104 protein-coding genes and 1 pseudogene (2 of these 105 running past the window's edge) are annotated in these 115,343 nt (G+C 48.2%); 56 read left to right on the top strand and 49 right to left on the bottom strand.

Annotation, left to right across the window (positions count from 1 at the left end; genetic code table 11):
* On the top strand, positions 1 to 725 hold the 3' portion of the coding sequence (ptsP, locus tag EL268_RS31640; protein ID WP_106657320.1) for a phosphoenolpyruvate--protein phosphotransferase. 1,003 nt of this gene lie to the left of the window's left edge; 725 of the gene's 1,728 nt are visible here — the last part of the coding sequence; its start codon lies off the left edge, out of view; it ends in the stop codon at positions 723 to 725.
* 82 nt (positions 726 to 807) lie between these two features.
* Here the strand turns inward: ptsP and EL268_RS31635 are convergent, their stop codons facing one another.
* A complete protein-coding gene (locus tag EL268_RS31635; RefSeq protein ID WP_106657319.1) occupies positions 808 to 3,921 on the bottom strand; it encodes a S8 family serine peptidase in 3,114 nt (1,037 codons plus the stop codon).
* Positions 3,922 to 4,153: 232 nt separating this feature from the next.
* Between EL268_RS31635 and EL268_RS31630 the strand changes: the two genes are divergently transcribed.
* Together EL268_RS31630 and EL268_RS31625 are read left to right on the top strand one after the other, a co-directional pair.
* Complete coding sequence (locus EL268_RS31630) at positions 4,154 to 5,242, top strand: ankyrin repeat domain-containing protein (protein WP_106657318.1); 1,089 nt, start codon at positions 4,154 to 4,156, stop codon at positions 5,240 to 5,242.
* 387 nt (positions 5,243 to 5,629) lie between these two features.
* Positions 5,630 to 7,105 (top strand): RtcB family protein, encoded by a 1,476-nt coding sequence (locus EL268_RS31625; RefSeq protein WP_106657335.1) that lies wholly within the window; start codon positions 5,630 to 5,632, stop codon positions 7,103 to 7,105.
* 78 nt (positions 7,106 to 7,183) lie between these two features.
* On the opposite strand, the gene EL268_RS31620 is transcribed toward EL268_RS31625, so the two are convergent.
* From EL268_RS31620 to EL268_RS31580, 9 genes are all read right to left on the bottom strand, one after another.
* Positions 7,184 to 8,359, bottom strand: coding sequence for an esterase-like activity of phytase family protein (locus EL268_RS31620; RefSeq protein ID WP_106657317.1), 1,176 nt, complete (start codon positions 8,357 to 8,359; stop codon positions 7,184 to 7,186).
* 207 nt (positions 8,360 to 8,566) lie between these two features.
* Entirely contained in the window at positions 8,567 to 8,959 is a 393-nt protein-coding gene (locus EL268_RS31615; RefSeq protein WP_106657316.1) for a VOC family protein, read from the bottom strand.
* A 54-nt stretch (positions 8,960 to 9,013) separates the two neighbouring features.
* Complete coding sequence (locus EL268_RS31610) at positions 9,014 to 9,874, bottom strand: helix-turn-helix domain-containing protein (protein ID WP_106657315.1); 861 nt, start codon at positions 9,872 to 9,874, stop codon at positions 9,014 to 9,016.
* Entirely contained in the window at positions 9,871 to 10,758 is an 888-nt protein-coding gene (locus tag EL268_RS31605; RefSeq protein WP_106657314.1) for a TIGR01777 family oxidoreductase, read from the bottom strand. Before EL268_RS31605 ends, EL268_RS31610 begins: the two co-directional genes overlap by 4 nt.
* A gap of 110 nt (positions 10,759 to 10,868) precedes the next feature.
* Positions 10,869 to 11,501, bottom strand: a complete 633-nt coding sequence (locus EL268_RS31600; protein WP_106657313.1) for a DUF1266 domain-containing protein — start codon at positions 11,499 to 11,501, stop codon at positions 10,869 to 10,871.
* Positions 11,502 to 11,523: 22 nt separating this feature from the next.
* Positions 11,524 to 13,428: a tetratricopeptide repeat protein gene (locus EL268_RS31595; protein WP_106657312.1), complete on the bottom strand. Its 1,905-nt coding sequence runs from the start codon at positions 13,426 to 13,428 to the stop codon at positions 11,524 to 11,526.
* A gap of 250 nt (positions 13,429 to 13,678) precedes the next feature.
* Positions 13,679 to 14,737, bottom strand: coding sequence for an LLM class flavin-dependent oxidoreductase (locus tag EL268_RS31590; protein ID WP_106657311.1), 1,059 nt, complete (start codon positions 14,735 to 14,737; stop codon positions 13,679 to 13,681).
* 15 nt (positions 14,738 to 14,752) lie between these two features.
* Complete coding sequence (locus tag EL268_RS31585) at positions 14,753 to 15,694, bottom strand: ring-cleaving dioxygenase (RefSeq protein WP_106657310.1); 942 nt, start codon at positions 15,692 to 15,694, stop codon at positions 14,753 to 14,755.
* Positions 15,695 to 15,744: 50 nt separating this feature from the next.
* Positions 15,745 to 16,188 (bottom strand): MarR family winged helix-turn-helix transcriptional regulator, encoded by a 444-nt coding sequence (locus EL268_RS31580; RefSeq protein WP_106657309.1) that lies wholly within the window; start codon positions 16,186 to 16,188, stop codon positions 15,745 to 15,747.
* 147 nt (positions 16,189 to 16,335) lie between these two features.
* On the opposite strand from EL268_RS31580, the gene EL268_RS31575 reads away from it, so the two are divergent.
* Entirely contained in the window at positions 16,336 to 16,824 is a 489-nt protein-coding gene (locus EL268_RS31575) for a hypothetical protein (RefSeq protein WP_106657308.1), read from the top strand.
* A 60-nt stretch (positions 16,825 to 16,884) separates the two neighbouring features.
* On the opposite strand, the gene EL268_RS31570 is transcribed toward EL268_RS31575, so the two are convergent.
* The 4 genes from EL268_RS31570 to EL268_RS31555 all read right to left on the bottom strand — a co-directional run bounded on the left by EL268_RS31570 (position 16,885) and on the right by EL268_RS31555 (position 22,074).
* Positions 16,885 to 17,757 (bottom strand): LysR family transcriptional regulator, encoded by an 873-nt coding sequence (locus EL268_RS31570; RefSeq protein WP_106657307.1) that lies wholly within the window; start codon positions 17,755 to 17,757, stop codon positions 16,885 to 16,887.
* A gap of 15 nt (positions 17,758 to 17,772) precedes the next feature.
* Positions 17,773 to 18,981 carry an MFS transporter gene (locus EL268_RS31565; RefSeq protein ID WP_106657306.1) on the bottom strand — a complete coding sequence of 403 codons (1,209 nt, stop codon included), beginning with the start codon at positions 18,979 to 18,981 and terminating at the stop codon, positions 17,773 to 17,775.
* A gap of 67 nt (positions 18,982 to 19,048) precedes the next feature.
* The gene (locus EL268_RS31560) at positions 19,049 to 19,711 is read right to left on the bottom strand and encodes a type 1 glutamine amidotransferase domain-containing protein (RefSeq protein WP_106657305.1); all 663 of its coding nucleotides are present in this window, start codon (positions 19,709 to 19,711) and stop codon (positions 19,049 to 19,051) included.
* Positions 19,712 to 19,899: 188 nt separating this feature from the next.
* The gene (locus EL268_RS31555; RefSeq protein ID WP_106657304.1) at positions 19,900 to 22,074 is read right to left on the bottom strand and encodes a serine hydrolase domain-containing protein; all 2,175 of its coding nucleotides are present in this window, start codon (positions 22,072 to 22,074) and stop codon (positions 19,900 to 19,902) included.
* A 261-nt stretch (positions 22,075 to 22,335) separates the two neighbouring features.
* On the opposite strand from EL268_RS31555, the gene EL268_RS31550 reads away from it, so the two are divergent.
* The gene (locus tag EL268_RS31550) at positions 22,336 to 24,120 is read left to right on the top strand and encodes a helix-turn-helix transcriptional regulator (protein ID WP_106657303.1); all 1,785 of its coding nucleotides are present in this window, start codon (positions 22,336 to 22,338) and stop codon (positions 24,118 to 24,120) included.
* A gap of 29 nt (positions 24,121 to 24,149) precedes the next feature.
* Here the strand turns inward: EL268_RS31550 and EL268_RS33050 are convergent, their stop codons facing one another.
* Positions 24,150 to 24,308: a hypothetical protein gene (locus EL268_RS33050; RefSeq protein WP_164724550.1), complete on the bottom strand. Its 159-nt coding sequence runs from the start codon at positions 24,306 to 24,308 to the stop codon at positions 24,150 to 24,152.
* A 258-nt stretch (positions 24,309 to 24,566) separates the two neighbouring features.
* Between EL268_RS33050 and EL268_RS31545 the strand changes: the two genes are divergently transcribed.
* Positions 24,567 to 25,901: an erythromycin esterase family protein gene (locus EL268_RS31545; protein WP_106657301.1), complete on the top strand. Its 1,335-nt coding sequence runs from the start codon at positions 24,567 to 24,569 to the stop codon at positions 25,899 to 25,901.
* Positions 25,902 to 25,956: 55 nt separating this feature from the next.
* On the opposite strand, the gene EL268_RS31540 is transcribed toward EL268_RS31545, so the two are convergent.
* The gene (locus EL268_RS31540; protein WP_106657300.1) at positions 25,957 to 26,547 is read right to left on the bottom strand and encodes a DJ-1/PfpI family protein; all 591 of its coding nucleotides are present in this window, start codon (positions 26,545 to 26,547) and stop codon (positions 25,957 to 25,959) included.
* Between the two features lie 149 nt (positions 26,548 to 26,696).
* Between EL268_RS31540 and EL268_RS31535 the strand changes: the two genes are divergently transcribed.
* The 16 genes from EL268_RS31535 (at position 26,697) to EL268_RS31460 (ending at position 46,037) form a co-directional block, all read left to right on the top strand.
* Positions 26,697 to 27,569 carry a LysR family transcriptional regulator gene (locus EL268_RS31535; protein WP_106657299.1) on the top strand — a complete coding sequence of 291 codons (873 nt, stop codon included), beginning with the start codon at positions 26,697 to 26,699 and terminating at the stop codon, positions 27,567 to 27,569.
* A 123-nt stretch (positions 27,570 to 27,692) separates the two neighbouring features.
* A complete protein-coding gene (locus EL268_RS31530) occupies positions 27,693 to 28,598 on the top strand; it encodes a CPBP family intramembrane glutamic endopeptidase (RefSeq protein ID WP_174769422.1) in 906 nt (301 codons plus the stop codon).
* A complete protein-coding gene (locus EL268_RS31525; RefSeq protein ID WP_106657298.1) occupies positions 28,591 to 29,361 on the top strand; it encodes a MerR family transcriptional regulator in 771 nt (256 codons plus the stop codon). Before EL268_RS31530 ends, EL268_RS31525 begins: the two co-directional genes overlap by 8 nt.
* Positions 29,362 to 29,577: 216 nt before the next feature.
* Entirely contained in the window at positions 29,578 to 30,357 is a 780-nt protein-coding gene (locus tag EL268_RS31520) for a DeoR/GlpR family DNA-binding transcription regulator (RefSeq protein WP_106657297.1), read from the top strand.
* Positions 30,358 to 30,390: 33 nt separating this feature from the next.
* Positions 30,391 to 31,254, top strand: a complete 864-nt coding sequence (locus EL268_RS31515) for a class II fructose-bisphosphate aldolase (RefSeq protein ID WP_106657296.1) — start codon at positions 30,391 to 30,393, stop codon at positions 31,252 to 31,254.
* A 30-nt stretch (positions 31,255 to 31,284) separates the two neighbouring features.
* Positions 31,285 to 32,376, top strand: coding sequence for a bifunctional phosphoglucose/phosphomannose isomerase (locus tag EL268_RS31510; RefSeq protein WP_106657295.1), 1,092 nt, complete (start codon positions 31,285 to 31,287; stop codon positions 32,374 to 32,376).
* Position 32,377: 1 nt separating this feature from the next.
* Positions 32,378 to 33,322 carry a 1-phosphofructokinase family hexose kinase gene (locus tag EL268_RS31505; RefSeq protein WP_106657294.1) on the top strand — a complete coding sequence of 315 codons (945 nt, stop codon included), beginning with the start codon at positions 32,378 to 32,380 and terminating at the stop codon, positions 33,320 to 33,322.
* Positions 33,323 to 33,350: 28 nt separating this feature from the next.
* Complete coding sequence (locus tag EL268_RS31500; protein WP_106657293.1) at positions 33,351 to 34,349, top strand: ROK family protein; 999 nt, start codon at positions 33,351 to 33,353, stop codon at positions 34,347 to 34,349.
* 26 nt (positions 34,350 to 34,375) lie between these two features.
* Entirely contained in the window at positions 34,376 to 37,480 is a 3,105-nt protein-coding gene (gene ebgA, locus EL268_RS31495) for a beta-galactosidase subunit alpha (RefSeq protein ID WP_106657292.1), read from the top strand.
* Positions 37,481 to 37,574: 94 nt separating this feature from the next.
* Positions 37,575 to 39,311 carry a cache domain-containing sensor histidine kinase gene (locus EL268_RS31490; RefSeq protein WP_106657291.1) on the top strand — a complete coding sequence of 579 codons (1,737 nt, stop codon included), beginning with the start codon at positions 37,575 to 37,577 and terminating at the stop codon, positions 39,309 to 39,311.
* Complete coding sequence (locus tag EL268_RS31485) at positions 39,283 to 40,479, top strand: response regulator transcription factor (protein ID WP_106657290.1); 1,197 nt, start codon at positions 39,283 to 39,285, stop codon at positions 40,477 to 40,479. Before EL268_RS31490 ends, EL268_RS31485 begins: the two co-directional genes overlap by 29 nt.
* A gap of 118 nt (positions 40,480 to 40,597) precedes the next feature.
* Entirely contained in the window at positions 40,598 to 41,899 is a 1,302-nt protein-coding gene (locus EL268_RS31480) for an ABC transporter substrate-binding protein (protein WP_106657289.1), read from the top strand.
* 57 nt (positions 41,900 to 41,956) lie between these two features.
* On the top strand, positions 41,957 to 42,877 hold the full coding sequence (locus tag EL268_RS31475) for a carbohydrate ABC transporter permease (protein ID WP_164724593.1): 921 nt from the start codon (positions 41,957 to 41,959) through the stop codon (positions 42,875 to 42,877).
* Entirely contained in the window at positions 42,874 to 43,686 is an 813-nt protein-coding gene (locus tag EL268_RS31470; RefSeq protein WP_106657287.1) for a carbohydrate ABC transporter permease, read from the top strand. Before EL268_RS31475 ends, EL268_RS31470 begins: the two co-directional genes overlap by 4 nt.
* A gap of 13 nt (positions 43,687 to 43,699) precedes the next feature.
* The gene (locus EL268_RS31465; RefSeq protein ID WP_106657286.1) at positions 43,700 to 44,356 is read left to right on the top strand and encodes a YesL family protein; all 657 of its coding nucleotides are present in this window, start codon (positions 43,700 to 43,702) and stop codon (positions 44,354 to 44,356) included.
* Positions 44,346 to 46,037: an amylo-alpha-1,6-glucosidase gene (locus EL268_RS31460; RefSeq protein ID WP_106657285.1), complete on the top strand. Its 1,692-nt coding sequence runs from the start codon at positions 44,346 to 44,348 to the stop codon at positions 46,035 to 46,037. Before EL268_RS31465 ends, EL268_RS31460 begins: the two co-directional genes overlap by 11 nt.
* Before the next feature lie 65 nt (positions 46,038 to 46,102).
* Here EL268_RS31460 and EL268_RS31455 read toward each other — a convergent pair whose 3' ends face one another.
* Genes EL268_RS31455 through EL268_RS31445 form a run of 3 tightly spaced genes read right to left on the bottom strand, consistent with a single transcriptional unit; the run spans position 46,103 to position 48,312 of the window.
* Positions 46,103 to 46,825 carry an amino acid ABC transporter ATP-binding protein gene (locus tag EL268_RS31455; RefSeq protein ID WP_106657284.1) on the bottom strand — a complete coding sequence of 241 codons (723 nt, stop codon included), beginning with the start codon at positions 46,823 to 46,825 and terminating at the stop codon, positions 46,103 to 46,105.
* Positions 46,822 to 47,475 carry an amino acid ABC transporter permease gene (locus tag EL268_RS31450; RefSeq protein ID WP_007720310.1) on the bottom strand — a complete coding sequence of 218 codons (654 nt, stop codon included), beginning with the start codon at positions 47,473 to 47,475 and terminating at the stop codon, positions 46,822 to 46,824. The genes EL268_RS31455 and EL268_RS31450 overlap by 4 nt, the downstream gene beginning before the upstream one ends.
* A gap of 51 nt (positions 47,476 to 47,526) precedes the next feature.
* Positions 47,527 to 48,312, bottom strand: a complete 786-nt coding sequence (locus tag EL268_RS31445; RefSeq protein ID WP_106657283.1) for a transporter substrate-binding domain-containing protein — start codon at positions 48,310 to 48,312, stop codon at positions 47,527 to 47,529.
* A gap of 196 nt (positions 48,313 to 48,508) precedes the next feature.
* On the opposite strand from EL268_RS31445, the gene EL268_RS31440 reads away from it, so the two are divergent.
* The 5 genes and pseudogenes from EL268_RS31440 to EL268_RS31420 all read left to right on the top strand — a co-directional run bounded on the left by EL268_RS31440 (position 48,509) and on the right by EL268_RS31420 (position 53,641).
* The gene (locus tag EL268_RS31440; protein ID WP_106657333.1) at positions 48,509 to 49,210 is read left to right on the top strand and encodes a response regulator transcription factor; all 702 of its coding nucleotides are present in this window, start codon (positions 48,509 to 48,511) and stop codon (positions 49,208 to 49,210) included.
* On the top strand, positions 49,203 to 50,294 hold the full coding sequence (locus tag EL268_RS31435) for a sensor histidine kinase (protein ID WP_106657282.1): 1,092 nt from the start codon (positions 49,203 to 49,205) through the stop codon (positions 50,292 to 50,294). Before EL268_RS31440 ends, EL268_RS31435 begins: the two co-directional genes overlap by 8 nt.
* A gap of 166 nt (positions 50,295 to 50,460) precedes the next feature.
* Entirely contained in the window at positions 50,461 to 51,723 is a 1,263-nt protein-coding gene (locus EL268_RS31430; protein WP_106657281.1) for an efflux RND transporter periplasmic adaptor subunit, read from the top strand.
* Positions 51,724 to 51,735: 12 nt separating this feature from the next.
* A pseudogene (locus tag EL268_RS31425) lies at positions 51,736 to 52,457 on the top strand (ABC transporter ATP-binding protein).
* On the top strand, positions 52,454 to 53,641 hold the full coding sequence (locus EL268_RS31420) for an ABC transporter permease (RefSeq protein ID WP_106657280.1): 1,188 nt from the start codon (positions 52,454 to 52,456) through the stop codon (positions 53,639 to 53,641). The pseudogene EL268_RS31425 and the gene EL268_RS31420 overlap by 4 nt, the downstream one beginning before the upstream one ends.
* A gap of 49 nt (positions 53,642 to 53,690) precedes the next feature.
* Here the strand turns inward: EL268_RS31420 and EL268_RS31415 are convergent, their stop codons facing one another.
* Complete coding sequence (locus tag EL268_RS31415; RefSeq protein WP_106657279.1) at positions 53,691 to 54,239, bottom strand: NADPH-dependent FMN reductase; 549 nt, start codon at positions 54,237 to 54,239, stop codon at positions 53,691 to 53,693.
* 266 nt (positions 54,240 to 54,505) lie between these two features.
* Here EL268_RS31415 and tnpA point away from each other — a divergent pair, with 266 nt between their 5' ends.
* The 3 genes from tnpA (at position 54,506) to EL268_RS31400 (ending at position 56,498) form a co-directional block, all read left to right on the top strand.
* A complete protein-coding gene (gene tnpA / locus EL268_RS31410; protein WP_106657332.1) occupies positions 54,506 to 54,910 on the top strand; it encodes an IS200/IS605 family transposase in 405 nt (134 codons plus the stop codon).
* A 2-nt stretch (positions 54,911 to 54,912) separates the two neighbouring features.
* On the top strand, positions 54,913 to 56,004 hold the full coding sequence (gene tnpB / locus EL268_RS31405) for an IS200/IS605 family element RNA-guided endonuclease TnpB (protein WP_106657278.1): 1,092 nt from the start codon (positions 54,913 to 54,915) through the stop codon (positions 56,002 to 56,004).
* Positions 56,005 to 56,156: 152 nt separating this feature from the next.
* Complete coding sequence (locus EL268_RS31400; protein ID WP_106657277.1) at positions 56,157 to 56,498, top strand: zinc ribbon domain-containing protein YjdM; 342 nt, start codon at positions 56,157 to 56,159, stop codon at positions 56,496 to 56,498.
* Between the two features lie 77 nt (positions 56,499 to 56,575).
* Here the strand turns inward: EL268_RS31400 and EL268_RS31395 are convergent, their stop codons facing one another.
* The 11 genes from EL268_RS31395 to EL268_RS31345 form a co-directional block, all read right to left on the bottom strand.
* Positions 56,576 to 57,460, bottom strand: coding sequence for an alpha-helical endospore appendage domain-containing protein (locus EL268_RS31395; protein ID WP_115984393.1), 885 nt, complete (start codon positions 57,458 to 57,460; stop codon positions 56,576 to 56,578).
* Positions 57,461 to 57,561: 101 nt separating this feature from the next.
* Entirely contained in the window at positions 57,562 to 59,433 is a 1,872-nt protein-coding gene (locus EL268_RS31390) for a glycosyltransferase (RefSeq protein WP_106657274.1), read from the bottom strand.
* A 25-nt stretch (positions 59,434 to 59,458) separates the two neighbouring features.
* Positions 59,459 to 60,382, bottom strand: coding sequence for an MBL fold metallo-hydrolase (locus EL268_RS31385; RefSeq protein ID WP_106657273.1), 924 nt, complete (start codon positions 60,380 to 60,382; stop codon positions 59,459 to 59,461).
* Between the two features lie 28 nt (positions 60,383 to 60,410).
* The gene (locus tag EL268_RS31380; RefSeq protein ID WP_106657272.1) at positions 60,411 to 61,226 is read right to left on the bottom strand and encodes a hypothetical protein; all 816 of its coding nucleotides are present in this window, start codon (positions 61,224 to 61,226) and stop codon (positions 60,411 to 60,413) included.
* Positions 61,227 to 61,261: 35 nt separating this feature from the next.
* Positions 61,262 to 61,627: an alpha-helical endospore appendage domain-containing protein gene (locus EL268_RS31375; RefSeq protein WP_106657271.1), complete on the bottom strand. Its 366-nt coding sequence runs from the start codon at positions 61,625 to 61,627 to the stop codon at positions 61,262 to 61,264.
* Between the two features lie 59 nt (positions 61,628 to 61,686).
* On the bottom strand, positions 61,687 to 62,028 hold the full coding sequence (locus EL268_RS31370) for an alpha-helical endospore appendage domain-containing protein (RefSeq protein ID WP_106657270.1): 342 nt from the start codon (positions 62,026 to 62,028) through the stop codon (positions 61,687 to 61,689).
* A gap of 233 nt (positions 62,029 to 62,261) precedes the next feature.
* Complete coding sequence (locus tag EL268_RS31365) at positions 62,262 to 62,567, bottom strand: alpha-helical endospore appendage domain-containing protein (RefSeq protein WP_106657269.1); 306 nt, start codon at positions 62,565 to 62,567, stop codon at positions 62,262 to 62,264.
* Between the two features lie 239 nt (positions 62,568 to 62,806).
* Positions 62,807 to 63,124, bottom strand: coding sequence for an alpha-helical endospore appendage domain-containing protein (locus EL268_RS31360; RefSeq protein WP_106657268.1), 318 nt, complete (start codon positions 63,122 to 63,124; stop codon positions 62,807 to 62,809).
* Between the two features lie 110 nt (positions 63,125 to 63,234).
* The gene (locus tag EL268_RS31355; protein ID WP_106657267.1) at positions 63,235 to 63,930 is read right to left on the bottom strand and encodes a class I SAM-dependent methyltransferase; all 696 of its coding nucleotides are present in this window, start codon (positions 63,928 to 63,930) and stop codon (positions 63,235 to 63,237) included.
* A gap of 2 nt (positions 63,931 to 63,932) precedes the next feature.
* The gene (locus EL268_RS31350; protein WP_106657266.1) at positions 63,933 to 64,634 is read right to left on the bottom strand and encodes a glycosyltransferase; all 702 of its coding nucleotides are present in this window, start codon (positions 64,632 to 64,634) and stop codon (positions 63,933 to 63,935) included.
* Entirely contained in the window at positions 64,591 to 65,493 is a 903-nt protein-coding gene (locus EL268_RS31345; protein ID WP_106657265.1) for a class I SAM-dependent methyltransferase, read from the bottom strand. Before EL268_RS31345 ends, EL268_RS31350 begins: the two co-directional genes overlap by 44 nt.
* A 173-nt stretch (positions 65,494 to 65,666) precedes the next feature.
* Between EL268_RS31345 and EL268_RS31340 the strand changes: the two genes are divergently transcribed.
* The 9 genes from EL268_RS31340 to EL268_RS31300 all read left to right on the top strand — a co-directional run bounded on the left by EL268_RS31340 (position 65,667) and on the right by EL268_RS31300 (position 76,116).
* Complete coding sequence (locus tag EL268_RS31340; RefSeq protein WP_106657264.1) at positions 65,667 to 66,815, top strand: glycosyltransferase; 1,149 nt, start codon at positions 65,667 to 65,669, stop codon at positions 66,813 to 66,815.
* A 213-nt stretch (positions 66,816 to 67,028) separates the two neighbouring features.
* Complete coding sequence (locus tag EL268_RS31335) at positions 67,029 to 67,997, top strand: ABC transporter substrate-binding protein (RefSeq protein ID WP_106657263.1); 969 nt, start codon at positions 67,029 to 67,031, stop codon at positions 67,995 to 67,997.
* 91 nt (positions 67,998 to 68,088) lie between these two features.
* Positions 68,089 to 69,099, top strand: coding sequence for a FecCD family ABC transporter permease (locus EL268_RS31330; RefSeq protein ID WP_106657262.1), 1,011 nt, complete (start codon positions 68,089 to 68,091; stop codon positions 69,097 to 69,099).
* On the top strand, positions 69,096 to 70,079 hold the full coding sequence (locus EL268_RS31325; RefSeq protein WP_106657261.1) for a FecCD family ABC transporter permease: 984 nt from the start codon (positions 69,096 to 69,098) through the stop codon (positions 70,077 to 70,079). Before EL268_RS31330 ends, EL268_RS31325 begins: the two co-directional genes overlap by 4 nt.
* A 179-nt stretch (positions 70,080 to 70,258) precedes the next feature.
* Positions 70,259 to 70,816, top strand: a complete 558-nt coding sequence (locus tag EL268_RS31320) for an RNA polymerase sigma factor (RefSeq protein ID WP_106657260.1) — start codon at positions 70,259 to 70,261, stop codon at positions 70,814 to 70,816.
* Positions 70,803 to 72,359: a DUF4179 domain-containing protein gene (locus EL268_RS31315; protein WP_106657259.1), complete on the top strand. Its 1,557-nt coding sequence runs from the start codon at positions 70,803 to 70,805 to the stop codon at positions 72,357 to 72,359. The genes EL268_RS31320 and EL268_RS31315 overlap by 14 nt, the downstream gene beginning before the upstream one ends.
* Before the next feature lie 133 nt (positions 72,360 to 72,492).
* The gene (locus tag EL268_RS31310; RefSeq protein WP_106657258.1) at positions 72,493 to 75,168 is read left to right on the top strand and encodes a YhgE/Pip domain-containing protein; all 2,676 of its coding nucleotides are present in this window, start codon (positions 72,493 to 72,495) and stop codon (positions 75,166 to 75,168) included.
* A 141-nt stretch (positions 75,169 to 75,309) separates the two neighbouring features.
* Positions 75,310 to 75,555, top strand: coding sequence for a hypothetical protein (locus EL268_RS31305; protein WP_106657257.1), 246 nt, complete (start codon positions 75,310 to 75,312; stop codon positions 75,553 to 75,555).
* 129 nt (positions 75,556 to 75,684) lie between these two features.
* Positions 75,685 to 76,116, top strand: coding sequence for a DUF2935 domain-containing protein (locus tag EL268_RS31300; protein WP_106657256.1), 432 nt, complete (start codon positions 75,685 to 75,687; stop codon positions 76,114 to 76,116).
* A gap of 205 nt (positions 76,117 to 76,321) precedes the next feature.
* On the opposite strand, the gene EL268_RS31295 is transcribed toward EL268_RS31300, so the two are convergent.
* Together EL268_RS31295 and EL268_RS31290 are read right to left on the bottom strand one after the other, a co-directional pair.
* Positions 76,322 to 77,719: an MFS transporter gene (locus tag EL268_RS31295; protein ID WP_106657255.1), complete on the bottom strand. Its 1,398-nt coding sequence runs from the start codon at positions 77,717 to 77,719 to the stop codon at positions 76,322 to 76,324.
* Between the two features lie 109 nt (positions 77,720 to 77,828).
* On the bottom strand, positions 77,829 to 78,254 hold the full coding sequence (locus EL268_RS31290) for a MarR family winged helix-turn-helix transcriptional regulator (protein WP_056489008.1): 426 nt from the start codon (positions 78,252 to 78,254) through the stop codon (positions 77,829 to 77,831).
* A gap of 169 nt (positions 78,255 to 78,423) precedes the next feature.
* On the opposite strand from EL268_RS31290, the gene EL268_RS31285 reads away from it, so the two are divergent.
* On the top strand, positions 78,424 to 79,077 hold the full coding sequence (locus EL268_RS31285) for a glycosyltransferase (protein WP_106657254.1): 654 nt from the start codon (positions 78,424 to 78,426) through the stop codon (positions 79,075 to 79,077).
* Between the two features lie 58 nt (positions 79,078 to 79,135).
* Here EL268_RS31285 and EL268_RS31280 read toward each other — a convergent pair whose 3' ends face one another.
* The 7 genes from EL268_RS31280 to EL268_RS31250 all read right to left on the bottom strand — a co-directional run bounded on the left by EL268_RS31280 (position 79,136) and on the right by EL268_RS31250 (position 87,086).
* Positions 79,136 to 80,785: a M20/M25/M40 family metallo-hydrolase gene (locus EL268_RS31280; RefSeq protein ID WP_106657253.1), complete on the bottom strand. Its 1,650-nt coding sequence runs from the start codon at positions 80,783 to 80,785 to the stop codon at positions 79,136 to 79,138.
* 21 nt (positions 80,786 to 80,806) lie between these two features.
* Complete coding sequence (locus EL268_RS31275; RefSeq protein WP_106657252.1) at positions 80,807 to 81,529, bottom strand: amino acid ABC transporter ATP-binding protein; 723 nt, start codon at positions 81,527 to 81,529, stop codon at positions 80,807 to 80,809.
* Positions 81,526 to 82,227, bottom strand: coding sequence for an amino acid ABC transporter permease (locus tag EL268_RS31270; protein ID WP_106657251.1), 702 nt, complete (start codon positions 82,225 to 82,227; stop codon positions 81,526 to 81,528). The genes EL268_RS31275 and EL268_RS31270 overlap by 4 nt, the downstream gene beginning before the upstream one ends.
* A 19-nt stretch (positions 82,228 to 82,246) precedes the next feature.
* Entirely contained in the window at positions 82,247 to 83,116 is an 870-nt protein-coding gene (locus tag EL268_RS31265; protein ID WP_106657250.1) for an ABC transporter substrate-binding protein, read from the bottom strand.
* 126 nt (positions 83,117 to 83,242) lie between these two features.
* Positions 83,243 to 84,832: an aminomethyl-transferring glycine dehydrogenase subunit GcvPB gene (gene gcvPB / locus EL268_RS31260; protein WP_106657249.1), complete on the bottom strand. Its 1,590-nt coding sequence runs from the start codon at positions 84,830 to 84,832 to the stop codon at positions 83,243 to 83,245.
* Positions 84,833 to 84,865: 33 nt separating this feature from the next.
* Positions 84,866 to 86,251: an aminomethyl-transferring glycine dehydrogenase subunit GcvPA gene (gene gcvPA, locus EL268_RS31255; protein WP_106657248.1), complete on the bottom strand. Its 1,386-nt coding sequence runs from the start codon at positions 86,249 to 86,251 to the stop codon at positions 84,866 to 84,868.
* A gap of 52 nt (positions 86,252 to 86,303) precedes the next feature.
* Positions 86,304 to 87,086, bottom strand: coding sequence for an SDR family NAD(P)-dependent oxidoreductase (locus EL268_RS31250; RefSeq protein WP_106657247.1), 783 nt, complete (start codon positions 87,084 to 87,086; stop codon positions 86,304 to 86,306).
* Positions 87,087 to 87,349: 263 nt separating this feature from the next.
* Between EL268_RS31250 and EL268_RS31245 the strand changes: the two genes are divergently transcribed.
* Complete coding sequence (locus EL268_RS31245) at positions 87,350 to 89,104, top strand: sigma-54 interaction domain-containing protein (protein ID WP_106657246.1); 1,755 nt, start codon at positions 87,350 to 87,352, stop codon at positions 89,102 to 89,104.
* Between the two features lie 59 nt (positions 89,105 to 89,163).
* Positions 89,164 to 89,940 (top strand): arylamine N-acetyltransferase family protein, encoded by a 777-nt coding sequence (locus EL268_RS31240; protein ID WP_106657245.1) that lies wholly within the window; start codon positions 89,164 to 89,166, stop codon positions 89,938 to 89,940.
* A 51-nt stretch (positions 89,941 to 89,991) separates the two neighbouring features.
* Here EL268_RS31240 and EL268_RS31235 read toward each other — a convergent pair whose 3' ends face one another.
* The gene (locus tag EL268_RS31235; RefSeq protein ID WP_106657244.1) at positions 89,992 to 91,425 is read right to left on the bottom strand and encodes a M23/M56 family metallopeptidase; all 1,434 of its coding nucleotides are present in this window, start codon (positions 91,423 to 91,425) and stop codon (positions 89,992 to 89,994) included.
* Positions 91,426 to 91,429: 4 nt separating this feature from the next.
* Positions 91,430 to 91,804 carry a BlaI/MecI/CopY family transcriptional regulator gene (locus EL268_RS31230; RefSeq protein WP_106657243.1) on the bottom strand — a complete coding sequence of 125 codons (375 nt, stop codon included), beginning with the start codon at positions 91,802 to 91,804 and terminating at the stop codon, positions 91,430 to 91,432.
* Between the two features lie 112 nt (positions 91,805 to 91,916).
* Between EL268_RS31230 and EL268_RS31225 the strand changes: the two genes are divergently transcribed.
* Positions 91,917 to 92,585, top strand: a complete 669-nt coding sequence (locus EL268_RS31225; protein WP_106657242.1) for a class I SAM-dependent methyltransferase — start codon at positions 91,917 to 91,919, stop codon at positions 92,583 to 92,585.
* 48 nt (positions 92,586 to 92,633) lie between these two features.
* Here EL268_RS31225 and EL268_RS31220 read toward each other — a convergent pair whose 3' ends face one another.
* On the bottom strand, positions 92,634 to 94,181 hold the full coding sequence (locus tag EL268_RS31220) for a hypothetical protein (RefSeq protein ID WP_232030615.1): 1,548 nt from the start codon (positions 94,179 to 94,181) through the stop codon (positions 92,634 to 92,636).
* Between the two features lie 456 nt (positions 94,182 to 94,637).
* Between EL268_RS31220 and EL268_RS31215 the strand changes: the two genes are divergently transcribed.
* From EL268_RS31215 to EL268_RS31175, 9 genes are all read left to right on the top strand, one after another.
* Positions 94,638 to 96,041, top strand: coding sequence for a sigma-54 interaction domain-containing protein (locus tag EL268_RS31215; protein ID WP_106657240.1), 1,404 nt, complete (start codon positions 94,638 to 94,640; stop codon positions 96,039 to 96,041).
* Positions 96,042 to 96,243: 202 nt separating this feature from the next.
* Positions 96,244 to 97,593 (top strand): 4-aminobutyrate--2-oxoglutarate transaminase, encoded by a 1,350-nt coding sequence (gene gabT, locus EL268_RS31210; RefSeq protein ID WP_015893916.1) that lies wholly within the window; start codon positions 96,244 to 96,246, stop codon positions 97,591 to 97,593.
* A 26-nt stretch (positions 97,594 to 97,619) separates the two neighbouring features.
* A complete protein-coding gene (locus EL268_RS31205) occupies positions 97,620 to 99,044 on the top strand; it encodes an aldehyde dehydrogenase family protein (RefSeq protein WP_106657239.1) in 1,425 nt (474 codons plus the stop codon).
* Positions 99,045 to 99,308: 264 nt separating this feature from the next.
* Entirely contained in the window at positions 99,309 to 100,763 is a 1,455-nt protein-coding gene (locus tag EL268_RS31200) for a polysaccharide deacetylase family protein (protein ID WP_106657238.1), read from the top strand.
* 33 nt (positions 100,764 to 100,796) lie between these two features.
* A complete protein-coding gene (locus tag EL268_RS31195; protein WP_106657237.1) occupies positions 100,797 to 102,110 on the top strand; it encodes a nucleotide sugar dehydrogenase in 1,314 nt (437 codons plus the stop codon).
* Positions 102,111 to 102,136: 26 nt separating this feature from the next.
* Positions 102,137 to 104,020: a glycosyltransferase gene (locus EL268_RS31190; RefSeq protein WP_106657236.1), complete on the top strand. Its 1,884-nt coding sequence runs from the start codon at positions 102,137 to 102,139 to the stop codon at positions 104,018 to 104,020.
* A 36-nt stretch (positions 104,021 to 104,056) separates the two neighbouring features.
* Positions 104,057 to 105,817 carry a polysaccharide deacetylase family protein gene (locus EL268_RS31185; RefSeq protein ID WP_106657235.1) on the top strand — a complete coding sequence of 587 codons (1,761 nt, stop codon included), beginning with the start codon at positions 104,057 to 104,059 and terminating at the stop codon, positions 105,815 to 105,817.
* Positions 105,818 to 105,845: 28 nt separating this feature from the next.
* Complete coding sequence (locus tag EL268_RS31180) at positions 105,846 to 106,910, top strand: glycosyl hydrolase family 18 protein (RefSeq protein WP_106657234.1); 1,065 nt, start codon at positions 105,846 to 105,848, stop codon at positions 106,908 to 106,910.
* 237 nt (positions 106,911 to 107,147) lie between these two features.
* The gene (locus tag EL268_RS31175; protein WP_164724549.1) at positions 107,148 to 107,981 is read left to right on the top strand and encodes an undecaprenyl-diphosphate phosphatase; all 834 of its coding nucleotides are present in this window, start codon (positions 107,148 to 107,150) and stop codon (positions 107,979 to 107,981) included.
* A 42-nt stretch (positions 107,982 to 108,023) separates the two neighbouring features.
* Here EL268_RS31175 and EL268_RS31170 read toward each other — a convergent pair whose 3' ends face one another.
* Positions 108,024 to 108,491 (bottom strand): OsmC family protein, encoded by a 468-nt coding sequence (locus EL268_RS31170; RefSeq protein WP_015893906.1) that lies wholly within the window; start codon positions 108,489 to 108,491, stop codon positions 108,024 to 108,026.
* Between the two features lie 397 nt (positions 108,492 to 108,888).
* Between EL268_RS31170 and EL268_RS31165 the strand changes: the two genes are divergently transcribed.
* Positions 108,889 to 109,848, top strand: a complete 960-nt coding sequence (locus EL268_RS31165; RefSeq protein WP_106657233.1) for a DUF4855 domain-containing protein — start codon at positions 108,889 to 108,891, stop codon at positions 109,846 to 109,848.
* Between the two features lie 35 nt (positions 109,849 to 109,883).
* On the opposite strand, the gene EL268_RS31160 is transcribed toward EL268_RS31165, so the two are convergent.
* Positions 109,884 to 110,483 carry a hypothetical protein gene (locus EL268_RS31160; RefSeq protein ID WP_106657232.1) on the bottom strand — a complete coding sequence of 200 codons (600 nt, stop codon included), beginning with the start codon at positions 110,481 to 110,483 and terminating at the stop codon, positions 109,884 to 109,886.
* A 278-nt stretch (positions 110,484 to 110,761) separates the two neighbouring features.
* Between EL268_RS31160 and EL268_RS31155 the strand changes: the two genes are divergently transcribed.
* The 3 genes from EL268_RS31155 to EL268_RS33045 are packed head-to-tail and all read left to right on the top strand — an operon-like array spanning position 110,762 to position 111,496.
* On the top strand, positions 110,762 to 111,097 hold the full coding sequence (locus EL268_RS31155) for a sigma factor-like helix-turn-helix DNA-binding protein (protein WP_106657231.1): 336 nt from the start codon (positions 110,762 to 110,764) through the stop codon (positions 111,095 to 111,097).
* Between the two features lie 13 nt (positions 111,098 to 111,110).
* Positions 111,111 to 111,326 (top strand): helix-turn-helix domain-containing protein, encoded by a 216-nt coding sequence (locus EL268_RS31150; RefSeq protein WP_106657230.1) that lies wholly within the window; start codon positions 111,111 to 111,113, stop codon positions 111,324 to 111,326.
* Between the two features lie 14 nt (positions 111,327 to 111,340).
* Entirely contained in the window at positions 111,341 to 111,496 is a 156-nt protein-coding gene (locus tag EL268_RS33045; RefSeq protein ID WP_164724548.1) for a hypothetical protein, read from the top strand.
* A 334-nt stretch (positions 111,497 to 111,830) separates the two neighbouring features.
* Here the strand turns inward: EL268_RS33045 and EL268_RS31145 are convergent, their stop codons facing one another.
* The 4 genes from EL268_RS31145 to EL268_RS31130 all read right to left on the bottom strand — a co-directional run.
* Positions 111,831 to 113,519: a hypothetical protein gene (locus tag EL268_RS31145; RefSeq protein WP_106657229.1), complete on the bottom strand. Its 1,689-nt coding sequence runs from the start codon at positions 113,517 to 113,519 to the stop codon at positions 111,831 to 111,833.
* 27 nt (positions 113,520 to 113,546) lie between these two features.
* Entirely contained in the window at positions 113,547 to 113,987 is a 441-nt protein-coding gene (locus EL268_RS31140) for a divergent PAP2 family protein (protein ID WP_106657228.1), read from the bottom strand.
* 23 nt (positions 113,988 to 114,010) lie between these two features.
* The gene (locus EL268_RS31135; protein ID WP_106657227.1) at positions 114,011 to 114,367 is read right to left on the bottom strand and encodes an SMR family transporter; all 357 of its coding nucleotides are present in this window, start codon (positions 114,365 to 114,367) and stop codon (positions 114,011 to 114,013) included.
* Between the two features lie 64 nt (positions 114,368 to 114,431).
* Positions 114,432 to 115,343, bottom strand: partial view of a decaprenyl-phosphate phosphoribosyltransferase gene (locus tag EL268_RS31130; protein WP_069849938.1) — the 3' portion only. It continues 18 nt past the right edge of the window; 912 of the gene's 930 nt are visible here — the last part of the coding sequence; its start codon lies off the right edge, out of view; the stop codon is at positions 114,432 to 114,434.

The raw sequence follows: 115,343 nt of genomic DNA, 5'->3' as shown, positions 1-115,343 counted from the left end.
CATTGGACATCGGCGGGGACAAGGAGCTTTCCTACCTCGATCTGCCGAAAGAATTAAATCCGTTTCTAGGCTATCGAGCCATCCGGCTGTGCCTGGACCGCGTGGAACTGTTTAAGACGCAGTTACGCGCTTTGCTCCGAGCAAGTATATACGGCAATATCAAGATCATGTATCCAATGATCGCCACTATAGCCGAGCTGCGTCGAGCGAACCAGATCCTGGAAGAAGTGAAGGCAGAGCTGCGCAACCAAAGCATTTTGTTTAACGATCATTTGGAAGTAGGAATCATGATCGAGGTGCCAGCTGCCGCGATGATCGCAGACCAGCTCGCCAAGGAAGCCGATTTCTTCAGCATCGGGACCAACGATTTGATTCAATATGTGATGGCAGCGGACAGAATGAACGAGCAGGTCGCCTACTTGTACGATCCGTACCATCCCGCCATTTTACGGCTGGTGAATCAGGTAATCAAAGCGGCCCATCAAGAAGGCAAATGGGTCGGCATGTGCGGAGAAATGGCCGGAGAGGAATTGGCGATCCCGATTCTGCTCGGGTTGGGACTGGATGAATTCAGCATGAGTGCCACTTCCGTTCTCCGTGCCCGCCATTTGCTGAGAAAGCTGGATTACAAGTCGCTACAGGAAACAGCACAACACGTCCTCACTCTGGAGAGCGGCGAAGAGGTCAGAGCCTTTATCAAAGAGGAAATTTTGAACAAGCTGTAATGGCCGGTATAATTGGCAAAAGATAAGGCTCCGCCATGATGAGTGGCGGAGCCTTCATTCATCTAAAAACGTCAAACCAACACTACTCTACTACCGCCTCCAACGTCACTTTCACCTTCACAGTCTGCGTAACCGACTCATCTTCCTTAGAAGTAATCGTCACATACAGCGTAACGGTCTCTTCCCCTTCGGCAGGCAGTTCCTTCAAAATTCCCTCGTCATCGATAAAGGTCTCATCAGAGCTCTTCGTCACCTGATAAGTCACATCATCGCTTTCTTCCGGCAGGACAAGCACTGGCTGATCCAGCTCTGTGGTGTTCGCAATCTCAATCTCAAATTGCTCTACGGCTTCTTCAACTACCTTGGACAAGACCGCGTTTTTATTCGATGCCTTAATCATGAAGGATTTCCAAGCCTCGTATTCTTTTACAATCTGCTCACCCTTCGGCTTGCTTTGGTCAACGCTTCGACCGACGAGCTTCAGCTTGTATTTGCCTGGATCGAGCTTCTTCGCTACTTGGCTACCATCGTAGTAGGTACCATCGAGATTAGAGAAGGTGATAGGGCCTGGTGCAATCAGCGCGTAATTGTTGAACACGGATGCGAGAGTTCCGACATATTTATCGTCCATGTCCCATGCCTCAACAGAGATCTGGTTCACGTCTTTGGCTTGCAGCTCTGCTTCGAGTGTGAACGAATCCTCATTGCCATCGCCATCAGGCGTGATTGTCGTATCGGACAGCTTCAGGTTGTCGAAACCGAAGTTGGTATCCTCGCGCTTGTCTCCCACGTGTACAGCAAACGGCAGGCGCAGGTCAGGGTTGCCTTTCGCTTTCAGCAGGACTTCCCCTTCATACACGCCGTCTTTTGCATCGGAGTCAACGGACAGGTTGAGCTCAAATGTGGTCGCATCGCCTTTTTTAGCGGAGATGGAATCTTCGGAGATTTCCACATCGATGTCATCGACATCTGGCGTTTTGGAGCCTGGCTTGTACGGATCTGTCGTAACGGACGGATGCATGATCACTTCTGCTTCGTAAGAAACTTCTTTCTTGGACAGGTTTTTCAGCTGGAGCGTTTTCGTGACGGTATTGCTGCCAGCCTTCAGCAAGCCAAAGGAAACGTTGTCCGCATAGTACGGAATGGTTTTCGGCTCGAAATCTTCGCCCAAAATGGTAAGCTGCTCTACCGTTGTCAGAACAGCAGGTGTTTTCGATGCGGCGTAGCCGTTTACGCGGCCTGCACCTTGGGAGTACACATCGTACAGTGTGCCGTCTGGGCTATACAGCGGTTTTGAGGTGTTCGCGAGCGCTGCCTTGATATCGGCAGGTGTCCAGTCCGGATGTGCCTGTTTCAACAGCAGGGCAAGACCGGAAACGTGCGGAGCCGCCATGCTTGTACCGTTTAGACGTGCGTATGCCTTGTCGTACTTGGCGTCGGGGATCAGCTTGCTCCAAGATGGATAGCTGGACAGAACGGCTACACCTGGCGCAGCCAGATTTGGCTTGATGCTGTAATCGTCGCCCATGATTGGACCGCGTGAGCTAAATCCGGCGATGCGGTCACCCGGATCATTTGTGCTTGGGTAGTTTCCTGAGAACGTAAACGTCAGTGTTTTCGCTTTTTCAGGGTCAGCCAGCAGCTCTTTTGCCAGTGTCCGGCCTTCCAGACCCTTCATGTCAAAGGTAGGGATCGCTTCGATCTGGTCGCCCAGGATCGTGTTGACATAGCCCTCGCGATCACGGATATCCAGATCGGCTTGGCCATCTCCGTCCGCGTCGTTACCGTTAAAGACCACGATCGCGACAGCACCAGCTTTTCGGGCGTTTTCGATTTTTTCCGTGAAGCCGAGAGTACCACGGGATACGAGAGCGACTTTGCCTTTTACATTTACCTTTTCAAAATCGCTGCGAGAGCCAAGGTTGGCATAGACGACTGGCAGCGGTTTGGTTCCGATGATGGAGGCGAAGTTATCCTTTCTGACCTGCCATGCCATCACAGGGAATTCGTAATTGGCTCCGAAGGACGAGGTTGCTGAGCCGTCATATTGCACGGTAGGGGAGTCTACCGCTGCAACTGTGATCGGCAGCCTCGCTCCAGAAGGTGATCCCGCGGTGTAATAATGTCTGCCGCGTTCATCGTCGGCGGAGTTCCCGCCCGATACAACCGTGATCACACCAGACAGTACCGCATTATTTACAGCGATGGCATCTGGAGAGTCAGAGTTCTTCTCCATAGCGGCGCCAAGCGACAGGTTAATAACGTCCATACCGTCTTTCACGGCTTTTTCGATACCGTCGATAACCTGAGCGGAGCTACCGCCTCCTCGGCCCAATACACGGTAGACGTAGAGGTCTGCACCATAGGCAACCCCTTTTACCTGCACGTCGGATGCCCTGTTTTTGGCTCGTCCTACGATGGTGCCGGAGACGTGCGTTCCATGGCTGGAGCCTTCATATCCTGTTCCTTCCCGGTCATCTTCTACAGGGATTGGCGCTTCTTCATAAGGGTCTTTGTCATTGTCGAAGGAGTCATATCCGCCTTTATAGGCATCCTTGAGATCAGGGTGCTTGTAATCAACACCGGTATCGATGACGCCGACCTTCAATCCTTTCCCTGTCAGACCATCCTTCCACATATCGAGAACACCGATTTGTTGGAGAGGGGCCTGATCCCATTTGGTGGACGATTGTTTCTCGCTGATGGCATCAATTTCGGGGAGCTCATAATACGTATTTTGATAAATGCGTTTCACTTGTGGCAGTTCAGCCAGTTCTTCCAACTCGTCGGCGGACACCGTTACTTCCATGCCGTTGAATACATGCTCAAACTTGCGCTTTACCTTCAGTTTGACCTTGTTGTCTTTTGCTTCATCGAGGAAAGATTCTTGCTCCTCCTCTACTTTTGCTCGCAACGATCTAACGGAAGATTCTGAACCTTCTTCATGTTTAGCTACAATCGAAGGCTCGCTGTTCAGCTCAATAATGACACTCACATTTTTGCTGGAACTGGTGTTCAACAGAGGAGAGATTTTTGAGATTTCGGAGCCAAGCTCTACTTCCGCATTGGTATATTCGTTTACTTTTTCCCAATCCTGTTCGCTAAACTCCGCCGCTGCCAGTGCATTGTAAGGAAGGCCACTCAGCATGAGTGATGCTGCAAGCGTAAGAGAAGCGAGAGTACGCATCTTCTTCATCAGTCCACTCTCCTTAAAAAAGTATGTATAAGACGATTTGCATAAGTATTTCTCTTCTCGTAAAACTACTCCTTTTACTGGGAAAATACTTTTTATCGAGCAGATTCGTCAAATATAGACAGAATTAACTGTAATTTCAATCGAATAAAAAAGAATAAGGTAATTATTTGTTGTTTTTTGCCAAATCATTTTCTATATTTTTCATAAGACATAAGTCAGGAGAGGGTAATCGATGATCAAGTTGAAAGATATCGGGAGTTTCGAAGAGCTGCCAGAAATCGCGATGCATATTTATCAAGGAAATATCCCGGCTTTACAAGATGCGATTGCGGCCGGATGGGATATAGAAAAGGGCATCGTGCTTAGCAAATATACGACGCTAAGCCCGTTGGATCTGGCGATTTTATCAGAGAAGCTAGAAGTTGTTAAGCTGCTGGTAGAGCATGGCGTTAATTTGAATGTCAAAAATAATCCAGCTTTTTTGATGGCCGTACGCTATTGCACGGAAGAGCTCGTTCGTTATGTTGTAGCGCAAGGCGCCAAGCTGGACATGGTCAATCAGGTGCGCTCAGGCGCTTATTCGGAGGCTTACTATGGCAACAAAAAGAACATCCCGCTCATTCAAGAGCTGGGACTGGATATAAGACTTCATGGCGGCGATGTATTGCGTAAAGCCGTGTCGGATCATGACCTTACGACCACGGCCTATTTGCTCGATCATGGGGTGGACATCAATTATAACAAACCGAATATGGTGTATCCGTATCAAGCGACCCCATTAACAGTTGCCACGCGCTTGGGGAATGCCGCCATGGTCAAGTATTTGGTTGAACGCGGTGCGGACGTTATGGTAGCGGAAAGGGGTGGCGAGCGGCCTTATACCATCGCGGTCAGCAACAAAGATACGGAGTTGGCTGCGTATTTGAAATCGCTGGAACCTGCCGAGCTGCATGATGTGGAGAACAGAAAGTACGAGCTGCAAAAATTTAAGCTGACCGAAGAACTGATTGGCTTCCTTACCAGAGAAGAGCTGCGTCTTGAGCTGGCGGAGAATGAGTATGACATTGGGTACATCGACTTTTTCACATTGACCGATACGATTGAAATGAAAATCGGTCGGCAAAAGCTGCTGCGTTTGTCTGCCGAAATCGACAACTACTCCCATCTGCACCTTGTGTGGAATCCGAAGAAAAAAGGTAGCATAGGCTGCTATGATGAGGAGCATAAGGAGTATGCGGACTTGTGCAGTTTTACAGAGTTCCTCGCGCAGCCGGAGGTGTACCTGATCAAGTTTATGGAAGGCGAACTAGATTCGATGTAAAAGGGAAAGATCACTCGGGCCCTCGATAATTCGGGGGCTTGACAGTAAAATTTATCCAATGGTAAGATCGTGAGCAAGAAACGAAAGGAGGAGGATTCCAACATGTTCGCATACGTAACTAAGCATGAAACAAAACCATGTAGCGATAAAATCCAACTCCATAGGTGTGCCTTTTACGCGATTGCGTTGTGTAAGAGTGAGCCAACTCCGTTTCCCATAGGCTGTTGATAACGCCCTTGTGATAACACAATAGCTCCCAAGCGTAAAGGCTGCGATTCCATGCTGCGTTTTTTCATCCAGGAAGGACGAAATCAGCATGATAGCGGCTTTTTCTATTGGCAAATAAAGAACGTATGTTCCTATAAAACGAATAAAGGTGGTCTTCTATTGAGCAACACACCCATTAAATATTTCATCAATCCGGAAGTAAAAGTAGAAAACAATGCGGTAGAGGAGCTGCATCGACTTTTAGAGGTGAATGAAACAATTGCAACGCTGCAAAAGCATTCACCCGATTATTTTGACGATCCCAATACCGGGGTTTTGGAAGTAGCCATTACGCCCGATTTTCACAAAGGAAGCGGCATTCCTGTAGGCACGACGCTGTTTACGCGTGGGTTTGTGCTGCCGCAAGCGATTGGCAACGATATTAATTGCGGGATGCGTCTGTATGTCACGGATTTGTCCGAGGAGCAGATTCACACAAATCTGGATGCCATTGAACGGAATGTGCGCCATGTTTTTTTCGAAGGGGGCCGCAATATTCCCATGACGCGGCAGATGCGGGAAAAAATGTTCAAGGAAGGCCTGATCGGCATACTGGACAGCCACAAGGAAGCGAATGGCGAGGGAATTTGGCGCTATTACAACGAGAAGCAGCAGGAGCTGGATTTGAACCATGTCAATAAAATGGGGTCTTTTATCGCGGAATCGACGATTGGACTCGATGACTTTCTCGGCCCTGCCGAGCTTTCCCGGGATGCACAAATCGGCTCGCTTGGTGGCGGGAATCATTTTTTTGAGATTCAGGTGGTCAAAAAAGTGCATCAGGGCTCTATCGCCAGTCAGTGGGGGCTAAAAGAAGGGCAAGTTGTCCTTATGATTCATACCGGCTCTGTTTCCATTGGTTATAACAGCGGTGCATGGATCAAAGAGATGCTGAAAAGGATGTACCCGACTTCCTTAAAGCACCCGGATAACGGCATGTATCCACTGCCTCTTTCGGAGCGTTTCGAACCGCAGTGGAAAATGTTTTGGAGTCTCCTGCACAATGCGGCGAACTTTGCGTTTGCCAATCGATTGATGCTGGGCCTAATGATGTACAAATCGATTTCCGATGTGTTGGGCGATTTTGAACATAAGCTGTTGTACGATGCGCCTCATAATTATTTGTGGGAGGAGCAGCTGGAGCAGATGGGCGGATTTTTGCATCGAAAAGGGTCTTGTACGGCAAAATCGGCCGAGCAAATGATGGGCACGCCGTTTCAGTATACGGGCGAACCTGTGTTTATCCCTGGTTCCATGGGATCGCACAGCTTTATTTTGGCGGGGTTAGGGAATCGGGAAAGTCTGTTTAGCGCAAGCCATGGTGCAGGTCGTGCACTTTCTCGCGGCGATGCTGTGAAAGTGGACGATGACAGATTTCGCGAGTTTCTTGCTAACTTCCGCGTGATCAATCCGATTGACCCGAAGCGGGCGGACTTGCGCGGACGGAGCGATATTTTGAAAAAATGGGAGGAAGAGCTGAAAAAAGAGGCGCCTTATGCCTATAAAGATATTACTCCGGTGATTCAGTCGCATGTGGATCATGGTATGGCTGAGATTGTGGCTGAGGTGGCGCCGATTGCTACGGTAAAAGGATAAAGGAAATAGAAGCAGGGGCGATCCCTTAGTCATTTTCATGACTTTTTAGGGAAAGCCCCTTTTCCTATACCCCATTGCTCACTTTTTAGGTAGCACTTCGAAAGCTAATAACTGAGTGGTTTGTGTACTTGCAAAGTTGTTATCTGAAACCAGAACCAAGCTGTCGTGCCCGTTCGGAAGCTTGGGTCCCCACGTTATTCCTTCGATGTTATCGATATGCCGTAGACCTGATTTGGATAAATCGAGGACCAGCCGTTTTTTAACGGGAGTGATATTCTTTCCAAGTAACAAATCGAGATTGGAAATGTCGGTGGCACCTGTTGTATCAATCTCATATACACGAACATGGAATTTGAAGGTTCCATCTGCTCCTTCAACTCCGGCACGTTCTGTAAGCAAGAGTTGATGATTATTGACAGCGAGAATGCTCGTTACGCCATTATCCGCATACTTTCCAGGACCCGGTTTTGCAGGGATGGCATCAACCGGATAGGCATATTGAGCTTTCATATTTCCATTGCGATCATATTGCGTTATACGCGAGAGCGACCCAGCGTTTACCGTTGGGAGTCCCCCATCCTGATAGACAGCGTTCTCCATGGAAACCCAAAGCGATGAACCGTCTGGCGAAAAGCTGAGACCTTCAAAGGTTTGGTTTTGGCGAGGTCCGATTTCGAGCTTTGGATTCATAGTGAATAGCTTTGACGCCGGGAACGAAGATAAATACTTCCCATCTCTGGACGCATGCTTAACAGATGGATTCATGCCATGTGATCGGCTGCCTTCCGTCGTATACCAGATGGTTCCATCCTTGGGGTCTACCGCGATGTCTTCCAAATCCGGGATTTCTCCACCTTGCGTTGCGAATTGCTTTTGATTGGGATAATAGCTTCCATTTGGCTGCTTTAAAAATGTTACACCTGATAGCTGAACCGGTTGAAACTGTTTATGATCGTAGGCTAATTTTGCTTGGTAGAATCGCGCAGGGTTGTTATCAGACCGATCATCACTGATGATGAGCCACTGTCCTTGTTTTGGATCATAATGAATACCTGAAAGTCCTCCAATAGTCGTTCCTTCAAATTGCTGGCCATATGGAATGGTTTGTTCTCCAATGAAGGAAAGGCTGCCTACAGAACGTGCTTTACCATTATGGACATTAGCTGAATTCGTACCGGAAGCATGGGTTTGACCGTAACCGAAAAGGATCGAGAGTACGAGTGACGCCGTTAGCGTATACATCCATTTTTTCATACGAAGTCTCCTTTTAAAGCTGCTGCTTGTTTCTTGTACGATCCTATCACGCTTATATTGAGAAATGACTTTTCCCATGTTAAGGAAGTGTAAGGGAATGAACAGTGGATATTGCAAAAAAATATGGGAGGGAACAACATGAATAAAAACTTCTTGAGTCAGGTCCTCGGCTTCGGTGGATTTGTGGGAAAATAAAAAAGAGACCGTTCAAAATGAAACGGTCTCCTCTTGTACTTCACTCACGAAGGCATGCGTATTCCCTTCTGTGTCTTTAAAGAAGGTCATCCACGTTTCCGTTTGCCCCATTTTGGCTACGAGATGTGGCTCGTCGATAAACGTTACGTCCCTACTTTTTAACTCTTCAAAAGCAGTTTGAATGTCATCTACTTGAAAGTAAATGACGGAGCTGGCGTGTGCAAATTGCTCTTTTTCCGGCAGGCTCAGCATGAGGCGAAGTCCGTTACATTCAAAGAACGCCATGTTGCCTGTCTGAAACAAAAGAGGGAGCCCAAGCTGCTCTTTGTAAAAATGGACGGCTTTTTCCAGGTTTTTGACAGGGATGCCGATTTGCCCTACTTTTTGAATCAGGTTCGTGTTCATGATTAAATCCCCCATTTGTTCACGTATCCACTTCAGGATAGACGAATCCAATGATTATTTCTTATCCAAAATCACTTTTTTTCTGAATTGCAGTGGAGAAACGCCGACATGCTGCTTAAACATTTTGCTAAAGGAAACGGGGTTACTGAATCCAAGTTCAAAGGCGATGTCTGTCATACTGAAGTCCAGCTTGGCTAACAGCTGCTTGGCTCGTTGTATCCGGTATTCCGAAATATGCTGGTGGGGCGTTTTGCCATACACTTGGGCGTACGCTCGCAGCAAATGGTTAGGAGACAGACAAGCAATCTGTGCGATCTCATCGAGCCTGATAGGTTGATCATAAAAAGCGCGTATATAATCATGGGCGGTACTGATTCTTCGATAGAGTTCTTCGCGAGTCGATTGTCGAAGCGCGTGCAAAGCGTCCATTTCTTTTCTTACATCGAACTGTCCGAGCAATAGGGTCCGCATAATCTGGTGAAATTGTTCTTCATAACCGATGGAGTCCCGTTCAAGGAAGGTGAGACTCTCTTTCAAAGTCGCTAACTGAAAAGCCAGTGTATGGCTCGTATGATAGGTTTTTTCAAAGAAACCGATCGAAGCCGTTTCCTTATAAGGATCACTGAGAAGTCGATCCGTTGAATCTACGAGCGTGCTTAACATCTCCTCGCCAAAACCATGCTTGAAGAAAATACAAAACGATTCTACATCCTCCGCTTCCTCGATGGAAATGGTATACTCCCCTTCGTTCAGCAAGAGATACCTGCCCTCTTCCACAGCAAAAAAGCCTTTACTTGTCTTGTAATGCGCTCTTCCATTACGAAATGTTTTAATGGAAAGCTGCCCATCCCCTTCCCAGTAAAATTGCTTGCTTTTTGCCTGGAGAACATAGTTCCTGGAAGGTTTGTCGGTCATTTTAAAATATCCTGCAGCGTCTTATCGATATGGGCAAAGCGAAACTGGTACCCTTCACGCTCAAGCCTTTCTGGAATAACCCAGCGGCTTTTTAACACCAGCTCTGTTTCCGTTCCGATTATCATGGCCCCCATTTCCAGCATCCATTTGGGAGAAGGCAGTCCGAAGCTCCGATTCATCACGTTGCGAAAATGCTGCATGAATTCACGGTTTGTGACGGGATGGGGAGAAGAACAATTGAATACGCCGCTTAAGTCAGTTCTCTCCTTCAAAAAGAGAATGATCTGGAAGATATCTTCGACATGAATCCAGCTAAAACGCTGATTGCCAGACCCTTGTACACCCCCGAGTCCAAAGCGAACGAGATTTTTGTATGGATCGATAACCCCGCCGTTTTCGCCCAGCACGATCGCCATACGTAAGGCTACTTGTCTCGTATGCGGCAAATCAAAGGAAAAGAAGGCAGCTTCCCATTGCTTGGCGACGTCGACGGAAAAGCCTGTTCCAATCTCCCCTGTTGCTTCTGTCATGGGGCGATCCTCTGCATGCCTGTAAATCGTGGCCGTACTGGAATTGATCCAGAGTAAAGGAGGGTTTTTGCAGGCAAGAACAGCATTGCCAAGTATGTGAGTGGTCTCTGTCCGAGAATTCAGGATTTCTTCCTTGTTCTTTTCATGGTAACGACAGTTGACGGATTTGCCCGCCAGATTGATGAGCAGCTCGGAATCTTCCAAAGCTTCCACGATTTTCGCGTGATTGTCCCACGTTATATGAGGGGAAGTTCTTGCGATGATCCTTACTTCGTAGCCAAGTTGATTGAATTTGTCTGCCAGATACTTGCCGATAAAGCCAGTGCCGCCAGCCAGGATGACTTTCTTTTTCATAAGATCAACTCGCTTCCATCGGTGTCGAATTTCTTACAATAATTGTAACATAATGCGAAGTGGCGGCAGTAAAAAAGCTCTTCACCCAAAATGGGGAGAGCTATTATTTATTAGCTAAAATTTGAAAAGTCGGTATGCCAGTTAGATTTCGATAGCATGCAGTGTTTGGAAACAAGGGAGCGTGAAAAATTCCAATCATTTTGGCGCAGGTGATCCAGCGATGTTTTCGCAGTCATAAATTGATAGCCGGCGATATATCCCGTGATAAACTCGCTCCAGCTGTTATAGGCTTGTTGCGCTTGTCTCACAGCCTGTAGCTTAAACTGCCGAGCTTCCTCTTTGCTGATATAGCCGCCTTCCCATCTCGTACCACTTAAGTAGGAGACCCAGGCATAATCATAGGCGGCAATCCCTTCATCTGGGAGTCTTCGCAGATAGTAATGAACGATCTTTGCCTTGCCGACGCGATCCTGATCTGGTTCCAGAGAGTTGATATATTCCACTCGTCCTGACTCTGATAACGCTGATAAAAAATGGTGAAGCCGGGCAAATTCTTTCCGCTCGCCTTCTTTTAGCATCCACGATAGTCTCTCTTTCTGACTCGCGGCGTCTCTTATTCCCCGTTTGCTATAGTTATCTTTTATTTCGATGTAGACCGTATCTGCCCCAATCCCAATAGCTGAATGCATACTGCAGGTAAAGAAGTGAAATTGTTTTTCCTTTTTACGCTTGAATGTGAACATGTATGAAAAAGTTCACTCCTTGTTAATAGACTCGAGTGATGATATACAGATTGTACAGTGACCCAAAGAAGTAACGACACAAGACCAAAAGAATCAGCCCATAGAAATAGATCTCCAACGGCGGGCTCGGACTTGGGATCGTCGGGATCGTCAAATACTTTACCTCAATTATTTGATTCTGATTGAGCTTGTTGAAATCGAACAAAGGAGTCAGTTCCAAATGCTGTAACATTTTCTTTGTGTCCATCAGTACCTTAGGCGGTATATCCATTACTTGGCCCATTTCAAAATCTAAGATTCCGGTTTTTTCAATCTCGATCGTACTATGCTTCGTAATGACGAGGATGGGGGTATCGCCCAAGTAGCCGATTTTTACGTAACCTGAAGGAGTAATTTTTCCTATGTCTCCGGTTTCATTAAGCGTCAAATAATTTTCGTATGTCGTGTAGCTATTTCCGTCTTTATCTGTTTTCGTATATTGATAGATGTCTAGACTACGGAGATTCGTTAGCTTGGCCTGAACGAATTGGTTGGGTCCAATCTGTTTCAAAGCCTCTGGCGATGATAATTTGACCAGTCCATTCTGATGAAGCTCTACATTGGAAATGGGAGCGGACTTCGTATGATCTACATATGCGTTGTATAGAAGAGATTGAAAAAGCATGATGAGAGCAAGGGTCACCGTAGCTACGGCTACTTGAAAATGAATGGCTGGCATTATTTGTTTATTCAAGCCTTTCCGTTCTCCCAGCTCCAAAGTCAATTGCTGCAAGGCATGCTCCCTTTCTTTGGCTGGCAGCTTCTTGACTTGTTTCAGCATGTTTCCACGAATCTGGGTGAGCAAAATGAGCGCCTCGTAATCGTGTGGACTGGCTGCGAGCAGCTGTTCAAATGTGACTTTTGCCTGAGCTTCATTACCCAGCTTCAGCTGACACTTTCCGAGCAGGCTTAGTGCTTCCTGATGGTTTGGAAGTTGAGACAGGATGTACTCGCATTCCTTCTGAGCCTCGGTGACATGTTGTTCGTGGTACCATATGTAGGCTCGAGCCAGATAGCTGTCGATATCGTCTGGCTGAATGCTGATGATTCGGGAATAAGCGTCGAGTGCACCATCCGTGTCACCGATTCGCTGGCAATACTCTCCCTGGAGGCGAAGCAATTCGGGGTCATCGGCAAATAAGGCAATAGCCGCATTAAGTGAGTTGCTTGCTTGCTCCAGTTGATTTTCTTTCAAGGCTTGATAAGCTGCATCGCGGTAAGACAAGAATATATCACGATCGAGATGGGGCGCCGCAAGCAAAGTGTCAAAACGCAATCCTGGATCGTCTAGCTGCTTCAAATAGTATTGGCAAAAATTTTTCGAGTGCTTGTCCATATAAAAAGGCTCTTGAATAAGCTCCCGCCATTGAAAGCCATCCTCTAGTATTAACCAGACGCTTTTGGGCAAATGATGGTGCTCGTGCAGAAAGTGAAACAGGCGATCACTGACGATTCTTCTCAGATGTATATTCCATACTAAGTCAGAACGGAGCAGCTTTGTCCAATTTTCAGGATTGATTCTGGAAGGGAAATCGTCGTACAAAGCTTTTACTTGCTCCATAAAAGTGTCTATCTGTACAACTGGATCATTGCGATCTGGTGCGGTGTCAATATGTTGAAAGGACAGCCGACGATGAACAGTGAGGATGGGAGTATCCTCTTCCAGTTGTATAGGGGTTTCTGCATCGGCTATGGATGTCACTTCTGCCTTTGGTTTTCTCTGGCCCTTCTTCGCCATTTTAATGGCCATATCGTATGCTTCTCGCAGTTGCTGGTAGCCCTCCGGATCATCTTCCGGGTGATGCAGCTTCAGCTTTTTCGCGTAGGCTTTTTTAATCGTCGAAATATCTTCGGTAGGATCAATGTCCAGTATCCTCCAAATATTCACAAGTCGTCACGCCACCTTTTACGTGTGATTCATCTGCTGTTTCATGATTATAATCTACTGAGGATAATTTTAACTATGATGGAAAAATAAAAAAGACGCAGACCTTCTTTTCTTGTGAGAAGAAGATCCGCGTCTTGGAAGCTTTCGGTCAGCAGGCCGCATTAACAACAGAACTGCATTGTATAGAGTATCTTTAATTTGAGATAACCGTCACTAATACGACGATTTTCATAGGTGCCATTCCTTTTTGTTACGATTTGGTTGTATGCTTTTTCACTTCTGGCAAGATTTTCGTTGCGATCAGTTCAATGTTTTTCGCAATTTTATCAAATGGCACCCCGCCAAAATCGATTTGCGCCATGAAGCGTTGTTGTCCGTACATTTCGTATTGGTAGAGCATTTTTTCGATGATGACGTCAGGGCTGCCAATCATTAACGCATCTCGATAATCGACCGCTTGCGCAAACTGTTGCTTCGGATAGCCACCGCCACGCAAGGCGATAAACCCACCATTTAGATGCGGATAGAACTCGCGAAGCGCATCTGAAGTTTTGTCGGCTGTATAAAACAAACTCGTTGTCGCTACTGGCAAGGTCGCTGGGTCAAAACCATTTTGCTTCGCAGCCTCCCGGTAAGCATCGACAGAGCCTTTGAAGTTGATGGCTGGACCTCCGAGTGTGGTTAGCATCATAGGCACGCCAGCTTGACCGGCTTTAATCGCGCTTGCAGGTGGTCCCCCTACGGCACGCCAGATGGGAAGACGTCCTTGTAATGGCTGCGGCAGGATTGTTGCATTTTGTAGTGGTGCACGGAACTGCCCTTCCCACGTAACACGATCCTCGTTGTTTAGCTTGAGAAGAAGGTCCATTTTCTCTTCAAACAATTCCTCATAGTCGCGCACATCGTAGCCGAGGAGGCTATACGCTCCTACTCGGGAACCGCGTCCGGCAACAATTTCTGCCCGACCATTGGAGATCAGATCCAAGGTAGCGAAATCCTCATACACGCGGACCGGATCAGATGTGCTCAATACAGTGGCGGAGCTAGCGATTTTAATGTTTTTCGTAGCTTGCGCGATTGCACCCAGAATGACGGTATGCGCCTGCGTCGTAAAATACGTCTGGTGGCTTTCGCCGACAGCGAATACATCAAGTCCTGCTTCATCTGCCAGCTTGCTTGCTTCGATTAATTCCTTAATGCGCTGTTCAGGAGAAATCTTGGAGCCGGTGTGTGGATTCGGGACATGGTCGCCAATCGAATATAAGCCGAATTCAAGTCCCTTTTTGGTGTCGATACGATATTGTTCCATGTTGATTCACTCCTTTTAGTCTATAGGTGTCAATTTCGCTTCAATTTCTGCGCGGCGTTCTTCGAGGAATGGAGGTAAGTCCAAAGCTTTTCCGAGCTCCTCGACGGATGAATCTGCTGTGAAGCCAGGACCGTCTGTTGCAATTTCGAACAAAATGCCGTTTGACTCACGGAAATACAAGCTTTTGAAGTAGAATCGATCCACAATCCCTGTTGAACGGAAACCGCGTTTTCGAACGGCGTCATCCCAGTATTGCAGTTCCTCATCGTTGCTCACACGAATCGCCAAGTGATGAACACTTCCACGACCCGGTTTTTCAGGGGTTCCCTCTTCCTGCTTAATGACAATTTCTCCGAAGGATTTTCCTGGGACGGATTGATAAATGGCTTCTTGTTCTGAGCGCGATACTTCGCTATAGCCGAACGTGTCTGTCAACAGGCTGGCTAATTTGTCCAAGGAGCGGACGGTAATCTCAACCGTACCGATTCCCAAAATGCGATGCTTTTCTTCGACCACGGATTCGTCCCACGGCGCCCATTTCGGCGGAACTCCTTCGCCGTTGTTATTGATTAGGATCATTCGCAGGCCTTCCGGGTCTTCGAAATGCAAGGCATCGCGGCCAGCGTACTGGGTAATGTCGCCATGGTGAACATTCAGTTGCTCAAAGCGCTTTTTCCAAAAGGTCAAGCTCTCCCGTGACGGAACGAGCAGTCCGATTCGAGTGATGGCGTTTGTGCCGCGTACGGTTTTTCCTACCATCGGCATTTCAAAAAATGACAACTCTGTTCCGGCACTGCCTGTCAAATCTCCGTAAAACAGGTGATACATCGACGGATCGTCCTGGTTGACGGTTTTCTTCACTCTGCGCAGTCCCAATACGTTTTGGTAAAAGTGATTATTTGATGGAGCATGTTTGGTTAACATAGATACATGGTGATGGCCTGGAATGGTGTACATGGTAGACCTCCTTGTTTAACTTGACTAATCAAGTGATGGTGTAAAAAAAATTACACAGGCGGTAATTCTTTTTTTTGGCTATTCTTATGAACGCGTGTCATTAGGATGTAAAGCGTTTTTTGTTCTTCTTCACTCAGTACCTCATCGAAGAATGACGACTGAAACGCTAGTTGTTCCGGAAAGGCTTGTTCCAGTACGGCTTCCCCTTTTTTGGTTAGGCTGATCGTTTTCGTTTTCCAATCTTGCTTGCGTACAATGTAGCCCTCTTTTTCAAGTCGTACGAGCATCCGAGAAATTCCACCTTGTGTAACGGTTACCTTCTCAGCTAACTCCGACTGGGTAAGAGGCTGGTAGACGCTAATTTGCATCAGGACATCGAATTGCGCTGTTGTTAAATCGAAGCGTTTGAGAAACTCATTTGACAGCTGGTTGCTTTGGGTGGTAAACCGCATCAAGCGTAACCAGATTAATGAGCCTATGGTGTTATTACGCATGTTAGTTTGCCTCCCTTCGCTGAGCTTATTATCACTTTACTACTCAATTGATAAAAAAGCAATACCATAAATGATAGTCTAAAGGACCAAGTATTACATCAGTCGTATTAAAATATGGGAAACTATTTATAAAATAGGGGATCATTTATGGAGAAAAAATCAGGAATTTACTTCGGGAAGGAAATTGCCTTAAACAACATAAGAGAAATCCTATTTCACTATCATAATGAAAAAAATGCAGATTATGAGATTATCATTGATTGTAAAGAGTTTGATCCGAGAATCGAATTAGATTCTGAAATAATCGGATCATATGTAAAAAGAGAAGATATGGAAGAATTGAATATGAAATTGCATGGACTACCAGGAAATTTCCGTTGGTGCACATACACGCACTGGCATACCACTACAAAAATCAATGAAGTAAAATATGAAGCGTTTGGAAAGGAAACAGTAGAGGGTGAACGGTTGCTACTATTAGAGGATCATACGGGAGAGTTGAATGAGCTCCGATTAAAAATATGCAATCTCCCTCATCATTTACAGTGGGTAACATTGAGGAAAAATAAAGATGGAACATACCCAGATATGCAAGAAAATCTTAGATCATGGTTAAACGAGATCGTACAGCATTAAACTGTTTAAAAATTGCGCCGCTCCATTTGCCAGGAGCGGCGTTATCTTTATCTACCATTGTCATACCGCCTTTTTCAGCGTTTCAATCAATGTCTTCAGATGAGGCAGATTCCGGTTTTTCACCTGGTAGGCCAGATACAAATCGTTATAAACAGTACAGGACGGGTACATGATCTTTACTTTGTTTCTGGACAAATGATCATCCAGCATGAACGTTGGCAACAGGCTGATGCCAGCGCCATGCTCAATAGCCTTCAGCACACTGTGCAAATCCGGTACGACGTGTGTCGGATGCGTTTGTGGACGCTTCTGGAAATGTTCGCGCCAAAAACGGCGGATGATCGGCAAATCCAAGTCATAGCTGATCCACGGCTGGGAGCATAGCCACGCTTCAAAAGACTCCTTGTCGTCAAACGTTGGTTCCCTGTAATCGGGAGGTGCCACCAAAGCAAATTCCTCTTGCATGTAGGGAATATATTCGACGCCTGGCGCGGAAAGCTTTTGCGACATGACGATGAGGTCTACTTTTTCCTCCAGCAGGAATTCGAGTATCTTGGAAGCGACACCGAGATAGGCGATGACGCGCATTTGATAGCTTCCGATATACGGAGCTAATTTCTCACGGAAAAACTCATGCGCTGACCCGATTCGAATCACGGGTAAAGATGTAGCCGCGTTCGTATTGAGGGTCTGCGTGGTTTCTTCCAAAGCTTCGATGAGCGGAACCACCTGTGTATAGAGCGCTTTGCCTCTCTCGGTAGGAATCATTTTTCGGGGAGCTCGTGTAAATAATGGCTCACCTACCTCTGCCTCTAAGGAGGCCAGATGCTGGCTCATGGCTGGTTGGGTCATCATTCTCGTTCTGGCAGCTTCCGATACGGAGCTATGCTTATAGATGCTGATAAAGCTTCGGTACCATTCAAAGTCCACCATATTGGCTATCCTTTCTTAACTGAGACGTTTCTGGTGCTGTGCTCCCCATATCGTAAACAAAATTCCGATGACCGTCACGAGCGAAGCGACCCAAGGAACGGCAGGGAGACCTCCTGCAAAGTTAAGATCGATAACAACGCCCCCAATATAGGCACCAAGCGCATTTCCCAGGTTGAAGGCCGCGATGTTCAGTGTCGAAGCGAGCGTAGGAGCTTCCTTGGCTGTGTTCAGCATGTGGAGCTGCAAGCCAGGAACCGTACCAAATGCGGCAATCCCTAAAATAAATACCGTTATCAAGGTGAGCAGCTTATTTTGATCGGTAAAGCTGAACACAGCGAGAACGAGCGCCAGTAAGACAAGTATTCCGAGCAGGGAAGGAAACAGCTTGCGGTCTGCCAGTTTTCCACCGTAAATATTCCCGATGGTAATTCCTACGCCGAATAAGACGAGGATGTACGAAACAGAGCTGGGTGAGAAGCCCGTGATATCCACCAGGATTGGCGAAATGTACGTAAACGCAGTAAATACGCCACCAAATCCGAATACGGTCATCATAAGCGCGATATGAACCGCTGGGCGTTTGAGCACGCCGAGCTCCTGACGCAGACTGGATGTTGCGTTGGCGACCTTCGGGACGAGCATGACAATTCCGATCAAGGCAATGATCCCAATCATCGTGATCGCCCAGAAGGTAGAGCGCCAGCCGTAGGCTTGCCCTAGAAACGTTCCAATCGGTACACCCAAAATATTGGCCAGTGTCAGTCCGGTAAACATGATCGCGATGGCACCCGCGCGTTTTTCCTTGGGAACCAGCTCAGCGGCAATGACCGAACCTACTCCGAAGAACGACCCGTGGGTAAGAGCAGCCAGGATGCGAGCCAGCATCAAAACCGTATAGTTCGGTGCGAGAGCGGCTAGCGCATTTCCCGCGATAAATAAAATCATAAGAAACAGCAAAAGTGCTTTTCGCGGCATTCTGTGGGTAGCCAGCGTGATGATGGGAGCGCCGATAGCGACACCCAATGCATAACCGGTAATCAGGAATCCAGCCATCGGGATGGAAACGTTCAGACTGGTGGCTACCTCAGAGAGTAGCCCCATAATGATGAACTCTGTCATCCCGATCGCAAATGCTCCGAGTGTCAGAGCGTACAAGGCGAGAGTCGATCCTTTGCGAGTGGCCTGTGCCTGTTCATAGTGACGGGTCATATTTTCTGTTGCCACGGTAAGTAGCCCTCCTTTCGTTTAAAGAAAAGGCTGATATGTGTTTCGTCTATCAGCCTCACGTGTATTATTCCCCTAACTTGCTTATTACTGCTTCTGTGACAGCGAGCGTAGATTGAGGATTTTGTCCGGTAATCAGGTTGCCGTCGACTTCTACATGTGTGCTCCAGTTTGGTGCCGCCACAAAAATGGCACCGAGATCACGGATTCTGCTCTCCAGAAGGAAAGGCAGGTAGGACCCCAAGCCTGTCGCTGCTTCTTCTCTGTCTGTGAAAGCATTCACGCGCTTGCCTGCGACTAGCGGCTGGCCATCGGACAAGGTCGCACCCACGAGCCCGGCAGGACCGTGGCAAACAGCCGCTACGATTTTTCCTGCTTCATAAAAATCTCGCAGTAATTGCTGGAGCTTTTGGTTATCTGGCAGGTCAAACATCGTGCCATGACCACCTGGGAGGAAAATGGTCTCGAAGCCGTCCGCTGTTACGTCATCCAGCTTTTTGGTGTTTTCCAGATGCTTGGCGGCGTCCAAGATTTCTTGCGGTGTTTGGTCGTCCACGCTGCCAGGGTCAATCGGACCAACTCCGCCCAATGGACTTGCTACGGTGATTTCATAGCCTTTGTTTTCGAAGGCCAGATAAGCTTCCGCAAATTCGGACAGCCAGATTCCTGTCTTTTTGCCTTCCTGCATATCTGTATGATTGGTGACTACCATCAAGATTTGTTTTGCCATCTATATTGCCTCCTGTATTTTTTGATGGGGGGTACAGATGCTATTCTAGGGTCGAGTTGCCAATAAAACAAATTATGTTTTATTGGCATATCCATAAATAAATTTATAGATAAAAGATGAAAAGGAAAAAGGCTTAATGCCCTTGGAGTTCCCAAAGCAAAAGCCTTCTATCATTTTTCCTTTTTAACTCAACGGCTAAATTCCTTTTCGAAAATGGCATTATTAGCGATGACAGGTTCTGGGCCGACCGCATTGATGTTCGTTACCAAAATATCCTTCCCGCCTAAGGTACCACCCGCTAACGTTTCAAACCCATGAATGCCGCCGCCATGTCCCCAATAGGTCTTTCCATTCGGCAGTGTCACCTCATAAAGTCCAAGTCCATATTTGCCAAAAGGTGAGTCCACACCTGTTGTCATTTGTTTCATCATCTCGTCATTTAATAGTTTTCCACCCAAAAGCGCACTGAAAAAGGTGGTCAAATCTTTGCCCGTCGAGATCATTTCCCCCGCAGCATTCGCCCATGAAGGATTATACTCTGTGAAATCATACAGCTTCCCTGCCTGATTCATGTTATAGCCTGTTGCATGCTGGCCCGGGATTTTTGGATTACTGCCACTAAAGGATGTATCTGTCATCTGAAGCGGGTCGAGGATGCGTTTCTTCATCTGCACATCGTACGTTTCTCCTGTCACCTTCTGAATAACAAGACCAGCTAGCACGGTATTTGTATTCGAATAATCCCAGCCTGCTCCCGGTTGAAATACTGGCGGCTTTGCCAGTCCCATACGTACAAGGTCATCAACGGTATATTGAGGGAATGAGGTAGCGTACCGCATGTCTGTACTCGTATAGCTTGCAATCCCGCTTGTTTGGTTCAATAACTGACGAATCGTGATTTTGTTGCCGTCATACCCATTGCCCTTTACCACACCTGGGAGCCATTTTTCTACCGAATCATCCAGATTCAGCTTTTTCTCCTGAGCCAACTGTAAGACAAGGGTAGCAACAAACGCCTTTGTGACACTGCCAATGCGGAAAGTAAAGTCTGGCTCCATCGGATTTTTATGATCGAGGTTGGCTACACCCGCTGCATAAGACCAGTATTCTCCGTCTCTTAACCCAGCAGCCACTATGCCAGGGATTTCCTCGCTTTTTGCTTTCTCATCAATGAAGTGTTTCACTTCTTCCCCATGTTTTTGAGCCGCTTGATCCGGGGTGGATGGTTGCTTGGCTTGTCCCGAGAATTCAGTCATCTGGATGTTCTCCATATGAGGAACAGCACCTTCTAATACGTTGATACTCATCGCGATCACATGCTCGCCGTCTTTTGTTCCACCTGCGAAGTTGGTGAATCCAGGAATGCCGCCTTGATGACCCCATATGGTAGTGCCATTCGGCAATGTTACTTCCTGAATACCGAGTCCGAACTTCCCGTGTGGAGTAGCAACAGTGGTCATCATTTCTTTCTGAATCTCAGGGGTTAACAATTTTCCGCCCAATAAAGCACTGAAGAACGTTGTTAAATCTTTCGCAGTCGAGATCATCCCCCCTGCTGCGTCTGCAAACGAAGGGTTAAGATCCGTCATATCCATTAATGTATCGGCATTGTTAAAGTATCCATTCGGACTGTTTTCCGGAATGGATTGTGAGTTTTCCGGTAAAAGCGTTTCTTTTAGTTGAAGCGGCTCCATGATTCGTTTCTTGATTTGCTCTGCGTACGTTTCTCCTGTGACCTTTTGGATAATGAGTTTCATCAGCACTGTATTGGTATTCGAATATCCACCCGTGGTCGGTTTTTGCTTTAATGCACGAGAAACGAGTTGTTCGGCTGTAAACGTTTGAGTGGAGTTCTGGAGTAAACTTTGCCTAAGTTCAGCATCTAAGTAGTCTGCAACTCCACTCGTATGATTTAATAACTGACGAATCGTAATTTTGTTACCGTCATATCCGTTTCCTTGCACGACACCTGGTAGCCATTTTTCCAACGAGTCATCGAGGCTTAGCTTCTTTTCCCCAGCTAGTTGCAGAGCAACTACACCGACGAATGTTTTCGTTATACTCCCGATTCGAAAGGAATAGTCAGCTTCCATCGGTTTCTTGCTTTCGATATTCGCTTCGCCGGAAGCATACGACCAGAAATCCGTTCCCTTCATTACTGCAAAGATGACGCCTGGAATGTTTTCGCTGGCAGCAGCTTTATCAATCGCTTCTTTCGTTTTGGCATGATCTGTTTTCTGTTGTTGCGTGATTGTCTGGTTCACACCCGCTTCCGCACAACCGTAGGTAGGAAGTATCAGCGTTCCTATCAATAAGGCAGATAAAGTCAGTGACGCTCCTTTTTGCATGTGGAATGGTTTCATTTCTTTTCGCTCCTCTTAAGTTGAAGTGTGTTGTCTCACGCATTTACCTTATTCTCTAGGCTGTAAAATCACATAGTGACAATACCGTTCTATCTATGTATGACATCGTGCCGACCCATCATATTTGCGGCATGATAGAATGTCATAGGAGCTATATGACACTGCTCATTCTGCTTGACGAATCGGGAAATAATGATGCATGATGAGTCAGAAACATTCGGGAAATTCCTTACCATTCAAACGAGCAGGAGTACATGACAAATGTTATCCATGATAAAAAAATGGTTCTGGTACAATTGGGTGATTTTTGCCTTGCGAACGATTTGGCTAGGTATCATCGTCATAGCAGATGTTATGTATCCGGCAATGGTAGCCGTTCCGTTCGGAGTCATCATCCTGATTGCCTTTTTGGTTTATGCCATTCCATTGATCATTCCATATAAAAAAGAAAATGGGTATCTGGCTGTTGAAGTCGTAATGACAGGCTTTTTTTATCTATTTGTGGCCTATGTAGCGCCTGGATTGATTTGGTCTTTCGTTTTACTGGTGATCATTATTGGTGTGGCCAGTAGTCGCAGAACGTATATGTGGACGGGAATCTCTAGTGGGATTATTTTTCCGGCTTTGAACGGGTTGATTACCAATCGTCTCCCGTACGAGTTCATGTTTAGTTGCAGCTTTGGTTTTGCGATTGGTATGGCGTTTAGCATATTAATTGAGTCTCATAAGCAAGCTCGAATCATTCAAGAACAGAAGCAATTACTGGAGCAGCATATTAAGCAAATCGAAGAGCTTACACTGATCGAGGAACGTAATCGGCTGTCACATGAGTTGCATGACACGATTGGGCATTCGTTAACCTCTTTGCTTGTGGGCGTTGAATCACTCCGATCCTCGGTTCCTGATTCACAGATCGAACGAGTCGATAAACTTGTCTCAATAGCACAAGGCAGCCTGGATGATATCAGAAAGCATTTGCATCAGCTCTCTCATGCTCGGTTCAACCAGTCGTTAAGTGAGGCCCTACTGGAACTGACGGAAGAATTTATGAAGGCAACAGGTGTAACGGTCAACTTCCGTGTGATCGGCAGTGAGACGCTTGTTATGCAAAAAATGAGCATTTGTTTATATCGTTGCCTGCAAGAATCGCTTACAAATGCGGTTCGTCACGGCCAAGCAAGTGTGATATCTGTTGATCTGTATTTCGAAAGTCAGCAACTCCGTTTACAAATCGAAGATAATGGCAACGGAATAGAATCCATCGAGTTCGGCTTAGGACTAAAGGGAATGAAGGAAAGGCTTGAGCAACAGCAAGGTACGCTGTCTGTTCATTCGCAATCAGGGCAAGGAACTGTTGTCATTTGTAATGTTCCTTTACAGGTAGAGGCTGGACAGGGAAGTATCCGCCTGCTTATTGTTGACGATCAGGTAATGATTGCCGACAGCTTGCAGCAAATCTTAAGCCAGCAGGACAACTTTATCGTTGTGGGAACAGCTAGTGACGGGCAAGAAGCTTTAGAACAGTGTGAGCGACACCAGCCGGATATCGTGTTAATGGACGTGCAGATGCAAGGGATGAACGGACTGGAGGCCTTCCTTCAAATGAAAAAACGTTGGCCGAACATGAAGGTTGTGATCATGACAACGTTTGGGGATTCCGTACAGGCAGCAACAGCATTGGAGCATGGGGCGGAAGGATATATGCTGAAGTCTACTCGTCCAAAAGAGATGATGGAAGCGATGAAGCTCATCTATAGCGGGGGAACGTGGCTTGATCAGTCGATCGCCACGCGCGTATTCGAAGAGATGAAGCGCCAACGTGAGCAGTTAGAGAAGTACAGCCCGAATGATCCGTATGGATTGACGAAACGGGAAAGGGAGATTTTACAGCTTTTAACGGATGGGCTTCGCTACAAATCGATTGCCACCAAACTCTATTTATCGGAGGGAACGATACGGAATTACTGTTCCACCCTTTATTCGAAGCTCGGTGTCAGCAACCGGGAAGAAGCAATTGAACTGGCGAGAATCGAGAGTATCCTATAGATGACAAAAAGACGGGAGAAATCCCGTCTTTACTCTTCCGGCGTTCGATCCAGGAACAGCCGCGTTACCTTTGTGTAATCCCCTTTTTCCACTTCTTCTTCCGTCGCTTTTTCTTCCAAAGGATCATGACCGTTCATGCTTGGTGCTACTGTGGGCTCGTGCTCGGCAGAACCTCGCTTTTTCTCCATGATTCACCACTCCTTTTGTCAGTAGGGTGTGATGGATGGCTTATTCTTATCCCCCGATTGCAGCATATGACATTGGATGCTATTTCAAAAGTACCGATCTTCAAGATCCGGTGCTTTTTTTGATGACAAATTGTCATATGGGGCAGGGAGAAACCGCTGGTAACAGGGCGTCTCAAACTTATGACAAAACGCTACTTGTTGTACAGGCAGTACCCATGCCATACTTTGCGCCAACGAAGTTTTTAGGAGGAAAGAGAAATGAACTTTTACAGAAGTAGCATCGTCGCGGTATCGATTTGTGGTCTACTCATAACAGGATGCACGAATACAGCTCCATTAACCGAGATGGACAGCGAACAACAAGGGAAGAAGGCAGAACATCTAAGTCCAAAAGAATGGTTAGAGCTGAACTCTTTTCAATTGAATAGCGCTGAGCCTGGGACTGATCTTAAAGATATTGAACCGCTGCGCCAAATGATCGGTTCTGCTTCAATCGTAGGTTTAGGTGAGGCAAATCATGGAAGTCGTGAAATTTATACGATGAAACACCGGTTTGTTGAATTTCTCGTCATGGAAATGGGCTTTACCACCCTTGTATTAGAAGAAAACTGGGGCAACGCATTGAAACTTGATCATTACGTTCTCACAGGAGAAGGGAATCCGAGTAAATTCCTAATGCCTATATTTCAAACAAAAGAAATCGTAGACATGCTGGAATGGATGCGTGAGTACAATGCCGATCCCGAGAACGAAAAGAAACTGCGGGTGGTCGGAATGGATGTACAAAATGTCAGCGAAAATGTATACGATGAGATCAGACAGTATATAAAAAAATATAAGCCTGACCTGCTGCCCCGTGTGAATAATAAAATGAAGGAACTTGCCGAAGTTACGAAGGACCTGGAAACCTATTCAGCTTTGCCACAGGCCATTCAGGAAAAACATCAGGAGCAAGCGAAAGAAATCACGGAAATATTGGAACAAAACAAAAGCAGTCTGAACGGCCAATCCAAGGAGTTTGCAAGGATTAAGCAACACGCCAAGGTCATTGAGCAATTTACTGGCATGTTTTTCAACTTCTCGGAGAATCCATCTGAATTCTTTTTGAAGCATGATATCGCGATGTTTGAGAATGCGAAGTGGGCTCATGAACAGCTGGGAAAAACAATCGTATGGGCTCACAATGGGCACATCGCAAAGAACAATATGTTGCAAGAGGTATACCCGAAGCTCGCCGGTCAGCATTTACTGGAGCATTATGGAAAGGAATATGTAACGATTGGAACTTCATTCGGGAAAGGCGATTATAACGCGTTTAACCTTGAAAATAAAATTGTTCCAGCTACCATTCAATTGAATGATCCAAAAACATTCAATCATACTCTGGATCAAGTCTCAAAGGATCAATACTTTGTTGATTTACGGAATGCTACAGGTCTCACCCAAAAATGGTTAGAGGAAGAACAGCCGTTTTTGATCGGATTCGGTTCTGCTGATCCAAGCAAACCAAACACTGTAACAACTTCGCTTGGGCAAGCATTTGATATTCTCATTCATTTAGACACAGTGAGCGCTGGCGAGCTTGTTCGTTAAATAGCAGAAAGAAACCGGCATTTACCCAAGAGCACTGGGCAAAATGCCGATTTTATTATACAAGAAACCCCATCAAGCGCTTCACATTGTCGGTGTTTTCGCGGGATGTCAGCGACTCCAGCAAGGTGAATGCCACATCAAAAGCGGTCGATGGATTGTAAGAGGTGATGACATTGTTGTCGACCACAATGGATTGATCCGGAATGACATCTGCGCCCATCGCTGCCAATTGTTTTTGCCGTAGCTGGTTGTTTAGGTTGTAAGTCGTTGCCTTCCGTCCTTGCAAAATCCCGCTTTTCCCGAGGGGCAGTGCGCCAACACAGATGGAGGCGATCACTTTGCCTTGCTTTTCAAATTCACGTATGAAAGCGAGAACGTCCTCGCGATAAGCATCTTCATAAAAGCCTGCATGCTCAAAACCGCCAGGCAGTGCCAGTGCATCGAAGTCATTTACATCCGCATCGTCGATCACCATCTCGGGGATCACGGTAAAATTCCACGTGCATTTCAACTCTTTGCGCGTTCCCACCGTCACCAGCTCCGTTGTTCCGTCGCCCTCTTCCTTGTTCCAGCCGATTACGTCTGTAAATACGCTAGCCTCTACTGCTTCAAAGCCATTCGGTAATAACAAGCACACTTTTTTCATCGAAAATCAGCTCCTCTATTCGAATCGTTCAAGCCGTACCGGTACTTACCAAGAATCATATGCTATCATTGGTTATTAGTAAAAATGAAAGTTCTGAAGATGATCTTCAGAATTTCTAATAATAAACATGCGGGCAAGGGGGAGCGAGGATGGAGATTCGCCAGTTTCAAACCTTTAAGGCAGTCGTCGATTTCAACAGCTTTACGAAGGCTGCGCAAGCCCTGCAATATTCGCAGGCGACCATTACCTCTCATATTCAGCAGCTGGAAGAAGGAATGGGTGTCCCCTTGTTTGATCGACTCGGAAAGAAAATTCAGTTGACCGCCTATGGCCGCGAGCTGTACACGTATGTCGAGGAGCTGCTGGTCTCCTATGCGAAGATCAAGGATATATCGGCAAATGAGCAATCACTGCAAGGAGAGCTGCGCATCGGAGCCTCGGAGACAATTACGATCTATCGGTTGGGCGACATTTTGTCCAAGTACAGAGCGAGCTACCCGGGCGTAAATATTTCATTTGTGATGGACGACTGCATTCGTTTGCGGGAAAAGCTGCATGAAGGTCTATTGGATATCGTGATCACGCTGGAGCCACAGCTCGATGATCCGAATCTGGTCGTGGAGCAGTTCTCTACGGAACGGCTGGTTTTTATCGGGGGACGCGACCATTCCTTTGAGAAAATAGAGGATGCTGGCGAGGAATGTATGGTTTTCAGCGGAGAGCATTGTGCTCTGCGGCGGTTTTTTCAACGATTCTTGGAAAAAAGGGAGATAAAGCCGAAGCACCACCTGGAATTCTCCAGTATGGAAGCGATCAAGCAGAGTGTGGCGAACGGGCTTGGCGTGAGCTTGATGCCCTATATTAGCGTCGAAGCGTTGTTGAATGAGCAAAAAGTGAAAATGATAGCGTGCGAGGAAGAGCTGTTGTTCTATGCGCAAATTGCCTACCATAAAAACAAGTGGCTCTCACGGGCGCATAAGAAGTTTATTGATTTCATGCTGGAAAGTCGGTACGAAAGCTGAGTATCCTCCAATAGCCATCCTGTTTGTCCAGCCCTTCAGAAAAATGAAGCCCCAAAAGTTTTGACTCTTACCTTAAGGGGAGGGATTATGCTGGATCTAACAAAAGGATGGGAGGAATACAGAATGCAACCAGAACAGGATAGAGGGTCTATCAGTAGTAAGAACAAGGGAATGAGGTGGTGGGCAGCTGTTTTGTCCAGTTGGGGAATTTTCGTAGTTGCTCTGTTTGCGGCTACCGCCGTTGGACAGACCGTATCGCGCATGGGAGGCTCCCAACTGATCGTACACGGCTTGCAAGCGGTCCTGCTCACATCCATTGTCGTGCCTTTGCTATATTGGCTGCTGAAGAAGTCAGGGCGCAAACCGTTTCGTGCGATCGGGTTGTCGTCGGTAAAGCAAGCTGTCCTCCCGTGTATGGCTGGAGCGGGGCTGGTTATTATCCTTTCCGGTTCGGGTTTCGCTATTGCCGAATGGTTAGGTTGGATACACATAACGGAATTTCATTTCTCGATACAGTTGTTGTCAACAGCGATGTTGAATGTAGTGATCGCCTTTTTCTATGAAGCGTTGCCGGAGGAGCTTTCCTTTCGCGGCGCCGTGTATAGTGCGCTGGGGGAGCGTTTTAGCAGAATCGCCGCTTTATTTCTTCAACCTGTCCTATTCACGCTCGCACCGGTAGCTGTAACCGGACTGCACCGTCTCACAGGATTTGAGCCCGCCTCCATATCAGTCGACTATATCATCTTATTGCTAACCTTTGGGTTCATTCTTCAACTGCTGCGCCTTGTGACGGACAGCTTGTGGACCTCTATTGGCTTTCATCTGGCTTATCTGTTCACCACCCGATTCATCGTCCTTCAGCGGGAGACGCGCTTCCTCACCTACGAAGAAATGGTGCCGGGTACGGGAGAACTATTTATCATCTTTGTGATGACGCTTCTTGTTGGGATTCTTATACTGCTCACGCTAGGTATCGTACGGAGAAGGACCATCGGTTGGCGGAAAACAGGAGGCTACAAGCATGTATAGCGTAGGGCAATTAGCCAAACGAACCGGAGTAACGATAAAAACTTTGCATTACTATGAACAGTTGGGATTGCTGTGCCCTTCGAGGGACCCCAAGTCCGGATATCGCATGTACTGCGAAGAAGACATCATGAAGCTGCAGGAAATTTCCGTATTGAAAGAGATGGGATTTCGACTGTCGGAGATCCAGGCTATCATGGAAAAATCGTCGCCGCCTCAACCAGTTGAAACGGCGACCACCGTCAAGGGACAAGCATGGAAAACGGTCATTGCCAGACAGCTTGAAGCTGTACATGCCAAACAAAAGCATCTCCAATATATTGAAACGCTGCTTACAACGGTTCAATACGCGTTAGAAGTAACTGACCATGTCGATATCGAAGAAATCATGCGTTTTATGAAAGAACTGAATGCGCCCGAAAAGATAAGCAAAGAGCAATATCGCAGCGGGTATTTTACGGAGGATGAATTACGTAAGCTTCCTGACTTGAAGAATGACGATCCGTTAGCGTTGGAATGGGCCAAGCTGCTGAATGACATTGGCTCTCATTTGAATGAGCCTGCCGATTCTCCGGATTCCCGTCGGCTTGCAGCCCAAGTGATGGACATTAGTGACAAGCTGTTTTCAGATGATGAAGAACTGTCTCTAAAATATTGGGAATTTATTCGTCCTCGTGATGGAGAGACTCCCTCCCTTTATGGGATGAGTCGTGAGGTGATGGATTATATCGAGCGTATTCTTGACCATTACATTGATTCCGAATGATAGAGAGGTCCGACTCTTTTCATGGATAAACATGAAGCAACCAGTGTGTTTCGGTATTCAACCGGGACAAGACTGGTTTTTTATTTTTTAGAAAATTCAACAAACACATTTGACATTCGTTTTTCTTCAATGCTAAGATCAAAGTGAAAGTAAACGAAAGGAAATAAGAAACAAAACGAAACAATATAATTTATGATCGTAAGGAAGTGAAGTCATATGCTGGCAGCCGAACGGCACAGCAAGATCCTCGAACAATTGAAAGCAGAACAGAGCGTAACCGTCAGCCAATTGAGTCTGGCGCTGGATGTGTCTGAAGTAACGATCCGAAAAGATTTGATCAAGCTCGAAAACGACGGATTGCTGACGCGTATTCACGGAGGCGCGACGATTACGAATTTCTTGCCATTGGAGCGCAGCTTCACGGAAAAGCTGGAAGAGAGAAGCGAAGAGAAGCAAGCGATTGCCCATCAAGCGCTGTCACACATACAGCCGGGGGACACAGTTATTCTCGGGGCAGGGACCACGATGATGGAGCTCGCCAAGCTGCTGCGCGGCTTAAATGATCTGACGGTCGTGACGAATGCGGTCAACATCGCCATGGAGCTGAACAGTCAAGGCAAGCATCACGTCATCTTGATCGGTGGAGAGATGCGTCACAAATCATTTGCGCTCGTTGGTTCTGTCGCAGCGGACAATTTGCGAGGACTTTCTGTTTTCAAATGCTTTATCGGGGCAGATGGGGTTCATCCGGAAAATGGGCTGACGACGCTCAATCTGGCAGAAGCGCAAATCAACCAAGTCATGATGGAACGCGCCAGAAAAGTCTACGTGCTGGCTGACCACAGCAAGTTCGGAGAAACGCATTTGGCGAAGTTCGCCGGGGTGTCCGATGTCGATCGGATTATTACGGATGCGGCAGCACAGCATCTTGTCAGCAAGTATGCGGAGCTGGGCATCAACCTGGAGCTGGCGAGCTTGCAGGGCGTGACCAGGTAAACTACCAGATCAGAAAGGAAACGGGGGATCGATATGGCGTTGGTATCATCGACACAAATGCTGCGCACAGCAAGGGAGCAAGGATATTGTGTGGGGGCATTCAACGTACACACGATGGAAATGCTCCAAGCAGTAGTGGAGGCGGCTTGCGAAGCAGACGCACCGCTCATTTTACAGACCACAGTCGGAACGGTCCGGCATCTCGGACCGGAGTATGTAGCAGCAATCGCCCGGGTAGCCTCAGAGGAGGCCCGGGTGCCGATTGCCCTGCATTTGGATCATTGTCATGAAGAGGAACTGATTGTGCGATGTATCGAAGCGGGTTATACATCGGTCATGATCGATGCGTCAATGCATCCCTTTGCGGAAAATGCGGAGATGACGCGGCGTGTAGTGGAGCTGGCTAGGGAGCGCGGTGTCAATGTGGAGGCAGAGCTCGGCAAGGTCGGGGGCGTGGAGGATGATCTCGTCGTCGACGATGCAGATGCTGCGCTAGCTGATCCGATTGAGTGCGAGAGGTTTATCGAGTTGACTGGCGTGGATACGCTGGCTCCAGCCATTGGTACGGCTCACGGGATTTACAAAGGGGAGCCGCGCATTGATTTTGCTCGCATCGAAGAGATTGCTCGTCGTGTTTCTGTACCGCTTGTGTTGCACGGCGGCTCGGGAATTCCCGAGGAGCAGGTGAAGCGGGCGGTTCAGCTCGGCATGGCAAAAATGAACGTAGCGACAGAGCTGCGTATCGCGTTTTCACAAGCGATCAAGGGCGTATTTGACAGCAACCCGCAGGAAAACGACCCGCGCACCTATATGAAGCAGGCCAAGCAGGCAGTCAAAGAAGTCGCGCTCGCCAAGATGGAGATGTGCGGTTGTGTTGGAAAAGCGAATGTACGTTAACGAAAAAAAGACAGGAAGGGACGATTTTACATGCGTATAAACCTCGATGATGCACAAGCGTTGCGCGAACTGGACACGATTTCTGCCCTGCAAGATACGGAAAGCTACGATGAACAGTTTAAAACAGGCCTGCAATTATCTGATAGTTTAGATGTATCTAATATTTCTGTTAAAATTGAAAGCACTGTCGTGCTTGGCACTGGTGGCGGTTCGGCTGCGAGCGTCAATTTAATCAAGTCGTATTTGTTTGACGAGCTGCAAGTGCCGCTTCAGTTAAATCAAGGCTACACCATTCCGGCTTTTGTGGATGCGAAAACGCTCGTCATCGTCGTTAGCCACTCCGGCAATACAGAAGAAGTCGTCAGCGGCTACGAAGCGGCCATCGCCAAAGGTGCCCAGATCGCTGTCATTACGGCGGGCGGAAAAGTATTGGAGATGGCTCGTGAACACAATCATGCGTGCTTGCTCGTGCCGGGCGGAATGATGCCGCGAATCGTACTCGGCTACATTTTCCTGCCGATTCTCGCCATCCTGACGAAGCTCGGGCTGATTTCCGACAAGCGTGCGGAGGTCGAAGAGACGATTGCCCTGTTCGAAAAGTGGAAGCACATTTACGGTACGGACTCTCCGATTGAGAAAAACGAAGCCAAACAAATCGCCATCGAGATGGATGGACTGATACCCGTTGTGTACGGAACGCTGCCGTTTTTCGATGCTCCTGCATGGCGTTGGAAAAACCAGCTCGGGGAAAACAGCAAGCTGATGGCATTTTGGAACGCCATTCCGAGTCTTCACCACGACGAGGCTGTGGGTTGGGATTCGCCGTCCGCGCTGCTGAAGGGCGTTCATTTTACGCTCATTCGCGATCAGGAGGACAGCGAGAAGACGACCCAACGTGTAGAAATCAGCGCTGACATTTTGCGTGAGCGGGCTGGTGGGGTAAGGGTGGTTCATTCCCACGGCGTGTCCCGAATGGCTCGCTTGTTTTCGATCGTGTACTTGGCTGACTTTGTGTCGTTGTACGCAGCTCTGATCCGCGGCGTTGATCCAACCCCTGTAGAAGTGATCAATTTGTTCAAACAAAAAATGGGGCAGCCGCTCGTTACTGTGCAGGTGAGATAGCATGCTCGTAACGGTCACACTGAACGCGGCCATCGATAAGACGTATCGCCTCTCGCATTTTTGTGCAGGAGAGCTGCATCGCGCGGGGGATGTACTGAGCTTGCCCGGCGGAAAAGGGCTAAATGTAGCGCGTGTAGCGAAAGCATTGGGGCAGGATGTAGTCGCAAGCGGTTTTGTCGCCGGTCACAACGGGAGGTTCATCGTGGAAGGCTGCGAACGTGAGGGGATTATGTCCTCCTTTATCGAAACGAGCGGAGAATCCCGATTGTGCCTCGCTTTTCTCGACGAACAGGAAAAAACGGTGACAGAAGTGCTAGAGCAAGGTCCTGCGCCCAGTGAAGAAGAGATCAGTCGCTTGCAAACGCGTTTGATCGAGCTGGCGGATCAGGCGCAGTACATGGTTTTTTCCGGAAGCTTGCCAGGCGGCGTTCCAGCCGAAACATACGCTGCACTCATCCGAGGTATCGCCGGGAAAGGAACCGCTTGCGTGCTCGATACAAGCGGCCAGGCACTGCTGGAAGGAATAAAAGCAACACCCTCGCTCATCAAGCCCAATCGACCGGAAGCAGAAGCGATTCTCGGATTTTCGCTGGATAGCGATAATGCACGTTGCAGAGCGATACGCGAGCTGCGTGAGCGCGGTGCCCAGCGAGTCCTACTCTCGTTAGGGGAGGAGGGCGCGTGGTTCGGCGATGGCAAGGAGACGTGGCGTATTTCCGCGATTCCCTTAGGGGATACCGAAGTGAAAAATACAGTGGGCTGCGGTGATTCCATGCTTGCGGGTGTCCTTGTCGGACGGCTGCGAGGCTTGGCTTGGCCAGATGCGATTTGGCTGGGGATGGCATGCGGCGCCGCGAATACACGGTCGTTTGGAGCGGGCATGATCGAACCGGACGATGTGCAGAGGTTGAGAAGTCAGCCGATGCATGTGGAGCGAGTTGAGTAGAAGAACGGGTTCAGAAGGGAGGAGCAGCATGCGCCATGTAATTGGCCTCGATGTCGGTGGTACGACAATGAAAGGGGCGGTCATGGACGAGAATGGGCGAATTCTCCTCCGGGCTGCCAAGGAAACAAAGGTTCATAACAACTTGCCTATCTTGATCGAGCGAATGGCTGCCTTGATTAAAGAACTGCGGGATCAATCACCCGTTCACATAGAGGCAGTAGGGATCGGATTTCCTGGTCCTTTTGATGTTAAAAATGGGATATCGGTTCACTCGCCCAACTTTCAATTGCACCACGCAGACTTGCGGACACCACTCGCGAAGCTGGTGGAGCTGCCGCTTTTTTTTGAAAACGATTTACGGACAGCTGCACTCGGGGAAGCCATTTTCGGTGCGGGCAGGAAAGTAAGTCACCTCGTTTTCGTGCCGCTTGGTACGGGGATAGGGGCAGGGATTGTTAACGAAGGCAAGCTCGTCCGCGGCAGTCACGGATTCGCGGGAGAGATTGGTCATGTGTGTTATCCAGGGCTTACGGCTCCATGCAATTGCGGCAAGCTCGGTTGTGTAGAGACGGTCGCATCTGCCACCGGTATTGCCAGACTGGCCCGTGAACGCTTGGACAAGGAACTCGATGCAAATCCACAGCAAGCAAAAGCTTCTCCTCTGTTTACTCTGTGCGATGGACAGATCGAGCGGATTACGGCTGAGCAGGTGGCTATGGCAGTGGAACAAGGTGATGCGGTGGCGGCCTGCGCATGGAACGAAGCGTGTGAAGTAACGGGCTGGGCTTTGTCTGTGCTGGTAAACGTGTGCAACCCGCAGCTCGTAGTGATCGGGGGTGGGGTTTGCCGGGCTGGGGAGCTGTTGCTGGCCCCCGTACAAGCGAGTGTACAACGGTACGCCATGGAAGTCGTTCATCAACAGACAAAGATCGTTTTGGCCGAGCTCGGCGCAGATGCAGGAATGCTCGGTGCTGGCGCCTTGGCCCTGCAAGCAACGAGTAAGGAACAAGGAACCGTGAAATCGTGAAATTGTAAAAAGAGGAGTGTACATCGATGCATCAACGGTATGACTGGGCAAATCATCAGCTGTTAGAGCGAAATCGCTTGGCGGCGCGGGCTTACTTTTTGTCCTACCCGGAAGAATCGGGAGCACTGACCTATGAAAGAGGCGCGACACCGTGGTTTCAATTGTTGAATGGGCATTGGCAGTTTGCATACGCAGAATCACCGCTGCATGTGCCGGAAAACTTTTTTGCCGCCGATTATGATGCGACGGAGTGGGCCCGAATTCAGGTGCCGGGGCATTGGCAGCTCCAAGGATACGGCAAACCGCATTATACGGACTTGTACTATCCGTTTCCCGTGGATCCGCCGCATGTCCCGTCAGAGAACCCGACAGGCTGCTATTTGCGAGAGTTTACGGTTGCGCCTGACTGGAAAAATCAGCAGGTAATCCTGCGGTTTGAAGGGGTCGACAGCGCTTTTCATGTGTGGCTGAACGGAAAGGAAGTCGGCTATAGCCAAGGAAGCCGCTTGCCATCTGAGTTTGATGTGACGGAGCTGTTGCAGGAAGGCAGGAATCGCTTGGCTGTGCAAGTGTACCAATGGTCGGACGGTACGTATGTGGAGGATCAGGATATGTGGTACTTGAGCGGGATATTCCGGGATGTTTCCCTGATTGCCAGACCGAGGCTGCATGTGAGAGATGTGGCAGTCGTGACTGATCTGGATGATGAATTCCGCCATGGTGTGCTGCGCGTACGTGTCCATGTAGAAAATAGTTCCGCTGCTGTCTATGACAGAGTGAGCGTGACCGCAAAGCTGCTGGATCAATCCTATACGCTAGTCGCTTCGCTGACCGACACCGAAGCAGGCGAGCTGGCAGCCGGGCAGGAAAAGGTCGTGATCTTGGAGCTTCCGGTGCAGGAGCCGAAAAAATGGTCGGCGGAGGAGCCGAACCTGTATCACCTGCTGCTTGCGATTGAGCAGGAGTCGGGCGAAAAGACAGAAGTCATCCCGATTCGCGTGGGCTTCCGACGGATCGAAGTAAAAGGAAACAACTTCTTCGTGAACGGTGTAGCGATTCGCCTAAACGGTGTGAACCGCCATGATCATCATCCCGATCTTGGGCGTGCAGTTCCGTATGAAACGATGCGCGAAGATGTGCTCATGATGAAGCGTCACAACATCAACGCCGTTCGTACCGCGCATTACCCGAACGATCCGCGCTTTTACGATTTGTGCGACCAGTACGGATTGTATGTCATGGACGAAACCGATTTGGAGACGCATGGCTTCCAGTTAACCGGGAACATTAGTCAGCTGAGCGATGATCCAGAGTGGGAGCAGACATACGTGGAGCGCATGGAGCGTATGGTGGAGCGGGACAAAAACCATCCGTCGATCATCATGTGGTCGCTCGGCAACGAATCCGGCTTCGGCTGCAATTTCCGGGCAATGGCCGCTTGGTGCCGACAAGCGGACCCGACCCGCCTCATCCACTACGAAGAGGATCGCGAAGCAGAAGTGTGCGACGTATTCTCCACCATGTACTCCTCGGTAGAAAAAATGATTCAGCACGGTGAAAATGAACATCTGCAAAAGCCACATATCATGTGCGAGTATGCTCATGCCATGGGGAATGGACCCGGCGGCTTGCGCGACTACGCCAATGTGTTTGACAAATATCAACGCCTGCAGGGCGGTTTTGTGTGGGAATGGATTGATCACGGCTTGCGTCAATTTACGCCGGATGGGCGAGAGTATTATGCCTACGGAGGAGACTTCGGGGACTACCCGACAAATGGCAACTTCGTCATCGACGGCCTGATTCGTCCAGATCGCACCCCATCCCCTGGATTACTTGAATACAAAAAAGTGATTGAGCCGATCGTCGTAGAAGCGACTGATTTGGAAAGCGGGCTCGTCACCATTACGAATCGCTATGATTTCCGCACGCTTGCGCACGTGAGAATGGTTTGGAGTGTGACAGCAGACGGACAAGTGGTGCAGAGCGGAACGCTGTCGCTGCCACATACAGAAGCAGGAAGCCGCACCATTGTAGCTGTTCCGTATACCTTGCCTGCACAGGTACAGGATCGAACCGACTACTGGCTGACGCTCTCCTTTGTGCTGGATCAAGATGAGAGCTGGGTACAGGCAGGACATGAGCTAGCTTGGGCACAATTTGCCTTGCCAGTGACCGCTGCCAAACAGGTTACGGTCGCTCCCCATCAGCCTGTGTTCGGCAGAGTAGATATGAAAGAAACGAAAACGGAGGTCACTCTTACTGGAGCAGATTTTCAGTTCGTTTTTGACAAAGGGAGCGGTGTGCCGACGAGCTGGGTGTTTGCTGGCAAGGAGCTGCTGGTGGCAGGACCTCGTCTCACGTTTTGGCGTGCTCCGATTGACAATGACATGTACGTAGTCGAAGAGTGGCGCAAGGTGTACCTGGATCGTTTGCAAAACCGCGTGGAGCATGTAAGCATCCTGCAGGAGCGAGAAGATCGGGTGGTCATTACCTGCGATGTACGGATTGCTCCGCCTGTATACGACTGGGGGTTTGCGTGCCGCTACACGTATACTGTGTTCGGAAATGGCGAGGTGCAGGTAGATGTTCAAGGCACACCCAAAGGCACCCCGCCAGCGATGCTGCCGCGAATCGGCTTGAAGCTATTGGTCGCCAAAGATATGGAGCGTGTCTCGTGGTATGGTCGTGGCCCGGGAGAGGCGTATATCGACAGCAAGGAAGCCAATCGCATGGGGGTGTATCACGCGAGCGTGGATGAGCTGTACACGCCGTATGTGTTTCCACAGGAAAATGGCAATCGCACGGACGTCAAATGGATGTCGATCACGGATCAGAGAGGCATTGGACTTTTCGCGATGGGTCAACCGACCTTGGAATTTAGCGCACTTCGCTATGATACGGACGATCTGGAGCAAGCGAAGCACACGACAGATCTCGCAAAACGAGAGTATGTGACACTGCATCTCGATTATCGGCACAACGGGTTGGGTAGCAATAGCTGCGGACCTAAGCAATCGGAGCAGCATGCCTTGCGTCCAGAGGAGTTCCAGTTCCAAATGAGATTAACGCCTTTTTCAAAGGATACGATTTCTCCGATTCAGCTGTATAAGCGGAACTTGTGTGACTAACGATGTTGTTCTCGAAGGCATCGCCGAAACGTTGTACAATTTAGTTGAAGAATGAATAGTGCAACTAATCAAAATTCGGTGGTGGTCCTGTCACATGAAGTCATGGTCGCTCTTTCCGCGCAGAAGCATTCATGTCAAGCTGCTCGCTTTTATGCTGATTGCAGCCATTATTCCGCTGATTACTCTAGGGAGTATGGCGTATTGGAAATCGTCGATGGTCGTTCGCGAGCAATTTAGCAAGTCAGGCGAGTATATCGCTACCCAGCTGCAAATCCAGATCGACAACTACCTGAGTCAAATGCGATACATGGCCTATGACATCAATACGTACGTGTCAGACCCGACGTTGGTCGTCATGCGGGAGGAACAGCCGAAGACGTACACAGGCTTCCTGGAACAAAAAAACTTCGAGCGATACCTGGGGGCGCACCGCAACCTTGATACAAAAGGCATTTTTATCGTGACGCCCTCCGGTTACTTTTTCGGAGAAAATGTGATCAATGGACAGGATCTGATGCGGGAATGGTGGTGGAAGGGACTGCCCGCCAAGCTGGATGAGGAGCAATGGATTGGGTTTTACACACCGCGGCATTACGTCGGTTTTCAGGATGAGGCGGAGCTGCGGAATCAGGAGAAGGTGCTTGGTCTGGTCGTTCCCGTTCTCAGCGGTTATGGTGTGTTGAAAGATAGTCGGATATTGATCGAAATGAAGGCAGGCAAGCTGTTTCAGTTGTTTGAACAGCTGGAAAAGGACATGAGTGCGTACGTGACGATTACAGCCAAAAATGGCGAGCTGATTTACCAGACGGCGGGTACATTTGTCCAGCAAGAGAGCGATGTCGTTTGGAACAAGCCGCTGGAGTCCAACAACTGGGTGATTCAAGTGCGTTTGCCGTACGAGCAAATGAACCGCTCTGCGGAAGTGATGCAATCCTTCTTTATCGCAGCGCTGATTCTTTCGGCAGTGCTGGCACTCCTTTTGGCGTATTTATTTTCCAGACGAATTACAGGCAAAATCAAACGACTTCAAGAAACGATGCGTTTGGTCGGAACAGGCGAGCTGCAGACGCGGGCAGAGGTAGACACAGAAGACGAGCTGGGGCGGTTAGGGGTGAGCTTCAACCAGATGGTGAGGCGGATTCAGACGCTAATCGCCGAGGTGAGTCGAACCGAGCAGTTAAAAAAGGAAGCAGAGCTGCGGGCCGTTCACTACCAGATCAACCCGCATCTATTATTCAATACACTCAATTCCATCCAATGGAAAGCAAGATTATCTGGTGCCAATGAAATCGGCAATATGCTCTATCATCTCATCAAAGTGCTGGAGGGCAACCTCGACATCACGCAGGAGCTCGTCCCGTTGGAAAAGGAACTACAAACCGTCGAGCATTTTCTGCAAATCCAAGAGCTGCGCTACGGTCCTGTTTTTCAATTCGAACAGACCGGAGTAGAGGCTTACCGTCGCTATTTGATCCCGCGAATGACACTTCAGCCGCTTTTGGAAAATATCTTCTTCCACGCATTCGAAGACGGGCACGGAACGATTCGGATCAGTGTCAGTGAAAAAGAAGGGCTTGTGACGCTGCTGTTGCAAGATGACGGCGCAGGAATTGTGCCGGAGCGATTGGCCAGACTTCTCGATCCTGATCTGGAGCGTTCCAGCAAACGAGGACTTGGCGTGTACAACGTCGATCAGAAGTTCAAGCTTCATTTCCGTATGGAGCACGGCATGAAGATTTCATCTGTCAGAGGAGAAGGAACCACAATTCAAATCACATGGCCGAAAAGGGAGGAAATTCCTGATGAGCATCAAGGTAATGATTGTGGATGACGAAGTGCTGGTGCGAAGAGGACTGAAGGCAATGGTGCCATGGAGTCGCTACGGGATGGAAGTGGTAGCGGATGCACCGAATGGTCGGAAAGGCTGGGAGGCTTTCCTGCAAGTACAGCCCGAGCTGGTGATTACGGACATCGTCATGCCGGAAATGGATGGACTGGAGCTGTGCAGGCGGGTGAAGGAGCAGGCTCCACAAACAAAGGTGCTCCTGCTCAGCTGTCACCGCGATTTTTCTTTTGCTCAGCAGGGAATCTCTCTCGGGGTATCCGGATATTTGTTGAAGACCGAGTTCCAGGATGAGGAATGGGGTACGTTGTTGGAAAAGCTGCGGACTGAGCTGGCAGGCGAGAGTGCGCGACCTGAAAAAATTCGTGAACGCCCTGATGAATGGAAGAGGGAATTCGGTTCGTGGTTGACTGGCTTGAGCCGGGATTTCGAGCAAAGCTTGTCCTCCCTCCTGCAATCACACTGGTCGTGGATGAACGATTCCATGCGTGTATGGCTCTTGGAAGGGATGGGCAGCAGTGTAAATGGCGAGGAGCAGGAGCGCGCATGGATTACACGGGAGCTGGACAGCCAATGGGAGTGGATCGCATGTGGCGATATCCGTTTTTTGCTGACGCCCGCAGGTACTGGCAGGCAGGTAGAATCCTTGCTCGTGGAATGGAAGCTGGCTGGAAAGGTGACGAGCTGGGAGACAGCAAGCCCGTTTGCTGGACTCGAAGCGTGGATTCAGACGGTACGGATGCTTTACCAGCGCACGGAGCGGGCGCGCAAGTACGGCGTCATTCAAGACCCGTGGCAGGAACCGATCAAGCAGGCCGTTCATTATGCGCTCGATCGTCTGGATACGCCATTGACAGTCAGTGAGGTAGCTTCACAGGTGGGACTAAGCCGCAGTCATTTTAGCGTGATGTTTAAAAAGGGAGTGGGCGAGAGCTTCGGAGAGTTTCTTGATAAACGCCGGGTAAAAATGGCCCGAGCGATGCTGGATGAAACAGCTCTGTCCATTCAGGAGGTAGCTGAGCGAGTCGGTCTTCCTGACGCGAAATACTTCAGCAAATGGTTTAAAAAATGTACAGGGATGACCCCGAGCCACTATCGTTTCAAACAAAAGGAGGAGTCCAGTCGAACAATCGTCCACTCCACCGCGCAAACCTAAACAAAGCGATAAAAAGGAAACAAATTCACACACTATTGCGAACAGTTGGCGGTTTCACCGTTTTTTTTCCTTCATTAAAATAAAGAAAAATGAGGGGTAAATCTAGGGGGGAGCACAGATGAAAAAGGTTGCGTCAAAATGGATGGCAGCTGGCATGGCACTTCTTTTGGCCGTCGGAGCCGGTTGTTCACAAGCCCAGCCAGCAGGAACAGACGGCACGTCTAGTAACACAGGTGCGACAACGCCAGCATCGTCTGATAAAAAGGAAACGGTTACATTGCGTTTCGCGACATGGGATACGGACCAAATGCTGAAGATCCAACAAGATATCGCGAAACAATTCGAACAGAAAAATCCGGGTGTGAAGGTACAAGTCGAGGCATATGCAGATGGTTTTGATCAGAAGCTGGTAGCGGCATTCGGAGCGAAAAACCCGCCGGATGTCATGTACATGTGGGATTTCCCAACGTACAACGCCTCGCTCGAGCCATTGGATGAGTACGTAAAGAAGGACCCATCCGTGGCAATCGACGACTTTTACCAGGGCCTCTTAAACTATAATCGATTCGATGGAAAATTGTTCGGTCTCCCAGCGGGCTTCTCGACGCGGGTCGTATTCTACAACAAAAAGCTGTTTAACGAAGCAAATGTACCACTTCCGACAGACGACTGGACGTGGGATGATTTCAAATCAGCAGCCAAACAGCTGACTGTTCGCGACAAGAAGCAGTACGGATTCGCTGTTCGTTCGGAGCCGGATACGTACGATTTGCAGCAGTTCGTGTGGAGCAACGGCAGCAGCTTCATCAGTCCAGACGGAAAAACCATCGAAGGCTACATGAATAGCAAGGAAACAGCAGAAGCCCTGCAAATTTTCAGTGATTTGACGAAAGACAAGAGCGCTTTGCTCGTCGGTGGCAAAAACCAGCAGAGCGGAAACGACTTGTTCAAAGCGGGCAAGCTCGCGATGTATGACAACGGCGTATGGTCGCTCGAGTCGTACAAGAAGGCGAATGTCGATTTTGGTACGGTCGTGATGCCGCAATTCCCTGGCAAGCCTGGTAAGGGTGTCATTGCAACCTCCTCTGTATCGATCGCCAAGGATTCCAAAAATAAAGAACTGGCTTGGGAGTTTTTGAAGTTCTTCGTTTCCAGTGATGCGATCAAGATGCGTACATCTGACTTGCCTGTACGTATTAGTGTCGTACAAGAGAAGAAGCTCGATCAGGACCCGCTCTACGCGCCGTTCTATAAGACATTGGAGCAATCTACTGACACGCCAGCATTCCTGTTGAATCCACACTGGAACGAAATCAACCGGAACCTTTCCGCAGCGGTCAATGCGATCATGATGGGACAAAATGCCGAGGAATTACTGAATAAGGCAGTCAAAGACTCCCAGAAGTTTCTACAAAAATAACGGGAAGGGGTCAGGGAATTGAATACAGAGAGTGTCGTGACACACAAACAGCCTGCCATGACCGTTCAACCGAAAAAACTCAGGGGAAGGGCGTTTCTTACGCCCTATCTTTTTATCTTGCCTTGGATTCTCGGCTTTCTCGCTTTTACGCTGGGACCGATGTTGTTTTCGCTCGTCATGAGCTTTTTTGATTGGCCTGTCGTTGGTGAGGTTACGTTTGTCGGCTTGGACAATTACGTCAATATGTTTACGGACGATCCATTGTTTTGGCAATCGCTCTGGGTCACGATTAAATTCGCGCTGTTGTTTGTCCCGTTGAATTTGTTTATCGCGTTGTTTTTGGCCATGATGCTGAATCAGAAGGTAAAAGGCAGCGGGTTTTTCCGCACAGTATTTTACTTGCCGAGCGTGATTTCCGGTGTGGCGCTGGCGATGATTTGGGCGTGGGTGTACGACGGGGAATACGGCATTTTCAACTATTTGCTCAGTCTGGTTGGGATTACAGGTCCAGATTGGCTAAACGATACGTCGTGGGCGCTCGTTGCCATGGTAATCGCCAGTCTGTGGGGGCAAGGCTCCATGGTATTGATTTTCCTGGCGGGGCTCAAAAGCATCCCGGAGAGCTTGTATGAGGCGGCTTCGATTGATGGGGCGGGGGCGGTGCAAAAGTTTTTCCGCATAACACTGCCAATGGTGAGCCCAACGATTTTGTTCAACCTGATTATGACGATCATTAGTGCGTTCCAGCAGCTGAGTCTAGCGCTCTTGCTCACAGGAGGCGGACCGTTGCAGTCTACGTATTTCTATGCCATGTACGCGTATGACAACGCCTTCAAATACTTCAAGATGGGTTATGCTTCGGCGAACTCCTGGTTTATGTTTGTGATCATTTTGGTATTGACCTTCCTCGTATTTAAAACATCCGGCAAATGGGTGTACTACGAGGGTGACAACCGCAGGGGAGGGGAAGAAGCTTGATACGCAAAACGATCGCTTATGCGAGCTTGATTTTTTTCTCTTTCCTGTTTCTCGCACCGTTTTACTGGATGATCTCTACTGCGCTCAAGTCGGACGATGAGATTTTGCAGTACCCACCCAAATGGATTCCGGATGTGCTGCATTGGGAGAACTTCGGGAATGCGTGGATGTCGCAGCCGTTTCATCTGTATTTGGAAAACTCGTTGACGGTGACGATCCTGACCACGGTTGGTCAGTTGATATCGTCTTCACTGGTTGCGTACGGCTTTGCCCGGTTCACGTTTAAAGGAAGAGACTTTCTGTTCATGGTCGTTCTGGCTACGATGATGATTCCGTGGGAAGTGACGATGATCCCGTTGTACATGGAGTTCAACTACCTGGGCTGGATCAACACGCTCAAGCCGTTGATTGTTCCTTCGTTCTTCGGGTCAGCGTTTTATATTTTCCTCATGCGACAGTTTATTTTGACCATTCCGCGTGAGCTGGATGAAGCGGCGCGTATTGATGGTGCGGGTTCGTTTCAGATTTACGCCCGGATTATTATGCCGTTGATGATGCCTGCTCTGATTTTGGTGAGTGTATTCAACATCTTAGGCACATGGAACGACTATTTGGGTCCACTCATTTTCTTGAATGACCAAAGTCAGTACACGCTGACGCTGGGACTGGCGCAATTTAAAGGGATGTATGAAGTAGAGGCTACCGGGCTGATGGCGGTAACGTTCCTGATCTCGCTTCCGCCGTTGCTCCTCTTTTTCCTCGCTCAACGATATATCGTAGACAATTCAGCTGGCGTTGCTATCAAGTAAGGAGGGAGCCGCAGTGGGGATTCGGGCGAAATGGGAAGACTGGGCATGGTCATTTCATCAATTTGGTGAGCGATTGCTGCGGATGGCGGCGGCGCATCTCATGTGGGTGGCGTGCACGCTCATGGGAGGCATCGTCTTTGGGATCTTCCCGGCGACAGCTGCTCTGCACGACGTACTTAGCGGCAAGTGGAATGACCGTGGGCTTCCGTCCGCCTTCTGGCATGCTTTTCGCCACTACTTCTGGAGGAGCCAATGGCTTGGGGCAGGGAAGGTGCTAACGGGGGCAATCCTGTGGGTCGATGTGGTGTTTTTCCTTCGCTTGGGCTCCCTGTGGGGGCTCTCGATTGCGGCCGTTTTTGCGGGGATCGGATTCTTGCATGCGGCTACCTCTTGCCACGCTTTTTCCCTGCTTGTTCGGGAGGATGCAGACGTAAAGAGGACGCTCAAGCAATCGTTTTGGCTGGTTGCGGCCTTTCCATTGCATTCGCTCGTCACGATGGGAGGCTTGCTCCTTCTCTTGATTCTCTTGCTGGCGATTCCTGTTTTGCCGATCTTGTTGGGAGCGAGTCTGCCTGTCTGGTGGATGAACGCCAGAATGAGTCGTCTGCTGGAAAAGCGCGATCGTAAACGATCGAACAAGCAACCACGAGGTGAGACATATGCAGTTTGATTTAGGAATCGTTCCTTTTAGCCGATACGGGTCGTATCTCGTACTCTCGCGATTGGGTAACACCAAGCGAGCAGAAGGGCTGTATTTGCGCAATATTCGTGGAGGAGACAACCACGATGGCGCGATTTTTCGAATAGAAATGGTAGCCGATGGTGTGGCGATTCCATTTGAGACGGAGGCTACGCCAACCTTGCTGCGTCTTTGCGGGGATAAGGGCGAAGTGAAGCTGTGCATGAGCGAGCCGCAGCTGGTGCAGATACGTGGTCAAGGCGTTGGATTGCGACTGGTGCTGGAATCGACGGCAGTAGACTACGCGATTCAAGTAGGAGCGGGATGCTGGGAAATCAATCACTTTTCCACGGAAATTCGCTTGCGAGTGACTCCACTTGCTGGAGCGCTGACGGTGAATCCCACGAAGGCAACTCGTGAAGAGAAAGTGAGCGTAACCATTCTTCCCGACGAGGAAACGGGTGTGCTGGAAGGCGTACTGGAGGAGTTCCACACGGTGTGGAAGGAGCGCAGCTATCCTGCTTTTGCCGATGGATGGGAGCAGGTAAAAAAAGAGTACGACGAGTGGCTGGAACGGACACTCTCTGTCTCTGAGGAGCATCGCGAAGGCTTGAGTGAAGCACGAGAGCTCGCGGCGTATATCACCTGGTCTTGTGTGGTGAGACCAGAAGGCTATCTGCCACGGTCCGCCATGTACATGTCCAAAAACTGGATGACGAATATCTGGAGCTGGGATCATTGCTTCAATGCGATGGCACTGACGCGAGCAAACTTGCCGCTGGCGTGGGATCAGCTCATGATTTTTATCGACAGGCAGGACGAGAGTGGTGTCTTCCCCGATTTTATCAATGATCGGTATGCGTTGTGGAATTGCTGCAAGCCTCCGATTCACGGCTGGACGCTGCGCTGGATGCTGGATCGGAACGACGCGATTACAAACGAGATGCTGGAAGCGGTGTACGAGCCGCTTTGTCGCTGGACCGATTGGTGGTTCCGCTACCGCGATGATGATCAGGACGGGATTCCACAGTACAATCACGGCTATGATTGCGGCTGGGACAACAGCACGATTTTTCTCGATGGGGCACCGATTGAAAGCCCGGATTTGCCTGCGTATTTGATTTTGCAAATGGATGTGCTGGCGGATTTGGCGAAGAGACTGGGACGTTACGAAGAGGCAGCGAAGTGGAAGGAAAAGGCCGAAATGACGCTGCAACGGCTCCTGGAGAAGCACTGGAATGGCGAAAACTTCTTCGCAACCCACTCTGGAAGTGATCAGCCTACCCGAGGGGACAGCTTGATTCGCTATATGCCTCTCGTGCTAGGCGAAAAGCTGCCGCAGGACATCCGGGCCAAGCTAATTGCTGACTTGCAGGAGCGGTTTTTGACAGAGAATGGATTGGCTACGGAGAGTCCAACCAGTTCCTTCTACCGCGCTGATGGCTACTGGTTAGGCCCGATCTGGGCGCCAGTGACGATGCTCTTGGTCGATGGATTGCGGCGAGCAGGCGAAATAGCGTTTTCTCAGGAGATTGCCGGACGTTTTTGCCGAATGGCAGCGCGCAGTGGCATGGCGGAAAACTTCGATGCGCTGACTGGTGATGGACTGAGGGACCGGGCCTTTACCTGGACGTCCAGCGTGTTTTTGATGCTGGCGAACGAGTATGTATAGGGGAGTTTCATAGAAAAAACAAGCGGGCATGATGGATGAAAAATCGCATCATGCCCGTTGCTTGTCTACAGCACTTTACTGAGAAATGCTTTGGTTCTCTCATGCTGGGGATTGTCAAAAATCTCGGCAGGCGTGCCTTCTTCTACGATGTATCCGCCATCCATGAAAATTACTCGATCGGCTACTTCACGGGCGAAGCCCATCTCATGCGTAACCACGACCATCGTCATTCCTTCTTTGGCCAAATCCTTCATCACCTGAAGAACCTCTCCGACCATTTCGGGGTCGAGTGCAGAGGTAGGTTCATCGAACAGCATGATGTGAGGGTCCATGGCGAGCGCACGGGTAATGGCTACGCGCTGCTGTTGACCGCCTGACAGCCGATCTGGATACACGTCTCGCTTGTCCGCCAAGTCTACTTTTTTGAGGAGTTGCAGCGCCTTTTGTTCATTTTGCTGGCGCTCCGAATTTTTGACGTGCTTGGGTGCGAGCATGATATTTTCCAAAACCGTGAGATGCGGGAAGAGATTGAACCGCTGAAACACCATGCCGACACGCTCTCTCAGCTTGTTAATGTCCACTTTGGGGGAGGTAACCTCCATGCCCTCGATGGTGATTTTGCCGGATGTCACCTCTTCCAACTGGTTCAGACAGCGCAGAAACGTACTTTTTCCCGAGCCGGAGGGACCAATGACACAGACAACTTCGCGCTCTTCAACGGTAGTCGAGATGTCTTTTAAGACTTCCAACGAGCCAAAGCTCTTTTTCAAATTCTCTACATGAATCATTTCGCGAACCTCCTCTCAAGGGAACGGGATAGCAGGCTGAGGATGTAAATCATCAGGAAATAGAAGACCGCTACTACAGCCCAAATTTCGAATGAGCGGAAGTTGCTAGAAATGATAATCTCACCGCTGTTCATCAGTTCACGGATACCAATAACGGTTAAGAGAGAGGTGTCTTTTAGCGTCACGATGAATTGGTTGACGAAAGCAGGGATCATGCGGCGAACAGCCTGGGGCAAGATAACCAGGCGCATGGCTTTTCCGTGCGTGAGTCCCAGGGAGCGAGCAGCTTCCATCTGCCCTTTATCGATGGAGAGAATCCCTCCGCGGAAAATTTCAGCCAGGTACGCTCCGGCATTGAGGCTGAGTGCAAGAATACCTGCGGTTGTCTCTGGAATTTTGATATCAAGGACAGGCGGCAATCCAAAATAAATAAAGAAGATTTGAACCAATAGCGGTGTGCCGCGGAGAAAGTCAACGTAAGCGGTTGCAATGCCGCGGAGTATTTTGGAGCGGCTCGTGCTCATTAAACCAAAAAGCAATCCGATTAAGAGGGCGAAAAACAGAGAAATGACCGTTATTTTTAACGTGACCACAGAGCCTTGGGCCAAGACAGGAAGTGCATCGACAATGACATCCCAACTACTGCTCATTTGGACAACTCCAATCTTTCTAAGGTGAAAAAAAGGCGCGTCTTGCGCCTTTTACTTTTTTGTGCTCAAGTATGTGTTGATGATTTCGTCGTATTTCCCGTTCTCTTTCAGCTTCTTCAGACCGGAGTTGAGTTTGTCCTGCAGTTCTTTATTGCCTTTTAAAACCGCGATGCCGTAGTGGTCACCATTGAGACGATCGCCTACAATTTTCAGCTTGGATGCAGGGTCTACCGCAATTTTATACGAGATAACCGGATAGTCCTCGATGGTCACATCAGCGTTGCCGTTTTGAACCTCTTGGAACATGGAAGGGCTATCGTCGAAGTATTTGACAGTGGCTCCGTACTTTTTCCCCAGCTCATCAGCAAAGGTAGCGCCAGTCGTGCCTTTTTTGATAGCAATCGTTTTGCCAGCCAAATCTGCCTCTCCATTGATCGTTGTGTTGTCCTCACGCACGACCAGGGAAAGACCTGCTTGATAGTAAGGTTCAGAGAAATCTAAAATTTCTTTGCGCTTATCAGTGATGCTGATCCCTGCAATGGCACCGTCCAATTGCTTCGCTTGAACAGCCGGAATGATTCCTTTGAAGTCCATCGGCTTAATTTCTACCTCAAAGCCTTCTTCTTTGGCGATCGCATTGATCAGGTCGATGTCAATTCCCACGTATTTTCCGTCTTTTTCAAACTCAAAGGGTGGGTATGTTGCATCTGTACCAAAAACGTACTTCTTTGCACCGGATTGCCCGGATGTTGTAGCAGCCTGATCTGTGCCACTTCCACATGCACTTACCGTGAGCGCCAACAAACTAGAAACAACAGCAAACATTAGTTTTTTCATAAATTACCCCCAAGTATATTTATGATAGATATGATATGGACATGAATATAGTAACATAGAAAAGTCCGTAAAGTCAAAACAAACTGAAAGTAATTATTATCCATAATTGTATGAATGATATCATGGTGAGATAACAGAAAAGTATTTTCATACCTGCTATAATGGTAGCAAATGGATACAAGGGATGGGAAAAACGATGAAGCACGTCACCATATTGATCGCCGACGATGAAGCGGAGATTGCTGAGCTCGTTGCCTTGCATGTAAAAAAAGAAGGTTACCATACAATTATCGCAGCGGATGGAAAGGCAGCACTCCAAGCTGTGCAGACGCATTCGATTGATTTGGCGATTCTCGATATTATGATGCCTGGGCTGGATGGCTATGAGGTCACCCGGCTCATTCGTGAACAGCACAATATGCCGATCATCTTTTTGAGTGCCAAGGCGTCCGATCTGGATAAAATCTCGGGATTGGTGATGGGCGCAGATGATTATATGACCAAGCCATTCAATCCAATGGAATTGGTCGCCCGTGTGAATGCCCAGCTCCGACGCTTTAAGCAGCTGAATCAGCCAGCAGTAGCAGTGGCGAGTAACAAGGTCTTAGAGGCAGGTGGACTCGTCATTTATCCAGAGCAGCGAACCGTGAGCCTGTACGGAGAAACGATTGAGTTAACGCCAAAAGAGTTTGATATTCTCTACCTGCTGGCCAGCTATCCAAAGAAGGTATTTAGTGCGGATAATATTTTCCAGCAGGTGTGGGGCGAAGCGTACTATGAAGGCTGCAATACAGTCATGGTACACATTCGCACCTTGCGAAAGAAGCTGGGAGAAGAAAAAACCAAGAACAAGTGGATCAAAACGGTCTGGGGCGTGGGGTATTCCTTTAATGGCTAAGATGATAGGAAGCTTTCGGTTCCAAATGGTCAAGCTTCTGGGCCTAAGTATGCTTCTATCCGGTGCGGTTACCTATGTGATCTTTAAAACGCTTCAGCTTTACTATCGAACACAGGTAAGGTTTGAAAGCTTTTTAACGCCGATTCGCTATTTTATGCGGGAAATAGGGGACATTTACTTCTTTTTGATTATTTTTGTTCCACTAGCCATACTGTTTTTCTTCTTGCTAACGAAACGGTATGCCATCTATTTTCAGGAGATTTCCAGAGGAATTCATCATCTGGCGAATGGGGACTTTACCCATCATGTTCAAATACCGTCAAACGATGAGTTCGCAGATATTGCCAAGGACATCAATCTGGCGGGTGAAAAATTGCAGGAAGCCGTACAAAGAGGAGATTTTGCCGAAAGCAGCAAGGATCAGCTGGTTTTGAATCTGGCGCATGACCTTCGGACGCCGCTGACTTCTGTTTTAGGGTATTTGGACATCATTTTGCGGGACGAGCAGTTAACAGTGGAACAAGCCAGGCATTACACAAATATTGCTTTTACCAAGTCGCAGCGTTTGGAAAAGCTGATCGATGAGCTCTTCGAAATTACGAGAATGAACTACGGCATGCTCACCATCCAACAAAACCTGATTGACCTGAGTGAACTGCTCATGCAGTTAAACGAGGAGCTATACCCTTCCTTGGAGAAAAATCAGTTGGAAACCAGAATGAATGTGGCACCTCGATTGACAGTTCGCGGAGATGGCGAACTCTTGGCGCGCGTTTTCGAGAACATCATGACAAATGCCATCCGTTACGGACACGATGGTCAGTTTGTTGATATCAATGGTTATCTTGCGGGCAACGAAGTCGTTGTGCAGATTATCAATTATGGCAACGAGATTCCCCCGGAAGATCTGCCGCATCTTTTCGAGATGTTTTACACGGGAGACAAGGCCCGAAGTCATCAAAACGGAAGCACAGGTCTTGGGCTATTTATCGCCAAAAATATCGTCGAGCGCCACGAAGGGACGATTTCTGCCGAGAGCAATTTGATCCGGACGATTTTTGAAGTACGCTTACCTTTCGAATAGAATCCCTCACTTTAAAAAAATTTAAGTTTTACCCCACTTTTTCTTTTAACAGTATTCCTTATCCTGATCGGGTGACGAGCCAGGGTGGAACCTGTAATAGAAAAAGTGGGGTTTTTTGATTGGCTAAGAATGATCGGGGTTTAAAGTTTTTGGGGAGGTAAGGAATATGAAAAAACGTTTGTGGATCTGGCTGGGGGTAGGCGTGCTTGTCGCTGGGCTTGGCGGCTATGCGGCTTCTTCGGGCGAAAAGAAGAGTGGTGTTCCTGTCACGTTATTAACGGTGGTAACGGCCGATTTGGAAAGCACCATTTTGACGTCAGGCATGGTCAAAGTGCGAAATGAACATACATTGTTCGCCAACTATGCAGGCGATCTGCGGAATTTCTCCATCAAGGAGGGAGACAAAGTGACGAAAGGGCAGGTAATTGGCAATATCGACATGTCCGATGTCAGCAATGAAATCATGGATATCGAGGCGCAAATCACCATTCAGGAAGCGAATATCGCAAGGCTCTCCAAAGGTGTGGAGCCTGAGGAAGTCACGAAACTGCAGGAGCAGCTTGCCCAGCATGAACGCGAGTACCAAACGGCATTAAAAGACTACCAACGAACACAATCGCTGTTCACTGCTGGCGTGTCTACTCAACAAGCTGTAGAGCAGGCGAAGCAAAAGCTGCAAACAGCGGAATCAAGCGTGAAGGTCGCAAAGCAAGATTTACTCTTGAAGCAAAAAGGGCCAGACAAGTCGGAGATTCGCTCCTATGAGGCGCAAATTCAAAAGCTGAATTTGGAAAAAGCGAAATATGAAAAGCAACGTGTGCAAAGCAGCATTGTTTCACCGATTGACGGGACGGTGCTCTCGACGAAGGTGAAAAAAGGGAAGTACTTGAGTAAAGGCGAGGAAATCCTCACGATTGGAGATACAAGTGACGTCATGGTCGAAGCAGAGGTAGGCGAATCTGATTTGCGCAAAATCAAAATCGGACAGGATGCAGTGGTTTCAGGCCTTTCCTTGGGTGGAGAACAGTTGCAGGGCAAGGTGTCGCGCATCTCTCCTATAGCCGTAACCAGTCAAGGACCGGAGGGAGAGAAGACGAGAGTGAAGGTCGCTGTCGATCTGAATGAGACGAGGGAGTATTTGAAGCCAGGCTTTCACGTGGATGTGGACATCGTCCTGCAAAAAGCAGCAAACGCCATGCAAGTGCCTATTGAGGCAGTAGTAACGGATCAAGATGGATCTTCCTTTGTCTGGGTAGCGGAAAATGGCAAGGCCAAGAAGAAAAAAGTGACGACTGGGATTGAAAGTGAGTTGTTTATTCAAATTGAAAGCGGATTGGATGGCAGTGAAGAATTGGTAGCGAATCCGCCGGAAACCTTGCAGGAAAATGAAGCGGTCTTCCAAGCATCTCCCGAAGAGTTTGCGGAGTAAAGGAGGATACATATGCTGCACATTGAGGGGTTAACCAAGCAGTACAAGACAGATGAGCTGGAGTTGTTCGCTTTGCAAAATATCAATATCCACATGTGGCTCAAGGTGAATTCGTAGCGATCGTGGGACCTTCTGGTTCCGGAAAATCGACGTTTATGAACATGCTGGGTTGTCTGGATCGGCCAACCTCCGGCTCGTATGTCTTGGATGGAATTGATGTTACGCAGTTGAAGGATAGTGGGCTGGCGCAGGTACGCAATCAAAAAATTGGCTTTGTCTTTCAATCATTTCATTTGTTGCCACGTGCCACTTCGCTGCGAAATGTAGAGCTGCCGATGATGTATGCGGGCGTCGGCATGACAGAACGCAAAAAAAGAGCGACAGCGGCGCTGCAGCGTGTCGGACTCGGACAGCGGATGGATCATAAACCGACGCAGTTGTCCGGCGGTCAAAGACAGCGGGTAGCCATTGCCAGAGCGCTGGTCAACCAGCCAGCCATTTTACTTGCAGACGAGCCGACGGGGAATCTGGACAGTCGTTCCAGCATCGAGATCATGGCGATTTTTCAGGAGCTGCATGCCCAAGGGGTAACGATTCTGCTCGTCACGCACGAGGCTGATATCGCCCAGCATGCCGAACGGGTCATTACGTTTCGAGATGGTCATATCATCCGGGATGAGCGAGTGGAGAAGCGATTGTTTGCTACTCCGTCCGAGGAGGTGATCCTCACGTGAATTTACTCGAAAGCTTTCGTACGGCTCTGGAAGGGATTGGGTCAAATAAGCTCCGAGCTACCTTGACGATGTCTGGGATCATCATCGGAATCATGTCTGTCATTGCCGTAATTACACTTGGAAACGGCAGTCAACAAGCCTATACCGATCAGTTGGAGAAGCTGGGAGCTACGAATTTCAGCGTTTATTTTGGCTGGGACCCGAGGCAAGGAAGCAAACTTACTGATTTGACAGTGGAGGATGCAGATGCACTTCCCAAACTATCGCCCTACATTGAAGAGGCCGTGCCGTTTCTCTCTCTTTCTGGAACGATTCGTGGCCCGAAAAAGGAGCAGGACGCAAGGATACATGGAACAAATGAGGACTTGTTGAAGGTTCAACCAAACTTGAAAATAGTTGGAGGCAGATATTTTACTGCGGAGGAAGTAAGAGAAGGGAAGCGCGTCATTGTTTTAAACGAAGAGTTAGCGGCAGGACTTTTCGGACGTGAAGACCCGATTGGGAAGCGTTTGACTTACGAAACAGCATCAGCCGTCGTCATTGGCGTGGTGAGGGAAGACAAGCTGATGTTTGACAATGGTCAATCCGAGACTGCCTATATACCGATTACCTACCTGCAAAATGTGGCCGGGTTGAAGATGGTTCATACGATAACTGTAAAAGCCAAGTCGAAGGAAACAATGGAAGCAGCCAAGAAGCAGACAGAGAAGTACTTAAACCGCAGGCACGATCGCGAAAACTACTACCAAATCGATAGTATCGAGAATGCACTGGGGGAGATGGATTCCTTTTCCGGCACGCTCACCACGATTTTTAGTGTCGCAGCCGGGATTGCGCTGTTTGTCGGTGGGATTGGCGTCATGAACATCATGCTCGTATCTGTCACGGAGCGGACACGGGAAATCGGCATTCGCAAAGCGTTAGGGGCACGATACGGAGATATTATGCTGCAGTTTTTGATCGAATCGATGATCGTCTGCCTGATTGGCGGAACACTTGGGGTACTGCTTGGTATCGGGACAGCCATGTTTGCCTCGCAATATGTCGATGTGCCGCCGCTATTATCGTGGGAAAGTATCGTAATCGCCTTCGGGTTCTCCAGTGCCATCGGTATTTTCTTCGGGCTCTACCCGGCTCATAAGGCAGCCAGGCTCAATCCGATTGATGCGTTGCGCTATGAGTGAGGAACGAAAAAGAAATGACTAGCAGATATCGCTGCTAGTCATTTTTCTATTAGTCTCGAACCGATTTCAATGCCGTTGACCAACTAATCACTTGATTTAACATGTCGTTTACATGTGGGATGTGCAATTCGGATGGTTTAAAGACCGTGTAATTTTCAAAATCAGTAAATAGATTGAAGGCAGGTTGTGTACGAACGTCGGCAACCTGCAATTCCCCCAGGATTCCACGTAAGTGCTCTGCTGCACGAGTTCCGCCTGATGAACCATAGCTGACGATACCAGCCGCTTTGTTGTACCATTCCTTGCGGGCGAGGTCGAGTGCGTTTTTTAAAACCCCTGTGATGCTGTGGTTGTATTCGGCGGTAACGAATACGAATCCATCCAGGCTGGATAGCTTTGCCGCCCATGCGGCTACTTGTTGCTCACCATTCGGATCGCCAAAGAACGGTAAGTGAAAGTCCGCAATATCAACGATTTCATACGCTGCGTCTCCTCGTTGATCGGCAACTCCTTTGAGCCACGCACCTACTTGGGGACTGACTCGGCCTGGGCGAGAGCTGCCCAGAATAATCCCGATTTTTAAGCTTGAAGTACTCATGGTTCGTTCCTCCTTATGCGGCTTAGTTTAATCGTAGTTCCTTGGATCAAACATTATGCTTAAAAAAACGGGGTAACTGTAAAGCCCCTCCAGCTGCGGGCTCGGAGTCTTATCACTCGTGCCGTAAAACCCCTTGCTTTAGCTATGGGGATATAAGGCACTTTGCTCTGCTAAGAGCAAACAAAAATAGTTCTTTTTTTGTCGATCTCTGTTAGATATGTCTTCTCGATCTAACGAAGTGGTATCATTAACCATGGGTGATGGTTCTGAGTAGATCAGTGGAAAGTAACCACAATGTCGTATTTGACTGTAAATATCACGTTGTTTTTTGTCCGAAGTATCGTAAAAAGGTTTTGAAAGAGCCAGTAGACATTCGATTAAAAGAGTTGTTTCTTGAAAAGGCAGTGGAACTACGTGCGGAAGTTGTTGAAATGGAAATCATGCCTGATCATGTTCATTTGCTGATCAAATGCGATCCGCAATTCGGAATCCACCGAGCCGTAAAACATTTGAAGGGTTATACATCCAGAGTGTTGCGGATGGAATTTAGACATCTCAAAAGCAGACTTCCCTCGCTATGGACAAACTCCTACTTTGTAGCAACGGTTGGCACGGTGCAACTCGATGTAATTAAGAAATACATCGAGTCTCAAAAAGAAAGGAATGATTGAACTTGCATAGAGCCTACAAATTCCGTTTGTATCCAAACAAAGAACAAGCAACACTCATCAACAAGACAATTGGATGTACTCGCTTTGTATTCAATCACTTTCTTGCGAAACGAAAAGATGCTTACGAACAAGAAAACAAAACGCTGAATTACAACGACTGTTCTGCTTTGCTCACGCAACTAAAAAAAGAAATCGAATGGTTGAAAGAAGTGGACTCCACTGCCCTACAATCAACCTTAAAAGATTTGGATTCCTCCTACAAAAAGTTTTTCAAAGAGAAAAAAGGCTATCCCAAATTCAAGAGCAAGAAGAACCCAAAGCAATCCTATACATGCAAGATGAACATCAAAATAGAAGGGAATCGCATCAAACTTCCTAAGCTGGGATGGGTATCGTTTGCGAAATCCAGAGAAGTTGGAGGGCGAATCCTATCGGCTACGATTAGATGTAATCCTTCAGGTAAATACTTTGTGTCCGTATTGTGTGAAACAGAGAGTCAATTACTCCCAAAAGTAGAACAAACCGTTGGGATTGACCTTGGGATTAAGGATTTCGCCATTCTTTCTACAGGTGAGAAGGTGGCAAATCCCAAATACTATCGCAAGTATGAAAAACAACTTGCGAAGTGGCAACGGATTCAATCTCGTAGACAAAAAGGCAGCAACAACCGGAACAAGGCGCGTACCAAAGTAGCTCGACTCCACGAAAAAATTGCAAATACCCGTAACGATTTCCTACATAAGCTGTCAACCAAGCTGATCAACGAAAGCCAAGTGATCTGTTTGGAGGACTTGCAAGTGGAAAATATGATCAAAAATCACAAGTTAGCCAAATCCATTGCAGATGCTTCGTGGGCTATGTTTCGTACGATGCTGGAGTATAAGGCAGAATGGTATGGAAGAAAGGTCTCCATTGTTGGAAAACAATTTCCTTCAAGCCAGCTCTGCTCAACTCCAAACTGTGGATACCGCAACAAAGAAGTCAAAAGTCTCAACTTGCGCAGTTGGATATGCCCGCACTGTGGCGTACAACATGATCGTGACCAAAACGCTGCGATCAATATTGAGCAAGAAGGACTTCGATTGTTGGCGTAGTCAACTAAACTGTGGGACACACAGGGATAGCTTGGTAAAATTCACTCCGTTAGGAGTGATTACCCAAGAATCCCCCGCCTTTAGGTATGGGGAGTGTCAAGATAGAATGGACAGTATCGAATGGACAGTATCGAATGGAGGTTATATCAAAGATGAGTCAATTGCCAAATTGCCCAAAATGTCATTCAGAATACACGTACGAAGATGGAAGCTCCTTGATTTGTCCGGAATGCAGTCATGAGTGGACGCTCCAAGCAGGTAACGATAATGATGAAGATAATAAAGTCATCAAAGATGCAAATGGAAATGTCCTTAACGATGGCGACACAGTAACGGTCATTAAAGACCTCAAGGTAAAAGGAACTTCATTAGTTGTAAAAATAGGAACAAAGGTAAAAAACATTCGCCTGATCGATGGGGACCATGATATTGATTGTAAGATCGATGGTTTTGGCGCAATGAAGCTAAAATCCGAATTTGTGAAAAAGGTGTAAGCTGGGGAATGCCTCGGACAAGAAAAAGCTGACTGCATGTTAGAGTGCAGTCAGCTTTTTTCGTAAGGAATGAGGTGTTAGCTGAGACGATGAATGGACCAGACGATGCCCTCGCCGCCGCCTCCTAAGTTGAGGTTAATAGTCAATCCATTGGCTACATAAAACAAACCGAGCGTATCCCCTTCATTGAGTTGAACGTCACCTGCGAGGGTGATTGTTCCAGCCCCCAAAATAGCTCTTAATGTGAGTACGAGCGCAATGTTTAGGTTGAGGATAGGGAAATCACCAATAATGAGACTTGTTTCAGCAGGGGTGAGTCTCCGTACTTCACATGCAGGGGTGATTCCCTCGTCTAAACTAGCGGTAATGGCTGTGCTCGTTTCATAGTTAATGGTTGCTTTTATGGCGTAAGTTCCAGTCGTTGGCACTGTGTAAGTGCCAGTTTCAGCATCGAAACTTGGACTGCTATAGTAGGGGCTGGCTGTTGACCAGTTCACTAATTGGGAAGATGCGCTGAGGGTCACAGTTGATAAGAAGGCAGAGAAGTTTTCAGCGGTGAAAGCAGGTCCAGTCGCGCCTGTCGTGCCAGTCACCCCAGTGGCTCCGGTAGCCCCGGTAGCTCCTGTAGCACCTGTAGCACCAGTGTCTCCAGTCGCCCCAACGGATATGGGGATGGACAAGATCGAATTCAGCTTGGAATCTAGCAGAAGTTCTTTTTGCGTAATGACTCTGATCGTGTCACGCACGCTCTGATTCATTGTAAGGAGGTCACTGATCGTTGCGGGTGGTGAAGATATTCCTGGTAGAGTACCGAGTACAAACTGTAGCTTTTCGCCCTCGGCGTTGAGGATATGACTGAGGCTCAATTCCTCTAACGCAATAGATGAGAGAAGCAAGTTAATGGCATCATCTCTGGTTAAGGTAATGGTAGGGGTAATGTTGGGGATATTTGCCTGAGACATCTTATCATTCCTTTCTGTAGAGATTCAAAACACTCGTAAAAAACACTCCTAATCGTGGCATTGGAGTCAGCTAGTGGGTGATCCAATGCCACGATTAGGAGTCAGGTCAGAGACTCAAAATACTTTTTGTTGTAGAGAATGCTAGGGTGGGTTGGGTTGTATGAGTAGGCAATATCATTGTGGTGACGTGATTTCTCGGTATCCCCCATTTGAGAATAGCATAAGCAGAGTTGCAGATGAGGTAGCCACGTCCAGGAAACGTGGTCGATGTGTGCGAGTTTTTCAGCAGGTCGCTCCACTTTTGTTGCGAGATCATACCAAAAAATGGCCAGCAGCCAATTTTTATCTTCGACATGAAAGGCTCCAATCTGGCAGCACGCTTCAGCCCGTGGGCGATCGTAGTTGAACGTACGATATAGCGAGGACAGAACATTTTGTCTCTCGTATAGATGAGAATAGCAATTCGCCAACTTCAAGCAAGCGTTAATGTTGTCTTCTACCCAGCCTTGTTGGGTATTCAGGAACTTGGTGTAAAAAGTAATGGCCTCTTCATGATACTGATTGTCGCGTAATTCATTCGCATAATAGTACAAGTCCCGTGGAGAGAATTCTTCCCCTTTGGCTTCCCTGCGCCGATAGATTTGCAGATTGCGGTCCGTGTATTCCTTCTGCTTGTTATGCGTGATGGATATATCACTGTTGATGACGTTTCCACTCACTTCCAAATACTCATGGACGGGCCCGATCCAGCGAAAACCACGGTCGCGTTTTACGAGGCGATTGCGGCGAATGCTGTATGCCACATTCCCATTGCTGTCCACAGAAAGATTGTAGTTCATCGTGACACTGTCGATGCTGTAATTCAACGTAAACTTCAACTCGCGGAAGAGCTGACGGTCTTTCTCCAGAAGAATATCGTCTGCATCCAGCCACAAAATATAGGGGCATGTTGCCTTGCTGAACGCATAGTTTCGTGCAGCTGAAAAATCATCAATCCACTCGAAATCATAAATGGTGCAGCCATAGTTGGACGCAATTTCTTTTGTGCGGTCTGTTGAACCCGTGTCGACGATAATGATTTCATCGACGAGATCCGCAACGGTGGAGAGGCAACGCTCCAGAGCGTCTTCTTCATTTTTGACGATCATGCATAAACTGATGGAAATCTGATTCGCTTTCCCCGCTGTCATGCCATTTTTTTTGCGATACTCACTCACTCCTGCCAGATCCGACTGACGGTAGATGTGGTATCCAGGAAGGTGTGTATCTACATGCAAAGAAAAGCCCATAGCAACAGCCCGAACGCAAAAATGCCGATCTTCTCCCCAGAACGACAAGTTAGCTATTCGCTTGAAGCTGACGCCTGCCTCCAAGACTTTTCGATGGATTAACGTGCATGCACCGAGGCCTCCTACCTCATACACACCCGGTTTACGCAGCATCTCTAAAAAGTTTTGGTTCTCCGCTGATTCGGACGTGCCTTCGCGTGTCAACGTGTATTGATCCATCAGCCAAACTTGAGGAAGCTCAATCGAATCAGGCTGCCAACGTGTCCAGTAAATGTTGGAGATAATATCTTTCTTGGCTTGAAGCAATTGTTGCAGGGTGTGAGGGTGTAAAACGAGATCGGAATCGATCAAAAACAAGTAATCGAAACCCTCTTTGAGCGCATAGGAGATAATCGTATCTTTCATTTGGGCTACTTTCCAAATATTTCGTTCCGTCCAATAATGGGTCATTTCATTCCGGACATACGTGTCATCGTCTGTGTTTTTGAGGATGACTGTTCGTTTGTTCTCCTTCTCGAAATCAGCCAAGAGTGTACTGGATAGTGGGTCTTTGTTATCGTCAATGAACATGTAATGAACCAGTTCGTTTTTGGTAGTCAGCTCCGTGAGCGATTGAAGGAATTCCTCCAAAATGATTGGGAATTGTTGAATGGGACTACCGATTAAAATACGTTTTTTACCCATGGTACACCCCCATCTATAGCCTTGTTCAAGTGGTTGCCGCAGGTTTGCTGAATAGCAGTAAACCATTGTCCACTTTTGCGACAATTCGGTTCTCTTGCTGCAGCTCTTTTAAATAAGAGCGGATAATCGAAGTAGTCAAACCGTAGCGGTGCAAGTCATCCTCAAATTCATACTTTTTCATGACTTTTTGGACGACTTGTTCGAGAGTGCTTGGCTGCTCATGAATCAATGCTTCAAGAAAAGCAGAAGTGTTTTTCATAAGGGTGAGATGCTTGTTAATTAAACCCGTTACTGTCTTAAAGGCTCCACCATGGTAAAGCACATAAGCGTTCAATTTCATCATCGAAAGCTTCTTGAAGCTTCTCCTTGCAGCCCTCAGATCGTTAAAAAAAAGGAGATTCTGCTTGTTCAATGTTTTGGGACCAAATAAGGCATCGCCGCAGTAAAGGACATGATCAGGGGTGACAATGCCGACCATTCCCGGTGAATGTCCAGGTAAGGAGACGATTTTGAATGGAATGGTATGGACGTGAAAGATACCATCGGTGGATGGAAGATAATCCGTTACGAGCGCACGCGCATTCTCTTTATTTTGATCAGGCTTCGCATCAGACTCTCCACCTGCGTCGAAAACCAAAGGCTCGAGATGCGGATTTTCAATGAGATAGGATGCCAGATGTGTCGCATAGATGCGAATGTTGGGGAACCTCTTTTTCAAATAGAGATTGCCACCGTGATTAACAGCGTGACCATGTGTATGAACAACGGCAAGGATTTGATACCCTCGATTACTGATTTTCGTGCATACTTCCTCGATGACCGTGGCATTCGGTCCGCTATCAATGAAAACAGCGATTTTGCTGGGCCTATCCAAATAGACACCGATCCCGTATTTTCCGGAGACCACGTAACTGTTGCCGGTCACTTCGATCAATTCCAAACGATCCATATCCCTTACTCCTTCATTAGATTCAGGTTTATATGTGGATGACCTTGGTGACATTCCCGATACGTACCTTTACGGAGTTCGATACAAAGGGAGGCTTTGCAGGTGCAGACACTCGCTTAGCCAGCATTTTTTTCTGTCCACGCACTTTCGCCACGGTGGTTACAGGCTTGGGACGCATAGATTTGTTTTTGTTTTTATCGGGAGTAGGGACGGATGCAGCCTGTGTTAATAATGGGGGTTTTGGACGTACTGGTTTCCGGTTGTTGGCTGTATCGATGCGTGCGTTGTTTGCGAGCAATGGAGGGGTTGGGGAAGGCATAGGTGGAGCGTCAGTAGTTTTCGTTTGCTCACCCAGATCCAGACGTATCGGTTCGTCATTTGGTAAATCTTCTTCTAGCTCCAATTGCATCGGCTTGATGTAGGGGGAATTCTCTTCCGGTTCCATATACTTTGTTTGATGATGAGAATGGTCTTCTATCAAGTAAAAAGCTTGTAATTGCTGCAGATGATTTTCTATCAATGTGGCGATTTGTTTATGTGGAAACCTCCATGTCTTTACCAATTCCGATAACCGGGCAATCGCAGCAAGGACATGTGTGGACATTTCACTAGTGGGATGAAGAGGGGGACGCGATTCAAAAAGAAAGCTGTGAGCAATCTGCTTATTATGTATGTGGGTATGCAGTCTGACGAGCAGATTGATCATCGTTGATAGTTGGTAGCTAAACAGCATAAGCTCATAATCTTTGGCATGATGAAAGCGGGATTCCAATCCTTTGACCAACTGGACGAGGGAATAGGTCAGCTTTAGAACGGTTTGGTCATCGATACCTCTGTTCTTCATGGCAATTGACCTCGAATTCCTGAAATGAACAATCGTTAATAGTCGATGGTGATGTCATCCAATTCATCCGCGAAATCAGATTGTTCCATCTCAAAATTTGATTTAAGCGCCACAGGGTACATGTGAATGGCCGCATCCAGCTTTTTTAACAAAAGCCATTCAGCCATCAGCACCGAATCCAGAATCGAAATGACTGTACGATTAAAGGTGATGATCTCATCATTGGAGGGGTTGTTAGGGAAGTCCAGATTTTTGCCAACGAAAGCAAGGGCTTTGTCAGCTTCGGCGTTTAGCAATCTGGACAAGGCTTCTTCCTCTAGGGCAATCGATTGCAGCAAATGACTCAAAGCTTCTTCGCGCGTAGGCACATCATATGATGGAACTTTATCCTGTAAGGTCATCATCATCCCTCTTCAATAAAATTATGAATCCCCATGAAAAGCAGTGTGAGCAAGGGGAGTTATTTTTCGAGGCAAGGAGGATCGGGCAAGTCAGGTAAGTCATCCTGATGATCATCATGCATCTGCTCCAGCTTAATAATGTCCTCCAGCTTGAATTGCAAAAGCATCTCTGTCTTGATAACATTGCGCAGCATTCGTTCTACGCTATTGTTTAGGGTAATTGCATCATTGAGCGAGAGGCCTTGCTCCTTCACGATCTTTTGGATCTTTTCCCCCTCTGCCCTAATAATGTGAGAAAGTCCGATTTCCTCCAGCGCAATAGAGGTGAGAAGCAGATTTAATACTTCGTTGCGTTTCAATATAATTTCCGGTGTTATATTGGGGACCGTGGGCATTGACATCGTTATCTACATCCTTTGATTGTCTGATTTTGTATACATAATAAGACTTGCCCGAAGAAGAAGGCGATCTGCTTCCCGTTATTTGCATAGAACGCCTTCGGGCAAGTTTCTTACAACGTGCTTAAAAACGATAGGGTCGTCATAGGATCGCGTATATTGATAGTGAATAAATGGAAACTTCCTCGCAGTACATGTTATGTAACCGCGATCTTAATATGACAACTTAATCGTATTCAGGTGCCCGGGATAATGTTAACCACACTTTCCAGCTTGAATTGCAAGAGCATATCTTTTTTGATGACATCTTGCAGCGTTCTGCGAACACTGTTGTCAACGGCAAGAATGTCAGAGATGGTGGGGACGACCCCAGGCGTAATCCCCAATGCACCTACCACAAACTGGATCTTTTCCGCCTCTGCATTCATAATTTGCGCCAAAGCCAATTCCTCCATAGCAATGGATGTCAGCAATAAAGATACGGATTGCTCAATCGTAACGGAGATGGTGGGGGTAATGTTAGGAATGGTAGGGTGAGACATGAGATCACCTCTTTGAAGGAATGGATAACTGTTTTACTCGTAAGCCTATCGCTTACTTCTAAACCGTGAGCGTTAGCTATTCCCCCCTTTGTCTTCATTACGGTAAGTGTATGCATAGGTGTGTGTCCCACTGAACTGTTTATTTGTACACATGCGTAAGGAAGCAGGGAATGCGAAAAGCCCGGATCGATTGACCCGGACCAGTGGTATTGGGATAGTTTCCATACGAATGAGGCCTATTAAATCGAAGGAATCTGTGGAATAAGATTATCCACGATATTTTCCAATTTGAATTGCAGGAGCATATCTTTTTTGATGACATCTTGTATCGTTTGACGAACGCTTGCATTGACGAGCAGGATGTCGGAGAGTGTTGGTGCTGGTTCGAGCCCTGGATCAAGGGTACCTAAAACAAATTGGAGTTTTTCAGCCTCTGCGTTCAGAATTTGAGCCAAAGCCAGCTCCTCTAAAGCAATGGAGGCAAGCAATAGCGAAGTGGTTTGGTCTAGAGTAATCGAGATAACAGGCGTAATATTAGGGATCGATGCTTGGGACATGATCATCACCTCATGGATTGATTAGTATGTAACCACCCTATCAAACTGTCTCGAGAGTAGGATATGCACAGGTGCCTATGGCGGTGTCTGTCTAAATGGGTAGCCGCCCATTAATTTTTGGTGCCTTGAAGCCTTACCAATACCCAGCGACGATTTCCGGCTATCTCTCGAAAAAGTTCTTCGTAGTGATAGATTTTTCCGAGATGAGTCAGAAAGGGATAGTGATCAAAATCATCTACGAGAATAAGCGCATCTGGTTTGAGCGTGTCAACAAATAGTGGATAGGCCAGAGAGCGGCCGTTGCCATGCGGACCGTCTACAACCATGACATCTACTGAATGAACGGAAAGCGATAGTTGGTCCAAATCCGCGTAAAATGCGTTTTGAATAGAAAAATGATCAAACTGATTCTCAGGAACATGCTGTCCGATGGCAGGCCACAAGCTCCTGCTCTCTGTTGGATTGTCGAAGATCTTGTTCCATTCCTCTTCGGATAGTTGCTTCAAAGAGCTGGTCACCAAGCTGACATGAGGTACATCACCTAGACTCTCCTTGATTTCCTTTGCACGAATCGGATGATGCTCCACAATGGTTGCTTGAACCGGGAGCAGCTCAAGCTCGCCAAGTGATTTCCAAAACAGAGCGGAGTCACCTCCACCCAACTGAAGTATCTGGCACTTCTCATTTTCTTTTTTGATATGACGGCATGTATGTACGAGGGCCTGTTTGCTCAACGTGAGTGAGTTGTATCGCCAGTGATTACAATTAGATTGCTGCAAAGCTTTTTCGATATCGCGAACGATCATCTTCATTCCACCCATTCCAACAGATTGGGATGTTGATCCAAGATCGATTCATACTGTTCCTTCCAGCCATATCTGGCGTCGGGGTCGAGGAGCTGATAGCGGTTGTACTTGCTTTGTCTGTCTTCTAGTCGGGCCCAGCCAAAATGTTTCACGCGTGATAGATGGCACAGGTAAGGGAACTGGTTGATTGAGAGAGGGAATCTGCCGCAATGCTGAGGGGTTTCCTTCCATATGTATGGGAAGTCAGGGCGATACTTGATCATAAAAGGACGGTAGTAATGATGGGCATTCCAATACACATCTTCGCGATAATGCGTCTCGCTCCACATATCGTACAAACGAAAGTAGATCGCCTGGTATGTCTGCTGTTCCAAAATCTCGGAAACTTTCGAGGGGAAGGAGCTATCCATGATTTCATCGGCGTCCAGATTCAAAATCCATCCCGGATCAGTCTGGATCGTTTCTTGCCATTGTTGTTTGCGCAAGGCAACTTCGTTGGAAAACTGGGAGGTTGCGTTTTGAACCAGGTGAAGAGGAATGCCCTTGAGAACCTCTCTACAAAGCTCCACGGTATGATCAATACTGCCATCGTCGATGATGACGGCTGCGTCAATAAAGTCTTTATGTGCTTCTAGCGCTCGTCTCAAATAGCGATTGCCCTCATTTTTCACAATCATAGAAAGAGTCAGTTTGGCTCTGGTCATCTGCGTGCTCCACCTCCTGCGCTTGGCGTGTTGCAATGCAGAAGATCTCATGGCCTTGGAATGTTGATTGGAGATTCACAGCTAGCTTCATGATGTCCTGGATCGGTAGAGGTGTTTGCGTGGTTTTGCGCAGATGGTTTTCCAAGCGATTCGTTTCTTCTCGAGAAAAGATGGAGAGAACCTCCCAGCCACCTTGATGAAGCAATGAGATCAGATTGTCACGGGAGTAATGAAAGAGGTGGTCATTTTCGGTATACAGCGGGGAATACACCCCGAACAATTTATTGGTGAACGAGTTTTTGTTCGGCACGCTAAAAATGATCTTTCCTCCTGGTTTAAGAAACCCCTTCAATTCTTCAAGGTATTTCTTCGGATGCGAAATATGCTCAAAGACGTGACAAAAAACGATGGCATCAAAAGTACCAATGTGTTCTGGGGCGAGAACGGAGGAGTTCCATAACGAGTGAACCAGTTGTAATCCATACCGGTCTTGGGCGTATGCGCATGATTGGTGTGACGGCTCTACCCCAATAACCTCCCACCCAGCCTCACGAGCAAGGAATAACAACTCTCCTGTTCCTGGACCAATTTCGAGCAGCTTCCCTTTTTCCGAAAACCACATATCGAGCAGCAATGTATGGAAGATCGCATGTTCTGTAAATGTATTTTTGGCGTATTGATCCCGCATGGAAACCCAACTCGCATCGTAAATGTCTGCAACCAGCTGTGTCACGTTGACTTGGTCGAGGTGAGGCTGAAAAACGAGATCACAATCTTTGCATGTTAGGAGCGAGAAGGTAGCGTACTGGTGGAAAAGCGCAACCTGAGAACTGTTGCACAAAGGGCATGAGTCATGCATGGATACGATCCCTGCTTTCTTTGTGATATCTGCCTACAACTACCTATGCTCTGTTCATGCAAAAGGTTCAAAAACCAAGGAGATGGCGCCGTTCTGAAAGGAGCAGTCCGCTCATAGAGTAAAGGGGGGATAGACTACGATCTCAGTGATGTGTGTAAAAGGAGATGAGCAGCGTGTCTGAGGCGCCCAAGATTTCCTTATGTATGATTGTAAAAAACGAAGAAGAGTGCCTTCACAAGTGCTTGGAAAGCGTGAAAGATCTTGTGGATGAAATGATTATCGTAGACACGGGGAGTACCGATAAAACGATAGAGATAGGCAAGTCATTCGGAGCGGTCGTGCTCTCGTATGAGTGGCAGGATAACTTCGCAGAAGCGCGGAACTTTGGACTGGAAAAAGCAACGGGCGACTGGATTTTGTGGATGGATGCCGATGAGGAAATGAATAAGGAAGACAGCAAGAAAGTGAAAGAGCTGCTTCGCGGGCAAGAAGATTCTCTTTTTTATATCCATCTAATAAATTACATTGGAGATGAAAAAAATGAAGACGATGCTTTTCATATCGCTCACTCACGTTTGTTTCGCAATAGCATCGGTTTTCGCTTCCATTTTCCCATCCATGAAACGCTCAACGTAGAAGAAGTTCTTCCCAATCTGACCGAAGACCTCCACATTCAAATCTTGCCTGTACGGATATACCATTACGGCTACATGAATGAATTTACTGGCAGAAAGAAAAAATTCGAGCGCAATATTCAGCTGCTAATGAAGGAATTGGAAAAAGAGGACCACTCTCCATGGATTGAGTATCATCTTGCCAGTGAATTCTCACGTATCCAGGAGCATGAGAAAACGTTCAAGTTCGTGAATCTGTCTATTATCGGGTTTCTCGAAAACCATATGATGCCGCCTTCGCTTCTTTACAAGCTCAAATACTCTACGTTGATCTCGATTGGCAGTGCGGAGGGGGCGTGGCCAGGAATTGAGAAGGCAATCGAGATTTATCCTGACTACGTTGATTTGCATTTGTACAAAGGGATCATTCAATATTTGAAAAAGGACTATAAACGAGCATTGATGACATTTGATCATTGCTTGGAGCTAGGTGAGAGCAACATTCGTCATCTGACCTTGAAGGGATCGGGAAGTTTTCACGCCTGGTATTACAAAGGGCTCTGCTACGAAGGATTGGGTCAAGTGGAAGAGGCCGTGGCAGCTTATCAGACGGCGTTGGCGATGGCGGAAAATCATGCGCCAGCCAAAGAAGCATTAGAAAAGCTGAGCCAGACGTCTGAAGTATGTCATACGCAACACAACAAATAGCATCGTGGCGAAAAGCCGTTTACGTCGATTGTTCAGGCGTAACGGCTTTTTTTCGTAATGGCGAAGCATGAACAAAATGACGTTAATCACCTTTATTGCGCTAAAAGGTTTAATAAGCACAATGTTTCATTTGCGGCAGCGGATTGTTACAATAAAAAGCGCATTTAATCGGTAATAATAATCATTATCAATTACATCGAGTGAGGGACAAAAATGAAGCGAACAAACGGAATAAAACGTCTCGGTCATATGCTTTGGACGCTTGCACTGGCAGGTACGGTATTGCTGACCGGATGCGGAAGCGCAGAGCAAAAACAGCCAGCAGCAGGTCAAGATAGCGCGCAAACCACACAAAAGCGCATGGTAAAACACGAGTTGGGCGAAACGGAAATGACCGGAGACCCGAAAAGAGTCGTCGCGCTGGAGTACTCCTTTGTGGACGGACTATGGGAGCTGGGAGTGACGCCTGTAGGAATCGCGCAGGAGAAGGATAAGGATGTAGAAGGACTGATCGGCAAAAAAATCGAGTATACCCCTGTTGGGACACGTCAACAGCCGAGTCTGGAAGTCATCAGCTCATTGCAGCCGGATTTGATTATCGCTGATTTGAATCGCCACAAAGACATTTACAAGGATTTGCAAAAAATCGCACCGACGATCATCCTGAAAAGCCGCAACTCGACGTATCAGGAAAACTTGAGCTCGTTTGCCACGATTGGGGAAGCGCTGAACAAGCAAAAAGAAGCAGAACAACGCCTGATCAAGCACAAGGAGATCATCGCAGAGTTTAAAAAGAAGGTACCAACTGATGATTCCCGCAATGTCATGCTGGGTGTGTTCCGCGCAGATTCGCTGTCCGCACATGGTGCAAAATCGTTTGATGGCGAATTGCTCGAAATGATTGGAATCAAAAATGCGATTCAAGATGCGCCAGAACCAACGGTAAAAATCAGTCTGGAGCAAATGGTGCAGTGGGACCCGGACGTGATTTTCCTGGCGGAGGCCGACGACGCGCTGTTGAACGAATGGAAGCAAAATCCGCTCTGGAACAAGATCACCGCAGTCAAAAATCAGGAAGTACACAAAGTAAATCGCGACCTCTGGACGCGCTATCGCGGACTGAAATCCGCAGAACGTATTGTCGAAGAGGCAGTGAACCTTTTGTACAGTAAGGATAAATAAGAACACATACGATGCAAATGCTGGAAAGACCGATCGCTGATCTGGTCTTTTCCGTGTTCCTGCACGTGGTAGTTGATCGAGGTGGCTTGTATTGCAGAAAACAACGATACGACGACGAAAAGGTACCTTTGTCCTCATTGCGATCGGCTTGGCGATCCTCTTGCTCATTGGTTTGTTGCTGAGCTTGTTTACTGGAGTAGCTTCGCTGCAGATTCGATCATTAGTGACGAATTGGCTATCGGGTGAGTACTCCAAGGAGCTTTTGATTTTCCAAACCATCCGAGTTCCGAGAGCAGTGCTGGGAGCCATCATCGGGGCGAATTTGGCTGTGGCAGGAGCTGTGATGCAGGCCGTTACCCGCAATCCACTGGCTTCCCCGCAAGTATTTGGCGTCAATGCGGGGGCTTGTCTGGTGGTCGTACTCGCGATTGTGTTATTACCGGATATCGGGAAAGCCAATCTCATCTATTTTGCATTTGGCGGAGCGATTCTCGGGGGACTTGTTGTCTTTGGCTTCGCAGCTTCCCGAGGGATGACCAATCTCAAGATCGCTTTGGTAGGTATGGCCATCCACCTGCTGCTCACCTCCGTTACGAAGGGAATTATTATTTTTAACGAACACATATCGAATGTACTGTACTGGTTGTCTGGCTCCATTAGCGGAGCGGCTTGGACGGATGTGCAATTGATTTTGCCATGGTCGATTGTGGGACTACTGCTGGCGATCTGGCTGTCCGGCTCATTGTCTGTGTTTCGACTGGGGGAGGAAGTCGCGATGGGATTGGGGCAAAAAATCGCCCGCGTCCGACTGCTATCTTATGTTGTGGTCGTTATTTTGGCAGGCGCCTCTGTTGCTGTCGCCGGAGCTGTTGGTTTCGTCGGACTGATGGTTCCACATATCGCAAGGAGGCTCGTCGGTACGGACTATCGGGTGGTTATCCCTGTGTCTGCGCTTGGGGGCGCTGTCTTGGTCACAATCTCAGATGTAGTGGCTCGCTTGATTTACTATCCGTTTGAGTCTCCTGTAGGAATTGTAACGGCGCTTCTGGGAACCCCGTTCTTTCTTTACTTGGCGAGAAAAAAGGGGAGGGAAATGGTATGACTTCACGAAAAAATACCCTGCTCCTGATTGGCCTCAGCGCCTTAGTCTTAGTGGCAGCATTGCTTAGCATGGGAATCGGCCCGATCTTTATCGGCCCTGATCAAATCATCCGGGTGATCATGGGAGAATCTTCGCCGCTTACGTTTATGATTGAAAACTATCGATTGCCGCGGGCGTTGCTCGCGATTCTTGCAGGAGCGGGCTTCGCGATCGCTGGTGTGATTTTGCAAGGAATGATCCGTAATCCGCTGGCATCTCCAGATGTTGCAGGGGTAACCAAAGGTGCGGGCTTGTTCGCGGTTGTGGTCATCATTCTGTTTCCGACTGCTTCACCAATTCTTCTCCCGATTGTCGCGTTTTTGGGAGCACTGGCGGTAGCGATTGCCCTCATCTATTTCGCTCGGAAAAGCGGTGCACAGCCAACGACGTTTGCCTTGGTCGGCATGGGTGTAGGGGCGATCTGTCAAGCGCTGACGGAATTCATCATGGTGAAGTATCCGATGCAAGCCAATGATTCTCTTGTCTGGCTGGCGGGGAGCTTGTGGGGAAAAGGCTGGGATGAAATTTATGCGTTGCTGCCGTGGCTGCTCGTATTCATTCCCATTAGCTTTGCCCTGCATCGAAAGCTGGACATTATCAGTCTGGATGAAGGGAGCTCCACCGGGCTCGGGCTGAATGTCGTACGGACACGCTATGTGCTCTTGCTGCTCGCCGTTGCATTGGCAGGCGCATGTGTAGCGGCGATTGGCTCGATTGGTTTTGTTGGATTAATTGCGCCACATATGGCGAGAAAGTTGTTCGGTCATCAGCATCGGTATCTGTTGCCAGGTGCGGCAGTTTTGGGAGCGTTGATTCTCGTGATTGCAGACGCATTGGGGAGGGGACTGAATCCTCCGATCGAGATTCCCGCGGGTATTGTGACGGCGGTCATCGGTGTTCCGTACTTCTTGTATTTGGTGCGTCAAGAGAAGAGAAAGTAAAAAGAAAAGCCATCTTTTCCTCTAGCTTTGGAGAGAAAGATGGCTTTTTTCTATTCGGAAAAAAATTATCCATCCTTGTAAGAAAAAAACCGATCTTTTCATAGTAAAGGTAGAATGATTGCTGGACAGTAGAAGTGAACGGAATGTCTGGTGATAGAAATAGAAGGGAGCGACAGTTCATGGAGGAGGATCAAGAGTGGGTGAAGCAAGTCTTGGGAGGCGACCCGCATGCCTTTGCCCACCTTGTGAACAAGTACAAAAACAGGGTGTGCTCGTTACTCGTGCGGATGGGCAATTCCCCAGAGGATGCAGAAGATTTCGCACAGTCAGCATTCGTCAATGCGTATAAAAGCTTGCAGCAATACGATGCAAGCCGTTCATTTTCAGCTTGGTTAAACAAAATCGCGATCAATTGTTGTCTGCAAGCATGGCGGGATGCCCAGAAGCATCCGAGCGTACCTTTCCAGGAGTCCAATACGGTCCATACCAGTAAAGAAGACCCGGAATCGTTTTACTTGGCGCGTGAAAAGCACAATGAACTAGTAGATGTCATGGGAGAGCTCGCCTCCCATTACCGGATCGTGCTTACACTGCGTTATTTTGAAGAGCTGAGCTATCAGGAAATTGCCGAGACGATGCAGGTTCCGGTGACAACCGTGCAGGTTCACTTGTACCGCGCGAAAAAAAAGCTGCGTGAGCTCATGGGGAAAAGGAGGGAGCTTCATGAAATGTACTGATTGTGTCAGGCTGATCAATCAGGTCGACCAAGAGCTTTCACACGAGGAAGGAAAGCAGCTTCAAGACCATATCGCTGGATGTGAGCATTGTCAGGCCATGCTGTTTCAGGAAGTCGACGAAGTGGATGCCGATTTAAGTAAACCTTGGCCAATCGTATCCGCCTCAGATCCTTTCACCGATCAAGTCATGGCGGAGGTGCTACAGATAGAAGAGCGGCAACAAGGAACGATGCGTCGAAAAAACTGGCCTGGCCGTCGACTATGGCAAAGAGCAGGTATTCCTGCAGCTGTCCTGCTGCTTGCCCTAACCGTGGGTGTCGTCTCATCTCCTACGCTCGCGCACTATGTCACATCGATTTTTTCCGAGTCGTTTAACGCGGAGATGCAGCGTGGAGGCGATCTGGGCTTTTCTCAAAAAGTGAATCAAAAGGTAACCGATCAAGGCATTACCATGCTGATAGATGAGATTTTGGTCGATCCATTGAAAATGTACGTGTCGATTCGGTTTTTCACAGAACAAAATCAAGAGCTAGAGGCTTCGATTGAGTTTGATAACAAGGACAACCGGATTTTTCTGTCAGACAAAAACGGGAAATACATCGGAACCGAGGTGCAGCATTCATACGGATTCGAGACGTTGTATCTACCAGAGAACATTCCAAATGATTTGATTCTCAACTTGAAAGTAAATAGAGTGGATCTGCACGATGAAGCCTCAGCAAAAGACGATAAGAAGGGAAATCCCGTTTATGGAAGCTGGCATTTGAAGGTCCCCGTCTCTTTGGAAAAAAGCAAATCGGCAACGCAAACGATTCCGATACATAAAACATACACCTCACCGCAAGGATTTATCTTGGAGGCTGACCGACTAGTGCTGACGCCGATAGAATCAAAGCTGATCCTCTCCTCCAAAATGAATGAGCAACAGCGTGCCCGTATGGAATCGAGAGTGCAAGCGATGGTGGAGGTCAATAATTCGCTTTACGATGACAAAGTAACCGCCGAAGAGCTATGGGATTTCTTCGGAACGAATGCGACAGTCATGTGGGAAATCGTCGATGAGACAGGCAAGGTAGTGATGGATACGAATGGAGCCAATGGCGAGTTTTACGGTCCAATTGAACCAAACAAAAAGCTGACATATCGTACCGTCTACATCGAGAAGGCAGAACCGTCCGATTTGCTCCTGACATTTACGCCTGCGGAACTCAACAGCCAGCCAGTCACCTTCACCAATGAGGGGAATACGTTCGTCTTGAAGGCGTTTCGCATCGCGCCCGATCCTGATCCAGCTCCCGGCACATCCGGATACGTAGGTATCATTGAGGCAGAGGTCACATACCACCAGGACACCTATGAATACCGTGGAATTGATGCAATCGGATTGGGCGTCGTGAAAATGAAAAAAGAGGATCGCTCGATCACCATCCATGATTTCCCCAAAGGTAGGGAAAATCAACCGGTAACGATCACGGCCAGTCAGCTTGTAAAAAGGTATGAAAATGTGGATTGGAGCTTTGACATGGTGAGTCCAGCGCGCTAACGATGTCTATCATAATTTGGCGTGCAGCAGCTCATGCTACTACTGACAGCTCATTCCCGCCCATTTCCTTTCATGGTAAACTGTCATGTAAGTGTCATGCTTCATCCATTCTTTCCTACCAGGTGGTACATACATGCGGTCTATATGGAAGATTTACAAAACAGACTGGATTAACATTTTCAAGGTCCCGACTGGGATTTTTCTGATCATCGCCATCATTCTCCTCCCTTGCTTATACGATTGGATCAACATCAAATCGGTATGGGACCCTTACGCCAATACGCAAGGTGTCAAGGTGGCGGTGACGAGCGAGGATCAGGGAGCCACGGTTGGCGATCACAAGATCAACATCGGGGAGGAGCTCGTAAAGAGCCTGCAGAACAACCAGAAACTAGGGTGGACCTTTGTGGACAAAGAAGAGGCCAGAAGGGGTGTGGAGCGGGGCGATTACTATGCCAGTATCCTGATCCCGGCTGACTTTTCCACAAAAATCACGGGAATTGTCCACGGCAACCTGGAAAAGCCCGAAGTGATCTATACCGTCAATGAAAAGGTGAACGCCGTCGCTCCCAAAATCACCTCGTCAGGTGTGTCGGCGATTGCCAAGCAGATCAACGAGAGTTTTACGGAAAGCGTCAGTGAAGCTTTGCTGACGAAGCTTACAGAGATCGGCATTAAAATTGAAGAGCAATTGCCGACCATCCGCAAAATCGAGAGTGGCGTTTTCCAACTGGAAAAGAGCCTGCCCGAGATTCGTGCCGCAGGGCAAAAGGTTTTGGAGATTGAGAAGAAGCTTCCCGAGATTCACGAAAAAGCGCAGATCATTCTGGAAGTGGAAAAAAGAATCCCGGAGATCAATCAAGCTGGACAAGCCGTGCTCAAAATTCAGCAAAACTGGCCGAAAATCAATGAGGCGGCGTCGGTCATTATCGCGATGGAAGACAAGCTGCCGGTGATTGAGCAAGCGGTTGGACGAATTGAAGAGCTGGATCAAAATTTTGATAAAGTCGCAAACGCTGTGACTACGGCCACAGAAAAGGCGAGTCAAGCCATTGAGATCGTTTCGGCTGCTCAAGATGCGCTGCCGCGTATCGCTGATCTGACTGATAAGGGCGCGGCTGTTGCTGATCAGCTCAATGACTTTTTTACGCAGCATGACGGTGCCTTTGAAACGATTGCACCGCTGATCAAGCAAAATCTCATCTTAGCCCAGCAAGCATCTGATGCGCTCACACAACTCACAGACAGGCTGTTGCAAATCAATCCGGACCGCTTGCCTACTGCGAGTGAGGTAAATGCCGTGAAAGACAGGTTATCCAGAGCCGTGAATGTTTTGGGGCATACCGCATCGCTTGTAGAGAAAGTAAACAGTTATATTCCCGGACAGCCATTGAGTCCTTTCGCAGAGAGGCTGCGCACGATTGAGAACAGAATGAACCGGCAAATCGAGATTCTCGGCATGATTGCAAGCGCACTGGAAAAAGGAAAGCAGCCTGCGAAAGACTTGGTCGAGAGTCTGAATCAGCTCTCGAAAAACGTCAGCGCGGAATTGGGAGACATCCTGTCCCGTTACGATAGCGAAATCGTCCCGAAAATATCCGAGGGCCTTGAAAGGCTGAAGGTGATCACAGGAGAATCTGCCGATCTACTGCATAAAGCCCAAGAAAAACTTCCGGATATCGAAGCGATTCTCCAAGAGACAAAGACGGGCTTGGAGCTGGGATTGGCAGAATTGAAACGAATCCAGCAGGAGATGCCGCAAATACGGGCGAAGGTCCACGAGCTCGCGCAAACGCTCAGAAGCAAGTCGGATGCTTTTGCAAATGCCATTCGCGTAGCAGCTCCATTCCTGAAGAGCAATCTTCCTGCCATCGGGAAAAAGCTCGACGAGGCAGCGGCATTCGTCCAGAACGATCTGCCCAAAGCGGAGGCGGATTTGACCAAGCTGGCTGATTTTGTGCGCTACAAGCTCCCGGAGGTGGAGGCGGGCGTCCACAGAGTTGCCGCATTGGTTCGCGATGATCTGCCCAAGCTGGAGAGTGCCATTGGGCAGGCGGCTGACAAGCTGAGAGAGGTCGAGGCGAACAACCACTTCGCCGATCTTGCCAAGCTATTGCGCGGCGACATTAAAAAAGAGAGCGAATTCCTCGCAAGTCCCGTGCAGATCAAGGAAAACCGCCTCTACCCGATTCCGAATTATGGTTCGGCCATGTCACCGTTTTACGGTGTGTTGTCTCTCTGGGTAGGCGCGACCTTGTTGATTTCTCTGCTGAAGCCGAATGCGGAAAATCCAGACGGAGTGTACAAGCCGTATCAGTTGTACCTGGGCCGCTTGGGAACGTTTGTGACAATTGGATTGCTTCAGGCGTTGTTCGTTACGCTCGGTGATATTTACATCCTCGGGGCCTATGTAGCGGATAAAGCACCGTTTGTGTTATTCGGCATGCTGGTCAGCCTGGTGTTCGTCACGATTACGTATACGCTGGTGTCCGTTTTCGGCAACGTGGGCAAAGGCATCGCGATCATCTTCATGGTGTTCCAATTTTCCAGCTCGGGCGGTACGTTCCCGATCAGCATGACTTCACCGTTTTTCCAAGCGCTTAACCCATACATGCCCTTCACGTATGCGATCAGCCTGTTGCGTGAAGGAGTGGGCGGCATCCTCTGGGAAACGGCGATCCGGGATATACTCGTACTATTCGGCTTTATCGGTATCAGCCTGTTTGTGGCGCTCGCGCTGAAGCGTCCGCTGAGCGGAATCATTGAAAAGTCGATGGAGAATGCGAAAAAGACCAAGATTATTGGGTAAAGGTTACACGGAAGTCAATTGAAATTAGCAGGGTGTCCTCACGTAGATATCACTACTGGAGGGCACCCTTTTTTCAAGGACAAGTGATTATATGATTTGGTAAAATATAGGTGGTTTATGAATCGTAAAGGGGAGTGAGCCATGGGGAGATGGTTTGGATACATTCTACTGACGGTTTTGATAGGCGGTGTGTGCTTTTTTATCATTACGCCAGAAATTACCTTGATATTGAGTATGTTCGTCATTATCGGAACCCTGTTTTATATTGTACACATTTTGAAAAATGAATTGCCCAGAGTAGTCCAGGATCGGCTGGAAAGACGATTCCACAAGACAGACAAAAGCCTCGAGGAATTAAAAAACCGGTACAAGCAGGAGGCTGAATAGAATCGCCCATTTCAAAGCTACGGTCATACAATGTCAGCACAGATGGAGCATTGTGGTAATCCAAATCATAACCCTCGCGTCTTCCCCATATTGTGAGAAGAGAGCATTCTAAAATAGGGGAGGATGGGGATGCAATTTTATTATGGTCAGCAAATGCCACTACGGATTTTGGATGAAGCGGAATTTTGGAAAATGCAAGAGAGCGAGCACACTGTTGTCATTCGAGAGGCTCTAACAAATTTGGAGAACCAATATGTGGAGGCGCTAAAACAATGGGAGCAAGCTCTGACGGGAACTCATCAAGAAGTCGTGAGTTATGTAGAATCGGTGATTCGCAGTCAATATGTTCCTGCCCAGCTTCATCAACAGGTGATCCAACTTGTAACATACTGCCTAGATGAAAGCATGAAATTTATTGAACTGTGCCGTCAGATTAAAATGGATAGTTCAGCTGCTAAGAATAATCCGATAGCTAAAACGATACTCGATCATATCATTAGGGAATCTGAATACTTTATCGGCATTGCGCGAGTCATTCTATACGGCGATCCTCAGGGTTAAAGACTACTGGCTCAAAAGGTAAGCGGAGGAGCTTTTGATTCCGTATTACAGCTACCTCCTTAAGTCAGGCAATTCAATTTCTTACATAAAATCCATGAAACCATACTTATACAGGAGATTGGCCCTGATAAGATGAACCCCCTGTAGGTTTTCCTACAGGGGGTGTGGTCACGTTTGGCACAAGCGTACGATCCGTTTCGTGAGGCTACCCCAAAGTGTCTCTTTTTTCTTGAACAGGTAAGGAACGTGTCGCCAGTCGGGCAGCAGATGCCAGCCCCAGTAGGACGATGAACGTCTGGAGGAGCAGGGAAGCGGTAATACCAACAGAAAGTGAAAACGCAAAAGCAGTCATCACAGATACAATGGCTCCTCCCACCCCAATGACAATTGCTGGCGTAAACGTATCGGCGATAGATAGTTCAGCAGATACTTTTCCTTCTTCACCAGGTTTTGCAAGAGAAAACGCAATAGCACCGCTTGTCGGGTGAGCCAAACCGATTCCGAAGCCCATAATGATCTGGCTAAAAATCGCGACCACGATCCCGAAAAGGTCTTGTTGAATCAATGTCAGCGGTACAGTGCCAGCTACTCCGATAAGCATAATGACGAGACCGATGATAATTCGTTTTTTTCGACCAGCCCCTTGGTCTTTTTTGTCCAGCCTTGCTTGTACATTAGCTGCCAGCGACCAACTGATTGCTGCGGAGGCAACAGCTAAACCAGCTTTGTCAGCGGTTAATCCTAAAATCGAAGTGAGTCCAAGGACGAGATACGTTTGTGTGCCGTAATAGGCAGCGACAAACAGACCCCGAGATGCGATGACAGCAGGTAAGCCTGGGCGTGCGAGGAGTGTTCCTTCAGGCATCAGTTTATATAAAGGCACACTGAGGGTAAGCAAACCTGCGATGGATAGCAGGAAACCGTAGATCGAGGGAATTTTGCCGAGTCCAAAAAGCAAGGCACCAGTCCCTAAGGCCAAGAAAAAGGGCAGAAGAAGACTGCGATTGTTTGCCGCGCTTGCTTGTGGCGGCTGTAAGCCTCGGAAAGAGGGGGTGGTTAAGAGTGCAGACAGAAAGATAAAGGGAAGGATCAACCAGAAGACATATCTCCACGACAACTGTTCAGCAATAATCCCGGCGACATACGGTCCGAACAGGCCTGGAAGGATATAAGCGCTGGAGAAGACAGCGAGAATCTGAGGGCGAAGGGAATCGGGGTAACGCAAAGTAATCATGGTATACACGCAATTGACCAAGGCACCGGCACCGAATCCTTGCATCACTCGCCCAAGCAGTAAAGTAAGCATATCAGGCGCGATTGCAGCAACAACAATCCCAACAGCAAAGAGCACGATAGTGACAATAAAAGGCTGGGCAGGCCCTTTTCTATCGACGAATTGACCTGTGACCACGGTTCCTATCAACTGAGCCAACAAATATGCACTGAATACCCACCCATAAAGATCCTCACCCTGCAGCTCTCGGGAAAGAGCGGGGGCGATTGTTGTGACAGCCAAGCCTTCAAATGCTGTAGCAGTCACCACAAGAATAATCCCAATCGTCAACGCTCGGTAATGCGTGCTCCAAATCCCTTCTGTGCTCATCATTTTTACTCCTTTTTTGTATATATTTTGCTTTGAAAGTTGTTATAAAAACTGTTGCTATAACAACTAATTATATACAAAAAATGACATCCTGCAATATGTTTTGTTTTTACAAGTTTTTCACGTTCTCATAAATGATATTGAGTGTTCTTCGAAATTGGTTCACTTCTTCTTCGGTCAATCCTGCAATGGTTTTCTCGTACGCTTCAATGGAGGGAGGAAGGACCTCGTCTTTTAAAAGTCGCCCTTTTTCAGTCAGATAGACACGAAGGGAGCGGCGATCCTTTTTATCTGTTTCGCGATGAATAAATCCTCTTTCCTCCATGAGAAAGAGCATCCGCGCGATATTCGTTTTATCCTTATAGGTGCGTTCAGCCAACTCGTTCTGGGTCAAACCTTCTTCTTCCCATAACACGACAAAAATCATCCACTGATCGATGGTGATGTTATACGGGTTGCATACTTTTTGATAATAGTTGTTCAGTTTTAAATCCGTTCGTTTTACGATGACGCCGATATACTCATCCAATTTCATTGCGAAACCTCCTAGGTTAAGCAGTCAGGGCAACTGTTGATAAGACAACTATAAGGATGCTTCCGACAAGTGTCAATTTGCAGCGCTGATGTGTTAGACGCATGAAAAAGCCAAATTTGCTCAAAATAACAGCGGGATTCACTATTTACCAGAAAAGGAGAAGGAATAAATGACTTTACTACTCAAAAAAGTAACGCTGTTATTGATGTGCCTCGCTTTACTTGGTGTGCCGGGCATGGCAGAAGCCAAGGAATCACAAGGAAATGTACAGCAGGCAGAATGTATAAAGCCGAAAGAAGTAAAGCTGCAAGGGGATATGAGAAAGCTCTGGATCGACCATTTGCAATGGGACCATCAATATATGGTCAGCGCCTTGGCAGGGCTGGAAGACAAAGACGCCATACTTGCACGTCTCTTGAAAAACCAGGTGGATATCGGGAACGCAATGAAGCCATTTTACGGAGAGCAAGCAGGTAAAAAGCTTACCGAATTGCTGACGGAGCATATTATGATAGGCGGCAAAATCATTGATGCAGCCAAAAAAGGCGATCAGGCTACCGTGGCAAAGCTTGATAAGGACTGGCACCGGAATGCGGATGATATCGCCAAGTTCTTAAGCAGCGCCAACCCCAATTGGACAGAGAAGGAACTAAAAGAGATGATGTACACGCATCTGAAGCTGCTCAATGATAATCTCCAGGCGAGATTGAAAAAGGACTGGGAAGCGGATATTGCTGCATTTGATCAAGGTGAGGATCACATTATCGCGTTTGCCGATGTGCTGACAGCAGGAATCATCAAGCAGTTCCCGAACCAGTTCTGAAAAAATTCGTGAACAAAAAAGACGCCAGCACACTTCGGAATCGGTGCTGGCGTTTTCATTATTTCAACAGTCGCTTGATAATCTCGTTCGTCACAGAGGGAACCACTTCTGTAGAATACGTAATCTCCATCCGTTCGAAACGGTTATGGGCATCGTACCCATACGGACCGATGTTGATGCACGGTACATTGATGTCTCGAATGTCCTGATACTCGACGTGATGCTTGCTGCCCCAGCTCGGATTGTTCTCTTCGATCGCGAGAATGCCTTCCTCATCGTCTGAGAGGGCTACGCAGCTCATATCGCAAACATACGGGAAAAAGTTGCGCGTCACGATAGGGTGTGCATAATCAGGCTGGACAGCTGCAACGGCTTGCTCCAATGCATCTATCAAGTTTTGCTCCCGTTCATCTTTGCCAACGAGCTCGATGCAGGGAGAGTAGAGAGAGGAGTAGAACAGAATGATTGCAGGGCTTCTGTCCTTCATCCACTTGACCTCCTCCTCAACCACACGAGCTGAGAACATGCGTACATCCAAGGATTTGTCTTGCAAAAGCGCCTCTTTAAACTGCTTCATGTGCGAGAGGAAGGCGTCCCCATGCTCGGCGATCAGCTCTTTTTTCATATCCTCGTAGACCAAAACTCTCGTCTTCCAAGGGAGTGGAGTCCAAGCTTGACCGCTCTTCTCACAGAAGCGGCGGTGACGCTCACGCAACAGAGTCAGTGCGTTTTCAAAAGCGATCTCGGCTTGCTCCTTCAGTAGCGCCAAGACTTGCTTCGGAGACCAGGAATGGATGAAGAAATTGTAATAGACATACGCCGATAGGGCGGTCTGGATCGTGTAGGTCGGCTTGAAGTCCGTCTGCTTCAACGATACAGGAGGGACAGGTGTCTCGCCGTATGCTTCGTCGCACAGGTCAGGATTGTAGCTGATCTGACGGGTCAGCTCTGCGGCGATAAAGTTGGGATCGAGCCCCTCGAAAGAAGAGCCCGCATGTGTCTCGTAGCCCGTGATATAAAAGGAAGGCAGCAGCTTGCCGACAGTTCCTTTATAGATATAGCGATTCGGGTCCCCATCGTAGCGCGGGGCGACGAAGTCGGAGTTGATCAGCGCGATATAGTCAAAACCGTGCTCCTCTCGCCATTTTTTCAAATCCTTCAAGGAGGAGAGGACGCCATGCGAGCTGTCTTCTTCGTCGCATTCGGCAAGCAGCAGGAGATTGCCCGCCAGCTCTTCCGGGTGCTCGGAATAGTACTTCAGCAAGTAGACGTGACTCGCTACGCCGCTTTTCATATCGAGCACGCCACGCCCAAAATGCCAATCACCTGACTCCAGCTGCTCACTCACCAGTGCAGGCAGTGGTTCATCTTTCAAGGCGTCCATGAGTGCAGTCGGATGGCAGGCTTTGTCCTTCAGATGGTTGTAATCCTCGATGCCGACCGTATCCGTGTGCCCCATCAAAATAACGGTTTTGGCGCTCGACTCCTTAGTTCCCCTGACAAAAGCAAGGACGTTGTAGCGCTCCACCTCGTCGTTGACCGTGCGGGAGAGAATCAACTGATCTGGATGCTTTTGAAAATAGGGGAATGACTTCAGATGCTCGTGCAGATGGGTAGCAACGGCGATTTCGCCTGTCGTGTTCACGATACTTTCAATGCTGACTAGTTCATCGGTCAATTGCAGGATCGATTCACGGCTTTGTAGCATGGGTTCCACCTCGTCTTTGGCTTACAAAATTTGTTGTAAAAATCGTTTGGTACGTTCATGCTTTGGATTCGTGAAAAGCTCATGGGGATGAGCTTCTTCGACCATTTCTCCGTCCGCTAGCATAATGACTCGGTCAGCTACCTCGCGGGCAAAGCCCATTTCGTGCGTGACGACGACCATTGTCATGCCATCGCGAGCCAGGTCTTTCATGGTAGCGAGAACTTCGCCTACCAACTCGGGGTCCAAGGCAGAAGTAGGCTCATCAAACAGCATAATATCGGGCTCCATTGCCAGGGCACGGGCAATCGCCACACGCTGCTTCTGCCCGCCGGAGAGCTGCTCGGGATAGGCGTTTGCTTTGTCTGTCAGTCCGACGCGGCTTAATAGCTCCATGGCTTTTGCGGTCGCTTCCGTCTTGGTTTTCCTTTTGACGTAGATTGGTGCTTCGATCACGTTTTCCAGCACGGTCATATGCGGGAACAGATTAAAATGCTGAAAAACCATTCCGACATGCTCGCGTACTTTGTTCAAATCACTGTTTTTGACATCGATGACCTGATGGTTGATCTCGATATCGCCTTTGTCTTTTATTTCCGGAAAGTTCAGACATCTGAGCAGCGTGCTTTTTCCTGACCCACTCGCTCCGATCAACACAACCACTTCTGATTTTTGAATCGACAGCGTGATGTTTTTGAGCACATGCAGGTTCCCGAATGACTTGGCCAGATTGCGTACCTTGATCATGCTGCCACCTCTTTTGGTTTCGGAGTGCTGACGGGCGTTCTGCAAGTATCGAGACGTTTTTCCACACGGTTTAAAATAAAGGAAAAGATAGCGACAAGCGCGAGGTAATACAGTCCGACGACGAAGTACGTTTCAAAAGGCATGAAATTCTCCGCCTGTGCAGACAAGGCACGGTTAAACAGCTCTGTAACGGCAATGTACGCGACGAGTGAAGAGTCTTTTAACCCGATGATGAACTGATTGCCAAGCGGCGGAATGGCCCGTTTGAAGGCTTGTGGCAAAACAATTCGGCGCATCGCCAGACTGTACGGCATCCCGAGTGAACGGGCAGCTTCCATCTGACCGCGGTCAATCGATTGGATGGCTCCCCGAAAAATCTCGGCAATGTAGGCGCCAGAGTGGATGCCAAGCGCGAGCGCACCTGCCGTAAAATCAGAGAGCACGATAACACTGGATATCCCGTAGTAGAGGAACATGAGCTGGACGATCAACGGCATGCCGCGCACGATGAAGATATAGGTGTCGGCCAGCTTTTGCAGGACGAAAATCCCGGATACTTTGAAAAAGGCGAAAACGAGTCCGATCACAGAGGCCATCGCCAAGGATACGGCGGTGAGTGAAACGGTAACCCAAGCTGCCTCCAAAAAAGCTTTTCCATGAATCGTAAAAATATCAAGGATACTGGTCACAAAACCCATGGCTGCTCAACCTCCCGCGTTATTTCAACAGGTTCGATCCGAACCATTTCATGCTGATTTGCTCGTAGGTACCGTCTTCAACCATGGCTTTGATGGCTTCATTGATTTTTTTGGTCAGCTCAGGGTTGTCTTTGGTGACAGCAATCGCGATGTTTTCCTTGTTCAGAACCTCGCCCGTCGCTTTGATTTTCAGGCCTTGATTCTTGATCGCAGAGGTGCCGACGACACGGTCGGTGATCACAGCGTCGACTCGACCTGGGAGGAGATCCTGCAAGGCGTAGATATCTGAGGGATAGCCTTTTACATTTGTCTTGTCAGTCAAGGTTTCCGCGGCGTCTTTGTGCGTGCTTGCCTGAACAACACCTATGATTTTGCCTTTTAGATCGTCCTTGGTTTTGATGCTTTCATTTGTTTCCGCAATAAAAATCTGCCCGCCAGAAATGTAGTAGGGGTCTGTGAAGTCTACTTGTTTGGCACGTTCTTCTGTGTGCGTCATGCTGCCAATAATGGCGTCGTATTTGCCGCCCTTCAGCCCTTGCAGTATGGTTTCCCAAGGATTGGTCACCGGATTGGCTTCGAGTCCGATCCGTTTGGCGATCTCATTGCCGATTTCCACGTCGAATCCGGTCAGTACGCCATTCGTGTCCTTGTAGTTAAGTGGTTTGATTAGGCCGCTCATGGCAAAAGTGAGTTTTCCTTCATGAACGAGCTTGAGTTTCACTTCGGAAGCAGGCTGTGCAGGTGGAGTGGAGGGAGTAGAGGAATTAGTGGAAGCGTTTGCATTTGGTTGTGCAGGTGGTGTTGTTATATTGGACCCGCAGCCTCCCAAAATGGAGAATAGGAGCGAACTTACCAAAAGAGCGACAGGAAACAAACTTTTCTTCCTCATACGAGAATCCCCCTAACGGATATGGTGTGCAATACGTCTTGCCGACCAAGCTGGGAAACGGAAAAAGTGTGCTGCCTCTATAGGAAAAGGGAGAGGGCGTACGTGCCGCCCTGCCCCTAACGTGAACTAATTTTGTGCCGTCTTTTTCAAATAAGCTCTCCATGTGATGCACCATTGATCAGGATCATCGAGCACGGACTCCAGGACACGGTGACCTGTACTATTATGCGGCGCTGTTTTGACGATCTCCGGATTCTCATAGGCTTCTTGCGAGATATGCGTAAGTGCCGCGACGTATTCGTCGAGCTCTGCCATGGAATAGGACTCTGTTGGTTCCAGCGTAAACGGCTCCGGCACGACGTACGGGTGGTGACTGGTCCAGTAATGGTGGGCAAAGTCGACCATGCGGCGCTGAACATCGTATGTCGTGACGCCCGTGTCTTCTTTTAGCTGCTGCCAGCTATAGCGAACCTGCTCCAGTCGTCGGCCTTGTATATAGGGCGCGCTCGCACCGCGGATTTGCAGGATTTTGTGATAGAGATAGTTGTTGTTGAGGCAAGCGATTTCAGCAACTTCCCTCAAGCCGTCAGCACCAAGTGCACGGACCCAAGCGTAGGAGCGCAGAACAGCAGGTGGTACGCCGTAAAAGCTGCGGACTTTCCCGATGCTGTTTTTCAAATCACGCTTATAAAAGTAACGCTCTCCGTCGAAGTCTACGATCGGTCCTGGCAGGAATTGCGCAAGCTCGGCAGTGACACCGATGGCACCTGTTGCAGGTCCGCCGCAAGCGTGTGGGACAGAGAAGGTTTTGTGCAGGTTGAAAAAGCACATGTCAAAGCCTGCTTCCAGCGCGCGGGTAATGCCGAGCAAGCCGTTGGCGTTTGCTTGATCGTAGCAGCACAGCCCCCCTGCGGCGTGGACGACGTCCGTGAACTCCTTGATGCGGGAGTTGTAAATGCCTGTATCCTCTGGATTGGCTACGGCAAAGGCAGCGGTTCGCTCCGAGACGAGGCCCTTTAGCGCTTCCAGATCAGGGTAGCCGTTTTCGTCAGCAGGTACATAAATGATCTTGAAGCCTTTGACTGCTGCCGTCGCGGCTTGGGACGGGTGGGAAAAATGGGTGGTAATAAACTCGTTGCGCTGCTCACCTTCGCCGCGAGATTCGTGGTATTTGCGCACGATAGAGGCTTGGGTAAACAACGCCTGTGTGCCGCTACCCGGTTGGAACGAGAATTTGTCCATTCCCGAAATTTCGCGCAGGTACAGATCGAGCTGATACGTCATTTCCAGCATTCCTTGGACAGTGGACTCGTCTTGCAGCGGATGCAGCTCCGCCATTTTCGGCGAGCGCACGAAGCGTTCGTTGATTTTCGGGGAGTATTTCATTGTGCAGGTGCCTTGCCCAATCTCTACGTTGAAATCCGACCCCAGAACCTCCTGTGAAATCCGGGAGTAATGACGGATCACGCGGTACTGACTGATCTCGGGGAGGTTCGGCCGTTTTTTCCGGCGCAGGCTGTCTGGCAGCTGAGAGATGCCATCGCCTACGGTCTCCACGATTTGTGGCTCGACGGGTGGTACCTCGACGCCACGCTCGCCAGGCTGGCTCAGTTCAAAAATGACAGGCTCATCCCACTTCGCTTGGTGGAAGCGGCGTACCTTATGGTCTCTCGGAATCCGTTTCATTTTGTCGATTGTTCCTTCGGATGTTTTCATGGTCGGTTTCCTCCTTTTTAAAAAGTTCCTTGATTACAAGATGCTCCTGATGGCAGCAACGAGTGTATCAATATCCTCCTGGGTATGAACCTCCGTGACGCAGTAGAGCGCACATTGACCCAATTTCGGGTAGTGTTCAGTCAAATCAACTCCGCCGAAAATTCCTTTGGCGAGAAGCGCAGCGTTGATGTCTTTGACGGTTTTGCCCGTTTGCGAGAAGTCGATCACGAACTCTTTGAAGAAAGGAGCGGCGAATTTGGCCTCGACCCCAGGAAGAGAAGAGAGCTGCTTGGCTGCGTATTGGGAGCGCTGCATGATTCCTTGCCCGACTTCTTCCATGCCCACAGGTCCCATCGTCGCCAGGTACACGCCTGCGGTAATGCCCCATAGTGCGGTTTGCGTTCCGACGGACTCCTTGCCTTTTTCACGTTTGGCAAAAGAGGTGCGGTCGTATGCGACGTCTCCGAAGCCGTATTCGCCTTCGACTTCTGTCGGAGCGATTCCGAACAAGCGGGACGGATATTCCATGACGTAGGTCGGATCGTCATGTGTTGCGATAAAGCCGGATTGCCCGCCGCCGTAATGCATGTGTACGCCAAGCGGCTGCAAATCTCCGCAAACGATGTCCGCGCCGTAATTCGCCGGAGATTCCATCACGCCGAGAGAGATGGGATCGACGCCGACTACGCAAATGGCACCAGCTGCATGAGCTAAGTCCGCAATCATTTGTCCGTTTACTTCCACAGAGCCGAGGAAGGTAGGGTTTTCGAAGTAAACCGCTGCTGTATCTACACTTATCTTTGCTTTTAGATCATTCAGGTCAAGTCTGCCTGTTTCGTTCTCAAAATCGATCAAGGTGACGGTAAGATCAGGAGACGTATAGTTTTTGATGATCAGGAGCTTGTCGGGATGGATATTTTTCGAGACCAGGAGCTCTGTGCGTTTGGTGATACGCGCTGCCATGCGCAGAGCAGTAGAAGCAGCCTGTGCCCAGTCAAAGGTCGGAACGTTCACGACATCCATATCGACTAGCTCAGCTACGAGACTTTGGTACTCGAACAACGCCTGAAAACGCCCCTTGTCTTCATAAGGCTCACCAGCATATGCCGTCACAAACTCCGCACGGGAGTTGATTTCATCACAGACAGCGGGAACAAAATGCGGCCAGCAGCCTGCGCCGAGGAAGCTGATATTTTCTTTCGTCGTTTGGTTTTTGTTCATCAGCTGGTTGACGTGGCGCTCCAGCTCGTATTCGGTCAAAGCTTTCGGGATGTTCATTTTTTCCTTTAGGCGGAGCTCCCCGGGAATGTCCGCATAGATATCCTCGATGCTGGAAAAGCCGATTTCGGCAAGCATTTTCTCTTTGACTTCAGGGGCAGAATTCGGAATATACGGGTGGGCAAAACGTTGTACGCTCATCTCATGGTTCCTCCATCTCTTCGTTGGAATATTCAGTCGGATTAACGATCCATTAAGCCAAACCGCCGCCGTCGACGACCAGTACGGAACCAGTCACCCAGGATGACAGGTCGCTGGCAAAAAACAGGACAGCATTGGCTATATCTTGCGGAGAACCGAGACGCTCCAGCGGACGCCCTTGGGCAGAGGAGACGAGGAATGCTCCCTCTTCCTTTTCAAGCTGGCGCGCTTCTTCTCGCAATAGAGGTGTGTCGGTATCGCCAGGTGACACACAATTCACACGGATGTTTTCCGGACCGTGGTCAATCGCCATTGCTCGTGTCAGGTTGACGACGCCAGCTTTTGCCGCGCAGTAGGCCGCAGCCTTGTCACCGCCCTTGATACCCCAGCCTGAGCCCGTATTAATGATGCTGCCTCCGCCTGTTTTCGCCATGACCGGAATGACGAATTTCGAGAGGTTGTAAGCCCCCTTCAAGGAGACATCGACGACCAGATCCCAATCGTCCTCTTCCAGCTCGACGACTGTCTTTCTTCGAATCACGCCTGCGTTGTTGAACAAAATATCGATGCGACCATACGCTTCCTCGATCGCTTTGGTTACTTCACGACAATCCTGTTGGGAAACGACATTGCATGTAAAATAACGGGCTGACCCGCCCGCCGCTACGATTTCTTGTGCCGCCTTTTCTCCGAGCTCTTCGTTGATATCAAGCAGCATGACATTTACTCCGAATTGCGCCAGTCGTTTCGCTGTTGCAAGTCCGATACCGGAAGCAGCACCTGTCACCAATGCTACCTTTCCTTGCAGATTGAATACCTCGTTCGTGTTTACCATGGTTGATCACTCCCCCTAGTTGAAAAGTTTATATTGCAATCACTGTGCCAAGTACGAAATGAACCCCGCCGAGTTACATGCTCCTTGCTTGATTGCTAAAAAAGCTGATTTCACGAGATTCTGCGTGCGTGTCGGACCGTCATGGCAGTGACAAAAGTGGCAATGAGTTGTCATTATTGGCAAACATCAGGGGTAAAATGTTTGTGAATTGTCTAAATGTTTCATAAAATAGAGGGCAAGGACAATAAGCAGGGAGGATATCCATGGTTTCGTTGGATCTGTGCAAACCAGCCATCGAAAAGGTCATTACAAGCATTTCAGATATATTGAACGTGGATGCTGCGGTGATTAACGAGCGCGGCCTATTGGTCGTGAGTACAGAGCGCTACTTGAAACAAAAAGGCGAAAATGTGCATGTGCCCTCGATTGAGTTCGTGTTGGCAAAAGGACAGTATGTGGTAGACAAACCCGGCTCCATGGAAATGTGCAAAGGATGCCGTTTTCTCGACAGCTGCCCCGCCAAAGTAGAGCTGCTCTCTTCTATTAAGGTAGCCAATCATGCAATCGGGGTCGTTTCCCTCACATCCTTTACGAAGGAAGGTCAAAATCGCCTGTCCAAGCATACAGAGAAATACCAGCAAATCCTGACAGAAGTCAGCGAGATGATTACGGCGATTGTACAGTCCCATGCGACCAGACAGATCGAATCGTCTGATGACTCCATGAGGCTGCTGGAGGGAGCGCTGGATACAGTTGCCGATGCGTACTTCACATTTGACCGAAATGGCAATGTCATTCACACGAACGCCAGCGCGCGTAGACTGCTGTCCCAGCATGAACTGCTGCCTGCGGAGGTTTCACGGATGTTGCTGCCGTCATTATCACGGATGGCCGCGCATTCCTTGCCGATTGCCAATTGTCTCGTTGACAAGCTGGATGCTCCGACCGAGGCCACGCCGATCATCGTCAACAGTCAGCTCATTGGCGGCGTGCTTCGCGTGCAGAGGGGCTCGCTAACCATTCCGCGTTTGATGGATCATCAACCGAGCCGTTCGTCTGGCAAAGCGGATAGCCTTGCTCAAATCGTGGGAAACAGTCCAGCCATCAAACAGGTCAAAGAAATGGCGATGAAAATCGGTAACAGCAGCTCTACGGTACTGATTACCGGCGAAACAGGGACAGGCAAAGGGCATCTGGCAAAAGCGATTCACGAGGCAAGTACGCGAGCATACTACCCGTTTGTCGCGATCAATTGCGCCAGCATTCCGGAAAATCTGTTCGAAAGCGAATTGTTCGGTTATGAGGACGGCGCGTTTACCGGAGCCAAAAAGGGAGGAAAGCCAGGGCGCTTCGAAATGGCAGAGGGAGGTACGCTTTTTCTGGATGAGATCGGCGATATGCCACTCTCGTTGCAGGCAAAGCTGCTGCGTGTCTTGCAGGAAAAGGTCGTGGAACGCATCGGCGGCACGCGGTCGTTTCCCATCAATGTACGAATCATCGCGGCGACGAACCAGAACCTGGAGGAGCTCGTGGAGAAAAAAGCGTTTCGTGCCGACTTGTACTATCGGTTGAACGTCATTCCGATACACGTCCCGTCACTCGCAGAGCGCAAGGAAGACATCGAGCTCTTGGCCGTTTCATTTATGGAGAAGTACGGAGAGCAAGCAGGGCGCACCTTCTTCGGGATAGCACGAGAGGCAATCAATCAGCTCACGCACTATCACTGGCCGGGCAATGTGCGGGAGCTGGAAAACGCCATCGAGTACGCCATGAACATGGAGCAAGACACGGTACTGACTGTCGACAGCTTGCCTCCGCGCCTTCGTGCTCGTCCTTCAGTGGCTCCCTCGCATTCAAGTCCAGCTATCAAAGCGAGGGTCGCCGATGCACAAGCGGACGCCATTCGCGCTTCGCTGCAAAAGCACGGCAGTGATTTGAAAGGAAAGCAGCGGGTGGCCGAAGAACTCGGGATCGGGCTTCGCACCCTGTATCGAAAGCTGAAGCTGCTCGGTATATAAGGAAATCGTGCTGGAGCGTGTCGTATACTTGAGGGAGAACCTAATTAGGGGGAAGAAGCATGAGTGAACTGAATGCCTTATTTCGGAAAAGGATCGGTATGCCAGAAAATGAAACGATTACCTTCGAGACATTGGATCGCCTCCTTGATCTGACAGCATTGGCGATTCCTTTTGAAAACCTGTGCATTATGGAAGAGCGAACAAGCGTAGTCTCTAGAGAGTCCGTCATGGAGAAGATACTGGTCAGAAACGAAGGCGGTCTTTGCTACGAGCTCAATCCGATGCTGTATTTCTTCTTGCTGGAAAATGGCTTTGACGCCCATCTGATTCGCGGAGTTGTTTACAGGCAGGACATTGGCGAGTACTACACGATTGGTCGAACGCATGCCACGATTTTGCTTACATATGAGGGGCAAACGTATTTGCTCGACACGGGTTTTGGTTCGAACCTGCCGTTAAAGCCTGTTCCGTTAACCGGAGAGACCGTTTCTTCGCGCAATGGTGAGTTTCGGATCAAGAAAGAGCAGACGGAGTATGGCGATTATGTACTCGAAATGAAGCTGCGGCACAAGGATACGGACTGGAGAATCGGCTATACGTTTGATTCGCAGAAGCTGGTGACGGATGAAACGGAATTAAACGAGATTCAGACGATTATCGCTGAACATGAACAGTCTCCCTTCAACAAAAGCCCTTTACTTACACAGCTTACAGAGAGAGGCAATGTTACTTTAACAAATACGTCCTTTACGCATTGGACGGATGGAGCCGTTACTAAAGAGGAAATCGACAATGCGAGATTCAAAGAGCTGGCGAAACAGCATTTTCGTTTATAGCACAGCAAGTAACAAGTTAGGCCACAGATGTTTTTCTGTGGCCTTTCGTCTTTATTCTTTTGCTTCTATGTCTACCAACAGCTTCGTCGGATCAACGGGTACACCATTTTCGAGAACTTGAAAAGCAAGATGCGGTCCCGTGCTGCGTCCCGTACTTCCCAACAGACCGATGAGCTGGCCTTGGGTCACAGTAGCTCCAGCGGTGACCTCCAGCTTTTCCAAGTGTGAATAAACCGTTTGATACCCGCCTTCATGCTCTAGAATGATCTGGTTGCCTTTCCCTGTTTGTGTATCGTATTCAGCCTTGACCACCTTACCGGCCGCGGCTGCCTGAACGGGCGTATTCAGTTCGTTTACGATTCTCAAGCCTATTGTTTGATCAATAGGGCTTTTGATTGTACCTTCTGCGGGGACGACGAAGGTCTGCTCGTTCCCTAGCGCTTTTTTTGCATCAGTCAAAGTGAAGACGCCTAAAGCCAAGACGACCACGATACCAGATAGGGTCCACGTATACGCTCGTTTTTGAAAGTGACGAATCATTTCTATTCTCCTTTTCACCTGTTTTTTGGAGCTGGAGAACCCGGCTGTGAAGCGAATTGGTTTGGGCCGGGCATTCAGCTCGAGCATTTTGATCATGGTGTATCCGTAGCGAGGTACCTCCGTCTCCTGCAAATAAGTCAAAGCCAAGGCATCACAAGCCATTTCCTGATCCTGACGCATGCGGGAAGCGGCGTACCATAACAACGGGTTGAACCAGTTGAGGATCAGCAGCACGCTCATGATGCTGTTTACAGGAATATCTCGTCTTTTCCAATGTGCCAGCTCATGCAAAAAAATGTGGCGCAAATCATGCTCGTTGAGCTTGTCCAAAAGATTTTCCGGCAGCCATATTTGCGGTCGCCAGATGCCCATCAAGGCAGGGCTTGTCATCTGGTGACTCATGCGCAGGGGAATGGACTTGGTGACGCCCATCTGTTTTTTGCATTGGGAAAAGACGCGCAAAATGGCTTCATCCTGTACGAACGCATCGTTTTTTAGCTGAGAGAGCAATCGGTATGTATTGCGAGTCATGGTGACAGCGAAAATGGCGACACCGCCGATCCAGATGAGGGAAAGCAGGCTGATCCAGGAAAAGCTCGCTTCGTTTGCTAGAGAGGCATCTGGTTGGAGGGCAAATTTATGCGGATGCAAAGCCTCTGTAGGGAGAACAATCGGTTCCGTAGGCGGATGCGCTCCCTGTATGGATGTCCAAGGCGAAGCAGGCAGCCAGTTATACAAACTGATCGTGCTGTCTGTCGACCAAGGAACCGCGAGTTTCCAGAGAAGCAGGAACCATACGGCGTGGTGCCAGCGGATGGAGAAATGCTTTTTGCCGAGCTGCTGGCAGAGCAAGATCAGGAGCACAAGAAGACTAGCCTCGATGGAGTTATACAGTGTCCACGTAAATCCTTGATTGAGGGTGAGTGTGAGCCATTGCCAATCCACCAGCTTATATCTCCTTTTCGGAAAGGATTTTTTTCAGCTCGTCAATCTCTTGGGAGGAGAGCTTTTCTTCTTTTAAAAAGTGAACCAGCATGGGCTTTAAGGCCCCGCCGTACACGCGCTGCAGAAAGGATTGGCGCTCTTGGCGCTTGCATTCTTCCTCAGTGAGCACAGGAGAGTAATAGTAGACGCGATTGACCTGCTCATAGGTGAGAATGCCCTTTTGCATGAGGCGGCTGAGCAAGGTTTTGATTGTGTTGTCTTTCCACGTCTTGTTGTCTCGCAGGGCGTGGATGACATCGGCTGCTGTAGCGGGTGACTTTGCCCAGATGACCTTCATAATCTCCCACTCGGCATCGGAGATTCGCGGTTGCTCGTCCAAGTAAGCTACCTCCTTCGATTACATTTGTAGTCGTTGATTCTTTTTTAAAGATTACAATTGTAGTCAACAGGTGTCAACTATCATTTTGTAAATCCGTTCCAAGTGGGCATCGTTGGAAGATGACAAGCAAATTGGTACACTGAAGAAAAATCGGATAAAGGCTGTGATAGATATGAATCTGGCCGAGCAGTTTGGCGATATGGATATTTACTTGTTTGATCAGTTGTTAAAGGGACGGGTTACGGAGGAAATGCAGATACTCGATGCCGGTTGCGGTTCGGGGCGGAATTTGGTCTACTTTTTGCGAAATGGCTATTCGGTGTACGCGGTTGACCAATCGGCAAAAGCCATTGAGGCTGTACAGCGGGTGGCATCGCAATTGGCGCCAAACTGGTCAGCAGAGCGCGCTCGTGTGGAACCGATTGAGTGCATGAGCTTTGAAAACGAAAGCTTCGATTTCATCATCAGTAATGCCGTTCTACATTTTGCTGAAAACGAAGAGCATTTTCGCCAGATGCTAGAGGAGCTGTGGCGGGTACTGAAGCCAGGAGGCATTCTATTCATGCGTCTTGCTTCCTCGATCGGGATTGAGGATGCTGTACAGCCACTGGGAAATGAACGTTATTTGTTGCCGGACGGAAGCACCCGTTTTCTCGTAAAGGAACGGATGATGGTGGGCATGACGGAAAAGCTGCAAGGCGTGTTCCTGGAGCCAATCAAAACGGTGAATGTAGCCGGACAGCGTTGCATGAGTACGTGGGTAATCAAAAAGAATGCCTAAGCACCAAAAGCCGCCTTCCTGTAGGAGAGGCGGCGTCTTTTTTCTCCCTCAAAAATCACGTGTCTGATCAAAAATAGCAAAAAGCTCGTCCACATCTACTTCCACACCCGTAGTAGCAAAATTCCGTTTTGCCGACTGAAGCAGCTCAACGAGCACAACGAAAATTTCTTCCCGCTCAACCGTTTCAATAAAGCCAGTCCGGCGATCCATTTTGTTGAAAGTGTCTGTGTACTCTTTGACCCATGCACGCAAAGCAGTTTGTATTTCTTCCGCATTCGTCGCGTCTTCGCTGCTTTGCTTTTCGAGCGCGCTGATCGCGGTGTTCATTTTTTTATAGAGACTGGCTGCCTTGTTGGCGTGGGCCTTTGAGATGTGCTCTCTGCCATCCCAATCACGAAACGGATTGGTTAAATTATTGGTCAGCCATTCGGGCTTGCGCGGCTTGGTGATGGACAAATCCAGCCCATTTTTCACTTCTTTTTTGTAGGCGGCTTTAATGGTTTTGGCTGCTTCTGCTGGCAGGCTTGTCATCCAGAGCGTAGAGAGCTTGGGACATTGATCTGGCGAAGGGAACTCGTCCCCGGAGAAGCCAAACAGATCGTAGGTCGTAAACGTCAGTAGCTCCTTCAAGTGCTTGATGCTGCCCAGATTGCTGAGGGTACCAGGCTTGCCCCACAGACGGATGTCCTGAAGCGAAGGATACCGCTGGACGAGTGGCTGCAAGTCCAGCTCCGTCACATTGCGCAGATGGAGTCCTCCTAGATGGTCGAGTCCGCGGTGAAGCGGCAGCGAATCTGAGAACGAGGCGGTCAGCCAATACCCATCCTGCTCGGCTTCTATGAACAGGTTGGATGAAATGGCCTTGTTCAGTATGAGTTCTCTTAGACAATCGTTTAGATGCAGTGACTCCAGCCCGTCCGCGTTTTGGAGAGAGAATTTACTGAGATGGCTTCCTGTCAGATCAAGAGAGGAGCGACCGGCTTTCTCCAGGTGTAGTTCCCGAATAAACGGATTGCTTTTTATAAAGGCAAGCAAGGAATCGTTAGGCTCCTCTGCATGGATGCTTGTCAGGCAAGGCAGCTTTTCCAATTCGGAGATGTCCGTCAAGCTTCGCAGGATGTCGGCACGAAGGACGTTGGTTGATCGGCGCAGGCTCTCCCCGCCCAGTGAAATCATCGTGTCATCATTTGCGGCCTGTTTGAACTGCTGGCGACGCTCCTCGGGAATTTGATTCCATTTATGTTGACGATACAGGCTCCCTCCGACATCCCAACTGCCGTAGCTCCTTGTCTCTTCTGTCACGAGAGGTGGTATATTCCCTACTTTTATGTAGCCTTTAGGCACGACATTATCGACATAGCTGTGCTCCAGTACGTTGTTCCAGAAGAAGTAGTCGCAATATAAGGGCTTCATCTGATGCAGCTCTGATTCATCAGGCAGTGTATCGCTGCTCCAGTCGAGTTCGAGGATACTGATGAGGCTGGCGTTACTCGTGCCAGGCTCTTTTATCGATGTGACCTGGCAAGCTGTGTACTTTTGCAGTTTCTCGACAAAAACACAGTAGATGTCTCCGACTGTAGGCGTCATTCCTACCATCCTTTCCAACGAAACGGTTTCCCCTAGCTTCTTTGCTTTTCATTCATTTGCCTTTCCTTTGATTTTTATATTGAAGATAGGACATCCAAAAAACCAAAACGACTGTAATGCCTACGGTAATCTTTCTGTTTATTCCCATGTTGATGTCAAGATCAAAGAAACTGAATGCCAAAAGCCCAAGAATAACAACTAAGAGTATCCTAATGATGGTATCGCCTCCCTTTTTTCTATCGTTAATGTAATAAAATTATTTGAAATAATGTTATAAATTGTCGTTTGGAATATGAATTTTTTGTGAAAATCATTTTCTGCTAGAATGAAGAAAGGCACGTGCATGTTGAAGGGTATATGGATGAACATTAGGGGGATTTTTGCAGGTTTTAAATGTGTCCCTCTCATATAAAACAGTCGTGAATGTTATGTTTTTAATCATAACCTACGTGAGGCGGCGAAGAGATGAAGAAAGAAGAGAGCACGGAGAAGTGGATGAGCCGCGTATTGGAGGCCATTGTTGAAACGTCTCGCGATCATTTGTTAATCACGGACCCTGAGGGCTACATCCGGCTGGTTGGCGATTCGTCCTATGATGTGTACGGCATCGCGAAGGAAGAGCTATTGGGCAAAAACGTCATCGAGCTGGAAAAAAGGAAGGTCTTTTCTCCATCTGTCACGCGAAAAGTCATGGATGCCAAGACGCCGCAGACGATTATGCAGGAAATACCCGGCGGTCGAAAGCTGATGGTGACGGCGTTTCCCGTCTGGAACGAGGATGGCAGCATGCATTCGATCATCAGCTATTCCCATGACCTGACGGAAATTATGGAATTGAAACGCCGCTACGAAGGTCTGACAGAGCAGCTCAAGCAATTTGAAACCGAGATTGAGGAGCTGCGCGAAAAGCACCAGGAGGGCTTCGTGGCAGTGAGTCAGCCGATGCAAGCCATTGAGCGACTCATCAAAAAAGTTGCGGCTGTCGATTCGACTGTCCTGATCCTCGGGGAATCGGGTGTGGGGAAAAATGTGATCGCGAAAGAAATTCATCGCAATAGCCGTCGGGCGGGTGGGCAATTCGTGGAGATCAACTGTGGCTCGATCCCGGAGGGCTTGCTGGAATCCGAGCTGTTTGGCTATGAGGCTGGTTCGTTTACAGGCGCCGCCAAGCAGGGCAAGCAAGGGATTATCGAGATGGCGAACCAAGGGACTCTTCTTTTGGACGAGCTGGGGGAACTGCCGCTGACCTTGCAGGCCAAGCTGTTGAAGGTGATTCAAGAAAAACGGCTGCAGCGTGTTGGGAGCACGCAGTACCGCGACGTGGACTTTCGTCTGATTGCCGCCACCAATCGCGATTTGGAGAAGATGGTGAAGGAAGGGAAGTTCCGGCAGGACCTGTATTTTCGCCTGAATGTTGTCCCGATCCACGTCCCGCCGTTACGAAATCGGCCAGAGGATATCGCGGCTCTCCTGAAGCGCGTCGTGCGCTCGCTCAATGAACGATACGGAATGGACAAGCGTCTGGACCCTGTCGTGACACATGCTTTGATGCAGTACGAGTGGCCCGGCAATGTGCGCGAGCTGGAGAACGTCTTGGAGAGAATGGTGGTCACAGCGGACGAAGATGTGATCGCTTCTCAGCATCTGCCCGCGGAAATCAGGCTGGCAGGGGAAGAGCAGGCAGCCATGGAGCCGAGTCTGGCTACTTCCAAGATGTCGCTTCGCGAAGCATTGGAGCAGGTAGAGGAAAAATGGCTGCGCTACGCATCCGAGCACTGCCGGACCACGGGAGAAATCGCGGATTTTCTCGGCATTAGCCAGCCCTCTGTCGTGCGGAAGCTGCAAAAATATCAGATTCGCACCAGGTGATTCAAAAATGAATAGCTAATTCAAAAATGAATCAAATATTCGAGTGTTTCGATTCATTTTTGAATAATTCGATGTGCTTGGAGTGCCGGAAACGCGATTTCATCAAGCTCTGGCGTTTGGCATAGGTATTGCTACATATCGTGGTTGAGTTTACAAGCAAGCAATCCAACTAATACCATCTCGAACGAGGAGAGGAAACGATATGTCCAAACAACGTCAATTTGTAAACGTAGCTGCTGGTGTGCCAGGTCCAAAGGGAGCGGCTCTGATTGAAAAAAGAAAGCAGTTCGTTCCAAAAGGTGTCGGCAACAACACCCCTGTTTTTGTAGAGTCAGCTTCAGGTGCATTGGTTACGGATGTGGATGGCAATACGTACATCGATTTTGCCGGAGCGATCGGTACACTGAATGCCGGACACTGCCCACCGGAAGTAGTTGAGGCACTAAAAGCGCAGCTGGACAAATACATTCATCCTTGCTTCCATGTAGGGATGTATGAGCCATATGTGGCCTTGGCTGAGAAGCTGACGCAAATCACGCCAGGCAGCTTTGAAAAGAAGACGATGCTCGCAAACAGCGGGGCAGAAGCAGTAGAGAACGCGGTAAAAATCGCCCGCAAATACACAGGGCGCCCAGGCATCATTTCCTTTAGCCGCGGCTTCCATGGTCGTACGCTTCTGGGCATGTCACTGACTTCCAAGGTGAAGCCGTACAAATTCCAGATGGGTCCATTCGCTCCAGCTACGTATAAAGCGCAGTTCCCGTATCCACTGAACAAGCCGGAATCCATGACAGATGATGAGTACGCGCAATTCTGCGTGCGTCAGTTCGAGGACTTCCTCTTGACTGAGGTTGCACCGGAAGAAGTGGCTGCCGTGATTATGGAACCGATTCAGGGAGAAGGCGGCTTTATCGTTCCGCCTGTGTCCTTCGTTCAAGGTGTCTACAACATTTGTAAAAAGCATCAAATCCTATTTATTTCCGATGAGATTCAAACAGGCTTCGGTCGTACGGGCGCCATGTTTGCTTCTACCCATTTCGGCATCGAGCCAGATATCATCACCATGTCTAAATCCATCGCGGCAGGCTTGCCCATCTCTGCGGTTACGGGACGCGCAGAAATCATGGATGCGCCAAACCCAGGTGAGATCGGCGGTACCTATGGAGGAAGCCCGCTCGGTTGTGTAGCCGCATTGGCGGTCATTGAGAAAATGGAGCGCGAAGACTTGTCTGGTCGTGCGCAGGTGATCGGGGACAAGATCAAGGCGCATTTCCATGCGTTGCAAAAAGAGTTCCCTGTGATCGCAGAGGTGCGCGGGCTGGGTGCGATGTGCGCTGTAGAATTTATCGATCCAACAACCAAACAACCAGCGAAAGAGCTCGTTGCTGGCTTGACTAAAGGCTGCTACGAGTCTGGCGTCATCGTGCTTTCGGCTGGCGTCCACAGCAACGTGCTGCGCTTCCTGTCTCCACTGGTTATTACAGACGAGCAACTGGAAGAGGCACTGGACATTATGACGGATGTTCTGAAAAGCCAATACGTGACGAACTAAAACGCCCGAGGGGGTTCTCCATACTCATGAAAAAGCATCTCTACATCAACGGACAATGGAAAGAAGCAAAAGAATACGCGCCACTCTACTCCCCTTATTCTGGGGAACTGCTGGCTGAAATCGCTCAGGCAGACGATCATGACGTCGACGAGGCAATCAAGGCGGCCAAAGCAGCAGCCAAAGTCATGGCGAAAATGCCAGCCAGTCAGCGCGCCTTGATACTGGAGCGTGCAGTTGCGATTATGGAAGCACGCAAGGAGGAACTGGCGGTCATCCTCGCACAGGAAGCCGCCAAGCCACTTCGCACAGGTCGTGTAGAAATCGCTCGGACGATCCAGACCTACAAGTTCGCCGCAGAAGAAGCGAAGCGCATTCACGGAGAGACGGTGCCGCTCGATGCAGCACCGGGTGGTGAAGGACGTCTTGCTTTTACGGTACGCAAGCCGATCGGCGTAGTCGGCGCGATCACGCCTTTTAACTTTCCATTCAATCTCGTAGCACACAAGGTCGGGCCTGCCATTGCCGCAGGAAATACCGTCGTGCTGAAGCCAGCAAGTCAGACGCCGCTTAGCTCGCTGATCCTGGCCGATATTTTCGCAGAGGCGGGCTTGCCAGCAGGAGCGCTCAACATTTTGTCTGGAAAAGGCGCAGTCGTAGGTGAAAAGCTGGTCAGTGACAGCCGAATTGCCGCGATCACCTTTACGGGAAGCCCTGCGGTTGGAATCGCCATGAAAAACAAAGCGGGACTCAAGCGCGTGACCTTGGAGCTTGGCTCCAACTCCGCAGTGATCATCGACCACAACGTGGAAATCACGCAAGCGCTGATTGATCGTTGCGTGACGGGTGCTTTCTCCTTTAGCGGTCAAGTGTGTATCTCGCTGCAACGCGTCTATATACACCAGAGCAAGTACGAAGAGTTCCTGGAGAAGTTTAAGGCTGGCACAGAAAAGCTCGTGCTGGGTGATCCGCTGAACGAAGAGACAGACATGTCCTCTGTGATCTCCGCCAAGGATCATGAACGCATGGGAGCATGGGTACAGGAAGCAGTAGAAGCAGGCGCACATGTAGTTACTGGCGGTAAGCCTGTCAGTGACAACCTCTTTGCCCCTACGATTCTGACGAATGTAGGCTCACATGTTGCCGTCTCCTGCCAGGAGGTATTCGGTCCAATCGTAGTCGTTACTCCGTTTGAGACCATGGACGAAGCGATTGAGGCAGTCAATGACTCCCGATTCGGATTGCAGGCAGGCATCTATACGAGTGACATTCACGCAGCTATGCGCGCAGCGGAAGAGCTGGAGGTCGGAGGCGTGATGATCAACGACATTCCGACGTTCCGCGTAGACAACATGCCGTATGGCGGTGTAAAAGACAGTGGCTTTGGCCGCGAAGGCATCAAGTATGCTGTCGAGGAACTGACCGAACTAAAATTAATCGCGATCAAGCTATAGCAGATGAAAGACGAGTCCAATGTGGCTCGTCTTTTTTTTGAAAGCAGCGTCCGGAAGGAGATCGTCACCGGGACCATAAATTGTCATAAATGAAACCGCTTCATATAGTTGTTAGGCATAGGCGGTTATGTTAGGCTAGCGTGTAGAGACAGACTATGTTCATTTCTGTGCAAAAAGTGTTTGATTACACTTCACTTGTTACGCAGATGAAATAGTCGTTTTTTTATGCGTAAAGGGCATTTCTTACACGAAAAGGGGACAATCATGATTAGTCATAAGAAAGGGGTCAGTGGTTTCCGTTTATTCCACTGGATCTCACTTGTAGCGATAGTTGCATGGTTGGCAGGCTGCTCACCGTTTCAGGGGAACGAAAGCAGTACAGATGACAGCCCGCAACCAGTCAAACCTGAAAAAATCGAGCGTTACCAAGGGGAAAAGAGCAAGGCAGTGTCCATGGTCTACACGACGCAAAGACAGCTTGCTCTTACTTTTAATGGGATGGCAGATAAGGACACGATGAAAAGACTGCTAGATGAGTTGGACAAGTACCACATCAAGGCAGCTTTTTTCATGCCAGGCATGAGGGTAGCGGAAGAGCCGGACATTGCGCGGCAAATAGTCGCTAGAGGTCACGAGATCGAAAACAACACGTTGAATCAATCGAATTTGCAGGATCAGCCTTACGAGAAAATGTACGAAGATATCAAATTGACCAATGACGTCATCAAAAGAGAGACGGACAAAACACCGCGGTATATCCGAACGAAGTCGGGCGATTACAACGACGATCTTCGATTGGTAGCTGCTCACAATGGACAAGAAGCCGTCGTGTCATCCAGTCTGTTCCTGCACAATTGGCAAAAAGAGACGGAAGCTGAAAAGAGCCGCTATTTACGAAAATATATGAATCGCGGCGGCATCATAGCGATGGATACAGAGGAAAACAAGTCTGTCGTACAGAACATCCGGCTCCTAGCAGAGGCTGCTACTGATGTCGGTTACAGATTCGTTCCATTGCACGAGTTGATTGCACAAGGCGGGGAGAGAAAGCCGCTGCAAGAAATTCCGGGTTTTGATGCAGCCAAGATAAATCCGGCTTATCAGGAGTCCAAGCCAAATCTCATCTATCGAAAAGAAACGAACAAGAAGATGGTCGCCTTGTCCTTCGATGATTGGGGTACGGATCAAACAGTTACGAAGATTCTCGATATCTTGGACAAAAAAGGAGTAAAGGCTTCCTTTTTCCTTCGCGCAGATGGTGTAGAGCGAAATCCAAACCTGGCGAGAGCGATTGCGGAAGCGGGACACGACGTAGCCAACCACACCTATTCTCATCCGGTAAATACCAAGATTGCACCGGAAGAATTGCAAAAAGAGATTGTCAAAGCCCATCAGATTATTACCGAAGCGATTCAGCAGAAGCCGACGATGTATTTCAGACCGCCAACAGGGGCGTTCGACGAACAGACACTAAAGGCGATTGCAGCAACGGGTTACAAAGATATTACGATTTATGATGTGACGCCAACCGATTACGACAAGAAACGGAGTGCGGACGATATCGTGAAAGCCATTATGGAGCAGACTCGGAGCGGAAGCGTGATTCTGCTGCACATGCTCGATGACATTCACACAATAGAGGCGCTACCGACCGCAATTGACCAGCTTAGAAGCAAAGGATACACGTTTGTACCCATGACAGAGATGTTTGGCCAATAATGCCAAAATAGAACAGGGAGAGGGAGCCAGCTTATGAATTTGTACGAAGGGATTGTGGAGAGGAAAGAAAAAATTGCCGTTGTCGGTCTTGGGTACGTAGGCTTGCCGATTGCGGTGGCACTGTCCAAGCGTGCTGATGTGATTGGCTTCGATGTAAACAAAGAGAAAGTGGCAGCCTATCAAAAGGGAAACTTTCATGATGCTGACGTGAATCAGGAGCTAACGAGTGACGCAGCAATAGAATTCACTTCAGATGAAAATAGATTGCAAGAAGCACGGTTTTATATTGTAGCAGTGCCTACTCCGGTCAAAAGCGGGAATGTTCCCGACCTGAAATATGTAGAAAGTGCATCCCGCATGGTTGGCAGACAGTTGAGAAAAGGGTCAATCGTTGTCTTTGAATCAACCGTTTATCCAGGGGCAACCGAAGATGTATGCTTGCCAATCCTGGAGGCGGAGTCGGGCTTGCGTTGTGGGGAAGACTTCAAGATCGGGTATTCACCTGAACGCATCAACCCGGGAGACAAGGTAAATCGTCTGGAAAACATCGTAAAGATTGTATCGGGGATGGATGAAGAAACGCTGGGAATCGTGGCAAGCGTCTACGAGCTCGTGATTAAGGCAGGCGTTTATCGAGCGGAAAGCATCAAGGTGGCGGAAGCAGCAAAAGTCATTGAAAATGCTCAGCGGGATGTCAATATAGCGTTTATGAATGAGCTGGCGATGCTGTTCAATCAGATGGATATCCCGACGAAAGCCGTATTGAGAGCGGCAGGAACGAAATGGAACTTTCTCCCTTTTACACCGGGCTTGGTCGGAGGGCATTGCATCGGTATCGACCCTTACTATTTAACGTACAAAGCAGAAGACAGCGGCTATCGCTCCCGCATTATCTTGGCGGCCAGACATATTAACGATGGCATGGGGAAATATGTCGCCCAACAGATCATCAAAATGGCCGTTCGCTCGAAGCTCGACCTTCAAAATGTACGGATTGGTATTTTAGGCCTGTCCTATAAAGAGGACTGCGCAGATATTCGCAATACCAAGGTGACGGACATCATCGAGGAACTGAAGGAGTACGGGATCAGCCCGCTGGTCGTAGACCCGATGGTGAATCCCCGGGAGGCATACGAGGAATACGGCATCGAGCTGTCAGAGATGGAGGCTCTCCACGACTTGGACATGGTGGTTGTAGCGGTGCCGCATGCTGCCTTTGCCAAGATGGGAGTTGCTGATTTTGCCGCGATGTACGGCAAGAATGAAGCAAAAATCATGATCGATATAAAAGAGACTTATTCCAAAGCTGACTTTGAAAACAGTGGATTTCATTACTGGAGCTTGTAGGCAGTGGAGGGGAGAGAGCGACAGTGATGAAACAGTTGATAGAGAAAATAAAGCCGAAAAAGAAAGAGAAAATCGAAGAAGTACTGACGGTTTCCAAGACAGAGAGGCGCGTGCTATCGAATGTGCCAGACCCGGAGAAAATTCGTGTCCAAGTGGACCGCCGCGGTGCTAAAGACACGAGTGAGCCAGGAAACCTGGAGAACCCGGAATATTTGAATCGCATTCGGATGCTGAGTCTGCGCTATATGGCGGATTTCCCAGTGACGCTATTGACCAAGAAACAGCGGGTCAAGGATGGAAACAAGGCCAGAGCCGTCGACATTTCTTCGACTGGACTATTAGTTGAACTAGATTCGGAGATGGAAGACATCCAGGTGGGACAAGTGTTTATGATCCATTGCACGATTCCGCCAGGTACGATGCCAGAAGGCTATGAGTCAACCGTGAAGCTGGATGCAACTGTCGTTCGCCGGTTTACGCAGGAAGAGGACGGGCGTCAGAAGTTCATGCTCGCCTTCGAGTTTTCCAAACCGCTGACCGAGTATTTTCGTAAAAAGCGCTGGGGATACGCGATTTATATCGCAAGTGCTTCCCTGTTTGTCGCTGCGGCGTTTATCGTGCTCATGCGAGCGGAGAGCGTGATTTATTTCAAATACAACATTTACTTGTATTTGTACAGCTTGATTGCTGCTGCCTTTTTGCTGACACGGTATTTATTCGGTGCTCTTTATCGGGAGGTTCCCGTCAATCCGGACTATACACCGGGCGTGAGCATCATTATTCCGTGCTTCAACGAAGAGCAGTGGATTCACCGGACGATTTTGAGTTGTGTGAATCAAAATTACCCAATTGATAAGCTGGAGGTCATCGTAGTAGACGACCGTTCGACGGACCGATCAGCAGAAGAGATTCAAAAGGTCATCGATATGATTCATAACGAGGCCGAGCGCTATATGACCCGTGAACGCGTGAAGATGCACATTCTTCCGGAAAACGGCGGGAAACGGGTCGCTTTGGTAAAAGGTGTGGAAATGGCGAAGCACGATTTGGTTGTCTTCGTTGATTCAGACAGCTTTTTGGAGCCGACTGCGATCCGCAACCTCGTACAGCCTTTTCAAGATCCGAAAATGGGTGGTGTCGCAGGGCGTACGGATGTGGAAAACAAGTTCACCAACGCGATCACCAAGCTGCAAACGGTTCGTTACTACATTGCTTTTCGCATCATGAAGGCGGCTGAGTCGTGGTTTGACAGTGTGACCTGCTTGTCTGGGCCGTTGTCTTGCTATCGCAAGGAATTGATTTTGCAGCATTCTGAAGCATGGCTGAATCAGAAGTTTCTCGGGCAGCCTGCCACTTTTGGCGATGACCGAAGCATGACCAACTTTATTTTGCGAACACATCGGACAGGCTATCAGGATTCTGCGATTTGCTCGACGATTGTGCCGTCAGACATGAACGTATTTTTGAAGCAGCAGATGCGCTGGAAGCGTTCGTGGTTGAGGGAATCTTTGCGTGCCAGCGGCTTTATTTGGCGCAAGGAGCCTTTTATGGCGATCTTCTTTTACATCGGTCTGATTGTTCCTATCGCTGCTCCCGTCATCGTACTGTACAACCTCGTATACGTTCCGCTCGTTCATCACGTTTTCCCGGGCACGTTTTTAATGGGCTTGCTGTTGATGGCGCTCTTAATGAGTTTGGCCCATCTGTTTTTCCGTAGAAGCAAGCTGTGGATTTTCGGGATTGTCTTTTGTGTGTTTTATGAGCTGGTGCTGTTGTGGCAGATGCCTGTGGCTTGGGTGACCTTCTGGAAATCGACTTGGGGTACCCGAGAAACGCCGCAGGACGTCGAAGCGAGATTGAAAAAAGAAGCCCGAAAGAAGAACAAAAAAGGCTTTGGGTTGCCTTTTTAAGTGGGAAAGACAAAGGGAGTGAGGGTGTCAGGAGTTATGGGGAAAACGACGAGTGATGTCTTGGACTATCGGAAAAAAGATCGCAATAAATTTATCAAGACGCTGATCCAGGTCGCTATCTTAGTCGTCTTGGGTGTCATGTTATACAATGCCGTTTTTGATTGGAAGAAGTACGAGGAACCGAATAAAGCAAACTGGACGAATGAAAAAGGCTTTATCGCCATCTCCTATTTTGGCGTAGGCCGTTCAGGTACACCGAAGCTGGTAGCCAAGAAGCAATTGGATGAGCAGCTTCAGGCGCTTTACGATCAAGGCTATCAAACCATCTCGCAGCAGGATGTTTTGGACTTTTATAAGAACAAGAAGCCACTTCCGGACAAGGCTCTGTTCTTGGCCTTTGAAGATGGCCGCAACGATTCGAGCTTGTTTGCCCAGCCGCTCTTGGAGAAGTACAACTTCAAAGCAACGGCATTGTCTTACGGAAACAAGATGGGGAATAGCGAAAACAAGTTCCTCCAGCCCGAGGACATGAAAAAAATGATGGAAAATGGTTTCTGGGAGCTCGGCTCTAACGGCTATCGATTGACATATATCAATGTATTTGATGATCAGGGCAATTTCATCGGGGTGAAGGATGAGAGTGAATTATCGAATAAAACAAAGGTGGGCTACTATAACCACTACTTGATGGACTTTATTCGTGACAGCAACATGATCCCGATGGAAGACAGAAGCAAGATGGAAGCGAGAATCAGCGAAGACTACAAGCTGATGAATGATACGTATATGGAGCAATTGGGCTTTGTCCCGGGTGCGTATATGATCATGCATGCGAACACCCTGTATGGCGGCATGAATCGCCTGGTAGCGGATGCGAACGATGCGAATATCAAAAAGTATTTTACGATGCACTTTAACCGGGAAGGAACCGCCTACAACGACAGCGAGGGCGATCTGTACAACCTGACCCGCGTGCAGCCAGAACCTTACTGGTACACGAATCATTTGTTGATGCGCATCCAAAAAGACACCGACGAGAAGATTCGCTTCGTTCGCGGCGATGAAGAGCAGGCCAAAGAGTGGGACCGTCTCGGTGGTGCCGCGCAATTTATGGAGGATCAGATCGTCTTGACCTCTCCAGCTGCTGGCTCTGGCATGTTATATTTAAAAAACAGCGACAGCCAGAAGGATATCAAGCTTTCTGCCAAGCTGGAAGGGAATGTAATCGGCAAGCAGTCCATTTATTTGCGCTATGATCGGGAAAAAGGCAGTTTTGTACGGGTCGTCCTGCATGATAATGAGCTGCGCGTCGAGCAGAAGAAGGAAAAAGGAGAGGTTCAGGAGCTTTTCAAGACAGAATTGAGCCAAGTGGTTTGGAATCCTGAAGATTTGACCTTCGACCGTGCCTCTGTTTATACGAGAGAGCAAGGCGAGTCTGGTGCTCCCGAGCTGGAAAAATACCCGATCAACATAAAAAATACGCGTCCATTCGAAATGACTGTTCAAGGCGACCGTCTCAGTGTTTCCGTGGACAAGATACCGCTCTTGGATAAGCAACAGATCGATCCAAGCATTAGCAGTGGTGGTGTCGCATTGGAAGCGGCCTATAGTGAAGTGAACAAAAAGGACGACATTTATGACGGGGTGTTTGCGGACGTACAGATTGGGTCCCTGGAGCAACCAAATGGTGAGCAGCAGATGCTGTTCAGTAATGTGCAGACAGGGCTTGCAGGAGTCGTCAGTTCGATCAAGAAAGCTTTTTCTGCCACAATGGACTGGGTCATCGACACCTTTTAAAATCCGAAACAAGGGGGATCAGTGTAAGGTGTCAACCATCAAGAAACGATCGATCATTTTGACTGCTCTTCTGATAGTAGTGTGTGCCATCCTTGTATGGTACATGATGAAATGGAATGATACCGAGGGCTTGGAGAGTGTAGATGCAGCCAACAACACGACGGAATTGTCTGCATGGGTAGTAGACTGGCAGTGGGAATCCGGTTTGGAGGATTTCCGCAGGATGACGGATGGCTTGTCCAGTGTGCAAGTCTTCGCGGCGTATTTTGATGAAAATGACAAGTTGCATTTTACTGACCGCATGACCAAGGCGATGCCTGCGATCAAGGAAGCATCGAAGCAGGGCAGCTATGTTGATCTCGATTTGACCATTGTGAATGATCGTTTGAACAGTGATGGTACGCAGGTTCAAAAGGACCCGTCGATTGTCAGCAGGCTCATGGCGACAGATGCTAGCCGTACCAAGCACATTATGGAGATCAAGAATGCCGTGATCCAGAATGGCTTTCATGGTTTAGAAATCGATTATGAGAGAATTGACGAGAAAGACTGGGACAACTTCCTTACTTTTATCCATACCTTGTATCAGCATATGGAGCAGGAAGGGAAGTCGCTTCGTATTGTGTTGGAGCCACGCGCTCCGATTGAAGACTTGGCATTGCCAATAGGTCCTACCTACGTCATGATGGCTTACAATTTGTATGGTACGACTACGGAGCCAGGTCCTAAAGCCGATCATTCATTTATCGAGGAGCTTGCCCATCGAATGAAAAAAGTACCGGGCGACAAGGTCATGGCCCTGTCTGTAGGCGGATTTGACTGGGCTAGTGATGGAAAAGTGACGGCTGTGACGGAAAAGCAGGCAGCGGATCTTGCCATCTCGAGTATCGAGCCGCCAAAGCGGGATGAAGCTAGCGGCAGCTTGTACTTCGACTATATGGGTGAGGACGGCCAAAAGCACACGGTTTGGTATGCTGATGAAGTAACACTGTCTCAATGGGTCGCAGTTGCGAAGAAAGCGGGCATTGAGAAAATCGCGCTTTGGCGACTTGGTGACATGGGGGAAGGGACGTTGCAATATGTGAATCGGTGAGTGGCTGTGGTGGAGGGAAGAAGCGAATTTCCAGTCTACGCTTCGGCCTACGCCCCGCAAGGGGTATGACTGTCCGCTTCGAAATAACACCCATCTGGGATTTGCTAGAATGTTTTTCTATCATGATGTAACTTTGTACCAGAGATGAACGTTATAATGCTAGAAGCGGTAGTCTGCTCTTTTACAGGGCGGCTGCTACATATGATTTTGGACATCATTCATAGGAGCGTGGAATTTTTGAGTCTCTGGGAAGCTTTTGTCGCGATTGTGCTGGGGCTAGTAGAAGGATTGACTGAGTTTGCCCCGGTTTCCTCTACGGGTCACATGATCATCGTGGATGACTTTTTGTTCCAAACGAAAGAGATGTTTTCACCAGAAGTGGCGAATACCTTCAAGATTGTCATTCAGCTCGGCTCGATTTTGGCTGTTGTCGTACTGATGTGGGATCGGTTCATGAGCTTGCTCGGCTTGAAAAAGCTGGCGGGTAAGAGCGAGATTCCAGCAGGGCCTCGACTGAATTTGGCTACGGTCATTGTCGGGTTGATTCCAGCGGGGATTCTGGGTGTTCTGTTTGATGACTACATCGATGAGTATTTGTTCTCTACAAAGACAGTGGTAATCGGTCTGGTGCTGGGCGCTCTGCTCATGCTGGCTGCGGATTGGTTCCGACCAAGGCGTGCCAAGATCGAATCGGTTGACCAAATTACGTACAAGCAAGCGTTGCTGGTTGGACTCATTCAATGTTTCTCCCTGTGGCCTGGCTTTTCCCGTTCGGGTTCCACGATCTCCGGGGGCGTACTGTTGGGCATGAGCCATCGTGCAGCGGCTGATTTTACGTTTATTATGGCGGTGCCGATCATGGCGGGAGCGAGCTTTTTGTCGCTGTTGAAGCGTTGGGATGCGATAACAATGGACAGCATTCCGTTTTTCGTCATCGGTTTTATTAGCGCGTTTGTGTTCGCGCTTCTGTCGATCCGTTTCTTCTTGAAGCTGATTAACCGTATCAAGCTGACACCCTTTGCGATTTATCGTTTGGTGCTGGCAGCGGTCATTTACTTTGTGTTTATGTAAAAATCAAAAATACGACAAAGGCTCCCGGTTGGGAGCCTTATTTTAATCATTTGCCTTTATCTCGCTCGGTTTTTCAATAACAATTCCGTTTAACTTAAGCGTAACAGGATTCGCAATCGTATCTCCAACGGGGCATGTCTGTTCCAAAAATTCAACAAAAGACTCTACTTGCTCTCTAGGAGCATCGGTTTTGATATGAAAGGTGTATCGAATTTCAGAATACCCGCGGCGGACATCAGATTTGTTCATGAAGCCATCCGTATCGAGATCGCCTTCAACTTCCACCCAAAAATCGTCGAGTTGAACGTTAAACTTCCGGGCATATACTCTGGCAACGATCGATTGGCAGGCGCCTAATGCGGAGAGTACCAGTTCAACCGGGTTCATGCCGGTATCCGTACCTCCCAAGCTTTTTGGTTCATCGATGGTTATCTCGAAATTTCTGGAACTGGCCTTCACAACCATTCCCTTCTGTAGATGTGCAGTTGCTTTGAATGTTTCAACAGGCATGATACACACTCCCTTCTGGATAATCAATACAAGTAGACTCTACCATAGTTTTCCAAATAACCATTATGAAAATTATTGCAATTATGCAAGCTGGCATCTTGTCCACTAAATACGCGCCCCACGGCGAATAAAAATTCACGATTAAGTATAATGTTGATGAAAGTTAGACCATCCAAGCTAGTAGTAGGTTGACATAAATTCATCATGTTGCATTTCTTTTTGTTCCTATTCATTTGAGAAAAGTGGCTAGGCGGATAGACGCCACTTTCAACAACAAATTTGATTCCAAAATCTTTCCAAAAGGGTGAGCAAACCCTTATTTTTTTTACCTAGATAGTGAAGGCGAAATGATGACCGGTCAAAATTACGCCTAATCTAAAATAGGAGTGTTGTGAATATGTCTAAAGGAATACGTGGGATTCATCTTTATACAGGAAAAGGTTATGGCACAGTAACAACTAACATGTTAAATGAATTCGATGGTACTAACATACACGATTTCGTTGTGCATCTCGGAAACATGGAAAGAGTGTTTTTTGACTATCGAAAGGGCAAGGCAGACCGTGCAGATGTAATTGATCAAATGATTGCTGATTTGGCTGACTTTTTACCTGAATACCAAGCGTCAGATATAAACAATAAGGACTTGTATATTTCGTTGCCAGCACTTAGTAACGATATTACTACAATTAAAAATATCGATGATTTTTATTCCGACTATCGATCCTATATGCGAAAAGTAGAAGACACATGTATCGAAATTTTAGGTGAAAAGGAATGGAAGTTCCGTATCGAAGGATTTTACTTCCGAACAGAAACTATTTTCCCAATCGATCAGAAAATCAGCAGTACAAACCCGACCTCGAACAAAATGGTTAAATTGTTGAATGATATTTCTTACAGAGTACGTAATACACATAAAAAAGAGTTTATGTGGGCGCCATACTATGGCTTTGGAACGTACGCAGAGAATATCACTCATAATCTAGGGGTAATTGCAAACAGAACAGACATTTTTGATATCATTTGCATCCAACCACAATACTATTTTCAAGGCGATCCTTACCAAGACAACGTGGATAAAGTCTTTGATAGTGCCAATCGTCAAAAGGTATATGATTTAGATGGAGACGTTGTTGGAGGTGGAAGAAAGACTTCGGCCACAGCATTAATTGGGGTAACCATGGAAGGTGATGATAATTATCGCAAAAGCCGATCTGACAGGTTCGATTACTATGTTGATACATTCTCTGGTATTGTCAAAGAAGCTCCAATGGTCTTCTACGCTGGTTCTACGCATAACCTGCTAAATAATAACTCACTCTTTGATGCAATCAACAATTTCTACGAAGTGTAATCTTATAGATGAAAATGCAAAAAACGAAGTGATATTCACTTCGTTTTTTGCAGATCAATATCTAAATTTTTCTCCTTAACTTCAAAGATCTCACCATTCGGATCGGTTACTTGATCATAAAAGTAGACATAAGTAGCTAATAAATCGTTCTGGTTATCAAATTTATCTTCTTTTATGGGTAACCCCGTCGATGAACTCACGTACGCGATGTGATAAATACCACTTTTCGGCTCAATAATGGTTTTCATCTTTTTAACTTGCTGCCCATTTAAAGTCTCAACACCTAAATATGTCCAAATATCCTTGTCTTGATACCGGTCAATTGTTTCTTTAAACAGTGATTTTTGGTTAGGGTATTGACGTACCTTGGATTTTAAAGTGATTTTTTCTTGTTCTTTTACAAAATTGTCCTCTCGTAGAAAACCATGTTGTGGGTTAAACCATTTTTCAGTAATTGCAGTTGAGAAAATACCTTTATGTTCTGTTTTTATGGATTTTACATGTTCAATCAAAGGTTGGGACTGAACGTTTTGAATTGGTATAGGAGTATTCGCAGAAACTGACGGAGCAATAATTCCTGAAAATCCAATTGAAATGGCCAAGGCCAATGATGTGAGAAGCGAAGTTTTTACCACGGCTATTACCTCCCCTAAGTTAATTTTCCGCTGTACTTGTTAGACGCCCTGACTGGGAAAAAGTTCCGTTTATCATGGAGCTATAAAGAATTCTGCATGAAAATGATCCTAAATACTCATAGAAATATGTTGCAATCACGTATCAAAATCTTGAATTTCAAGGCGAAATTTGCCAGTTTTTGTGGTAAAATAGAACATATGATCTCTTTTATTCTCGTTTTTCTCAAAAATCTGTGAGCAAATACCCATTTATTTTACCTAGTAGGTAGGGGGATTATATGTCAGAACAATCACTTGAGGAGAAGATAAGGCAGCAGTTGAAACGATCAGCTTGGAAGTTGCAATACGAGGCAAAGAAAAAATATCGTATGGAAATTCAGTTTACCAACGAAAAGTGGGACATCGGTCATACAGAAGAAGTTGATTCCCAGATGTTTGTTGAGGAATTACTGAACAGTCTACCAGAACGAGAACGTTTCATCATTAAACAGGTGGTCATTGAGGGAAGATCTGAAAGAGAAGTCGCAAAGAGGTTAGAACTTTCTCCCTCTCGACTACACGCATGTAAAGTACAGGCCCTACAACGTTTACGAAATAAACTCTTATTGGCTTAAAAGGGGGAGTAGTGTGGTAATAGCTGAGACATTATCCGAAATAGACTTTTGTAAATTAGTTGATGATGCTCAAAAAGGAAATCCGCTTGCAATTGAAGCATTAATTCAGTACTACGAACCCGATATGAAAAAAATGACTTGGTTTATTCGTATGCCACATGAAGATAGTATGCAATCTCTAAAGCTAATGTTGGTGGAGCTGATCCAATCAACGGCTACTCCTACTTAAAAGGAGGCTATTGAATGAATGAAACAGTTACAGTCATCATTGCAATACTTATCGTAATTTTGACTTTGTCGGTGATCCATAAGCATGTTGAGTTGAAAGTACAAATTCGCGATTTGATTAATGTAACATTACGTGCCACCAAGAATGACGAAAAAGAAGAATCACCGTAAGGCGGTTATTTCTTCTCTCTATAAATTGTAGAAGGGAAAGGGTCTTTTCCTTCTACTTCTATCTTATTGTGAATGGGAGGATGCCTCTTGGCTACGATGTTATTACTTGTATCGAGTGCTGCTTTGGTCCAGATACTCATAAGTCAACAAAAATTGTCTAAAGAGCTAAAGGAAATTAAGAAGTAGGTGGAGGAGCTGAATTGGAGGCAATTCCGATTTACCTTCAGTCTGTCAGGTGGGTAACTTTTTGGGGAGCAAAGTGGTCAACATCTTGGCCAGCGATCATAGTAAAAACAAAAATCCCCTTCCATTTGGTTGTGAAGGGGATTACTCATTACTTTAACAGATAAACCGCACGCGTAGTCATAAATCCTTTAACATCTTCGCCTTTATCCAGCTTTTGCTCGACGAAAGGAATGCCAGCTTCTTGCAGACGTACTTTCACCGCATTGAAATGGTGGAAGTCTACGACCAGCGTTTTGTTGCTTGCTTTAATCTCTTCAAGCTGCTTTTTCACTAATGCATTGGCGCCAGATTGTCCAATGATATGAGAAGCATTTACCATCACCATATTGGCGAGTAAGATGACGACAAGAACCTTGCCCGCATGGCGGAAAAAGCCCTTCTGGACATCCCAGACTGCCAGCGCAATCAAGAGCGGAATCAACCAAAGCTGCGGAACATAGCGCGCCCACCAGCTTTCCGGATTAATGAGCACGGTCACGAAGAGCGCCAGACTGATCCACAAGAAAGGTGCCGCTTTTTTTCGATGAGTCCCCAAAAGCAAGGCGACAAGAATCAGGCATGTGACAATCACAGCTCCTCCGAAAAGCGGTCCGAATCCGGCTACACGCACGTCAGGAGAGTAGAACACGGCGAGCTCTTTCCATGTGACCGTAAATGGCACTTTCCATGTAGGGCTATGGGGTGTTGCGATGTTCTCCGATTTGGAAAATAAGGAGATAGCCAAATTTTCTATGCTCGTATTGTCTTTGAAGCCATGCGGGCTGTTCGAGGTCATGATATCAACGGCACCCTTGCCCGCCAACGGATAAAACGGATGCCCCTTCGTTAGCGTGTTGGTGACATACGGATTGTACCCGACAACCCCTACCGTGATAACCAAACTCACCGAAAGCCACACGAGCATGCTCTTGATGTGCTGACGGCGATCGTAGAAAAAGAAGAGCACGAGAATAGCCAAGCCGAGCAATCCGGCATACCCCAATGCCGTGAATTTGATCTGCGCCAGCAGCATGAGCGCTGCGCATAGCGCCAGTAGCGTCCAAACATGGTAGCGCTTATACAGCAGATAGCCGAGAGCGCAGATGATGAGCACGAGCGAGCCAAGCTGTCCGTCAATATAGAAGGAAGTCGATTGCGTGATCACCGCAGGATTGAACGCTGCGAGTAGTGCGAAGGCAATCGCCGCCCCTTTTTTCTCTGGGAAAGCGGTTCGGATGGCAGCGAGTGTCAGGAAAAAGGACGATGCAATCAACAACAGGTTAAATATTTTGCTGACCTCAATCTGACCAGTCAATTTGTACATGACCGCATCGAGCATCCAAGGCCCCTTGGCGTAATGATTGATCCACAGGTGAAAGGCCGAGAGAACCTCTCTATTATCCATCTCCTCCACTTCTTTTGAACCAGAAGGCTTAAGGATGGGCTGGTCATGAACCGGATTCCAGCCGTTGGTCATCTTCACGATTGCTTCTTGATGATACGTTTGTCCGTCAAAAGAGAGGTCAAACGTATTGGCGCTGATGAAGTAGCTGATGCCTGAAACAATCGCCAGTCCAGCCAGCAGGGAGAAAAACCAGGCCCGACGACGTGAACTTACGAAGACCGACACCATCCCGCCCATCGCAGCCAAAGCCGCAACGAGGCCAATCCAAAAGCTGGCGGCCGTCACGGATACGCCGAACAAAAATAAAACCGATGTGCTAAGCACAATCGTAGCCATAAACAATAGCAAAGCCGTCCCGAGCAGGAACGAGTACGTAGCTGTACGGTTATTCATGAACATAATCTCCTGTCTACGAATCTACTAGCCAGTGAGGGTAGGGAGGTTCGCTGCCAGCAGATGCAATACGGTCGCAAGCAGTACCCCAAGCACCAGACCCCCGGCTATTTCCCATCTGGTATGTCCCATGCTTTCTCGCAAAGGCTTGGCGGGAAACACGTCCGGATGTTCCTTTGCGAGCTTGTTGAGAGCCTCTGCATGTTTTCCTACCGCTCTGCGCAATCCAGTCGCATCGATGATCACAATAAACGTCACAGCCACACCCAGCCCGAATGCAGGATGAGTAAAGCCCTCCTGCAAACCAATCAAAAACACAGTCGTGACCATAACGGTTGTGTGCGTGCTGGGAAACCCGCCGTTCCCGACCATTTCTTTGGCCCGGGACCCAAACCGGAGGTAATTAATCAAAAATTTGGTTATTCCGGACACAAGCCAGCCGATAAACGGCGCTACCGCATATAACATGATAAAACTCCTCTACGTGATGATTACGACTGAGAAATGACGACGACGCCCACGACGATAATCGCCAGACCGACAATACGTGTGAGGGACAAAGGTTCGTTGAAGATCAAGAAGGACAGCACAGCTACCAATACGTATCCGAGTGCTGCCATGGGATAAGCATAGGAGAGCTGCACCTTTTCCAGCGCAGCAATCCAAATAAACGCAGAAAGTCCGTAAAGCGCAAGTCCCACCATAATCGGCAGGTTCGTAAAATAGTGCAGGAACTTCAGTAGCAGCATGTCATTGTTGCTGGTGAGCGAGGATGCGCCCATCTTCATCGCAACTTGTCCACACGCACTGAGGATCACGGAAATGATGATGAGAACAATTGATGGCATAGCCTGATCCACAACCTATCTGTGCAAGGAAATTCATGTTCAAAGTCCAACTTTTTGAACTTCCTTATTTAAATTCAAATACGTAAATAATCCCGGCCACCATGACGACATACAGGAACACCGTAATGAGAATCGGCTTGTCCTGCAACAAAACTTTTTCCGGACTGCCGCCCTGGCCTGCGACGGTGATCAAATACAGGTAGCGGAAAATCCCAAAGATCACAAGTGGAATGGTCCACATCAAGTGAATCGTGCGTCCAGATGTAAAAGTGAACAAGGAATAGCTGATGATCGTCATGGTCGTCACAATCGTATTCAGCTGATTCAACAATTCGGACGAATAGCTGTCGAGCACTTTGCGATGCGTACCTTTATCCTGCTGCAATAAAATCAGCTCGTGGCGACGTTTGCTGATGGCCAAAAACAGCGCGAGCAGCATCGTACAGAGCAAAAACCACGGCGTAAACGGTGTTTGGATCATCAGACTTCCACCGATGGCACGCAAAACAAAACCGGCTGAGATAATCATGACGTCTAGAATGACCACATGCTTCAGCTTCAGCGAGTAAGCGACGTTGAGCACAAAGTAAACAAACAGTACGAGCGCGAATAATCGGTCAAAGTAATAAGCACTAAAAAGGGAACCCAGTAGCAAAAACGCACCGAATGCTAATGCGAGCGCTGGCGGCAATGCACCAGAAGCCATGGGCCGGAACTGTTTTTCCGGGTGATTTCGGTCATTTTTGATATCGACAAAATCATTGAGGATATAGACACAGCCGGATACAAAACAAAACAGCAGGAACGCCAACACTGATTTTCCAATGACATCCGGACTTACTTTGTGCAAGGAAAATAGCAAGGCAGCAAAGACAAGCAAGTTTTTCGTCCATTGATGTGGACGAAGCTGTTTTACTAATAGGTAGACCATATTTTGTCGAACGCGTGGCGTTGTTTTGACGTCAACTTTAACAGA

It is taken from the genome of Brevibacillus brevis (assembly GCF_900637055.1).
In the GTDB taxonomy this organism is placed as follows: domain Bacteria; phylum Bacillota; class Bacilli; order Brevibacillales; family Brevibacillaceae; genus Brevibacillus; species Brevibacillus brevis.
The sequence above is the reverse complement of the archived record's forward strand: the minus strand, read 5'-3'. Positions and strand labels throughout refer to the sequence as shown.

Coding starts and splice junctions, on each gene's coding strand:
- EL268_RS31170 (WP_015893906.1), bottom strand. CDS start 108,491: ATGCCTGTTGAAACATTCAAAGCAACTGCACATCTACAGAAGGGAATG.
- EL268_RS31295 (WP_106657255.1), bottom strand. CDS start 77,719: ATGAGCACAGAAGGGATTTGGAGCACGCATTACCGAGCGTTGACGATT.
- EL268_RS31380 (WP_106657272.1), bottom strand. CDS start 61,226: ATGAAGAACAGAGGTATCGATGACCAAACCGTTCTAAAGCTGACCTAT.
- EL268_RS33050 (WP_164724550.1), bottom strand. CDS start 24,308: ATGGAGAAAAAGCGAGGTTCTGCCGAGCACGAGCCCACAGTAGCACCA.
- EL268_RS31520 (WP_106657297.1), top strand. CDS start 29,578: ATGCTGGCAGCCGAACGGCACAGCAAGATCCTCGAACAATTGAAAGCA.
- EL268_RS31145 (WP_106657229.1), bottom strand. CDS start 113,519: ATGAATAACCGTACAGCTACGTACTCGTTCCTGCTCGGGACGGCTTTG.
- ebgA (WP_106657292.1), top strand. CDS start 34,376: ATGCATCAACGGTATGACTGGGCAAATCATCAGCTGTTAGAGCGAAAT.
- EL268_RS31355 (WP_106657267.1), bottom strand. CDS start 63,930: ATGATCGTTCGCGATATCGAAAAAGCTTTGCAGCAATCTAATTGTAAT.
- EL268_RS33045 (WP_164724548.1), top strand. CDS start 111,341: ATGAATGAAACAGTTACAGTCATCATTGCAATACTTATCGTAATTTTG.
- EL268_RS31275 (WP_106657252.1), bottom strand. CDS start 81,529: ATGATCAAGGTACGCAATCTGGCCAAGTCATTCGGGAACCTGCATGTG.
- EL268_RS31385 (WP_106657273.1), bottom strand. CDS start 60,382: ATGGATCGTTTGGAATTGATCGAAGTGACCGGCAACAGTTACGTGGTC.
- EL268_RS31545 (WP_106657301.1), top strand. CDS start 24,567: ATGAACTTTTACAGAAGTAGCATCGTCGCGGTATCGATTTGTGGTCTA.
- EL268_RS31250 (WP_106657247.1), bottom strand. CDS start 87,086: ATGGTAAACACGAACGAGGTATTCAATCTGCAAGGAAAGGTAGCATTG.
- EL268_RS31490 (WP_106657291.1), top strand. CDS start 37,575: ATGAAGTCATGGTCGCTCTTTCCGCGCAGAAGCATTCATGTCAAGCTG.
- EL268_RS31285 (WP_106657254.1), top strand. CDS start 78,424: ATGACTTTACTACTCAAAAAAGTAACGCTGTTATTGATGTGCCTCGCT.
- EL268_RS31615 (WP_106657316.1), bottom strand. CDS start 8,959: ATGAACACGAACCTGATTCAAAAAGTAGGGCAAATCGGCATCCCTGTC.
- EL268_RS31460 (WP_106657285.1), top strand. CDS start 44,346: ATGCAGTTTGATTTAGGAATCGTTCCTTTTAGCCGATACGGGTCGTAT.
- EL268_RS31360 (WP_106657268.1), bottom strand. CDS start 63,124: ATGTCCCAAGCATCGATCCCTAATATTACGCCTGTTATCTCGATTACT.
- EL268_RS31370 (WP_106657270.1), bottom strand. CDS start 62,028: ATGTCAATGCCCACGGTCCCCAATATAACACCGGAAATTATATTGAAA.
- EL268_RS31190 (WP_106657236.1), top strand. CDS start 102,137: ATGAAACAGTTGATAGAGAAAATAAAGCCGAAAAAGAAAGAGAAAATC.
- EL268_RS31365 (WP_106657269.1), bottom strand. CDS start 62,567: ATGTCTCACCCTACCATTCCTAACATTACCCCCACCATCTCCGTTACG.
- EL268_RS31475 (WP_164724593.1), top strand. CDS start 41,957: ATGACCGTTCAACCGAAAAAACTCAGGGGAAGGGCGTTTCTTACGCCC.
- EL268_RS31570 (WP_106657307.1), bottom strand. CDS start 17,757: ATGGTGGACTTTGAATGGTACCGAAGCTTTATCAGCATCTATAAGCAT.
- EL268_RS31555 (WP_106657304.1), bottom strand. CDS start 22,074: ATGAAACCATTCCACATGCAAAAAGGAGCGTCACTGACTTTATCTGCC.
- EL268_RS31300 (WP_106657256.1), top strand. CDS start 75,685: ATGCAATTTTATTATGGTCAGCAAATGCCACTACGGATTTTGGATGAA.
- EL268_RS31305 (WP_106657257.1), top strand. CDS start 75,310: ATGGGGAGATGGTTTGGATACATTCTACTGACGGTTTTGATAGGCGGT.
- EL268_RS31485 (WP_106657290.1), top strand. CDS start 39,283: ATGAGCATCAAGGTAATGATTGTGGATGACGAAGTGCTGGTGCGAAGA.
- EL268_RS31135 (WP_106657227.1), bottom strand. CDS start 114,367: ATGCCATCAATTGTTCTCATCATCATTTCCGTGATCCTCAGTGCGTGT.
- EL268_RS31200 (WP_106657238.1), top strand. CDS start 99,309: ATGATTAGTCATAAGAAAGGGGTCAGTGGTTTCCGTTTATTCCACTGG.
- EL268_RS31265 (WP_106657250.1), bottom strand. CDS start 83,116: ATGAGGAAGAAAAGTTTGTTTCCTGTCGCTCTTTTGGTAAGTTCGCTC.
- EL268_RS31540 (WP_106657300.1), bottom strand. CDS start 26,547: ATGAAAAAAGTGTGCTTGTTATTACCGAATGGCTTTGAAGCAGTAGAG.
- EL268_RS31530 (WP_174769422.1), top strand. CDS start 27,693: ATGCAACCAGAACAGGATAGAGGGTCTATCAGTAGTAAGAACAAGGGA.
- EL268_RS31215 (WP_106657240.1), top strand. CDS start 94,638: ATGAAGAAAGAAGAGAGCACGGAGAAGTGGATGAGCCGCGTATTGGAG.
- EL268_RS31605 (WP_106657314.1), bottom strand. CDS start 10,758: ATGAAAAAGAAAGTCATCCTGGCTGGCGGCACTGGCTTTATCGGCAAG.
- EL268_RS31195 (WP_106657237.1), top strand. CDS start 100,797: ATGAATTTGTACGAAGGGATTGTGGAGAGGAAAGAAAAAATTGCCGTT.
- EL268_RS31635 (WP_106657319.1), bottom strand. CDS start 3,921: ATGAAGAAGATGCGTACTCTCGCTTCTCTTACGCTTGCAGCATCACTC.
- EL268_RS31620 (WP_106657317.1), bottom strand. CDS start 8,359: ATGAAAAAATGGATGTATACGCTAACGGCGTCACTCGTACTCTCGATC.
- EL268_RS31155 (WP_106657231.1), top strand. CDS start 110,762: ATGTCAGAACAATCACTTGAGGAGAAGATAAGGCAGCAGTTGAAACGA.
- EL268_RS31395 (WP_115984393.1), bottom strand. CDS start 57,460: ATGTCTCAGGCAAATATCCCCAACATTACCCCTACCATTACCTTAACC.
- EL268_RS31515 (WP_106657296.1), top strand. CDS start 30,391: ATGGCGTTGGTATCATCGACACAAATGCTGCGCACAGCAAGGGAGCAA.
- EL268_RS31310 (WP_106657258.1), top strand. CDS start 72,493: ATGCGGTCTATATGGAAGATTTACAAAACAGACTGGATTAACATTTTC.
- EL268_RS31535 (WP_106657299.1), top strand. CDS start 26,697: ATGGAGATTCGCCAGTTTCAAACCTTTAAGGCAGTCGTCGATTTCAAC.
- EL268_RS31205 (WP_106657239.1), top strand. CDS start 97,620: ATGAAAAAGCATCTCTACATCAACGGACAATGGAAAGAAGCAAAAGAA.
- EL268_RS31505 (WP_106657294.1), top strand. CDS start 32,378: ATGCTCGTAACGGTCACACTGAACGCGGCCATCGATAAGACGTATCGC.
- EL268_RS31510 (WP_106657295.1), top strand. CDS start 31,285: ATGCGTATAAACCTCGATGATGCACAAGCGTTGCGCGAACTGGACACG.
- EL268_RS31580 (WP_106657309.1), bottom strand. CDS start 16,188: ATGCGTAATAACACCATAGGCTCATTAATCTGGTTACGCTTGATGCGG.
- EL268_RS31185 (WP_106657235.1), top strand. CDS start 104,057: ATGGGGAAAACGACGAGTGATGTCTTGGACTATCGGAAAAAAGATCGC.
- EL268_RS31400 (WP_106657277.1), top strand. CDS start 56,157: ATGAGTCAATTGCCAAATTGCCCAAAATGTCATTCAGAATACACGTAC.
- EL268_RS31450 (WP_007720310.1), bottom strand. CDS start 47,475: ATGAGCAGTAGTTGGGATGTCATTGTCGATGCACTTCCTGTCTTGGCC.
- EL268_RS31140 (WP_106657228.1), bottom strand. CDS start 113,987: ATGTTATATGCGGTAGCGCCGTTTATCGGCTGGCTTGTGTCCGGAATA.
- EL268_RS31600 (WP_106657313.1), bottom strand. CDS start 11,501: ATGTTCACATTCAAGCGTAAAAAGGAAAAACAATTTCACTTCTTTACC.
- EL268_RS31560 (WP_106657305.1), bottom strand. CDS start 19,711: ATGGCAAAACAAATCTTGATGGTAGTCACCAATCATACAGATATGCAG.
- EL268_RS31610 (WP_106657315.1), bottom strand. CDS start 9,874: ATGACCGACAAACCTTCCAGGAACTATGTTCTCCAGGCAAAAAGCAAG.
- EL268_RS31500 (WP_106657293.1), top strand. CDS start 33,351: ATGCGCCATGTAATTGGCCTCGATGTCGGTGGTACGACAATGAAAGGG.
- gcvPB (WP_106657249.1), bottom strand. CDS start 84,832: ATGAAAACATCCGAAGGAACAATCGACAAAATGAAACGGATTCCGAGA.
- EL268_RS31550 (WP_106657303.1), top strand. CDS start 22,336: ATGTTATCCATGATAAAAAAATGGTTCTGGTACAATTGGGTGATTTTT.
- EL268_RS31440 (WP_106657333.1), top strand. CDS start 48,509: ATGAAGCACGTCACCATATTGATCGCCGACGATGAAGCGGAGATTGCT.
- EL268_RS31315 (WP_106657259.1), top strand. CDS start 70,803: ATGAAATGTACTGATTGTGTCAGGCTGATCAATCAGGTCGACCAAGAG.
- gcvPA (WP_106657248.1), bottom strand. CDS start 86,251: ATGAGCGTACAACGTTTTGCCCACCCGTATATTCCGAATTCTGCCCCT.
- EL268_RS31290 (WP_056489008.1), bottom strand. CDS start 78,254: ATGAAATTGGATGAGTATATCGGCGTCATCGTAAAACGAACGGATTTA.
- EL268_RS31435 (WP_106657282.1), top strand. CDS start 49,203: ATGGCTAAGATGATAGGAAGCTTTCGGTTCCAAATGGTCAAGCTTCTG.
- EL268_RS31245 (WP_106657246.1), top strand. CDS start 87,350: ATGGTTTCGTTGGATCTGTGCAAACCAGCCATCGAAAAGGTCATTACA.
- EL268_RS31320 (WP_106657260.1), top strand. CDS start 70,259: ATGGAGGAGGATCAAGAGTGGGTGAAGCAAGTCTTGGGAGGCGACCCG.
- EL268_RS31455 (WP_106657284.1), bottom strand. CDS start 46,825: ATGATTCATGTAGAGAATTTGAAAAAGAGCTTTGGCTCGTTGGAAGTC.
- EL268_RS31345 (WP_106657265.1), bottom strand. CDS start 65,493: ATGCATGACTCATGCCCTTTGTGCAACAGTTCTCAGGTTGCGCTTTTC.
- EL268_RS31280 (WP_106657253.1), bottom strand. CDS start 80,785: ATGCTACAAAGCCGTGAATCGATCCTGCAATTGACCGATGAACTAGTC.
- EL268_RS31585 (WP_106657310.1), bottom strand. CDS start 15,694: ATGTACACCATTCCAGGCCATCACCATGTATCTATGTTAACCAAACAT.
- EL268_RS31165 (WP_106657233.1), top strand. CDS start 108,889: ATGTCTAAAGGAATACGTGGGATTCATCTTTATACAGGAAAAGGTTAT.
- EL268_RS31590 (WP_106657311.1), bottom strand. CDS start 14,737: ATGGAACAATATCGTATCGACACCAAAAAGGGACTTGAATTCGGCTTA.
- EL268_RS31270 (WP_106657251.1), bottom strand. CDS start 82,227: ATGGGTTTTGTGACCAGTATCCTTGATATTTTTACGATTCATGGAAAA.
- EL268_RS31240 (WP_106657245.1), top strand. CDS start 89,164: ATGAGTGAACTGAATGCCTTATTTCGGAAAAGGATCGGTATGCCAGAA.
- EL268_RS31220 (WP_232030615.1), bottom strand. CDS start 94,181: ATGGTAGGAATGACGCCTACAGTCGGAGACATCTACTGTGTTTTTGTC.
- EL268_RS31325 (WP_106657261.1), top strand. CDS start 69,096: ATGACTTCACGAAAAAATACCCTGCTCCTGATTGGCCTCAGCGCCTTA.
- EL268_RS31415 (WP_106657279.1), bottom strand. CDS start 54,239: ATGAGTACTTCAAGCTTAAAAATCGGGATTATTCTGGGCAGCTCTCGC.
- EL268_RS31375 (WP_106657271.1), bottom strand. CDS start 61,627: ATGACCTTACAGGATAAAGTTCCATCATATGATGTGCCTACGCGCGAA.
- EL268_RS31350 (WP_106657266.1), bottom strand. CDS start 64,634: ATGACCAGAGCCAAACTGACTCTTTCTATGATTGTGAAAAATGAGGGC.
- EL268_RS31390 (WP_106657274.1), bottom strand. CDS start 59,433: ATGGGTAAAAAACGTATTTTAATCGGTAGTCCCATTCAACAATTCCCA.
- EL268_RS31525 (WP_106657298.1), top strand. CDS start 28,591: ATGTATAGCGTAGGGCAATTAGCCAAACGAACCGGAGTAACGATAAAA.
- gabT (WP_015893916.1), top strand. CDS start 96,244: ATGTCCAAACAACGTCAATTTGTAAACGTAGCTGCTGGTGTGCCAGGT.
- EL268_RS31630 (WP_106657318.1), top strand. CDS start 4,154: ATGATCAAGTTGAAAGATATCGGGAGTTTCGAAGAGCTGCCAGAAATC.
- EL268_RS31480 (WP_106657289.1), top strand. CDS start 40,598: ATGAAAAAGGTTGCGTCAAAATGGATGGCAGCTGGCATGGCACTTCTT.
- EL268_RS31445 (WP_106657283.1), bottom strand. CDS start 48,312: ATGAAAAAACTAATGTTTGCTGTTGTTTCTAGTTTGTTGGCGCTCACG.
- EL268_RS31335 (WP_106657263.1), top strand. CDS start 67,029: ATGAAGCGAACAAACGGAATAAAACGTCTCGGTCATATGCTTTGGACG.
- EL268_RS31430 (WP_106657281.1), top strand. CDS start 50,461: ATGAAAAAACGTTTGTGGATCTGGCTGGGGGTAGGCGTGCTTGTCGCT.
- EL268_RS31575 (WP_106657308.1), top strand. CDS start 16,336: ATGGAGAAAAAATCAGGAATTTACTTCGGGAAGGAAATTGCCTTAAAC.